At 61.9% G+C, this 112,274-nt stretch carries 114 protein-coding genes and 1 pseudogene (2 of these 115 running past the window's edge); 66 read left to right on the forward strand and 49 right to left on the reverse strand.

The genetic code is table 11. From position 1 onward, the window contains the following. A protein-coding gene (locus ACM6IM_RS16505) for an autotransporter assembly complex protein TamA (protein WP_414865727.1) crosses the window boundary here: on the reverse strand, positions 1-584 show its 5' end (the start). 1,144 nt of this gene lie to the left of the window's left edge; the window shows 584 of its 1,728 coding nt (coding positions 1-584); it begins with the start codon at positions 582-584; the stop codon falls past the left edge of the window. 66 nt (positions 585-650) lie between these two features. After that, positions 651-1,301, reverse strand: a complete 651-nt coding sequence (locus ACM6IM_RS16510; RefSeq protein ID WP_192304259.1) for a GNAT family N-acetyltransferase — start codon at positions 1,299-1,301, stop codon at positions 651-653. A gap of 281 nt (positions 1,302-1,582) precedes the next feature. Here ACM6IM_RS16510 and xthA point away from each other — a divergent pair, with 281 nt between their 5' ends. Both xthA and ACM6IM_RS16520 read left to right on the forward strand, forming a co-directional pair. Next, the gene (xthA, locus tag ACM6IM_RS16515; protein ID WP_201190708.1) at positions 1,583-2,395 is read left to right on the forward strand and encodes an exodeoxyribonuclease III; all 813 of its coding nucleotides are present in this window, start codon (positions 1,583-1,585) and stop codon (positions 2,393-2,395) included. Positions 2,396-2,482: 87 nt separating this feature from the next. Beyond that, a complete protein-coding gene (locus ACM6IM_RS16520; protein WP_414865728.1) occupies positions 2,483-3,823 on the forward strand; it encodes a substrate-binding domain-containing protein in 1,341 nt (446 codons plus the stop codon). A 169-nt stretch (positions 3,824-3,992) separates the two neighbouring features. Here the strand turns inward: ACM6IM_RS16520 and ACM6IM_RS16525 are convergent, their stop codons facing one another. Then, positions 3,993-4,511 (reverse strand): ankyrin repeat domain-containing protein, encoded by a 519-nt coding sequence (locus ACM6IM_RS16525; protein ID WP_192304265.1) that lies wholly within the window; start codon positions 4,509-4,511, stop codon positions 3,993-3,995. 96 nt (positions 4,512-4,607) lie between these two features. Then, entirely contained in the window at positions 4,608-6,446 is a 1,839-nt protein-coding gene (locus ACM6IM_RS16530; protein ID WP_414865729.1) for a long-chain-acyl-CoA synthetase, read from the reverse strand. Between the two features lie 343 nt (positions 6,447-6,789). On the opposite strand from ACM6IM_RS16530, the gene ACM6IM_RS16535 reads away from it, so the two are divergent. Beyond that, complete coding sequence (locus ACM6IM_RS16535; protein ID WP_368559110.1) at positions 6,790-7,068, forward strand: DUF3509 domain-containing protein; 279 nt, start codon at positions 6,790-6,792, stop codon at positions 7,066-7,068. A gap of 79 nt (positions 7,069-7,147) precedes the next feature. Here ACM6IM_RS16535 and mtnC read toward each other — a convergent pair whose 3' ends face one another. Genes mtnC through aroC form a run of 5 tightly spaced genes read right to left on the reverse strand, consistent with a single transcriptional unit; the run spans position 7,148 to position 11,293 of the window. Then, positions 7,148-7,831 carry an acireductone synthase gene (gene mtnC / locus ACM6IM_RS16540; protein ID WP_414865730.1) on the reverse strand — a complete coding sequence of 228 codons (684 nt, stop codon included), beginning with the start codon at positions 7,829-7,831 and terminating at the stop codon, positions 7,148-7,150. A gap of 4 nt (positions 7,832-7,835) precedes the next feature. After that, a complete protein-coding gene (locus tag ACM6IM_RS16545; protein WP_192304273.1) occupies positions 7,836-8,381 on the reverse strand; it encodes a 1,2-dihydroxy-3-keto-5-methylthiopentene dioxygenase in 546 nt (181 codons plus the stop codon). 20 nt (positions 8,382-8,401) lie between these two features. Beyond that, positions 8,402-9,025: a methylthioribulose 1-phosphate dehydratase gene (locus ACM6IM_RS16550; protein ID WP_201190711.1), complete on the reverse strand. Its 624-nt coding sequence runs from the start codon at positions 9,023-9,025 to the stop codon at positions 8,402-8,404. Continuing rightward, entirely contained in the window at positions 9,022-10,173 is a 1,152-nt protein-coding gene (locus ACM6IM_RS16555) for an MFS transporter (RefSeq protein ID WP_414865731.1), read from the reverse strand. Before ACM6IM_RS16555 ends, ACM6IM_RS16550 begins: the two co-directional genes overlap by 4 nt. A gap of 28 nt (positions 10,174-10,201) precedes the next feature. Next, complete coding sequence (gene aroC, locus ACM6IM_RS16560; protein WP_192304280.1) at positions 10,202-11,293, reverse strand: chorismate synthase; 1,092 nt, start codon at positions 11,291-11,293, stop codon at positions 10,202-10,204. Between the two features lie 130 nt (positions 11,294-11,423). Between aroC and ACM6IM_RS16565 the strand changes: the two genes are divergently transcribed. Together ACM6IM_RS16565 and ACM6IM_RS16570 are read left to right on the forward strand one after the other, a co-directional pair. Continuing rightward, positions 11,424-12,377 (forward strand): alpha/beta hydrolase, encoded by a 954-nt coding sequence (locus ACM6IM_RS16565; protein ID WP_414865732.1) that lies wholly within the window; start codon positions 11,424-11,426, stop codon positions 12,375-12,377. A gap of 100 nt (positions 12,378-12,477) precedes the next feature. Further along, complete coding sequence (locus tag ACM6IM_RS16570) at positions 12,478-13,269, forward strand: hypothetical protein (RefSeq protein WP_201190716.1); 792 nt, start codon at positions 12,478-12,480, stop codon at positions 13,267-13,269. 98 nt (positions 13,270-13,367) lie between these two features. Here the strand turns inward: ACM6IM_RS16570 and prmB are convergent, their stop codons facing one another. Then, positions 13,368-14,276: a 50S ribosomal protein L3 N(5)-glutamine methyltransferase gene (prmB, locus tag ACM6IM_RS16575; RefSeq protein ID WP_192304286.1), complete on the reverse strand. Its 909-nt coding sequence runs from the start codon at positions 14,274-14,276 to the stop codon at positions 13,368-13,370. 239 nt (positions 14,277-14,515) lie between these two features. Between prmB and ACM6IM_RS16580 the strand changes: the two genes are divergently transcribed. The 3 genes from ACM6IM_RS16580 (at position 14,516) to ACM6IM_RS16590 (ending at position 16,194) form a co-directional block, all read left to right on the forward strand. Further along, a complete protein-coding gene (locus ACM6IM_RS16580) occupies positions 14,516-15,106 on the forward strand; it encodes a cysteine hydrolase family protein (RefSeq protein WP_201190718.1) in 591 nt (196 codons plus the stop codon). 131 nt (positions 15,107-15,237) lie between these two features. Further along, positions 15,238-15,558, forward strand: a complete 321-nt coding sequence (locus ACM6IM_RS16585) for a hypothetical protein (protein WP_192304290.1) — start codon at positions 15,238-15,240, stop codon at positions 15,556-15,558. 78 nt (positions 15,559-15,636) lie between these two features. Further along, positions 15,637-16,194, forward strand: a complete 558-nt coding sequence (locus tag ACM6IM_RS16590; protein WP_192304292.1) for a Smr/MutS family protein — start codon at positions 15,637-15,639, stop codon at positions 16,192-16,194. A 146-nt stretch (positions 16,195-16,340) separates the two neighbouring features. Here ACM6IM_RS16590 and ACM6IM_RS16595 read toward each other — a convergent pair whose 3' ends face one another. After that, positions 16,341-16,955 carry a hypothetical protein gene (locus tag ACM6IM_RS16595; RefSeq protein ID WP_371049491.1) on the reverse strand — a complete coding sequence of 205 codons (615 nt, stop codon included), beginning with the start codon at positions 16,953-16,955 and terminating at the stop codon, positions 16,341-16,343. A 131-nt stretch (positions 16,956-17,086) separates the two neighbouring features. Then, a complete protein-coding gene (locus tag ACM6IM_RS16600) occupies positions 17,087-18,127 on the reverse strand; it encodes a hypothetical protein (protein ID WP_414865733.1) in 1,041 nt (346 codons plus the stop codon). A gap of 302 nt (positions 18,128-18,429) precedes the next feature. Here ACM6IM_RS16600 and folE point away from each other — a divergent pair, with 302 nt between their 5' ends. Both folE and ACM6IM_RS16610 read left to right on the forward strand, forming a co-directional pair. Beyond that, on the forward strand, positions 18,430-18,975 hold the full coding sequence (gene folE, locus ACM6IM_RS16605; protein WP_371049671.1) for a GTP cyclohydrolase I FolE: 546 nt from the start codon (positions 18,430-18,432) through the stop codon (positions 18,973-18,975). A gap of 103 nt (positions 18,976-19,078) precedes the next feature. Beyond that, positions 19,079-19,450 (forward strand): glutathione S-transferase N-terminal domain-containing protein, encoded by a 372-nt coding sequence (locus ACM6IM_RS16610; RefSeq protein WP_192304296.1) that lies wholly within the window; start codon positions 19,079-19,081, stop codon positions 19,448-19,450. Between the two features lie 157 nt (positions 19,451-19,607). Here the strand turns inward: ACM6IM_RS16610 and ACM6IM_RS16615 are convergent, their stop codons facing one another. After that, positions 19,608-20,774: a PLP-dependent aminotransferase family protein gene (locus tag ACM6IM_RS16615; protein WP_414865734.1), complete on the reverse strand. Its 1,167-nt coding sequence runs from the start codon at positions 20,772-20,774 to the stop codon at positions 19,608-19,610. 82 nt (positions 20,775-20,856) lie between these two features. On the opposite strand from ACM6IM_RS16615, the gene ACM6IM_RS16620 reads away from it, so the two are divergent. The 6 genes from ACM6IM_RS16620 (at position 20,857) to ACM6IM_RS16645 (ending at position 30,280) form a co-directional block, all read left to right on the forward strand. Continuing rightward, complete coding sequence (locus ACM6IM_RS16620) at positions 20,857-21,303, forward strand: MarR family winged helix-turn-helix transcriptional regulator (protein WP_414865735.1); 447 nt, start codon at positions 20,857-20,859, stop codon at positions 21,301-21,303. Positions 21,304-21,529: 226 nt separating this feature from the next. Next, entirely contained in the window at positions 21,530-22,879 is a 1,350-nt protein-coding gene (locus tag ACM6IM_RS16625) for an NCS2 family permease (RefSeq protein ID WP_201190728.1), read from the forward strand. 65 nt (positions 22,880-22,944) lie between these two features. After that, a complete protein-coding gene (locus tag ACM6IM_RS16630; protein WP_414865736.1) occupies positions 22,945-23,574 on the forward strand; it encodes a LysE family translocator in 630 nt (209 codons plus the stop codon). A 163-nt stretch (positions 23,575-23,737) separates the two neighbouring features. After that, positions 23,738-26,983 carry a calcium-binding protein gene (locus ACM6IM_RS16635; protein ID WP_414865737.1) on the forward strand — a complete coding sequence of 1,082 codons (3,246 nt, stop codon included), beginning with the start codon at positions 23,738-23,740 and terminating at the stop codon, positions 26,981-26,983. A 172-nt stretch (positions 26,984-27,155) separates the two neighbouring features. Continuing rightward, positions 27,156-28,697, forward strand: coding sequence for a hypothetical protein (locus tag ACM6IM_RS16640; protein ID WP_414865738.1), 1,542 nt, complete (start codon positions 27,156-27,158; stop codon positions 28,695-28,697). A 116-nt stretch (positions 28,698-28,813) separates the two neighbouring features. After that, a complete protein-coding gene (locus tag ACM6IM_RS16645) occupies positions 28,814-30,280 on the forward strand; it encodes a hypothetical protein (RefSeq protein WP_414865739.1) in 1,467 nt (488 codons plus the stop codon). 210 nt (positions 30,281-30,490) lie between these two features. Here the strand turns inward: ACM6IM_RS16645 and uraH are convergent, their stop codons facing one another. Further along, positions 30,491-30,844, reverse strand: coding sequence for a hydroxyisourate hydrolase (gene uraH / locus ACM6IM_RS16650; protein WP_192304312.1), 354 nt, complete (start codon positions 30,842-30,844; stop codon positions 30,491-30,493). Positions 30,845-30,949: 105 nt separating this feature from the next. Here uraH and ACM6IM_RS16655 point away from each other — a divergent pair, with 105 nt between their 5' ends. From ACM6IM_RS16655 to ACM6IM_RS16690, 8 genes are all read left to right on the forward strand, one after another. Continuing rightward, the gene (locus ACM6IM_RS16655; protein ID WP_414865740.1) at positions 30,950-31,207 is read left to right on the forward strand and encodes a hypothetical protein; all 258 of its coding nucleotides are present in this window, start codon (positions 30,950-30,952) and stop codon (positions 31,205-31,207) included. Between the two features lie 50 nt (positions 31,208-31,257). Beyond that, entirely contained in the window at positions 31,258-32,184 is a 927-nt protein-coding gene (gene puuE / locus ACM6IM_RS16660; RefSeq protein ID WP_192304316.1) for an allantoinase PuuE, read from the forward strand. After that, positions 32,181-32,696 carry a 2-oxo-4-hydroxy-4-carboxy-5-ureidoimidazoline decarboxylase gene (uraD, locus tag ACM6IM_RS16665; protein ID WP_192304318.1) on the forward strand — a complete coding sequence of 172 codons (516 nt, stop codon included), beginning with the start codon at positions 32,181-32,183 and terminating at the stop codon, positions 32,694-32,696. Before puuE ends, uraD begins: the two co-directional genes overlap by 4 nt. A gap of 89 nt (positions 32,697-32,785) precedes the next feature. After that, entirely contained in the window at positions 32,786-33,781 is a 996-nt protein-coding gene (alc, locus tag ACM6IM_RS16670; RefSeq protein ID WP_192304320.1) for an allantoicase, read from the forward strand. Between the two features lie 120 nt (positions 33,782-33,901). Further along, positions 33,902-34,405: an ureidoglycolate lyase gene (locus tag ACM6IM_RS16675; RefSeq protein ID WP_077044671.1), complete on the forward strand. Its 504-nt coding sequence runs from the start codon at positions 33,902-33,904 to the stop codon at positions 34,403-34,405. A gap of 51 nt (positions 34,406-34,456) precedes the next feature. Next, complete coding sequence (locus ACM6IM_RS16680) at positions 34,457-35,758, forward strand: urate hydroxylase PuuD (RefSeq protein ID WP_192304322.1); 1,302 nt, start codon at positions 34,457-34,459, stop codon at positions 35,756-35,758. A 137-nt stretch (positions 35,759-35,895) separates the two neighbouring features. Continuing rightward, on the forward strand, positions 35,896-37,248 hold the full coding sequence (locus ACM6IM_RS16685; RefSeq protein ID WP_414865741.1) for a nucleobase:cation symporter-2 family protein: 1,353 nt from the start codon (positions 35,896-35,898) through the stop codon (positions 37,246-37,248). A gap of 309 nt (positions 37,249-37,557) precedes the next feature. Then, complete coding sequence (locus ACM6IM_RS16690; protein WP_192304326.1) at positions 37,558-38,343, forward strand: outer membrane protein OmpK; 786 nt, start codon at positions 37,558-37,560, stop codon at positions 38,341-38,343. Between the two features lie 57 nt (positions 38,344-38,400). On the opposite strand, the gene ACM6IM_RS16695 is transcribed toward ACM6IM_RS16690, so the two are convergent. Beyond that, positions 38,401-39,573 carry a patatin-like phospholipase family protein gene (locus ACM6IM_RS16695; protein WP_414865742.1) on the reverse strand — a complete coding sequence of 391 codons (1,173 nt, stop codon included), beginning with the start codon at positions 39,571-39,573 and terminating at the stop codon, positions 38,401-38,403. A gap of 101 nt (positions 39,574-39,674) precedes the next feature. After that, a complete protein-coding gene (locus ACM6IM_RS16700) occupies positions 39,675-40,607 on the reverse strand; it encodes a lipid A biosynthesis lauroyl acyltransferase (RefSeq protein WP_192304330.1) in 933 nt (310 codons plus the stop codon). 118 nt (positions 40,608-40,725) lie between these two features. Here ACM6IM_RS16700 and minC point away from each other — a divergent pair, with 118 nt between their 5' ends. From minC to ACM6IM_RS16735, 7 genes are all read left to right on the forward strand, one after another. Next, entirely contained in the window at positions 40,726-41,463 is a 738-nt protein-coding gene (gene minC / locus ACM6IM_RS16705; RefSeq protein WP_201190751.1) for a septum site-determining protein MinC, read from the forward strand. 203 nt (positions 41,464-41,666) lie between these two features. Next, a complete protein-coding gene (gene minD / locus ACM6IM_RS16710; protein ID WP_192304334.1) occupies positions 41,667-42,479 on the forward strand; it encodes a septum site-determining protein MinD in 813 nt (270 codons plus the stop codon). Further along, a complete protein-coding gene (gene minE / locus ACM6IM_RS16715; RefSeq protein ID WP_007944431.1) occupies positions 42,479-42,733 on the forward strand; it encodes a cell division topological specificity factor MinE in 255 nt (84 codons plus the stop codon). The genes minD and minE overlap by 1 nt, the downstream gene beginning before the upstream one ends. A gap of 96 nt (positions 42,734-42,829) precedes the next feature. Further along, a complete protein-coding gene (locus ACM6IM_RS16720; RefSeq protein ID WP_262165059.1) occupies positions 42,830-43,465 on the forward strand; it encodes an RluA family pseudouridine synthase in 636 nt (211 codons plus the stop codon). A 194-nt stretch (positions 43,466-43,659) separates the two neighbouring features. Continuing rightward, a complete protein-coding gene (locus ACM6IM_RS16725; protein WP_414865743.1) occupies positions 43,660-44,949 on the forward strand; it encodes a M18 family aminopeptidase in 1,290 nt (429 codons plus the stop codon). Positions 44,950-45,159: 210 nt separating this feature from the next. Beyond that, positions 45,160-45,327, forward strand: a complete 168-nt coding sequence (locus tag ACM6IM_RS16730) for a hypothetical protein (protein WP_192304894.1) — start codon at positions 45,160-45,162, stop codon at positions 45,325-45,327. Positions 45,328-45,405: 78 nt separating this feature from the next. Beyond that, on the forward strand, positions 45,406-47,562 hold the full coding sequence (locus tag ACM6IM_RS16735) for a mechanosensitive ion channel family protein (RefSeq protein ID WP_414865744.1): 2,157 nt from the start codon (positions 45,406-45,408) through the stop codon (positions 47,560-47,562). 137 nt (positions 47,563-47,699) lie between these two features. Here the strand turns inward: ACM6IM_RS16735 and ACM6IM_RS16740 are convergent. Then, positions 47,700-49,407, reverse strand: a pseudogene (locus ACM6IM_RS16740) (DEAD/DEAH box helicase). Positions 49,408-49,787: 380 nt separating this feature from the next. Here ACM6IM_RS16740 and ACM6IM_RS16745 point away from each other — a divergent pair. Then, positions 49,788-50,579 carry a crotonase/enoyl-CoA hydratase family protein gene (locus ACM6IM_RS16745; protein WP_414865745.1) on the forward strand — a complete coding sequence of 264 codons (792 nt, stop codon included), beginning with the start codon at positions 49,788-49,790 and terminating at the stop codon, positions 50,577-50,579. Between the two features lie 151 nt (positions 50,580-50,730). On the opposite strand, the gene ACM6IM_RS16750 is transcribed toward ACM6IM_RS16745, so the two are convergent. Further along, entirely contained in the window at positions 50,731-51,486 is a 756-nt protein-coding gene (locus ACM6IM_RS16750) for a spermidine synthase (RefSeq protein ID WP_192304346.1), read from the reverse strand. Positions 51,487-51,635: 149 nt separating this feature from the next. On the opposite strand from ACM6IM_RS16750, the gene ACM6IM_RS16755 reads away from it, so the two are divergent. Beyond that, positions 51,636-52,982, forward strand: coding sequence for a class II 3-deoxy-7-phosphoheptulonate synthase (locus tag ACM6IM_RS16755; RefSeq protein ID WP_414865746.1), 1,347 nt, complete (start codon positions 51,636-51,638; stop codon positions 52,980-52,982). 82 nt (positions 52,983-53,064) lie between these two features. Here ACM6IM_RS16755 and ACM6IM_RS16760 read toward each other — a convergent pair whose 3' ends face one another. Together ACM6IM_RS16760 and ACM6IM_RS16765 are read right to left on the reverse strand one after the other, a co-directional pair. Next, positions 53,065-54,294: a winged helix-turn-helix domain-containing protein gene (locus ACM6IM_RS16760; RefSeq protein ID WP_414865747.1), complete on the reverse strand. Its 1,230-nt coding sequence runs from the start codon at positions 54,292-54,294 to the stop codon at positions 53,065-53,067. 64 nt (positions 54,295-54,358) lie between these two features. Then, a complete protein-coding gene (locus ACM6IM_RS16765) occupies positions 54,359-54,574 on the reverse strand; it encodes a DUF1127 domain-containing protein (RefSeq protein ID WP_414865748.1) in 216 nt (71 codons plus the stop codon). Positions 54,575-54,670: 96 nt separating this feature from the next. Between ACM6IM_RS16765 and ACM6IM_RS16770 the strand changes: the two genes are divergently transcribed. Continuing rightward, positions 54,671-55,525, forward strand: a complete 855-nt coding sequence (locus ACM6IM_RS16770) for a LysR substrate-binding domain-containing protein (RefSeq protein WP_192304353.1) — start codon at positions 54,671-54,673, stop codon at positions 55,523-55,525. Here ACM6IM_RS16770 and ACM6IM_RS16775 read toward each other — a convergent pair. Beyond that, a complete protein-coding gene (locus ACM6IM_RS16775) occupies positions 55,515-56,264 on the reverse strand; it encodes a sulfite exporter TauE/SafE family protein (protein ID WP_192304355.1) in 750 nt (249 codons plus the stop codon). The genes ACM6IM_RS16770 and ACM6IM_RS16775 overlap by 11 nt on opposite strands. A gap of 111 nt (positions 56,265-56,375) precedes the next feature. Between ACM6IM_RS16775 and ACM6IM_RS16780 the strand changes: the two genes are divergently transcribed. From ACM6IM_RS16780 to ACM6IM_RS16795, 4 genes are all read left to right on the forward strand, one after another. Then, the gene (locus ACM6IM_RS16780; protein ID WP_414865749.1) at positions 56,376-57,332 is read left to right on the forward strand and encodes a LysR family transcriptional regulator; all 957 of its coding nucleotides are present in this window, start codon (positions 56,376-56,378) and stop codon (positions 57,330-57,332) included. Positions 57,333-57,400: 68 nt separating this feature from the next. Next, positions 57,401-57,856, forward strand: coding sequence for a MarR family winged helix-turn-helix transcriptional regulator (locus ACM6IM_RS16785; protein WP_201190767.1), 456 nt, complete (start codon positions 57,401-57,403; stop codon positions 57,854-57,856). A 324-nt stretch (positions 57,857-58,180) separates the two neighbouring features. After that, a complete protein-coding gene (locus ACM6IM_RS16790) occupies positions 58,181-58,600 on the forward strand; it encodes an organic hydroperoxide resistance protein (protein WP_192304361.1) in 420 nt (139 codons plus the stop codon). A gap of 33 nt (positions 58,601-58,633) precedes the next feature. Next, complete coding sequence (locus ACM6IM_RS16795; RefSeq protein WP_201190769.1) at positions 58,634-59,647, forward strand: alpha/beta hydrolase; 1,014 nt, start codon at positions 58,634-58,636, stop codon at positions 59,645-59,647. A gap of 112 nt (positions 59,648-59,759) precedes the next feature. On the opposite strand, the gene ACM6IM_RS16800 is transcribed toward ACM6IM_RS16795, so the two are convergent. Both ACM6IM_RS16800 and earP read right to left on the reverse strand, forming a co-directional pair. Continuing rightward, positions 59,760-60,329: an elongation factor P gene (locus ACM6IM_RS16800; RefSeq protein ID WP_003226785.1), complete on the reverse strand. Its 570-nt coding sequence runs from the start codon at positions 60,327-60,329 to the stop codon at positions 59,760-59,762. 48 nt (positions 60,330-60,377) lie between these two features. Next, complete coding sequence (gene earP, locus ACM6IM_RS16805; protein ID WP_414865750.1) at positions 60,378-61,520, reverse strand: elongation factor P maturation arginine rhamnosyltransferase EarP; 1,143 nt, start codon at positions 61,518-61,520, stop codon at positions 60,378-60,380. A 124-nt stretch (positions 61,521-61,644) separates the two neighbouring features. Between earP and ACM6IM_RS16810 the strand changes: the two genes are divergently transcribed. Next, positions 61,645-62,052, forward strand: a complete 408-nt coding sequence (locus ACM6IM_RS16810) for a hypothetical protein (protein WP_192304367.1) — start codon at positions 61,645-61,647, stop codon at positions 62,050-62,052. Between the two features lie 2 nt (positions 62,053-62,054). Continuing rightward, complete coding sequence (locus ACM6IM_RS16815; protein ID WP_414865751.1) at positions 62,055-62,537, forward strand: GreA/GreB family elongation factor; 483 nt, start codon at positions 62,055-62,057, stop codon at positions 62,535-62,537. Positions 62,538-62,542: 5 nt separating this feature from the next. Here the strand turns inward: ACM6IM_RS16815 and cysB are convergent, their stop codons facing one another. The 5 genes from cysB to ACM6IM_RS16840 form a co-directional block, all read right to left on the reverse strand. Continuing rightward, entirely contained in the window at positions 62,543-63,517 is a 975-nt protein-coding gene (gene cysB / locus ACM6IM_RS16820) for an HTH-type transcriptional regulator CysB (RefSeq protein WP_192304371.1), read from the reverse strand. A gap of 113 nt (positions 63,518-63,630) precedes the next feature. Further along, complete coding sequence (locus ACM6IM_RS16825) at positions 63,631-64,134, reverse strand: universal stress protein (RefSeq protein ID WP_192304373.1); 504 nt, start codon at positions 64,132-64,134, stop codon at positions 63,631-63,633. A gap of 95 nt (positions 64,135-64,229) precedes the next feature. Continuing rightward, entirely contained in the window at positions 64,230-65,135 is a 906-nt protein-coding gene (locus tag ACM6IM_RS16830) for a 5'-nucleotidase (protein ID WP_192304375.1), read from the reverse strand. Between the two features lie 25 nt (positions 65,136-65,160). Then, positions 65,161-66,117, reverse strand: a complete 957-nt coding sequence (locus tag ACM6IM_RS16835) for a putative 2-dehydropantoate 2-reductase (protein WP_414865752.1) — start codon at positions 66,115-66,117, stop codon at positions 65,161-65,163. After that, positions 66,114-66,500, reverse strand: a complete 387-nt coding sequence (locus ACM6IM_RS16840; protein WP_414865753.1) for a thioredoxin family protein — start codon at positions 66,498-66,500, stop codon at positions 66,114-66,116. Before ACM6IM_RS16840 ends, ACM6IM_RS16835 begins: the two co-directional genes overlap by 4 nt. Between ACM6IM_RS16840 and ACM6IM_RS16845 the strand changes: the two genes are divergently transcribed. Together ACM6IM_RS16845 and ACM6IM_RS16850 are read left to right on the forward strand one after the other, a co-directional pair. Further along, a complete protein-coding gene (locus ACM6IM_RS16845; RefSeq protein ID WP_414865754.1) occupies positions 66,499-66,942 on the forward strand; it encodes a PilZ domain-containing protein in 444 nt (147 codons plus the stop codon). The genes ACM6IM_RS16840 and ACM6IM_RS16845 overlap by 2 nt on opposite strands. 160 nt (positions 66,943-67,102) lie before the next feature. Further along, entirely contained in the window at positions 67,103-68,179 is a 1,077-nt protein-coding gene (locus ACM6IM_RS16850) for a 3-deoxy-7-phosphoheptulonate synthase (RefSeq protein WP_192304383.1), read from the forward strand. A 61-nt stretch (positions 68,180-68,240) separates the two neighbouring features. On the opposite strand, the gene ACM6IM_RS16855 is transcribed toward ACM6IM_RS16850, so the two are convergent. Next, positions 68,241-68,528 (reverse strand): GNAT family N-acetyltransferase, encoded by a 288-nt coding sequence (locus ACM6IM_RS16855; RefSeq protein WP_008057026.1) that lies wholly within the window; start codon positions 68,526-68,528, stop codon positions 68,241-68,243. Between the two features lie 616 nt (positions 68,529-69,144). Between ACM6IM_RS16855 and oprI the strand changes: the two genes are divergently transcribed. Next, a complete protein-coding gene (oprI, locus tag ACM6IM_RS16860; RefSeq protein WP_003448337.1) occupies positions 69,145-69,396 on the forward strand; it encodes an outer membrane lipoprotei OprI in 252 nt (83 codons plus the stop codon). 123 nt (positions 69,397-69,519) lie between these two features. On the opposite strand, the gene ACM6IM_RS16865 is transcribed toward oprI, so the two are convergent. The 3 genes from ACM6IM_RS16865 to ACM6IM_RS16875 all read right to left on the reverse strand — a co-directional run bounded on the left by ACM6IM_RS16865 (position 69,520) and on the right by ACM6IM_RS16875 (position 71,548). Beyond that, complete coding sequence (locus ACM6IM_RS16865; RefSeq protein WP_414865755.1) at positions 69,520-70,491, reverse strand: L,D-transpeptidase family protein; 972 nt, start codon at positions 70,489-70,491, stop codon at positions 69,520-69,522. 101 nt (positions 70,492-70,592) lie between these two features. Then, positions 70,593-70,886 (reverse strand): hypothetical protein, encoded by a 294-nt coding sequence (locus ACM6IM_RS16870; RefSeq protein ID WP_039759936.1) that lies wholly within the window; start codon positions 70,884-70,886, stop codon positions 70,593-70,595. Positions 70,887-70,942: 56 nt separating this feature from the next. After that, the gene (locus ACM6IM_RS16875) at positions 70,943-71,548 is read right to left on the reverse strand and encodes an arylesterase (RefSeq protein ID WP_192304387.1); all 606 of its coding nucleotides are present in this window, start codon (positions 71,546-71,548) and stop codon (positions 70,943-70,945) included. Positions 71,549-71,558: 10 nt separating this feature from the next. Here ACM6IM_RS16875 and ACM6IM_RS16880 point away from each other — a divergent pair, with 10 nt between their 5' ends. The 3 genes from ACM6IM_RS16880 to greB are packed head-to-tail and all read left to right on the forward strand — an operon-like array spanning position 71,559 to position 75,285. Next, complete coding sequence (locus ACM6IM_RS16880) at positions 71,559-72,242, forward strand: ABC transporter ATP-binding protein (RefSeq protein WP_192304389.1); 684 nt, start codon at positions 71,559-71,561, stop codon at positions 72,240-72,242. After that, positions 72,242-74,746: an ABC transporter permease gene (locus ACM6IM_RS16885; protein WP_414865756.1), complete on the forward strand. Its 2,505-nt coding sequence runs from the start codon at positions 72,242-72,244 to the stop codon at positions 74,744-74,746. Before ACM6IM_RS16880 ends, ACM6IM_RS16885 begins: the two co-directional genes overlap by 1 nt. Positions 74,747-74,787: 41 nt before the next feature. Beyond that, positions 74,788-75,285: a transcription elongation factor GreB gene (gene greB / locus ACM6IM_RS16890; protein WP_008031876.1), complete on the forward strand. Its 498-nt coding sequence runs from the start codon at positions 74,788-74,790 to the stop codon at positions 75,283-75,285. Between the two features lie 3 nt (positions 75,286-75,288). Here greB and ACM6IM_RS16895 read toward each other — a convergent pair whose 3' ends face one another. The 3 genes from ACM6IM_RS16895 to ACM6IM_RS16905 form a co-directional block, all read right to left on the reverse strand. After that, positions 75,289-75,597 (reverse strand): class I SAM-dependent methyltransferase, encoded by a 309-nt coding sequence (locus ACM6IM_RS16895; protein WP_192304392.1) that lies wholly within the window; start codon positions 75,595-75,597, stop codon positions 75,289-75,291. Positions 75,598-75,845: 248 nt separating this feature from the next. Next, positions 75,846-76,280, reverse strand: coding sequence for a DoxX family protein (locus ACM6IM_RS16900; protein ID WP_192304394.1), 435 nt, complete (start codon positions 76,278-76,280; stop codon positions 75,846-75,848). Between the two features lie 101 nt (positions 76,281-76,381). Further along, the gene (locus ACM6IM_RS16905) at positions 76,382-77,803 is read right to left on the reverse strand and encodes a transglycosylase SLT domain-containing protein (protein WP_414865757.1); all 1,422 of its coding nucleotides are present in this window, start codon (positions 77,801-77,803) and stop codon (positions 76,382-76,384) included. A gap of 234 nt (positions 77,804-78,037) precedes the next feature. Between ACM6IM_RS16905 and ACM6IM_RS16910 the strand changes: the two genes are divergently transcribed. Continuing rightward, on the forward strand, positions 78,038-78,844 hold the full coding sequence (locus tag ACM6IM_RS16910) for a TatD family hydrolase (protein ID WP_414865758.1): 807 nt from the start codon (positions 78,038-78,040) through the stop codon (positions 78,842-78,844). Between the two features lie 41 nt (positions 78,845-78,885). Here ACM6IM_RS16910 and ACM6IM_RS16915 read toward each other — a convergent pair whose 3' ends face one another. Beyond that, complete coding sequence (locus ACM6IM_RS16915; RefSeq protein ID WP_414865759.1) at positions 78,886-80,115, reverse strand: acyl-CoA dehydrogenase; 1,230 nt, start codon at positions 80,113-80,115, stop codon at positions 78,886-78,888. A gap of 178 nt (positions 80,116-80,293) precedes the next feature. Here ACM6IM_RS16915 and ACM6IM_RS16920 point away from each other — a divergent pair, with 178 nt between their 5' ends. The 3 genes from ACM6IM_RS16920 to ACM6IM_RS16930 all read left to right on the forward strand — a co-directional run bounded on the left by ACM6IM_RS16920 (position 80,294) and on the right by ACM6IM_RS16930 (position 82,768). After that, the gene (locus ACM6IM_RS16920; protein ID WP_201190794.1) at positions 80,294-81,223 is read left to right on the forward strand and encodes a LysR family transcriptional regulator; all 930 of its coding nucleotides are present in this window, start codon (positions 80,294-80,296) and stop codon (positions 81,221-81,223) included. A 104-nt stretch (positions 81,224-81,327) separates the two neighbouring features. Then, positions 81,328-81,729: a MerR family transcriptional regulator gene (locus ACM6IM_RS16925; protein WP_102700654.1), complete on the forward strand. Its 402-nt coding sequence runs from the start codon at positions 81,328-81,330 to the stop codon at positions 81,727-81,729. 139 nt (positions 81,730-81,868) lie between these two features. Beyond that, complete coding sequence (locus ACM6IM_RS16930) at positions 81,869-82,768, forward strand: hydroxymethylglutaryl-CoA lyase (protein WP_414865760.1); 900 nt, start codon at positions 81,869-81,871, stop codon at positions 82,766-82,768. 657 nt (positions 82,769-83,425) lie between these two features. Here ACM6IM_RS16930 and ACM6IM_RS16935 read toward each other — a convergent pair. Then, positions 83,426-85,123, reverse strand: coding sequence for an AMP-binding protein (locus tag ACM6IM_RS16935; RefSeq protein WP_414865761.1), 1,698 nt, complete (start codon positions 85,121-85,123; stop codon positions 83,426-83,428). Between the two features lie 180 nt (positions 85,124-85,303). On the opposite strand from ACM6IM_RS16935, the gene ACM6IM_RS16940 reads away from it, so the two are divergent. From ACM6IM_RS16940 to ACM6IM_RS16955, 4 genes are all read left to right on the forward strand, one after another. Next, the gene (locus tag ACM6IM_RS16940; RefSeq protein ID WP_192304409.1) at positions 85,304-86,467 is read left to right on the forward strand and encodes an isovaleryl-CoA dehydrogenase; all 1,164 of its coding nucleotides are present in this window, start codon (positions 85,304-85,306) and stop codon (positions 86,465-86,467) included. A gap of 13 nt (positions 86,468-86,480) precedes the next feature. Beyond that, complete coding sequence (locus ACM6IM_RS16945; protein ID WP_192304411.1) at positions 86,481-88,088, forward strand: carboxyl transferase domain-containing protein; 1,608 nt, start codon at positions 86,481-86,483, stop codon at positions 88,086-88,088. 118 nt (positions 88,089-88,206) lie between these two features. Then, entirely contained in the window at positions 88,207-89,022 is an 816-nt protein-coding gene (locus ACM6IM_RS16950) for a gamma-carboxygeranoyl-CoA hydratase (protein ID WP_192304413.1), read from the forward strand. After that, positions 89,022-90,971, forward strand: coding sequence for an acetyl/propionyl/methylcrotonyl-CoA carboxylase subunit alpha (locus ACM6IM_RS16955; protein WP_414865762.1), 1,950 nt, complete (start codon positions 89,022-89,024; stop codon positions 90,969-90,971). Before ACM6IM_RS16950 ends, ACM6IM_RS16955 begins: the two co-directional genes overlap by 1 nt. 33 nt (positions 90,972-91,004) lie before the next feature. On the opposite strand, the gene ACM6IM_RS16960 is transcribed toward ACM6IM_RS16955, so the two are convergent. Beyond that, positions 91,005-91,652 (reverse strand): LexA family protein, encoded by a 648-nt coding sequence (locus ACM6IM_RS16960; RefSeq protein WP_414865763.1) that lies wholly within the window; start codon positions 91,650-91,652, stop codon positions 91,005-91,007. Between the two features lie 129 nt (positions 91,653-91,781). Between ACM6IM_RS16960 and ACM6IM_RS16965 the strand changes: the two genes are divergently transcribed. Next, the gene (locus ACM6IM_RS16965; protein ID WP_414865764.1) at positions 91,782-92,123 is read left to right on the forward strand and encodes a DUF6124 family protein; all 342 of its coding nucleotides are present in this window, start codon (positions 91,782-91,784) and stop codon (positions 92,121-92,123) included. Between the two features lie 214 nt (positions 92,124-92,337). Here ACM6IM_RS16965 and ACM6IM_RS16970 read toward each other — a convergent pair whose 3' ends face one another. Next, positions 92,338-92,547 carry a hypothetical protein gene (locus tag ACM6IM_RS16970; protein ID WP_414865765.1) on the reverse strand — a complete coding sequence of 70 codons (210 nt, stop codon included), beginning with the start codon at positions 92,545-92,547 and terminating at the stop codon, positions 92,338-92,340. A 60-nt stretch (positions 92,548-92,607) separates the two neighbouring features. On the opposite strand from ACM6IM_RS16970, the gene ACM6IM_RS16975 reads away from it, so the two are divergent. Further along, positions 92,608-93,759, forward strand: coding sequence for a M14-type cytosolic carboxypeptidase (locus ACM6IM_RS16975; protein ID WP_414865766.1), 1,152 nt, complete (start codon positions 92,608-92,610; stop codon positions 93,757-93,759). A 63-nt stretch (positions 93,760-93,822) separates the two neighbouring features. On the opposite strand, the gene ACM6IM_RS16980 is transcribed toward ACM6IM_RS16975, so the two are convergent. Next, positions 93,823-94,368 carry a cytochrome b gene (locus tag ACM6IM_RS16980; protein WP_414865767.1) on the reverse strand — a complete coding sequence of 182 codons (546 nt, stop codon included), beginning with the start codon at positions 94,366-94,368 and terminating at the stop codon, positions 93,823-93,825. Further along, entirely contained in the window at positions 94,365-95,450 is a 1,086-nt protein-coding gene (locus tag ACM6IM_RS16985) for a catalase family peroxidase (RefSeq protein WP_414865768.1), read from the reverse strand. Before ACM6IM_RS16985 ends, ACM6IM_RS16980 begins: the two co-directional genes overlap by 4 nt. Positions 95,451-95,608: 158 nt before the next feature. Between ACM6IM_RS16985 and ACM6IM_RS16990 the strand changes: the two genes are divergently transcribed. Both ACM6IM_RS16990 and ACM6IM_RS16995 read left to right on the forward strand, forming a co-directional pair. After that, on the forward strand, positions 95,609-96,115 hold the full coding sequence (locus ACM6IM_RS16990) for an RNA polymerase sigma factor (protein ID WP_201190813.1): 507 nt from the start codon (positions 95,609-95,611) through the stop codon (positions 96,113-96,115). Next, the gene (locus tag ACM6IM_RS16995) at positions 96,112-96,864 is read left to right on the forward strand and encodes an anti-sigma factor family protein (RefSeq protein ID WP_192304429.1); all 753 of its coding nucleotides are present in this window, start codon (positions 96,112-96,114) and stop codon (positions 96,862-96,864) included. The genes ACM6IM_RS16990 and ACM6IM_RS16995 overlap by 4 nt, the downstream gene beginning before the upstream one ends. 52 nt (positions 96,865-96,916) lie before the next feature. On the opposite strand, the gene ACM6IM_RS17000 is transcribed toward ACM6IM_RS16995, so the two are convergent. Beyond that, positions 96,917-97,753 (reverse strand): IclR family transcriptional regulator, encoded by an 837-nt coding sequence (locus tag ACM6IM_RS17000; RefSeq protein WP_414865769.1) that lies wholly within the window; start codon positions 97,751-97,753, stop codon positions 96,917-96,919. Positions 97,754-97,996: 243 nt separating this feature from the next. Between ACM6IM_RS17000 and ACM6IM_RS17005 the strand changes: the two genes are divergently transcribed. From ACM6IM_RS17005 to ACM6IM_RS17035, 7 genes are all read left to right on the forward strand, one after another. Further along, positions 97,997-99,016: an ABC transporter ATP-binding protein gene (locus ACM6IM_RS17005; RefSeq protein ID WP_192304434.1), complete on the forward strand. Its 1,020-nt coding sequence runs from the start codon at positions 97,997-97,999 to the stop codon at positions 99,014-99,016. Further along, entirely contained in the window at positions 99,013-99,882 is an 870-nt protein-coding gene (locus tag ACM6IM_RS17010) for an ABC transporter permease (RefSeq protein ID WP_192304435.1), read from the forward strand. Before ACM6IM_RS17005 ends, ACM6IM_RS17010 begins: the two co-directional genes overlap by 4 nt. A 6-nt stretch (positions 99,883-99,888) precedes the next feature. Continuing rightward, complete coding sequence (locus ACM6IM_RS17015; protein ID WP_414865770.1) at positions 99,889-100,683, forward strand: ABC transporter permease; 795 nt, start codon at positions 99,889-99,891, stop codon at positions 100,681-100,683. 7 nt (positions 100,684-100,690) lie between these two features. Then, complete coding sequence (locus tag ACM6IM_RS17020; RefSeq protein ID WP_414865771.1) at positions 100,691-100,981, forward strand: (2Fe-2S)-binding protein; 291 nt, start codon at positions 100,691-100,693, stop codon at positions 100,979-100,981. Positions 100,982-101,042: 61 nt separating this feature from the next. Continuing rightward, the gene (locus ACM6IM_RS17025; protein ID WP_414865772.1) at positions 101,043-102,398 is read left to right on the forward strand and encodes an FAD-dependent oxidoreductase; all 1,356 of its coding nucleotides are present in this window, start codon (positions 101,043-101,045) and stop codon (positions 102,396-102,398) included. Further along, positions 102,395-103,510, forward strand: coding sequence for an NAD(P)/FAD-dependent oxidoreductase (locus ACM6IM_RS17030; protein WP_414865773.1), 1,116 nt, complete (start codon positions 102,395-102,397; stop codon positions 103,508-103,510). Before ACM6IM_RS17025 ends, ACM6IM_RS17030 begins: the two co-directional genes overlap by 4 nt. A gap of 18 nt (positions 103,511-103,528) precedes the next feature. After that, entirely contained in the window at positions 103,529-104,575 is a 1,047-nt protein-coding gene (locus tag ACM6IM_RS17035; RefSeq protein WP_192304445.1) for an ABC transporter substrate-binding protein, read from the forward strand. Between the two features lie 139 nt (positions 104,576-104,714). Here ACM6IM_RS17035 and ACM6IM_RS17040 read toward each other — a convergent pair whose 3' ends face one another. The 7 genes from ACM6IM_RS17040 to ACM6IM_RS17070 all read right to left on the reverse strand — a co-directional run bounded on the left by ACM6IM_RS17040 (position 104,715) and on the right by ACM6IM_RS17070 (position 111,136). Next, positions 104,715-105,686, reverse strand: coding sequence for a spore coat U domain-containing protein (locus ACM6IM_RS17040; RefSeq protein ID WP_414865774.1), 972 nt, complete (start codon positions 105,684-105,686; stop codon positions 104,715-104,717). Continuing rightward, the gene (locus ACM6IM_RS17045; RefSeq protein WP_414865775.1) at positions 105,683-108,040 is read right to left on the reverse strand and encodes a fimbria/pilus outer membrane usher protein; all 2,358 of its coding nucleotides are present in this window, start codon (positions 108,038-108,040) and stop codon (positions 105,683-105,685) included. The genes ACM6IM_RS17040 and ACM6IM_RS17045 overlap by 4 nt, the downstream gene beginning before the upstream one ends. A 54-nt stretch (positions 108,041-108,094) precedes the next feature. After that, the gene (locus tag ACM6IM_RS17050; protein WP_414865776.1) at positions 108,095-108,883 is read right to left on the reverse strand and encodes a molecular chaperone; all 789 of its coding nucleotides are present in this window, start codon (positions 108,881-108,883) and stop codon (positions 108,095-108,097) included. A gap of 41 nt (positions 108,884-108,924) precedes the next feature. Next, on the reverse strand, positions 108,925-109,425 hold the full coding sequence (locus ACM6IM_RS17055; RefSeq protein ID WP_192304454.1) for a spore coat U domain-containing protein: 501 nt from the start codon (positions 109,423-109,425) through the stop codon (positions 108,925-108,927). A gap of 4 nt (positions 109,426-109,429) precedes the next feature. Continuing rightward, positions 109,430-109,966, reverse strand: coding sequence for a spore coat U domain-containing protein (locus ACM6IM_RS17060; protein WP_414865777.1), 537 nt, complete (start codon positions 109,964-109,966; stop codon positions 109,430-109,432). Positions 109,967-109,986: 20 nt separating this feature from the next. Next, on the reverse strand, positions 109,987-110,517 hold the full coding sequence (locus ACM6IM_RS17065) for a spore coat U domain-containing protein (RefSeq protein ID WP_201190836.1): 531 nt from the start codon (positions 110,515-110,517) through the stop codon (positions 109,987-109,989). A 94-nt stretch (positions 110,518-110,611) separates the two neighbouring features. Next, the gene (locus ACM6IM_RS17070) at positions 110,612-111,136 is read right to left on the reverse strand and encodes a spore coat U domain-containing protein (protein WP_414865778.1); all 525 of its coding nucleotides are present in this window, start codon (positions 111,134-111,136) and stop codon (positions 110,612-110,614) included. A gap of 258 nt (positions 111,137-111,394) precedes the next feature. Between ACM6IM_RS17070 and zapE the strand changes: the two genes are divergently transcribed. Continuing rightward, positions 111,395-112,274, forward strand: the 5' portion of a protein-coding gene (gene zapE / locus ACM6IM_RS17075) for a cell division protein ZapE (protein WP_414865779.1). Its footprint extends 251 nt past the window's final position; the window shows 880 of its 1,131 coding nt (coding positions 1-880); the start codon lies at positions 111,395-111,397; its stop codon lies off the right edge, out of view.

A 112,274-nucleotide genomic window follows, 5' to 3' on the forward strand; every position in this document is an offset into this window, starting at 1 on the left:
AAACTGACGTTGCCCAGGGCATAACGCGGGCCGCTGTCGTACACCAGTTCAATATCGGCAACGCCCGCTCGCGGGTCGATGGCAAGTTTTTGTCGAGTGAAACGGCCGCTGAAGAAGCCGTAGCGCGACGCCTGGTTCTGGATCAACCGCTTGGCGTCTTCATAATGGCCATGATTGAGCACCGCACCGGTTTTCAGCGCCGTGCTTTTCGGCACCCGGAAGGATTTGAGCGAGGCCGCCGGGCCGTCAATGCGGATCGTGACGGTGCGCAGATGAATCGGCTCGCCAGGTTCGATGGTGAGCACCAGGCGCGGCGTCTTGCCGCCTTTCACATCGCTTTCGATCTGCGGCTGGTAATACCCCAGGGCCTGAGCGGCCTTGCGCGCCTGTTCCTCGGCTCCACGACTGAAGCGCAACAGGGCTTCCTCGTCACGATCACCGAGGCTGCCGATATAGCCCTCTATATTGGCTTTCAGTTCGTCGTTGGACGGTTTGATCCGCACATCCAATTCACTTTGCGCCAGCGCCGCGCAGCTGGTGAACAGCATCAGCACGCCGCTGGTAAATCTTCCTGGAAACTTCATAGGCGCGGATGCTAACACGAGCTTGGGAGCGTGATAGAACCTCGCGTGGCGCGAAAGTTCTACCGTTTATGCCGAGGCGGTTTGCAGTACCTGCGGATTGGCGTGGAAAAACACATGCTCGCGGATCGGTCCGACCGCCACTTCACCGACTTCCTCGTAACCCTGGCGCTTATAGAACTCCAGGTACCGCGGATTGCCGGTATCGAGCACCACCCCCTGGGAGTGCTCATCCTCCGCGCACCAGTTGTGTACCGCTTGCAGCAACTGCTCGCCGAAGTGCTTGCCCTGGAACTGCGGGTGAATGCCCAGCAACGGCAGCAGGTGCACCGAATCCGACGGCACGCAGGCCATCACCGCATCGTGGTACTCGAGGTAGCGGCGCGTGCAGCGAAAGCCGGTGCTGAGCACCATGCGCAAACGCCAGGCCCAGCTTTCGGTGATGCCCAAACGCCGTTGCGGCGGCGCAATCAGGGCAATGCCGATCAACCGGTCGTTGACCAGCAGGCCGATGGCCGGCAGGTCTTGCAGGAAATGCTGCTTGACCAGCTCACGCACTGTGGCGCGTACCCGCTGCTCATAACCGGGACGCTCGGCTTCGAACAGGTAACCGAAGGTCGGTTCGTGGCGGTAGGCCTGGTACAGCAGAGAACGGGCTTCGCGGGAGTAGCCGCTGTCGAGCATGTGGATCGCGGCAATCGCGGTTGAGGTTTCGGGCATAGCGGTAGATCTCCCCGGGGACAGCTCAAAGGGCTGCTCTTGTTGTTACGAGCCTCCAGGCACAGGCACAGTTCCTTACTGAATGAAATCAGTGTCGGCTGTACCGCCTTATCGCGAGCAGGCTCGCTCCCACAAAGGTATAGACCACACGGGTGATTTTGTGGGGGCGAGCCTGCTCGCGATAAAACCAGGCCTACGCAGATCAGGCAGAACGCTCACCCCGCACTGGCCCCAATCCCACAGGTCAGCTAGCATCGCCCTTTTGCCAGGACCTGCCGACCATGAAGATCGTCTCCTTCAACATCAACGGGCTGCGCGCTCGCCCCCATCAGTTGGCGGCGCTGATTGAAAAGCATCAACCCGACGTGATCGGCCTGCAGGAAACCAAGGTCCATGACGACCAGTTCCCGCTGGACGAGGTCCAGGCGCTGGGTTATCACGTGCATTTCCACGGGCAAAAGGGTCACTACGGCGTCGCGCTGCTTTCACGCCAGGCACCGCTGGCGCTGCACAAGGGTTTCGTCACCGATGAAGAAGACGCTCAGCGCCGCTTTATCTGGGGCACCTTCGCCGACGCCAATGGCGTGCCGGTCACCATCATGAATGGCTATTTCCCCCAGGGCGAAAGCCGCGACCATCCCACCAAGTTTCCCGCCAAACAACGTTTCTACAGCGACCTGCAGCACCTGCTGGAAAGCCAGTTCAGCAACGAGCAGCCGCTGGTGGTGATGGGCGATGTGAACATTTCCCCGGAAGACTGCGACATCGGTATCGGCCCGGATAACATGAAGCGCTGGCTGAAAACCGGCAAGTGCAGCTTCCTGCCGGAAGAACGCGAGTGGATGGCGCGCCTGAAGAACTGGGGGTTGGTCGACAGCTTCCGTCACCTGAACCCGGACGTGGCCGACCGCTTCAGCTGGTTCGACTACCGCAGCCGCGGGTTCGAGGACGAGCCCAAGCGTGGTCTGCGCATCGACCTGATCATGGCCTCCCACGGGCTGTTGCCGCGGGTGAAGGATGCCGGCGTGGACTACGAACTGCGGGGGATGGAAAAGCCCTCGGACCATGCGCCGATCTGGCTTGAACTCAGCTGAACCGAGTTGAACCGTAAAAATATCTGTCATCCGATGGAAACAATACTGACTTAATCTCCCGGCACTTTCCTTTATCAAGGTGCCGGCATGTCGCTGCGCGTTTTTTTCCTGTCCATGTTGTGCGTCGCCCTGCCGGTCACCACCTTGGCCGCTGACCTGCCGATGCCCGGGCAAGGCCCGGTGCTGCGCATCCAGGGTTCCAATACCATCGGCGCGGCGTTGGGCCCGGCGCTGGTCGAGGGCCTGATGCGCGAACAGGGCCTGCTCAAGGTGCACAGCGAAGCACCCGATACCGCCAACGAGTTGCGCGTGGTCGGCGAAACCGCACAAGGGCAGCGGGTCGAAGTGCAACTCGCCGCCCATGGCTCGAGCACCGGATTCACGGCACTGAAAAATGCCGCCGCCGACCTGGCCGCGTCCTCGCGCCCGATCAGGGACAGCGAGGTACTGGCCCTTTCGTCCCGTGGCGACCTGAAGAGCCCCGGTGCCGAGCAGGTCATCGCCATCGACGGTCTGGCCATCATCCTCCACCCGCACAACCCGCTGACACAACTCAACACCGAGCAACTGGCGCGCATCTTCAGCGGCGAAGCGAAAACCTGGGAAGAACTCGGCGGCCACGGCGGGACGATCCACCTGTACGCACGCGATGACCAATCGGGCACCTACGACACCTTCAAGGAACTGGTCCTCGGCCGTCGCGGCAAAACCCTGAGCAACGCGGCGAAACGCTTCGAGTCCAGCGAGCAATTGTCCGACGCGGTCAGCCTCGATCCGCAAGGCATCGGCTTCATCGGCCTGCCCTATGTACGCCAGGCCAAGGCCGTGGCCATCGTCGACGGCCAGTCCCAGGCCATGTTGCCGCTCAACAGCCTGATTGCCACCGAAGACTATCCGTTGTCACGCCGGCTGTTCCTTTACCTGCCGCCCAACGGCAAAAACCCTTGGGCCGAAGCTCTGGTCGCCTTCGCCCAAAGCGCCAAGGGCCAGGCCATCGTCGCCGCCAACGGCTTCATTGCCCAGACCGTGCAAGCCATGACCGTCGCGCCCAACGCCCTGATGCCCGAGGGCTACCAGGCGCTGAGCCGTCACGCCCAGCGCCTGAGCGTGAATTTCCGTTTCGAGGAAGGCAGCGCGAGCCTGGACAACAAGGCCCGGCAGGACCTGACCCGGGTACTCGACTACCTGCGCCAGACCGGCAAGACCGACCGGCAGGTGACGCTGGTGGGGTTCGGCGATGCCAAGAGCGACCCGGCACGCGCCGACCTGTTGTCGAAATTGCGAGCCATGGCGGTACGCCGGGAACTGGTGAAAAGCGGCGTGGTGTTTCGCGAGATCCGCGGCTTTGGCGCCGAAATGCCGGTGGCGGCCAACAGCGCGGATGAGGGGCGGATCAAGAACCGGCGGGTTGAGGTGTGGGTTTACTAGGGCTTGCACTGAGACATCAGTGAACCCGGAATTTGTTTTCGGCGCCGATCCATTGTGGGAGCGAGCCTGCTCGCGATTGAAGCCGCAACACCACGGGGTGTCAGGCAGACAGGGTCATCGTTGACGACCCTCGCGAGCGGGCTCGCTCCCACAGGTTTATGCGTTGATATCAGCCGAGCAGCTTCTGCAACTGCGCCGTGGTATCGGTCGCGCCCATGGTTTTCGCTGCATCCAGTGCCGAGACGCCGTTGGCGTCCTTGGCCTGGGGGTCGGCGCCTTTGCTGATCAGGTAGTCGACGATTTCAACGCGGTTGAACATCGCCGCCATCATCAGCGCCGTGCGGCCGTCGAACGACGAGCCTTCCACTTGCGCACCACCGTCCACCAGGGCCTGGACCACCGCCAGGTCGCCCTTGAACGCTGCGCCGGCAATCGGGCTCTGGCCGTTGTCGTTGCGGATTTCCGGGTCAGCCTTGTGTTCGAGCAACACCTTCACGGTATCGACATGGCCGTGGTAGGCGGCCAGCATCAGCAGGGTATCGCCCTTGTGATTGCGCAGGTTGGGCGGCAGGCCCTTGCTCAGCAGCGCAGCCATCATCGCCGCATCGCCCTCACGCGCCTTGTTGAAGACCTGTTCGGCAAATTCGGCGGCTTCCTCGGGGGTCATCTGGCGGCCTTGGTCGGACATTGGAAACTCCACTCACAGTTATTCGCAAAGCCGACAGTTTCCCGAGCGGCTCCGAACCTGTCACTTGTTTTTTCTCATGCAGCCCCATAGCCACACTCAATAGCGGAACTGCCCGCCATGAATCTGCGCCAGCAGCTGTTCGGTGACCTGCACATAGGTGTCGGTTCCCGGCAGCCAGGCATAGATCGGATCGTCGCCGGTCCGGCCAGGGTCGAAGGCTTCATCCTTGAGTCGGGTCTTCTGGTATTTGAAGGTGCCGGTGGTTTCCATTTTCACCTTCACCCGCAGGAACAGCGGCACCGCATACGCCGGCATGCGCTCGCGGACAAAGGTCAGCAGCTCACTGAAATCCAGGGTCGCCAGCGACTCGGCAGGCGTGATCGCCGCCATGCCCGCGCGCCCGTTGGTGTTGCGCACCTCCACCCCGTACGCCACGGCTTCGGAAATATTCGGGTGCTGCAAAAGGATGTTTTCGACCTCGGTGGTCGACACGTTTTCGCCTTTCCAGCGGTAAGTGTCGCCCAGGCGATCGACGAACTGCGCGTGACCAAAACCGATGTTGCGCAACAGATCGCCGGTATTGAAGTACCGGTCGCCCTTCTCGAACACGTCGTGCAACACGACGTTCTCGGTCTTCTGCGGATCGGTGTAACCGTCCAGTGGCGCCTTGTCGTCGATCTTCGCCAGCAACAGCCCCTGTTCGCCCCTGGCCACCTTGCGCATGAAACCCGTGGCGTCGCGTACCGGCGCGCCGCTGTCGTGGTCATAGGCCGCCAGTTCCCAGGACATCAGCGAAAATCCCACGGTGTTATCGAAGTTGAGCGCGTTGGTGAAACCGATGTTGCCGTCGCTGGCCGCGTACAGCTCACAGATGTGCTGAACCGCGAAGCGCGTTTTGAACGCGTGCCACGCACCGGGGCGCAGGCCGTTGCCGATCATCTTGGTCACGCCATGCCGGTTGTCGTCGGGACTCGGCGACTGATCGACCAGGTAGCGACACAACTCGCCGACGTAACCAATGGTGGTCGCACGGTAGGCACGCACATCGCTCCAGAACTGACTGGCACTGAACTTGCGGCGGATGGCGAACCCGGACGACCCACTGACGGCCGAGCCCCAGCACACACACAGCCCGGTGGCGTGATACAGCGGCAAGGTGCAATAGACGACGTCTTCAGGTCGCATATCCAGAGCAATCAGGCCGAAACTCGCGGAACTGCGCATCCAGCGGCCGTGCTTGAACACGCCGGCCTTGGGCAGACCGGTGGTGCCTGAGGTGTAGATGTAAAAGCAGGGGTCGTCGAAGAAAACCTGCTGGCTGCTGGCAGGGTTGTCGTCCGGCCCGTCGACGGCCGCGGTCATCAGGTTGATGAAGCCGTCGGGGGCGATGCCTGGCTGGTTGTACGTGTCCTGATCGGCGACAAACCAGCTGCGCCGGGCGTCTATCGAGACCCGCTCGCGCACCGCTGAAAACGCCGGCACCAGCTCTTCGCCGAGAATGATCGCCACGGGGGCCACCAGGTTCAGGCTGTGGACCAGGGTGTCGCGGGTTTGCGCGGTATTGAGCAAGGCGCTGACCGCGCCAACCTTGGCCACCGCCAGGATGCTCACCAGCAGTTCCGGGCGGTTGTCGATGAACACGGCCACCACGTCGCCCTTGCGGATGCCTTGGGCAATCAGGTAGTGGGCGATGCGATTGGCCCACTGATTGACCTGCCTGTAACTGAACACCGCGTCGCCCTGCAGCAAGGCCGGCCCATCAGGGTTGCGCACGGTCGCCTGCTCGAAACTCCAGCCCAGGCCACACGCCTGGGTCGGGTCCGTGACATTCGCAACCTTCATGCCCTTCACCACCCGCGGGATGGCCCTGGCAATCGACGGCAGCTTGCGCAGCATCATGCTCCAGGTGATCGTGTCGTTCGTGATGCGGCGCATGCAGGCTCCCGTTCGATCTTTTTATTGTCGGGCAACGGTGATTGAACCCGAAAATACGTCAACGGTTCTTGAGCTGTACACGCGGTTTTTGAAATGTTTTGTATCCGCCAAAGCGAGGGCCAACGGCGCGAACACCCGGGAAGCGATTGGTTCCGTGCCAGTGACGTCCATCTCGCAAAATGCAGGATGCACGATGGCCGTTCATGCAGATTGCACGACGATGAAAATTCGACTTTATTTTATGTTGTTGTTTTTTAAGTGATTTTCAAGATTCTGAATACTGGCACAAACGCTGCAACTCTCTGGACATGCTTGCCATTCAAAGCCAACGGAGCTGATAGACATGAGCCTGATCCAGGAAAAATTTTCGTCCCTGTTCTCCAACTTCGAAGTCACCACCCTGCCACGCCCGGACGGCGGCATCCTGCTGACGCTGCGCAGCAGCGAGGGCCGGGTATTCAAACGCTCGATCTCCTACCAGCAGTTGCATGCCGGTGATCAACTGTCCTGGGTGATCAGCGCGATCCGCCGTGACCTGGCCGAGCAGGCCAGCGAACTGCCACAGATTTCCATGCTGCAGAGTCAGCAACGGTTTGCGTTGCCGACGTACCATTCCGCCTGATAGATCCTGGGTGGACGCGAGTCTCTCGCGATGAACGACCAGAAGACGCGGGCCTGCCAGCCCGCGTTTTCGTTGGCATTCAGAACGTGGAAGGATCGATCCGCGCAAAGCTGTCGAGCGTCACATGCCCCGCCAGCGCCCCGCCTTGCCGCGCCAGCCCGCACGTCGCCATACCCGCTTCGCGCGCCGCGTCCAGCTCTTCGACGATGTCCGACAAAAACAGGATCTGTGACGCCTCCAGGCCGATGGCCTGGGTGATGCGCCGATAGGACTGCGCCTCACGCTTGGGTCCGGACGTGGTGTCGAAATACCCCTTGAACAACGGCGACAGGTCCCCCGCCTCCGAGCAGCCGAAGATCAACTTCTGCGCCTGGATCGAGCCCGAAGAATAGACGAACAGCTGGAAACCCTGCCGATGCCAGCGCTGCAGCGCTTCTACGGCATCCGGGTACACGTGGCCCTTCAACTGCCCGGCCTGGTAGCCCTGCTCCCAGACCATGCCTTGCAACGCCTTGAGCGGCGTGGCCTTGCGGTCTTCGGCAATCCACCCCAGGAGGATCTCGATCACCCGCTCGACCTCCGCGCCCGGCTCATCGCTGTCCCGGCGCACGGCGTCCAGTTGTTCGGCGACATCGGCGCGGGTGGCGTGCTGGCGCACGAAGTCCGGCAAATGCCGGGCAGCGTAGGGAAACAGCACATCGAAGACGAAACTCACCGCGCTGGTGGTGCCTTCGATGTCGGTGAGAATCGCTTTGATCGGCATCGACTCAGTCCTCCAGACGCGGGAAGCGGCTGGCGATGTCATCGCCGGTGAAATTGGCCACCCAGCCTTCTGGGTTGTTGAACAGGCGGATTGCCACGAAATGCGGATGCTCGCCCATGTCAAACCAGTGCGGGGTGCCGGCCGGCACGGAGATCAGATCGTTCTTTTCGCACAACACGGCGTACACATAATCGCCCAGGTGCAGAGTGAATAGACCGCGCCCGGCCACGAAAAAGCGCACTTCATCTTCGCCATGGCGGTGTTCGTCGAGGAACTTGGCGCGCAGTTCGGCTTTTTGCGGGTGATCGCTGTTGAGGCTGATCACATCGACCGTGATGTAGCCGCGCTCGGTCATCAGTTGGTCAATCTGCGCCTGATAGGCCGCGATCACCTCTTCCTGGCTGGCGCCCGGCTGGATCTTCGCCGCCGCTTGCCAGCGATCGAAGCGCACACCCTGCTCCGCCAGGGTGGCGGCGATGTCTTCGAAATGGGTCAGCACCTTGTTCGGAATGTCAGGGCTTGAGACGTGGTAGACGGACAGGCTGCTCATCAGGGCAACTCCTTAACGGTTCATGCTTGGCGATTCAAAGAGCGGGTTTTCAACTCGCACTCGAACAAAAATTCAAAGGCCTCGATCTGCCGCAACGCATCGCTCATGCGTGCGCCCCAGGTGTAGAGGCCATGGCCGCGGATCAGGTAACCCACGCAATCGGGATGGGCCTGGAGCCAAGGCTGCACCTTGGCCGCCAGGCGCGCAATATCCTGATCGTTGTCGAAAATCGGCACGCACACCCGGGATTCGTGGGTCGTGACGCCACTGAAGGCCTTTTGCAGCTCATAGTCCTCGAACTCGATGAAATCCCCCGGCGTCAGGCGCGACAGCACCGTGGCGTTGACCGAATGGGTGTGCAGCACCGCGCCGATCTCCGGGCGCCAACGGTAGAGCTGGGTGTGCAGCAAGGTTTCGGCGGACGGTTTCTTGCCCGGTTCCAGGCTGTTGCCCGAGAGATCCGTGGCCAGCACATCGTCAGGCCCCAACTGGCCCTTGTGCTTGCCGGAAACGGTCAATAAGGCTTCGGTGGGCGACAGACGCGTCGAATAATTGCTGCTGGTGGCCGGCGACCAGCCGCGTCCATAGAGAAAACGCCCGGCGTCGATGATTTCCTGGGCGAGGTGTTCACGGGTAAGGCTCATGGCCTGTCCTCTTGCATACGTGTGGCAATGATAATGGCAGCGGCGAAGGCTGCGAGACTGGCGATACTAAAGGTCCATGCGGGGCCGAGGGTATTCCAGCTGTAGCCGGAATACAGCGCGCCCAAGGCGCCGCCCGTGCCGGCCAGCGCGGCATACAACGCCTGGCCCTGCCCTTGCTGGCGCGCTCCGAAACTACGTTGCACGAACTGGATGGCAGCGGCGTGAAAGCTGCCGAACGTCGCCGCGTGCAGCACCTGGGCAAACAACAGCACCCCGACGAATTCGGCGAACGACCCCAGCAACAACCAGCGCAGCGCCGCCAGCAGGAAACTCGCCAGCAACACCCGGCGGACCGAGAACCGGGTCAGGATCTTGCTCATGGCCAGGAACATCAGGACCTCGGCCACCACGCCCAGTGCCCAGAGCATGCCGATCAGGCCACGGCTGTAACCCAGGCGCTCCAGGTGCAAGGTCAGAAAGGTGTAATAGGGACCGTGGCTCATCTGCATCAGCGCCACGCACCCGTAGAACGCCAGTACGCCGGGGCTGCGCAACTGCTTGAGAAAGCCATCCCCGGCCAGGCGTTCGCCCTGGACCGGCTGGGCGTTGGGCACCCACAGGCTGCTGACCACGATGCCGGCCATGATCAGCACCAGCGCCGCCGGGTAAATGTCCAGGCTCAGCCATTCGAACAACCGTCCCAGCGCCACCACGGTGATGATGAACCCGATGGAGCCCCACAAGCGGATCTGGCTGTAACGCTGGGTCTGGCCATTCAAGTGCGCCAGGGTGATGACTTCGAACTGCGGCAGCACCGCGTGCCAGAAAAACGCATGCAACGCCATGACCATCGCCAGCCAGGCGTAGGTCTTGCTGACGAAGATCAGCGAGAAGGTCAGCAGCGTGCACACCGCGCCAAAACGCACAATGGCCAGGCGCCGCCCGGTGTAGTCACCGAGCCAGCCCCAGATGTTCGGGGCCACGCAACGCATCAGCATCGGGATCGCCACCAGTTCGCCAATGCGCGCGGCGCTGAACCCCAGGTGATCGAAGTACAACGCCAGAAACGGCGCTGTCGAACCGAGCAAGGCGAAATAGAACAGATAGAAACTGGAAAGCCGCCAGTACGGGAGCGCCGCCACGGTCATCAGACCGCAGCGACCGACAGGTCAGCCATTAAAGCTGCCCCAGCACCGGCGTGCTCACGCGCACATCGGCGTTCTGCCCGCGGTGTCGCAGCAGGTGATCCATCAACACGATGGCCATCATCGCTTCGGCGATGGGCGTGGCGCGAATACCGACACAAGGGTCGTGACGGCCCTTGGTGATCACATCCACCGGGTTGCCATGGATGTCGATCGAACGCCCCGGTGTGGTGATGCTCGACGTCGGCTTCAACGCCAGGTGCGCAACGATGGGCTGGCCGGACGAGATGCCGCCCAGGATGCCGCCGGCGTTATTGCTGAGGAAGCCCTGCGGCGTCAGTTCGTCGCGGTGCTCGGTGCCACGCTGGGCGACGCTGGCGAAACCGGCGCCGATTTCCACGCCCTTGACCGCGTTGATGCTCATCAGCGCGTGAGCCAGTTCGGCATCGAGACGGTCGAAAATCGGCTCGCCGAGGCCTGGCATCACGCCTTCGGCGACGACGGTGATTTTCGCGCCGACCGAGTCCTGATCGCGACGCAGCTGGTCCATGTAGGCTTCCAGCTCCGGCACCTTGTCCGGATCGGGGCTGAAGAACGCGTTCTGCTCCACCGAGTCCCAGGTCTTGAACGGGATTTCGATCGGGCCGAGCTGGCTCATGTAGCCACGAATGACGATGCCCTGGGAGGCCAGGTACTTCTTGGCAATCGCGCCCGCCGCCACGCGCATCGCGGTTTCCCGCGCCGAACTGCGACCGCCGCCGCGGTAATCGCGCTCGCCGTACTTGTGGTGGTAGGTGTAGTCGGCGTGGGCCGGGCGGAACAGATCCTTGATCGCCGAGTAGTCCTTGGACTTCTGGTCGGTATTGCGGATCAACAGGCCGATGGCGCAACCGGTGGTGCGACCCTCGAACACGCCCGACAGGATCTCGACTTCGTCGGCTTCCTGGCGCTGGGTGGTGTGACGGCTGGTGCCGGGTTTGCGGCGGTCCAGGTCGCGCTGCAGATCCTCGAGGGAAATCTCCAGCCCCGGCGGGCAGCCGTCGACAATGGCGACCAACGCCGGACCATGGCTCTCGCCTGCGGTGGTGACAGTGAACAGCTTGCCGTAGGTATTGCCGGACATGCAGGACGCTCCGTGAAATCGAACCCAAATACGTAATGCGCGCCAGTATACGCAGGCTCCCCAAGTAGTTCATCCTCGAACCTTATGGAGGCCTGTGAGTCCAACCGGCACCCTTGTGAATGATGGCGTGATGATGCTGCGAGTTTTAGCCTTGAGTCTGACCCTGTTTACCGGCTTTGTGCAGGCCACCGTGCTGCAACGGCCGATCTCGCTGGATACCGGCACCGGAGAGCTGTTCGGCTCCCTGCTGCTGCCCAAATCCGACCAGCCGGTGCCGGTGGTCCTGATCATTTCCGGCTCAGGGCCCACGGATCGCGACGGCAACAACCCCGACGGCGGGCGCAACGACAGCCTCAAGCGCCTGGCCTGGGTGCTGGCCAAGCACAACGTCGCCAGCGTGCGCTATGACAAGCGCGGCGTGGCGGCGAGCCTGGCGGCCACCCCGGATGAACGCAACCTGTCGGTGGAGGCCTATGTGGCCGACGCCCAGGCCTGGAGTCGCAAACTCAAGAGCGATCCGCGCTTCGGCCCGTTGATCCTGCTGGGGCACAGCGAAGGCGCGCTGATCGCCAGCCTCGCCGCGCCGAGCGTCGATGCCGCAGCGGTGATTTCCATGTCCGGCAGCGCCCGTCCCATCGACCAGGTGTTGCGCGAGCAACTGGCCCGCAGCCTGCCACCGCCGCTGATGCTGCGCAGCAATGAACTGATCGACAGCCTCAAGGCCGGGAAAACCGACGACAACGTGCCGTCACCACTCCAGGTGATTTTCCGCCCGAGCGTGCAGCCCTACCTGATCTCGTTGTTCCGCCAGGACCCGGCGGCGGCGTTTGCCCGGCTGAAAATGCCGGCGCTGATCATTCAGGGCAGCCACGACATTCAAGTCGGGGTCGATGATGCGCGGCAACTGAAGGCAGCCAAGCCGGACGCCGAGCTGGCGCTGATCGACGGCATGAACCACGTCTTGCGCATCGTGCCCAACGACGTCAAACGGCAACTGGCGTCCTACAAGGACCCGCAATTGCCCCTGGCTGCCGAACTGGGCACGCGCATTCTCGGGTTTATTGACGGACTTCGCACCCGTTAAACGCCTATTGACCCTCCAGTCCTGGAAAAAACGGCCGATAAGCCTTTGTCGTCAGCGCACGTGCTGACGACAAGCTGAGCTTGGACAGGATCTCGCCGTTATGACCGATACCCAGACTTCACCCGACACCACCGCTGAAAAAGACGCACCGCCAGCGGTCGAGCTGCCATGGGCGGACGTCCACGTCGAGCACCACAAGATGCTCCGCCTGGCGCCGCTGACCACCGATCGCAACACCGGCGGGCGCCCCCTGCGCTTTGTCGAGTTCGGCTACGCCGAGCGCAATGACAAGAAACACAGCCTGTTGCGCATGACCATCTCCCTGCCCGGCCAACGCGTGCGCAAGGAACAGAATCACCTCGACGTGTGGGTCGACCACACCGAAAAACGGGTGCGTTTCGCACCGGACAGCGGATTGCAGATCGAGCCGATGAATCGCGGCATCGGGCGCTACCTGGCGGCCCAGGGCATCAGTTGGGCGAAAAAGCGCTGGCCCGCCTACACCGTCGACGGCACCGACCTGAACAACAAGGACGCGCTGAACGAAGACACGCGCCTGCGCCGCGATCATTTCCTGCGCGTCCACGGTTTCGATGTGGTCTACGCCGACGCCCAGCACCTCAAAGGCAGCGTCAAGGAAGTGCGGGTCGGCGACCTGCTGTCCGACTGGAACACGGAAAAGCTGCAACAGGTGGAAATTCTCGAGGCGGCGCAAATGCTCCAGCAGGCCGAACAGAACCTGGCCGAGCAGGAAGTGAAGCTCAAGAAGCATGAGGAAAAGGTCAGCAAGTACAAGCGTGAAGACGCGGGGCTGCGTTTCACCATTACCTGCCTGGTGGCCTTTGCGGTATTCCAGGCCGGCTTGCTGATCTGGATCGCCACGCACCGTTGAGGGCTTGAGAGCGTGTCGCGACCTTCGCTGGCAAGCCGGCTCCCACAAGGCTCAGTCCAGCCTGTGGGAGCGAGCCTGCTCGCGAAGGCGTCCTGAAGTCAGACGCGAGACGCGAACAACGCCTGATGCTCCCGGCACTGCTGCGCCGTCAACATGAACACGCCGTGTCCGCCGCGCTCGAAATCGAGCCAGGCGAAGTCGACTTCAGGGTACAACGCCTCGACGTGCACCTGGCTGTTGCCCACCTCGACGATCAACAACCCCTTCTCGGTCAGGTGCTCGCCCGCTTCGGCGAGCATGCGCCGCACCAGGTTCAAGCCATCGTCACCACAGGCCAGGCCCAACTCGGGCTCGTGGTGATACTCCTGGGGCATGTCGGCGAAATCTTCCGCATCGACGTAGGGCGGGTTCGACACGATCAGGTCGAAACGCTGCCCCGGCAAACCGTCGAACCCATCGCCCTGAACCGTGTACACGCGCTCATCGACGCCGTGACGCTCGATGTTCCGGTTAGCCACTTCCAGCGCTTCGAACGACAGGTCGGCCAGCACTACCTCGGCATTGCGAAACTCGTAGGCACAGGCGATACCGATACAACCGGAGCCGGTGCACAGGTCGAGAATCCGTGCCGGTTCGGCACCAAGCCAAGGGCTGAACTGCTTTTCGATCAACTCGCCAATCGGTGAACGCGGAATCAGCACGCGCTCGTCGACAATGAACGGCAGGCCGCAGAACCAGGCCTCACCCAGCAGGTAGGCGGTGGGGATGCGCTCTTCGATGCGACGCTTGAGCAGGCGTTGCAGGCGCACCAGCTCATCGTCTTCCAGGTTGCAGTCGAGGTAGCTGTCGGCGATTTCCCACGGCAGGTGCAAGGCACCCAACACCAATTGACGGGCTTCGTCCCAGGCATTGTCGGTCCCATGGCCGAAAAACAGATCCTCCCCATGGAAGCGGCTGACGGCCCAACGGATATGGTCACGCAGGGTACGAAGGCGGGAAGTGATCACAGCGGCAAACTCCAGAAAAAACGACAGGCGATTCTAACAGCCAAAACGCGGGACGACGATGCAGGAAAAACTTGGGTGCCGACGTAGGACTCCTCCATTTTTTGCGTTGGCTATTGAACAAAATGAGGATCTTGACAACGCTGTAAGCCAGCAACGACGGCCCCTGCGTTGGTAGCGATTCACAGAAGCGCTCAGCCAGAGGACAATGTCGCAAAAGCCCCACCCGAAGGAGCCCCAGAATGTCCGTTCCAAAAACGATGTTTCAACTCAGCGGCCGCGGTTATGCAGCAGCCAATCTGAGTCATGCAACGCTTGTGATCATCGATGCCCAGAAAGAATACCTCAGCGGTCCCCTGGCCCTGAGCGGCATGGATGCTGCCGTTGCGAACATCAAGCAACTGGTGGCCGCTGCCCGTGCCGCCGGCCGCCCCGTCGTGCATGTACGCCACCTTGGCACCGTCGGCGGGTTGTTCGACCCGCAAGGCGAGCGCGGGGAGTTCATCCCGGGCCTGGAGCCGCTGAGCGACGAAACCATCATCGGCAAGTTGCTGCCGAGTGCGTTCCACGGCACCGAACTGCTCGAGCGCCTGCAGAATCTCGGTTCACTGGACCTGATCGTGTGTGGGTTCATGAGCCACTCCAGCGTCAGCACCACGGTACGCGCCGCGAAAAACCTGGGCTTTCGCTGCACCCTCGTGGAAGACGCCTGCGCCACCCGCGATTTGCCCTACAAGGACGGGGTGTTGAGCGCCGAGCACGTTCAACAGACCGAAATGGCGATCATGGCGGATAACTTCGCCACCCTCGCCCTGACCCGCGATCTGATCTGATCGACGCAAGATGAGCGGTTTTTGCCGCCGCTCATCCGCAAAAGCCGCTCGTTTGCCGTATTTGTCATAGCCTCAGGAACAACCCGGTCAACTTCCGGTCGAAGGGCCGATACCCATTGAGGAAGGTCGGAATGAAGTTATCCGATGGTTTTGACGCACGCCGCTTGCGGCCCAAGGGCCAACGCAACTGGCGATTCAGATTTGGCGCAGCATTCGCCGCCCTGCTGGCCACCTGCGGCGTTTTGCTGGCGATGGCCGGCGCCGCCAGCCTGTTCGGCCGCCCGCCGGCACTCGGCGAACTGAACGCCAGCCCGTTGGGCTCGGCGATTATCCTGGCGGTTGGTTTGTTCCTGCTCTACCTGGGCGTGTGGTTCTGGCGCCGTTGCCGTCGCCGTGCGCGCCAGTCGCGTGAGCTGAACATGTCCCCGCACCTGATGAAAAAACACGACTGAATTGAAGGTCGGAGCGCCGCAATTGTTATCGAACATGTCTCGACTTGGGTAAACTGGCCGACCTTCGCGGAGGCTGACATGCAAGACGACGATTTTTCCCTGTTCAAAAGCGCCATCCAAGGCGTCAAGCCGATCAAGCACGACCGCGCCGAAACCGGTAAACCCAAGGCTGATCGAGCCCAGATCGCCAAGCTGCGCCAGGCCGCCACCGTGCGCACCAATGCCACCACCGTCGATGGCCTGTCCGATCAGTTCGTGATCGATGTCGGCCCGGAAGACGAATTGATGTGGGCGCGCGATGGCGTGCAGGAAAGCCAGATGCGCAAGCTCAAGGTCGGGCAGATTCCGTTCGAGGGCAGCCTCGACCTGCACGGCATGAGCGTGGAGAAAGCCCGGGAAACCCTCTGGGCGTTCCTGGCCGAAGCGACCCAGCTGGAAGTGCGCTGCGTGCGCGTCACCCATGGCAAGGCCGTGCGCCTGGACGGCAAGCGGCCGATGATCAAAAGTCACGTCAACACCTGGCTGCGCCAGCACCCCAAGGTGCTGGGCTTCACTTCCTGCCAGGCCAGACATGGCGGCGCCGGAGCGGTTTACGTGATGCTCAAACGCACCATGATGGAAGGTCGGGACGAGTAACGCCTGTTCACCAGGCCTTACCGCAGAACAGATTGAAGGCGCGAGGATCAGCGTTCGCTGATCGGCGCTCCTTACGCGTTATCAAAACGCTCGTTCACTGCCAGACATCTACCCACACGCCAACGGTGCTGGCGTGCGGGTTGCAATCAAAGGGGACGCTGCGGTGCAGTGAACTGGCCTGCGCACCATTTGCCCGCAGGATCGTCACCCGAATTCATGTACTCGTACTTTTTCTCGGCCTTCTTCCTACGGTCCAGCAACACTTGGGAGTGGCTGTCCCAGACACCGCAGATCGGGTCCCACTCGCCTTTCGCCTCGATGCAGGCGGCCTTGTGCTCCTCAAAGGCTTCTTTGGCTTCCAGCCTCGCATTTCTGAGGGCATCGTCGAAACGCGGCCGGCACTCATCGATGCTCCTGTTGTATTCGGCGACTTCAGCCTCATAGCGCAATTGGGCAACCGCACGTGGATCAGGCTGAGCACTGGCGGAGGAACTGCCCGAAGATGAACCGGAACTGCCAAAACTCATTTCGATACGCTTGGTCACACCATCACCAATGCGCACATCCAGGGTCTTGGATTTTGTTTTGCCGTCGATCTCCTTGACGGCTTTCACTTTGAGAACGCCCGCATTGGCCTTGATATCGATTGGGCATTCGCCTTTGAACTTTCCATTCACGGAAATGGACGCGCCGTCAGCATCTTCGTCGCAGGCAACCCGCAATGTCGAAGTCTCTGCAAATAACGCAGTGGATAACACCATGGACGTAACGCCACCCAGCCACAGGGTGATCGAACGGACGCTCAGGACTGCCCGAGACTGTGTGTCGGTAACGCGCATTGAAAGGTATGACAAAAGAACGCTCCTTGAACCCGTAGTGTGATGACGATCAATCAGAAATTGATCCCGCTCCAGAACCGACGAATGTCTCTGTTCCAGGTCGCAGGACCTGTATCACCTGCCTGCAGTTTGTCGCCGCAACGATAGAGCCAGCCAGTCTGCGGCTCGCGCTTGGACACGCGTACACTGACCAGGGTGATTGGCGAACTGGTCAGGCGAGAGGGTGATTTACAGCCAACGCTGGACAGTTGAGCCTCGAGGTTCTTTTCTCCAATCGTCGTTTCGTCGACCCTGCCATCGCAAAACCAGTTGCTCTTTTTGTTCTGCCAGCAGAAAGCGAGCGCATCCAGACCCTGCGCCTGCGGCTTTTTGGTTTCGGCAACTTTTCGCGTAGCGGTTGTCGATGCGACGACGGTTTCATTCGAGGAAGACCTGGCAACAGGTGGCGCGGACACTTCATCAGGCGTTCGTTCCGACCTGGCAGGTCGTTCCGAGCGGGGCGCTTCTTTGCTCGCTACCGGCTGTCGAGCCGCTGCATTGGCGCGCTGTTGTTCATGAAGCTGTTGCATCGAATTATTGTGGATCTGATTGATTCGGGCCTGATCGCGCTGCGACTGCGCCATGCCCAGTTGAACACTTTCAGTGATTGAAAGCGCTCGGGGTTCTTCACGTTTTTGCTGAGCGATGCGACGGGAATTATCGGCCGCCTGAAGCCGGTTGGAACGTGCCAACTCGGCATTTTCTTCCTGAAGACGCTGACTGTTCGCTTCAAGAGAGCGTTTCTGGCTTTCATACTTGGACTTCGCGTCGTCGCTGAAGACATTCTGCTTATCCAGCTCCAGTTGAGCCCAGGCCCGCTTCAGCTTCTCCCGATCGCTGGCGTCGACGACATAACCCTTCGCGCGTTTCAGGTTTTTACTGACGCACTCGAAATCTCGTTCGCTGCTGCACTTTTCAGCTTTACCAAGGCTGTTGTTGAATTCCTCGCGATCAAGATCATCGAGTTGATCGGAAGCACTGTCCGCCATGACGACCGGCGATTGTAAAGCCCCCATTAACACCAAAACCGCCGTGATAGACCACTCTCGCGACATTAGCTGTGCCCCAGCGAAAATTGTTGGTCGCAGTGTCTTTTCTGCCCCTGTTCTGCGGTGTATCCCGCAGTTCGCTCCCTTATATATTGAAGTGTGGCGCTTCGCCAGTGGCCCGCTTGGGCGAGGCACAGCGCTGACTGATTTTGGGGATTCGCTTCGGTCGGCCATACAACTGCCCTCGGACATACGCTACCATGTGCCCCATGTCGGGGATGAACCCTGCGTTTACCATCACTTGATTGGTCCAAAATGGGTACGGACAGAAACGGTACCCCTCTGAAACCCTTATGGAATCAGCCCCTGTGACACTGGAACAGAATTACACCGAGATCCTCGGCCAATTGGGCGAAGACGTCTCCCGCGAAGGCCTGCTCGACACGCCCAAACGTGCCGCCAAAGCCATGAAGTACCTCTGCCGCGGTTACGAGCAGACCCTCGAAGAAGTCACCAACGGTGCCTTGTTCAGCTCCGACAACAGCGAAATGGTGCTGGTCAAGGACATCGAGCTCTACTCGTTGTGCGAACACCACCTGCTGCCCTTCATCGGCAAGGCCCATGTCGCCTATATCCCGAGCGGCAAGGTGTTGGGCCTGTCGAAAGTCGCGCGGATCGTCGATATGTACGCCCGTCGCCTGCAGATCCAGGAAAACCTCAGCCGCCAGATCGCCGACGCGGTCCAGCAGGTCACCGGCGCTCTGGGCGTCGCCGTGGTGATCGAGGCCAAGCACATGTGCATGATGATGCGCGGTGTCGAGAAGCAGAATTCGTCGATGATTACCTCGGTGATGCTCGGTGAGTTCCGCGAAAACGCGGCCACCCGCAGCGAATTCCTCAGCCTGATCAAGTAATTCGCGCTCGAAGAAAACCGGCGTTTATCGCCGGTTTTTTTTCGCCCGTGAAAAATCAGGTAAGCTGCGCGCCTTTCTTCCTTCGCCCCGTGAGGCTTGTAGCGTGTTCGTCAAAGCACTTCGTGTCGGCCTCGGCCAACTGATCATCTTCATCGACTTCATCACCCGACCTGGCAAAAAGCAGCGCCCCGCCGCCGCCCAGGCCCAGGTTGAAGCCGCCGCCAGGGACCTGACCCTGTACCAGTTCCACGCCTGCCCGTTCTGCGTGAAAACCCGCCGCACCTTGCGCCGCCTGAATGTGCCGGTGGCGTTGCGTGACGCGAAGAACAACGAACAGGATCGCCAGACGCTGCTGGAGCAGGGTGGAAAGATCAAGGTGCCGTGCCTGCGCATCGAAGAGAATGGGCAGACGACGTGGATGTATGAGTCCAAGGTGATCATTGATTATCTGGACAAGCGGTTTGCGGCTGTTTGAGGTTTTCGTGGTGGGCTGACTGACGCCTTCGCGAGCAGGCTCGCTCCCACCTTGGAGTGCGATCAATGGTGGGAGCGCCTGCTCATAAAGGGGCCGGCCCGAACAACGCCAACACCAGAAAAAACCGGCCCAGTGGCCGGTTTTTTTATTTCAGCCTTCAGGCCGCCTCCACCACCTGCGCCTGACGCACCACCGCCGCCAGGCGCTTGAGCCCCTCCCCCAATCGCGCCGGGTCGATGTGGCTGAAGTTCAGCCGCAGATGCCCGTGGTGCTGGTCCGGTTCGGGGAAAAACGGCTCGCCCGGCATGAACGCGACGTCTGCCGCCAGTGCGTCCTTGAGCAAGGTTCGCGTGTCCAGCGGTTGCTTGAGCGTCAGCCAGAAAAACAGCCCGCCCTGGGGCACGTTCCAGTCAGCCAGGTCGGAGAAATGCGTTTGCAGCGCTGCCTGGAACGCATCCCGACGCGCCCGGTAAAAGTCGCGCAAGTCTCCCAGGTGCTGCTGATACTTCTCTGAGCCGATCCACTGCAAGGCCTGCCACTGGCCGATGCGGTTGGTGTGCAGGTCGGCCGACTGCTTGAGCTTGAGCAAGTGCGGGAACAGATCCGGGCTGGCGATCAGGTAGCCCACGCGCAGCCCCGGCAGCAGGGTTTTCGAGACCGTGCCGGTGTAGATCCAACTGGCCTTGTTCAAGCGGCTGACAATCGGCGTGGCGCTGCCGCCATCGAATGTCAACTCGCGATAGGGTTCGTCCTCGATCAGGGTGACAGCGAACTCGTCCAGCAACGCGGCGACCGCATCACGCTTGGCCTCGCTGTAGCGCACCGCCGAAGGGTTCTGGAACGTCGGGATCAGGTAGATGAACGCTGGCTTGTGCTGTTCCAGGCGGCTGCGAAGCGCCACCAGGTCCGGACCATCCGCCTCCTGCGGCACGGTGATGCAGTCGGCACCGAACAACTGGAAGATCTGCAACGCAGCCAGGTAAGTCGGCGCCTCGAGCAGAATCTCGGTGCCTTTGTCGATGTACAGCTTGGCCGCCAGGTCCAGCGTCTGTTGCGAACCGCTGACCACCAGCACCTGACTTGCCTCGCACGCTACGCCCAGAGATCGCGCCTGCGCCGCCAGGGCTTCGCGCAAGGCAGGCTCGCCCTCGCTCATGCCGTACTGGCCGAGACTCAAGGGCATGTCATCCCATTCGACGTTCGGCAGCATTACCTCGGCCGGCAGGCCGCCAGCAAACGACATGACTTCCGGGCGCTGGGCCGCCGCGAGGATTTCACGGATGAGAGAACTTTTGAGGCGTGAGACACGTTCGGAAAATGCCATGGGAGTCACCGGTAGCGAGGCCTGAGGTAAATGAGTCAAACTGGTTGACCGAAATTACGACAACCCGAATGGATACGTCAACATGCTTGACCTTAAAAATCCTGCCTCCCAGCAACAGGCCATGGAAGCGTTTTTCTTCGGCTACCAGGCGTTCACCGCCAAGGCCGACGAAATGCTCGAGCGCCGCGGCTTGAGCCGGGTGCATCAGCGCATCGTGTTCTTCATCGCCCGCTACCCGAACCTGAGCGTCAAGGAGCTGCTGACCCTGCTGGGTGTGAGCAAGCAAGCGCTGAACATTCCGTTGCGCCAGTTGCAGGAGATGCACCTGGTGAACAGCGTTGCGTCCGAGACCGACAAGCGTAAACGCCTGCTGGAGCTGACCGTGGACGGGGCGCGCTTCGAGCAATCGCTGCGGCGTGAGCAAGTGAAGTTGCTGGAGCGAGTGTTTGCCGAGGCCGGGGAGTCGGCGGTGAATGGGTGGTTGGCGGTGAACCTGGCACTCGGCAAGAGTCAGGTGCCAGTCGATTAGGCATTTCGACGAGAAGTCCCCTTCCAGGCGATATATCCCGATTGCCAGACATTTCGTCTACAAAATCAAAAACATTATTTGCTTTATTTGTATACAAAAGCATAATCCACTGCGTGCGAGTTCCTGACCAAGCAGTCAACAAATTCGCGAATGCCTCAAAGGGCCGCTGCCACCCTCATCGGTCCGGCCCTGGAAATAACAATAAAACCCTTGAGGAGTACTCGCTGTGGAAAGCCGCAAATCCGAAGCCCCGACACTGGAACTCTCGCCGCCGTTACGCAATGGCTGGCTGGAACGCATCTTCAAACTCACCTTGCACGGCACCACGGTGAAGACCGAGCTGATCGCCGGCCTGACCACCTTCATCACCATGGCCTACATCATCTTCGTCAACCCCAACATCATGGCTGACGCCGGGATCGATCATGGCGCGGCGTTCGTCGCCACCTGCATCGCCGCCGCACTCGGCTGCCTGTTGATGGGCCTGTACGCCAACTGGCCGGTGGGCCTGGCCCCGGGCATGGGCCTGAACGCCTTCTTCACCTACACCGTGGTCGGCACCATGGGCTACAACTGGGAAACCGCCCTCGGCGCGGTGTTCGTTTCCGGTGTGTTGTTCATGATCCTGACGTTTTCGAAGATTCGCGAGTGGCTGCTCAACAGCATCCCTGTGAGCCTGCGTTTCGCCATGGGCGCCGGCGTGGGCCTGTTTCTGGGGTTGATCGGCCTGAAAACCGCCGGCATCGTCGTCGATAGCCCGGCGACCCTGATCAAGCTGGGCTCCCTGCGCGAACCCGGCCCGCTGCTGGCCGCCATCTGCTTCCTGATGATTGCCGTGCTCAGCTATCACAAAGTGTTCGGCGCCATCCTCATCAGCATCATCACCGTGACGCTGGCCGGCTGGGGCCTGGGCGTGGTGCATTACGAAGGGATCATGTCGGCCCCGCCCAGCCTGGCCCCGACCTGGATGGCGATGAACGTCGCCGGCGTGTTCAACGTCAGCATGATCAGCGTGGTGCTGGCCTTCCTCTTCGTGCACATGTTCGACACGGCGGGTACCCTGATGGGGGTCGCCCAGCGCGCCAACCTGGTCAACCCGGACGGACGCATCGAAAACCTGTCCCGGGCGATGAAGGCCGACAGCGCATCCAGCGTGTTCGGCGCCGTGGTCGGTGTTCCGCCCGTCACCAGCTACGTGGAAAGCGCCGCGGGTGTGGCGGCCGGTGGCCGCACCGGGCTGACGGCGGTGACCGTGGGCGTGCTGTTCATTGCCGCCATGTTTTTCGCGCCGCTGGCCGGCATGATCCCCGCCTATGCCACTGCCGGTGCATTGATTTATGTGGCGATGTTGATGATGGGTGGCATGGCGCACATCGAATGGGATGAAGCGACCGATAGCATTCCGGCGATCGTCACGGCGATCATGATGCCGCTGACCTTTTCGGTCGCCGACGGCATCGCGCTGGGCTTCATCACCTACGTGGCGCTGAAGGCCGGCACTGGCAAATACAAGGAGATTTCCGTCAGCCTGTGGGTGCTCTGCGCGATCTTCATCGCCAAGTTCATCTTCCTGTAAGCCGTACACGATTCAAAACAGCCTCACCCCGTCGGGTGAGGCTTTTGTGCATGAGGAGCAACGTAATGAGTCTGGAAACCTGGCTGCTGTTCAGCGGTGCTGCGCTGATCGTGATCCTGATCCCGGGGCCGCTGTCCCTGCTGATGATCAGCAACAGCCTGAACTACGGCTTGCGCCGTTCCTGGCCGGCCTTTCTCGGTGGCGTCAGTGCTTCGATCTGCCTGCTCAGTGCTTCGGCCCTGGGTCTGGGGGCGTTGCTGTTGGCGTCGGAACAGCTGTTCAGTGCCTTGAAAATCATCGGCGCGCTCTACCTGTTCTACCTGGCCTGGCAGAGCTGGCAGCAATCGCGCCAGCCCTCCCACGGCGCCGAAGTGCCCCTGGCGGTTGCGGTACCGCGCTTTCGCGCGCTGTTCGGGCGAGCCTTCATGCTCGGCGCCAGCAATCCCAAGGACATCCTGTTTTTCGCCGCCTTCCTGCCGCAATTCCTCAGCGCCGAACAGCCGTTCCTGCCGCAACTGCTGGTGATGATCGCCACGTGGACGGTCCTGGACCTGCTGTGCAAGCTGGCCTATGGACTCGGCGCCCACGGCGCGGCGCGGTACTTGCGCTCGGGCAAGGGTCAGAGCTGGTTCAATCGCATCAGCGCCGGTCTGTTCGGCGGCGCCGGCGCCGCCTCCCTGCTGAGCGGACACTGAGACATACCGGCCCCGCCCCGGCCGCTGCGGCGCGCCGTGGTGGGTGCCTGCCCATACCGTCATCCGCCGAAACAGAAGCACTACATAGTTATCGCTTGACTCTCTCCACGCTTCCCTACAGTTCGGGCCGCATGTTGCACCCAAACCCAACAAGGAAGCCCCTATGGCCCAAGCTTTTCCCTCTCCCGATGCGCCCGACGACACCGTGAAAATCTCGGACGTCGAGCCGCCGAACCTGACGACGCTCGACAAGGAAATCGCCGACTTCATCCGCAGCAATGGCGCCAGCGCGGCGCAAGATCCGCCCCCTCGATCGGCGAAAAAACGCGAGCGGGTACTGCGGGCCCTGGATCGCTACTACGGTCCCCTCGCCCTTGGCCACTTCACGGTCAACCGCCTGGAGCTGCACCTGTTGAATGCCACGGTCCACGGCGCGCCGCTGGACATCGGCAACAGCAATTTCCGCCACACCGCCCAGGACTTCATCGATGGCCTGCAGCTCAATCCGCTCGATGTCGAACAGCGGATGTGGGCCACCGGCCAGGCAGGCGACTCCACTATCCCCACGCTGCTGTTCGAGATTGCCACACACCGTTCGGTCAGCGCCCCGCCACTGCTCAGCGAAGCAATGAGCCCCCATGGGGTCAAGATCGACCGCTTCGTACGAGCGGCGCAGAAGCTGGAAATCCATGACACCCGTCTGCCCGAAAATGTCCCTGGCTGGGTCGACAGGCAAAAGAGCAAAGTGGTGAACAGCATGGGCGTCGGACTCCAGGCGTTCGGCATCTACAGCGGCTTGATGGGGATCAACGATGCCATCAAGCGCGGCGACAGCACCGAGGCGGCGATCAATGCCGGCGCGATCGTGACGGAGGTCGGTTCGCTGATCATCGAGCGCGGCCTGGTTAAAACCGCGCAGTCGCTGATTGAACAGAGCGCGCATATCTATCAGGGCTTCGCCAGGACCCAGTATGGCCTGTACCTGTCGCGCTCAGCCGGCTTGATCGCAGGCGCGCTGACCCTGCCCTTCGATGTCTACTTCGCGGTCAAGGCGCTGAACGACGCTTCCCGCACCACCGGCAAACAGGCGCTGGATCATTACGTCGCCGCCGGCATGAATCTGACCAGCGCCGCGTTGACCCTGATTCTCGGCACTGCCGCCCTGGCCGGTTTCGCCCACGCCGGGCCGGTGGGCATTGCCGCAGCGGCGATTCTGATCGTCGGCTCGCAGATCTACAGCGCCGTTCGCCAGGTGGACGACATCGACGACTACATCGAGCTGAGCCTGGATGAACGCCTGGTCACCGGCTTTCTCGCGTTCATCAACCAAAAACCCCCACAGCGCATCAATGACCGCTACACCCTCGCCGTCACCACCGACCAGCACTCGAAGGCGCTGACCAGCCGGGCCCGCAAGTGGCTCAAGGGTGACTTGAAAGACAGCATCGAGGCCATCGTCAACGGCAAATTCGAGGTGGGCCTGAAAGCCACGCAGGTGTTCTGGTTCGAGCACGATGCCCAGGGACGCGAGTCGACACCGTCCAAGGACATCCCGTTACCGGCGGTGGTGGACGCGAACGATACGATTGATGCCCGTGCAGGTGTGCCGCCGGATCTTGCCGGAGTGGTGAAAGGCACCGGGGGCGATTCGAAGGCCACGTTGTGGCTGCTGGGGGGCGGCAAGGACACCATCATCGGCGTCGAAAAGAAACCCAACCATTTCAATTTCGGCAGCGGCTCCAAACACCTGACCGGCGGGGAAAAGGACGACCGTTTCCTGTTTGAAGGCGCTGCGCAGGCCCTCAAGGACGCTGCGCCCACGCAAATACGGAACTTTCTGGTGGGCGAACAGGGTAACGACACCCTGGTGCTCCAAGGCCTTCTGGGCAGCCGTGATCCCACGACCCACACAGGCTTCGAGATCGATCTGGAGAACGGCCGGATCGACCTGCTGGACCAGAGTGGCGCGCCCTCCTCCACCCCCCACACCACCCTGGAAAGCATCGAAAACGTCGAAACGCTGGCCGGGGCGAAGAGCGTGGTCAAAGGCTCGGCCAGCGCCAACCGCATCGTCGCCAGGGGCCATGACCGCATCGAGGCCGAAGCCGGCGATGACACGATCTACCTGATGGGCGGTTACGGCCAGGCCAACGGCGGTGCCGGCAAGGATCAGTATTACATTGCCCACAAAAGCGGCACCGTCATCATCAAGGAAGACCCGCAGGAAGACAGCGTGATCATCATGGACTGGGCGTTCGAGAACATTCAGCAGTGGTCGATCAACGACACCTCGCTGGTGGTCTCGTCACTCTGCGGCAAGGATGGCGAGTGGCCCGAGCAGACGCTGATCATCAAGGACGTCTACAAGACCGTGGCGGACAAGCGCCTGTTCCAGGAACAGAAACTGCGCTTCGTGACCGTGGACGGTTTTCAACTGACGCCGGACTTTCCCGCTGAGCTCAGCGGCAGCGACAACCCGAGCGTAAACGTATTGATTCTGGCAAAAGGCACGCGACCGTCGCCGACCATCGTTACCGCCGCTGAACAGACCATCGGGTCAGGGAACGCGTCGCACTACTTCATTGATCGCGACATCAGCCGGACCGTCTTCAACCTGACGAAAACCGATAACAAGGCACTCAGTACCTTGCATATCGATTGTGATCACGCAGAGATGACCAGCGCCCAGGCTACTTACACCGTTACCGTCGAGACCCGTAACGGTTACCACTATTTAAACTACAGCGACTTCCAACTGACCCTGCACTTCCCTGATAAAACCGTCGAACTCATCAACCTGGTGAGCACGGTATCCCGCGCTTATACGAACGTGCGCGACACGGCGTACCAGATCAGGGGCCTGGCCTTGAATCAAGCCATCAACCTGACGTTGCGCGACGGGGTGTCCTGTCGGATCAAACTGCCGCCGCCCAGCTATGGCAATGATGTCCAGAACCCTGGCGTCAAACACTTCGACGGTCAACTGATGCTGGAAAAGCGCACCGGCCACTACCTGCCGCTCAAGCCCGAAGACAGTCGGGCCATCGTGCTGCAAGCACGTCGCCAGCGGGTGGAGCTTCCTGTCCAGGCGCAAAACACCGTGACCTCGCTCGAAGGAAAGGGATCGTTCTACGAGGTCCATCTGCACGCCGACGCCATTCTGCGGATTTCCACGCCGGACGCACTGACAAAGACTTCCGACGCGTCCACCTGGCGCTTCCATGGCAACACCCTGGACCCGGCCGAGATCAGGTTGAAAGGGAACAAACTGCTGATTGGCCGCACGATTGTCCATCTTCCGGACTATGAGAGCGACGATATACCGGTTGAACAGATATACGTCATCACACCCTCGGGTACGACCTATGCCGTGGACCTTATTTTCGAACAGGTCTATCGATACGGCTAGTTGCAAGGCCAGGCTTCGTAACATTTACCGGCAACTAAAAAAACCGCGCGATACATAGTTACCGCGCGGCGCATTTGAACCCAAGGGATATTGAAAAACGTTCTGGCCGAGTGTTATGCACGGGCCAGGCACACCCGTTTGCGTGTTCGCTACTTATGAATGGAATCACTACATGAAGTTGCCCAAGAAAATCATCAAGACCCCAACCCCGGATGACGGCACAACGCCCCGTCGCGACCTGCCGGATACCAGCCTGCCCGGGCGTTTTCCCGACAGCCCCGCCACGGACGGCACGCCAGGGATCCGGCGTCCCGAAGGCGAGTCCGACCACACACCACGACAACCGCACGTCGAGGTGGCGGATGTTTCTGCGGCCGACAACGCCGTCAGCAGCTCGACGGGCCCATCGTCCGACATCAGTTTCCTGCCGCCCTTCCTGGTCAACGGCTTATCCGCCCCCCTGGCCGATGGATTACGCCACGGCAACCGGCGCACGGTCTACGCAGAGATCAAGGATGAAGGCATTACCCTGGTCCGGCTGGGTGCGGACGGTGAATACCGGGCGGCCTCGATCAACGAATTGAACGCTTCCGGCCCACAGCTCGAACGGTTAGCTGGAACCGCCTTCTGGCGCAGGAAAGCCGCCCCTGAACAAGCGGGCCCGAGCCGCCGCAAGCGACCACGCCTGGACAGCGACTCGTCCGACGCCGACGCGCTGGCCGCCGATCTGCGGGTGGGCAATCCTTTCCCCCTGGACCTATCGCCAGCGGTGTGGCGCAACTGGGGAAGTTCGACGAAACCCTTGACCGGGGAATCCGTGGAAATCGATGGGCTTCACTATCCGATCGTGCCCCATGGCGCGCCGGAGCGCACCCACATCGCGTATCTGAAGCACCCCCGGTTTTCGCCGGCACGCTATGACGAATTCGAACAGATGCTGCGTGAAAACCCTGCGCAGCAACCGCTTTGGGCAATCAAGCGGGACGGTCGCTGGGAAGTCCTGGAAAGCCACCTGCCCTTCGAAAAAAGCCTGAAGGCGTATGTCGCCGATTCGTTCAGGGACTTGTCGGATGCCTCGTTGACCGCTGTCGCCAGGGCGGTCTTCGACCGCGCCAATCATTCCGAGGTGATCGACGCCAGGGGTCTGTCCACGATGAAACAGACCTATCGCCACTGGGCCAACGCCACCCATGCGCTGCTACCTCGAATGGAGCTCGCCGACCCGCTGCTGATGCTGCCCACCATCCCCCGGGGATTCAACAACGGCTGGACAACCCTGCTGCCCGCCGAATCCGGCGGAGCGTTGCGACGGCTGGATTTCGATCCCGTCCACTTCCCGGAACTCTGGAGCACGTTCGTCAACGACCCTTCCAACTTGAACCTCAAGCAATTGGTCAGGGCAGTGTTGATACGCAATGGCTATGAGGTGTTCCCACTGACCGACGAACACCAGGGGCCGACGCTGGTGTTTACCCGCCCCAACCACGACTCGGTATTTTTCCTCAAGCTGGGGCGCGTCAATGGCGAGGCCATCCGTCAGATCACCCCGTCCGGCGCCGAGCTTTCCGACCCGCATCTGGCCCGTCGCGTCGGCGACGCTGTCCAGGCCAGGCTGCACTCCGCCTACGACCAGAACAAATTGGTCTGGCTGCTGGGTGGTACCCAGATCACGGCGGCCGGTTTCGAATCGGTCTTCCTGATCAGGGAAAGCTGATTTTCGCTTCGCCCTCTCGCCGGCTTTGTCGGCGAGAACCGCCTGGGCGCCGCAACGCCCAGGCACTGCAGTCGATCCGTTCGACATTCACAGGATTTCAAAGAGCACGGATGTCCATGAGACCCAAAAACCCCATTCGCCCCAAAATCCCCGGTCCTTCGATCGAAGGCGCCCCCACCACCCGGGACCTGGTCCCGGATTACCTGCCCACGCGCCCCGGCCACCTGCCCGGCCAGGGGGCCGAGCCGATACCGGGGGCTCGATTGCCCGACCCTGTTCAATTTCCGGGGCCGCAGGACGCAGCGATTGCAATCAGCAATCTTCCCGCCGAAACCCAGGTCACCCGAATCACCCTCGAGCCCCCCATCAGCAACTACTACCTGCCACCCAGGCTGGTCGAGCGGCTGCCTGCGCCGAACCCGCAGACCGGGCTCAGGTCGATCCTGTCCGGCCGCCAGTACGTCGATCTCGCCGACGGCGGGACGGTGCTGCTGGGCACGGATGCGCAAGGTCATCCGCGCGCCGGGCACCCCTCGGAACGGGTGCCATCGGGGCCACGACTCGAGCGCGTGCCAGGTACGCACGTATGGCGGCAGCTGTCGGCCACCTCCGTTCCCTGGAAACACTGGGGGATCTCCCTGCAACAGGCGTCTCCCCAGGACATCGTCATCGACGGCACGTGCTACAGAACGCTGCCGCGCGGCAACGTGCCTGACCACCCCATTGCCTACATCAGAAACCCTGATCATCGGGTCTACGATTTCGACCGGTTGCACAACGTCCTTCGGCACTTCCCGGACCAGCAACCCCGCGGCGCCATCCAGATTCCGCCGACGCGACAATGGGAGATCGACCCGACACGGCCTTTCGACCGCACGCTGACCGACTATGTTGAACACTACTTTCCGGGGCTCGCAGACGCGTCCATCGAGAACATCGCCAGAACCCAGTTCATCCTTGCCAACGGTTCGGACACCGCGACCGAGGCCGGGATGACTGCGTTGCGGCAGGTGTTCAACGAATGGAAGACCCAGGCCCGAACGCCCCGTCCGGAGCTGGCCGATCCGCTGCTGATGCTGCCGATCACGCCAACGAGCCCGGGCAATGGTTCATCGCGCATCGTGGAGCTGTCACACCCCGGCGAGCTGGGCCCCCTGCGCCGGTTGGCGTTTGATCCGGACAAATTCCGCGAGGATTGGCGCTACTTCACCACCACCCAGTACGCCGGTGATCTCAAGCGTTTCATGAGGAACCTGTTGATTCGCCATGGCTACACGGTATTCGAACTGACCCCCGCGCAAACCTTTGCCACCCTGGTGTTCAAGCGGACCGGGCATGATTTTCTGTACCACATGACCGTACACCGCGTGCATGGTCGCAGGCTGCACATTCACGACAACGCCAGCGACGGGTTGAACCCTGCGCGCCTGCCGGACCTGATCGGCGAGCCGGCCACGCAAGCCCTGCGGGCTGCGGAGGCGGCCGAAAAGGTGATCTGGCTCAAGGGAGGCAGTCACGTTTCAGCGGACTACGGTAACTCGGTCTTTATCGTGCGCACCGATGACCCAAGACGCTTGAACTGACCCTCTTCGACTCCCTGCAGGCGCGAGCACACTCGCGATGGTCATGAGCGATAACACGGCAGACCCGACAGCCTGCTGCGTACTCGAGGTCATCGCGAGCGTGCTCGGGCCTGCGAAGCAAGGTAAAAAAAAGCCCGCAGTGTGAGCGGGCCAAAAACCAAAGAAGCTCTATGCGCAGTCGCTTCAAGGTGGAGGAAGCAGCTTGGGGGATCAGCTTCCTCGATAGGTGGAATAGCTGTAGGGCGAAATCAGCAACGGCACATGGTAATGATCCTGTTGCGCGCTGATACCGAAACGCAGCACCACCACGTCCAGGAACGCTGGCTCCGGCAGTTGCACGCCACGGGCGCGGTAGTAGTCGCCCGCATGGAACTGCACCTGGTAAACCCCGGTGCGGTAGTCGTCGCCTTGCAGCAGCGGCGCATCGACACGGCCATCGCTGTTGGTGATCGCGCTGGCGACCAGCTCCAGCTGCGATCCTTCAACGCGGTACAGCTCGACCTTGATCGAGCTGCCGGGGCAACCGTGTGCAGCGTCCAAAACATGTGTGGTCAAACGTCCCATTGATTCTGCGCACCTGCCTGCCCGGAGCAGTCAGGCCTCGCGCCTCCCGAAGTCAGTTGAAAGAAGCCCGCACCGTTTCGGAGCACGAAAAGCTGCGGCGAGTGATTGATTAAGACACTTCTCAAAAAAATTGTACACAATAAAAACGACATTTTTCCAACCAGCGCCGCCATCCGGGTATTGGCGCCGAATACGCCACCGAACCTTATGAACGGCGGCCCTTTTATCCCTAAACTGACCTATCGGGCAGATTTCTTGCAGGAGCCCTGGAGACGACCACCGGATGAAAAAGGCGAAAATGTGGGCTTACAAATTGAATATAAAGTTGTATACAATCAGCCCATCGCAGTGACGCCAGCCTGACCTCTCTCACAGGCGCGCCACGCCAACCCCGAACAAGAAGGAAGACTGCAGTGAGCGCTGACTACCCTCGCGACCTGATCGGTTACGGCAGTAACCCTCCGCACCCACACTGGCCCGGCAATGCCCGCATCGCCCTGTCGTTCGTGCTCAACTACGAGGAAGGCGGCGAGCGCAACATCCTGCACGGTGACAAGGAATCCGAAGCCTTCCTCTCGGAAATGGTCGCGGCGCAACCCTTACAGGGCGCACGCAACATGAGCATGGAATCGCTTTATGAGTATGGCAGCCGCACGGGAGTCTGGCGGATTCTGAAACTGTTCAGGCAATTCGACATTCCGCTGACCGTCTTTGCCGTGGCCATGGCCGCCCAGCGCCACCCGGACGTGATCCGCGCGATGGTCGAGGCCGGCCACGAGATCTGCAGCCACGGTTATCGCTGGATCGACTACCAGTACATGGACGAGGCGCAGGAACGCGAGCACATGCTCGAGGCCATCCGCATCCTCACCGAGATCACCGGCGAGCGTCCGCTGGGCTGGTACACCGGTCGCACCGGGCCGAACACCCGCCGGCTGGTGATGGAAGAAGGCGGTTTTCTCTACGACAGCGACACCTACGACGACGACCTGCCCTACTGGGAACCGAACACCCCGACCGGCAAGCCGCACCTGGTGATCCCGTACACCCTGGACACCAACGACATGCGCTTCACCCAGGTCCAGGGTTTCAACAAGGGCGACGATTTCTTCGAATACCTCAAGGATGCCTTCGACGTGCTGTACGCCGAAGGTGCCGAAGCACCGAAGATGCTGTCGATCGGCCTGCACTGCCGCCTGATCGGCCGTCCGGCGCGCCTGGCGTCGCTCAAGCGCTTTATCGAATACGCTAAAAGTCATGAACAGGTGTGGTTCAGCCGTCGTGTCGATATCGCACGCCACTGGCAACAAACCCACCCGTACCAAGGGCCTGCCCAATGAGCACCTTTCAAACCCTGAAACCCTCGACCCTGAGCCGCGACGCCTTTGTCGCCGCTTTCGCCGACATCTACGAACATTCGCCATGGGTGGCCGAAAAGGCCTTCGACCTGGGCCAGGACAGCTCGATCGACCAGATCGAAACCTTGCACCAGCGCATGAGCGATATCCTGTTGAGCGCCGATCACGCCCGCCAGCTGGCGCTGATCAACGCTCACCCGGACCTGGCCGGCAAAGCCGCCGTCCAGGGCCAGCTGACCGCGGCAAGTACTGAAGAACAGTCTGGCGCGGGGATTCACCAATGCACGGCCGAAGAGTTCCAGCGCTTCACCGAGCTGAACGACGCCTACAAGGCCAAGTTCAAGTTTCCCTTCATCATGGCGGTAAAAGGCAGCAACCGGCATCAGATACTCGCGGCGTTCGAAACGCGCATCCACAACCCGGTCGACACCGAGTTCACGTGCGCGCTGGCGGAGATCAACAAGATTGCCCTGTTCCGATTACTGACTCTTTAGCAATCCTGGCCCGAGCGTCAATGAACGCGCAAAAGCGCCCAGGGCCTTGAGAGCATCCCAAGCCAACTTATTAAAGGCAGACTAGAAGAATGAAAGCTTACGCCGTACCTTTCGAGAAGTTCGTCAACCTGGCCGACGCCCGCCTGGGCACCCGGATCATCTCGGTCACCGATGACTGGTTCGCCGACGCCAACCGGCTGTTCCAGCCGACCCCGGCCGTGTGGAAGGAGGGCGTGTTCGATGACAACGGCAAGTGGATGGACGGCTGGGAGTCGCGCCGCAAGCGCTTCGAAGGCTACGACAGTGCGGTGATCCGCCTGGGTGTACCGGGCTCGATCAAAGGCGTGGACATCGACACTTCATTCTTCACCGGCAACTACCCGCCCTCGGCGTCCCTGGAAGCCTGCTTCCTGGCCGAGGGCGAGCCGGACGAGAACACCCAGTGGACCGAAGTGCTGTCGGCCGTCGAGCTGCAAGGCAACAGCCATCACTACCACGAGATCAACAACGAGCAGGCCTTCAGCCACTTGCGCTTCAACATCTACCCGGATGGCGGCGTCGCTCGCCTGCGCGTGTACGGGGTGCCGTTCCGCGACTGGTCGGCGGTGGGTGACAACGAACAGGTCGACCTGGCGGCGGCCCTGAACGGTGGCCGCGCCCTCGCCTGCTCCGACGAACACTTTGGCCGCATGAGCAACATCCTCAACCCGGGCCGTGGCATCAATATGGGTGACGGCTGGGAAACCGCGCGTCGTCGCACGCCGGGCAATGACTGGGTGATCGTCGCCCTGGGCCATGCCGGTGAAGTCGAGAAAGTCATCGTCGACACGCTGCACTTCAAGGGTAACTACCCGGACAGCTGCTCGATCCAGGGCGCCTTCGTCAAGGGCGGCACCGACAGCCAAATCGAAACCCAATCGCTGTTCTGGCGCGAACTGCTGCCGAGCCAGAAGCTGGAAATGCACGCCGAACATACCTTCGCCGAACAGATCAAGGCGCTGGGCCCGATCACCCATATCCGCCTGAACGTGTTCCCGGATGGTGGCGTGAGCCGCCTGCGCGTTCTCGGCAAGGTTGCCAAGTAAGAGGTGAGGCCATTCGCGAGCAAGCCCGCTCCCACAATTGAAATGCATTCCCCTGTGGGAGCGGGCTTGCTCGCGAAGGCGTCAGAACCAACAACACAGAATTCGGAAAAGAAGAACAGCATGCGCACACTGACGATTGAACCGCTGACCAAAGAAGCCTTCGCCCCTTTCGGTGACGTGATCGAAACCGACGGCAGCGATCACTTCATGATCAACAACGGTTCGACCATGCGCTTCCACAAACTGGCGACGGTGCAAACCGCCACGCCGGAGGACAACGCGATCATCAGCATCTTCCGCGCCGACGCGCAGGACATGCCGCTGACCGTCAGCATGCTGGAGCGTCATCCGCTGGGCAGCCAGGCGTTCATTCCGCTGCTCGGCAACCCCTTTCTGATCGTGGTCGCGCCACTTGGCGATGTACCTGTATCAGGCTTGGTCCGCGCCTTCGTCACCAACGGCAGGCAGGGCATCAATTACCATCGCGGCGTCTGGCACCACCCGGTGCTGACGATCGAAAAGCGGGATGACTTCCTGGTGGTTGATCGCAGTGGCACAGGCAATAACTGCGATGAGCATTTCTTCAAAGAGGATGAGCGTTTGATCCTCGCCCCCCACCAATAAGAGAAGGTCTGATCACCCGACAACAAGGGTGACAGGCGAGAGGTAAAGACTGTGGAAGCACATCTGTTGGAATGGCTGAACCTGAGCATTCGCTGGGTTCATATGATTACCGGTGTGGCCTGGATCGGCGCGTCGTTCTATTTCGTCTGGCTGGAAAACAACCTCAACCGGGTCAACCCCAAGAGCGGGCTGGCCGGCGATTTGTGGGCGATCCACGGCGGCGGCATCTACCACCTGGAAAAATACAAACTGGCCCCGCCCACCATGCCGGACAACCTGCACTGGTTCAAATGGGAAGCCTACTTCACCTGGATGTCGGGGATCGCGCTGCTGTGCGTGGTGTTCTACTCCAACCCGACGCTCTACCTGCTGGCACCGGGCAGCACCCTGAGCGGCCCCGAAGGCGTGGCCATCGGTATCGGCTCGCTGTTCGTCGGCTGGTTCATCTACTCCTTCCTCTGCGATTCGGCCCTGGGCAAACGTCCCGCCCTGCTCGGCTTCATCCTGTTCGTGCTGATCATCGGCGCCGCCTACGGCTTCAGCAAAGTGTTCAGCGGGCGCGGCGCCTACCTGCACGTCGGCGCGATCATCGGCACCATCATGGTCGGCAACGTGTTCCGCATCATCATGCCGGCGCAACGCGCACTGGTGGCGGCCATTGCCGAGAACCGCACGCCGGACCCGGCGCTGCCGGCCAAGGGCCTGCTGCGCTCGCGTCACAACAATTACTTCACCCTGCCCGTGCTGTTCATCATGATCAGCAACCACTTTCCGAGCACCTACGGCAGCCAGTACAACTGGCTGATCCTGGCCGGGATCGCGGTACTGGCGGTGTTGGTGCGTCACTACTTCAACACCCGTCACGACAGTCACAAATTCGCCTGGACCCTGCCCGTGGCAGCGGTGGGCATGATCTGCCTGGCCTACGTTTCCGGTCCGAAGCCGATGTCCAGCGCGCCGGAAGTGGCCAAGGCGCCGGCGGCCATCGAGTACCAGCCGCTGCCGGAAACGGCGTTGGGCGGCGGCTTGAAGCCGGCCGAAGCCAAGCCCGCAGAAGCGCCCGCCGCCCCGGCGCAAGCGTCCAACGCGGGTCCCGGTTTCGACAAGGTGCACAGTGTGATCCAGGAACGTTGCACCGTCTGTCACTCTGCCAAGCCGACCAGCCCGCTGTTCAGTGCGGCCCCGGCCGGCGTGATGTTCGACACCCCCGAACAGATCCGCCAGAACGCGGCACGGATCCAGGCCCAGGCCGTCGCCAGCCAGATCATGCCGCTGGGCAACATCACCCAGATGACCCAGCAGGAGCGTGAGCTCATTGGTGCCTGGATCGTTCAGGGTGCACAGACCAACTAGATAGAAACCATCGCGAGCAGGCTCGCTCCTACACAGACGACGCATCACCTGTGGGAGCGAGCCTGGCTCGCGATTGGCCGCGCGCGGCCGCCCTTGCTGCACACAATCACAAGAATAAAAAAGATCCGAGGTGTTGCATGTCCGAGCTCTCCAAAGCACGCATCCCCGACGCACCCGCCATTCAGCGTTTGCCCCTTTTGCAACTCATCCTCGTGGGTCTGCAACATGTCTTGCTGATGTACGGCGGCGCCATTGCGGTGCCGCTGATCATCGGACAGGCCGCTGGCCTGAGCCGTGAGGAAATCGCCTTCCTGATCAATGCCGACCTGCTGGTGGCCGGCATCGCCACGGTCGTGCAATCCCTCGGTATCGGCCCCATGGGCATTCGCATGCCGGTGATGATGGGCGCCAGTTTTGCCGCGGTCGGCAGCATGGTCGCCATGGCGGGCATGCCCGGTATCGGCCTGCAAGGGATCTTCGGCGCCACCATCGCCGCCGGTTTCTTCGGCCTCCTCATCGCGCCGTTCATGTCGAAAGTCGTACGTTTCTTCCCGCCGCTGGTGACCGGCACGGTGATCACTTCGATCGGCTTGTCGCTGTTCCCTGTCGCGGTCAACTGGGCCGGTGGCGGTGCAGGCGCGGTGCAATTCGGTTCCCCGATCTACCTCGCCATCGCCGGGCTGGTGCTGGCGACCATCCTGCTGGTTCATCGCTTCATGCGCGGTTTCTGGGTCAATATTTCCGTGCTGATCGGCATGTGCCTGGGCTACGTCGTTTGTGGGCTTATCGGCCTGGTCGACCTCGGCGGCATGGACCAGGCACCCTGGTTGCAGGTCGTCACTCCACTGCATTTCGGCCTGCCCACGTTCGAACTCGCGCCCATTCTCTCGATGTGCCTGGTGGTGGTGATCATCTTCGTCGAGTCCACCGGGATGTTCCTGGCGCTGGGCAAGATCACCGGCCAGGAAGTCTGCCCACGCATGTTGCGGCGCGGTTTGCTGTGCGATGCCGGCGCCTCGTTCTTCGCCGGTTTCTTCAACACCTTCACCCACTCCTCGTTCGCCCAGAACATCGGCCTGGTGCAGATGACCGGCGTGCGTTGCCGGTCGGTGACCATCGTCGCCGGTGGCCTGCTGATCATCCTCAGCCTGCTGCCCAAGGCCGCCTTCCTGGTGGCCTCGATTCCGCCGGCAGTGCTGGGCGGCGCGGCGATCGCGATGTTCGGCATGGTCGCCGCCACTGGGATCAGGATTCTCCAGGAGGCCGATATCGCCGACCGCCGCAATCAGTTGCTGGTCGCCGTCAGCATCGGCATGGGCCTGATCCCGGTGGTGCGTCCGGAGTTTTTCGCCCATCTGCCGCTGTGGATGAACCCGATCACCCACAGCGGCATCGCGATGGCCACGATCAGCGCCCTGGTGCTGAACCTGCTGTTCAACATCCTTGGCGGTCGCGAACGGGCCAGTGTCAACGACTGCCACGCCCACTGACTGAACGGTCCTGGCGACCTCACCTGTGGCAGCGGTTCGCCCCTGCCGGAGGAGGATGCCTGCGCCCTGCAAAAACACAACGACAGGAAGCAACCGATGATCCAGGCACGAAAAACCCCGTTGTCAGTCTGCGACCGCAAGGCACTTGAGGCCTGGTCGAGGAGCCAGTATTCTCCGCGCCCTCCCGAATACCAGCCGCACAGAAGCTGACCGGATCGATGAGTTTTTACCTCGACGAAAAAAAGGCGCCGCACCAGAGCGCCAACGTGAACAACAACGTGAAACACCTACTTTTTTGGGAGCAACCGAATGAAACGTACGTGCACTAGCCTGATGCTGGCGGGATCCATGCTGGCCGGGGGCCAGGCGGTGGCTGGCGACTTGTTTCAATGGCAGAACAACAGCCTGACCTACCTGTATGGCAAGGACTTCCAGGTCAACCCGCGCATCCAGCAGACCGTGACGTTCGAACACGCCGACGCCTGGAAATACGGCGACAACTTCTTCTTCATCGACAAGATCTTCTACAACGGCAAGGAGGATGATTTCGCGGGCAAGAACACCCACTACGGCGAGTTCAGCCCGCGCCTGTCGTTCGGCAAGATCTTCGATCAGAAGCTGGCGTTCGGCCCGGTCAAGGATGTGCTGCTGGCCATGACCTACGAGTTCGGCGAAAACGACACCGAGGCCTACCTGATCGGTCCGGGCTTCGACCTGGACATCCCGGGCTTCGATTACTTCCAGCTCAACTTCTACAACCGCAACACCGAAGGCAGCCGCCCGGGTGACGATATCTGGCAGATCACCCCGGCCTGGGCCTACACCATCCCGGTCGGCGACTCGAACATCCTGATCGACGGCTTCATCGACTGGGTGGTCGACAACGACGTCAACCGCCGAGGCGAATACCACGCCAACCTGCACATCGTGCCGCAGATCAAATACGACCTGGGCAAGGCGCTGAACCTGGGCGAGAAGCAGTTGTACGTGGGTGTCGAGTACGACTACTGGAAGAACAAGTACGGGATCGAAGACAGCTCGGGCTTCAAGACCGATCAGAGCACCACCAGCTTCCTGGTCAAGGTTCACTTCTGATTTGAACGGCTTCGCGGGCAAGCCCCTCGCTTGCCCGCGAAGGCCACTCCACCGCTATCAGGCCGTGACCACCGGCTCAGGCAACCCCAGAAACCGACTCAACTCCTCGCGTTTGGCCAGCGCATCGCGTCGCCCCAGGTCAATCAACTCGCTGCAATACCCCGCCTCGAACAGCAGGTAACTCAACACCCCCGCCCCACTCGTTTTGGTCGCCCCCGGGCCGCGCAGGAACAGGCGCAGCGCCGCCGGCATTTCCTGGCGATGCCGCGCGGCAATCTCGTCGATCGGCTGGCTTGGCGAAATCACCAGCACCTCCACCGGCGCCACGCCCAGCGTACGCACCGGCGTGCCATCGGGCATGAGGTGGCTGAACTGATTCAAACGCTGCAACAGCTCGATATCGCTTTCGAGGCTGTCAATGAAGGTGCTGTTGAGCATGTGCCCGCCGATTTGCGCCAGGGTCGGCTGCTGCCCGGTGTAGGCGCGTTGCAGCGGCTGTTCGGGGTCGACGCCACGCGGGTTGCCGCTCACCCCCACCACCAGCACGCGGCTGGCCCCCAGGTGCAGGGCCGGGCTGATCGGTGCCGACTGACGCACCGCCCCGTCGCCGAAATACTCTTCGCCGATTTTCACCGGCGCAAACAACAAGGGGATTGCCGAACTGGCCAGCAGGTGCTCTACCGACAGTTGCGCAGGCACGCCAATCCGCCGATGGCGCAACCAGGCCTCGATGGTGCCGCCGCCCTGGTAAAAGGTCACGGCCTGGCCGGACTCGTAGCCGAACGCTGTGACCGCCACGGCCTTCAACTGCTGTTGTGCGATGGCGTCGGCGATGCCGCCCATGTGCAGCTTGTCGTTGAGCAGATCCCGCAGCGGTGAGCTGTCGAGCAATGCCACCGGGACCTGGCTGCCCAGGCCGAGCAGGCTGTGGCCGACGAAGCGACTGGCCTGGCGGATCACCCCGGGCCAATCGCTGCGCAGCACCAGATGGCTGCGAAAGCCCTGCCAGAAAGCGGTCAGGCGCTCGATGGCGCTGCGAAAATCAGTCGCGCCGCTGGCCAGGCTGACCGCATTGATCGCCCCGGCCGACGTGCCGACGATCACCGGAAACGGATTGTCCGCGCCCAACGGCAGGAGCTCGGCTATCGCTGCCAACACCCCGACCTGATAGGCCGCCCGAGACCCACCGCCGGAAAGAATCAATCCTGTAACCGGTTCAGCAGGATTCATCGCAACGCTCCATGGTGCCGGGTCGGATATCATCGCTCCCACCCTGTCTGATACTGCACCTGTGGGAGCGGGCCTGCTCGCCCCTGCAGGCTATCGGTGATTCAACCGCGTTTGGCATACAACCGGGGCTCGCCCGGCGGGCGGCTCTTGAAGCGACGATGGGCCCAGAGGTATTGCTCCGGGCACTCGCGCAACACACCCTCGATCCACTGGTTGATTCGCAGGCAGTCTTCTTCCTCGGTTTCACCGGGAAACCCTTCGAGCGGCGCATGGATCACCAGCCGATAGCCGCTGCCGTCTGCCAGGCGCTCCTGGGTGAACGGCACCACCAGCGCCTTGCCCAGCCGCGCGAACTTGCTGGTGGCGGTAACGGTTGCCGCCTGAATGCCGAACAGCGGCACGAAGATGCTTTGCTTGGCGCCGTAATCCTGATCCGGTGCGTACCAGATCGCCCGACCGGCACGCAGCAGCTTGAGCATGCCGCGCACGTCCTCGCGCTCCACGGCCAGCGAGTCGAGGTTGTGGCGTTCGCGACCGTTGCGCTGGATGTAGTCGAACAGCGGGTTCTTGTGCTCGCGGTACATGCCGTCGATGGTGTGCTGTTGCCCCAACAGCGCCGCGCCGATTTCCAGCGTGGTGAAATGCACGGCCATGAGGATCACGCCCTTGCCTTCGCGCTGGGCTTTCTGCAGGTGCTCCAGGCCTTCGACATGGGCCAGTTTCGCCAGGCGTTCACGCGACCACCACCAGCTCATGGCCATTTCAAAGAACGCGATGCCCGTGGACGCGAAGTTTTCCTTGAGCAGGCGCTTGCGCTCGGCGGCGGACTTTTCCGGGAAACACAGCTCGAGATTGCGCCGGGCGATGCTGCGCCGGTCACCCGCCAGACGGTACATCAGGGCCCCGAGGGCGCGACCGATGAACAGCAACGCCGGGTACGGCAATTGAACGATCAGCCACAACAGCCCCAGCCCACACCACAACGGCCAGAAACGCGGCATCAGAAATGTTTTATTGAAACTCGGGCGATCCATTAAATGTTCCGCAAAGACAGTGGCCGCGCATTCTACATCGTTCGACCCGGCTTGCGGCTGGCGAGCGTTCTCGTTATAAGTCTGGGCACTTTTAGTGACAAGCCGTTGTATGCCGACCATGAGCCAAACCGAATCGCAAGACCAGGATCCCGTGTTCCAGTTGAAGGGCAGCATGCTCGCCATCACCGTGCTGGAGCTGGCCCGCAACGACCTCGACAGCCTCGATCGGCAACTGGCCGCCAAAGTCGCCCAGGCGCCTGGTTTCTTCAGCAACGCGCCGCTGGTCCTGGCGCTGGACAAGCTCCCGGCCAGCGAAGGGACCGTCGACCTGCCAGGCCTGATGCGCATCTGCCGCCAGCACGGCCTGCGCACCCTGGCCATCCGTGCCAGCCGCATCGAGGACATTGCCGCGGCGATCGCGGTCGACTTGCCGGTGCTGCCACCCTCCGGTGCCCGTGAGCGTGCGCTGGAGCCGCTGGAAGCCGCCGTCGCGAAGAAACCGGAAAAACCGCCGGAACCGACGATCAAGCCGACCCGGATCATCACTTCGCCCGTACGCGGCGGCCAACAGGTGTACGCCCAGGGCAGCGACCTGGTGGTGATCTCCTCGGTCAGCCCGGGGGCGGAACTTCTCGCCGATGGCAACATCCATGTATACGGCGCGATGCGTGGACGCGTACTGGCCGGCGTCAAGGGCGATACGAAAGCCAGGATTTTCTGTCAGCAGATGACCGCTGAACTGGTGTCTATCGCCGGCCACTACAAGGTGTCGGAAGACTTGCGCCGCGACCCGTTATGGGGTGCCGGCGTTCAGGTCAGCCTGTCGGGCGACGTGTTGAACATCATTCGGCTTTAACGGATACTGCCGCATTTTCCAAGCATCTCTAAAACGTAGCGAAAACGGCTCAAACGAAGTAGGAAAATGGTCAAAAGCGGTGTTTACCAGAGGTAGGCGCGGTTCAGGACCGGATTCCAGCCAAGGCTGTCCGACTGTAGTCGTTTTTTTCAAGAGATGTTTTTCAGGGACCAGAAGTCCTTTTTCCTTAGGGGTGAAACACCTTGGCCAAGATTCTAGTGGTTACATCCGGCAAGGGTGGTGTGGGTAAGACCACCACCAGTGCTGCTATCGGTACCGGCCTCGCTCTGCGCGGGCACAAGACAGTGATCGTCGACTTCGACGTGGGTTTGCGTAACCTCGACCTGATCATGGGTTGCGAGCGTCGCGTGGTGTATGACTTCGTCAACGTGGTCAACGGCGAAGCCAACCTGCAACAAGCCCTGATCAAAGACAAGCGCCTGGAAAACCTCTACGTACTGGCCGCCAGTCAGACCCGCGACAAAGACGCGCTGACCCTCGAAGGCGTGGAAAAAGTCCTGATGGAGCTCAAGGAACAATTTGACTTCGTGGTCTGCGACTCCCCGGCCGGCATCGAGAAAGGTGCGCACCTGGCCATGTACTTCGCCGATGAAGCGATTGTCGTGACCAACCCGGAAGTCTCCTCCGTACGTGACTCGGACCGCATGCTCGGCCTGCTGGCCAGCAAATCGCGTCGCGCTGAAAAAGGCGAAGACCCGATCAAGGAGCACCTGCTGCTGACCCGCTACAACCCGCAACGCGTCCATGACGGCGAGATGCTGGGTGTCGAAGACGTCAAGGAAATCCTTGCCGTGACCCTGCTGGGCGTGATTCCCGAGTCCCAGGCGGTGCTCAAGGCATCCAACTCCGGCGTTCCGGTGATCCTCGACGACCAGAGCGACGCCGGCCAGGCGTACAGCGATGCGGTCGAACGCCTGCTGGGCAAAACCGTGGAGCATCGGTTTCTCGATGTGACGAAGAAAGGATTCTTTGAGCGTCTGTTTGGAGGCCGGTAATGAATATTTTTGACTTCTTTCGTGCTAACAAGAAGCCCAGTACCGCCTCGGTAGCGAAAGAGCGTCTACAGATCATCGTGGCGCACGAACGCGGCCAACGCAGTACCCCGGACTACCTGCCCGCCTTGCAGAAGGAATTGGTCGAGGTGATCCGCAAGTACGTCAATATCGGGTCCGATGACGTGCACGTCGCCCTGGAAAACCAGGGTAGCTGCTCGATTCTGGAACTCAATATCACCCTGCCAGATCGCTGAGTCGATCCGGCTGGAGCCACGGCGGCTCAGGTTTTTCGCCCCTGCACGGGGTGAAAGGCCTGAGCCGCCGTTGGCGTTTGTTACGAGACTGTTTCAATGCCGCTGTCCAACATCCGCATCATCCATCAGGACGCCGCCGTATTGGTGGTGGACAAACCGACCCTGTTGCTTTCCGTACCCGGCCGGGCTGATGACAACAAGGACTGCCTGATCACCCGCCTGCAGGAAAACGGCTACCCCGAAGCCCGTATCGTCCATCGCCTGGATTGGGAAACCTCCGGCATCATTCTGCTCGCCCGTGACCCGGACACCCATCGCGAACTGTCACGCCAGTTTCACGATCGCGAAACCGAGAAAGCCTACACTGCGCTCTGCTGGGGCCAGCCGGCACTGGACAGCGGCAGCATCGACTTGCCCTTGCGCTACGACCCACCGACCAAGCCGCGCCACGTGGTGGACCACGAGTTCGGCAAAAACGCCCTGACGTTCTGGCGCGTACTCGAACGCTGCGGTGACTGGTGCCGGGTGGAGCTGACGCCCATCACCGGCCGCTCCCATCAATTGCGCGTGCACATGCTCTCCATCGGCCACCCGCTGCTGGGCGACGGTCTGTACGCTCATGAGCAGGCGCTGGCAGCCTGGCCACGGCTGTGCCTGCATGCGAGCATGCTCAGCTTCACCCATCCACAGACCGGCGAGCGCCTGCGTTTCGAGTGTCCGGCACCGTTTTAGGCACAACCTCGATGGGCCATTGTTCGCTTGAGTGGATGGCAGCGGCGACGAACACAGCCTCGAACGAACACTCGTACATTGCGGCTTGCCTGAAAAATCGGATCTCAACCGGAGCCTGAGGCTTTGGGCGAACGTCGCGCCCAAAGCCTCAGGCCAATACGTTAAACTGGCGCCATTGCTGTCTGGAGCTATTTATGCGCGAAGAGTTGAACCAAGGCCTGATCGATTTCCTCAAGGCCTCCCCCACCCCGTTCCATGCCACTGCCAGCCTTGTTCAACGTTTGGAAACGGCGGGCTATCAACGCCTCGATGAACGCGAGCCCTGGAACACCGAAGCCAACGGCCGCTACTACGTCACCCGCAATGACTCTTCGATCGTCGCCATCAAAATGGGCCGTCATTCGGCGCTGCACGGCGGCATTCGCATGGTCGGTGCCCATACCGACAGCCCCTGCCTGCGGGTCAAGCCCCAACCGGAACTGCAACGCCAGGGGTTCTGGCAACTGGGCGTCGAAGTCTACGGCGGCGCGCTGCTCGCGCCCTGGTTCGACCGCGACCTGTCCCTGGCCGGCCGCGTGACCTTCCGCCGCGATGGCAAGGTCGAAAGCCAACTGATCGACTTCAAGGCGCCGATCGCGATCATTCCGAACCTGGCCATTCACCTCAACCGTGAAGCCAACATGGGCTGGGCCATCAACGCCCAGACCGAGCTGCCGCCGGTCCTTGCGCAATTTGCCGGTGACGAGCGCGTGGACTTCCGTGCCGTCCTCACCAACCAGCTGGCACTGGAACACGGCCTGAACGCCGACGTGGTACTCGACTACGAGCTGAGCTTCTACGACACCCAAAGCGCTGCGGTCATCGGCCTGCATGGCGACTTCATCGCCGGCGCGCGCCTGGACAACCTGCTGTCGTGCTACGCCGGCCTGCAGGCCCTGCTGACGGCCGACACCGATGAAACCTGTGTGCTGGTGTGCAACGACCACGAGGAGGTCGGGTCGTGCTCCGCCTGCGGCGCTGACGGCCCGATGCTCGAGCAGACCCTGCGTCGGCTGCTGCCCGACGGTGACGAGTTCGTGCGCACCATTCAGAAGTCGCTGCTGGTTTCGGCCGACAACGCCCACGGCGTCCACCCCAACTACGCCGACAAGCATGACGCCAACCACGGCCCGAAACTCAACGCCGGCCCGGTGATCAAGGTCAACAGCAACCAGCGCTACGCCACCAACAGCGAAACCGCCGGTTTCTTCCGCCACCTGTGCATGGCCGAAGAAGTGCCGGTGCAAAGCTTCGTGGTCCGCAGCGACATGGGCTGCGGCTCGACCATCGGCCCGATCACCGCCAGCCACCTGGGTGTGCGCACCGTGGACATCGGCCTGCCGACGTTCGCCATGCACTCGATCCGCGAACTGTGCGGCAGCCACGACCTGGCGCACCTGGTCAAGGTACTGAGCGCGTTCTACGCCAGCCGGGAATTGCCGTAAGCCTGAACAGCATGCCCACTCCCACAGTGAACACCCCAAAAGCCTGTGGGAGCGGGCTCGCCCGCCAAGGCGGCACGCCAAGGCGGTGGCCCTGACAACGCAAATTTCATCCGCTCAGCGATTCATTTCTGATACACATCACTTCCTGCCACGCAAAAGCCACCTAAACTTCAGATACCCCTTTCGACAAGGCCGTCGCACATGATCTCGATGTCTTCATTCCACGCCATGCTGATCCCGATTCTCGCCGGGATGATCCTGCTGGCGATTGGCTTCAACTTCCGCGACAAGAATGCCGGCGTACTGGCGATGTGGATCGGCATGCTGACCATCCTCGCCACCGTGGTCTTCAAGATCCTCGCCAAACTCAACGAATAAATCCTCGCCCCCGACTCGCATTGACTTTGGCGGGCTCGTACACTCGGTCAATCTGCTTCTTTCAAGGTTGACCGCCTAGTGTTCGCTCGTTTATCTGCCCTGCCCTGCCTATTCTTCATCTGCCTGCTGGCGGTGCTGCCGATCCAGCCTGCCCAGGCCGTCGGCCTGCCGAGCCTGCTCGGCAGCTCGTCCACCCCCCAGCCCGAGGCGCAGGAACCGCTTGGCCAATCCCTGGACGAAGTCATCAAATCGCTGGAAAACGATCAGCAGCGCAGCAAGCTGCTGGCCGACCTGAAGAAACTGCGCGACGCCACCAAAAAAGCCCAGCCGGCCGCCGAAGAAGGCGTACTCGGCCTGATCGGCGGCACGCTGAATCGTTTCGAACAACAGTTCTCCGGTGCCGACAGTCCGGTCACTCGCTGGACCCGGGAGTTCTCCCTGGCCCAGGACGAACTGGAGGCCCTGATCCTGCCGGCCAATGAATGGCTGCCGATCATCTTCGGCTTCGCTGTCGTCCTGGCGCTCTGGAGCCTGCTGGCCGCAGCGCTGATCTGGCTCAGCCATCGGGTGCGGATGCGCTTCGGCCTGACCGAGGAACTGCCGCAACATCCCAGGGCCCTCGACATGCTGCGCTTTGCCTTGCGCAAACTCGGACCCTGGCTGATTGCCCTGGTGATCACCGTGTACATGAGTTACGCCCTGCCCTCTTCACTGGGTAAAAGCCTGGCCATGGTGCTGGCCTACGCACTGGTGGTCGGCACCTGCTTCTCGGCGATCTGCGTCATTGCCTTCTCCCTGCTGGACGGCCCCCATCGCCACCGCGCCCTGTACATCCTGCGGCACCAGGCTTTTCGACCGCTGTGGCTGATCGGCAGCTTCGCCGCGTTCGGCGAAGCCCTGAACGATCCGCGACTGGTCAGCAGTCTCGGCAGCCATCTGGCGCACACCGCCGCCACGTTCGCCAACGTAATGGCCGCGCTGTCCACCGGATTGTTCATCCTGCGTTTTCGCCGCCCCATCGCCCACCTGATCCGCAACCAGCCTCTGTCCCGGCGCCTGACCCGGCGCGCACTCAGTGACACCATCGATATCCTCGGGACTTTCTGGTACGTACCGGCCCTGGTGCTGGTGGCGATCTCGCTGTTCGCCACGTTCCTCTCGGCCGGCGATACCAGCACGGCGCTGCGCCAGTCACTGATCTGCACCGTGCTGCTGGTGTTGTGCATGGTCATCAACGGGCTGGTGCGCCGCCACGCACAGAAACCGCAACGCGGACTCAAGCGCCATGCGCTGTATTCCGAACGCCTGAAAAGCTTCTTCTACACCCTTGCCCATCTGCTGGTGTGGCTGGCGTTCATCGAACTCGGCCTGCGAGTCTGGGGCCTGTCGCTGATTGCGTTTACCGAAGGCGACGGCCATGAAGTCAGCGTCAAACTGTTCGGCCTCGGTGGCACGCTGCTGTTTGCCTGGCTGATCTGGATTCTCAGCGACACGGCGGTGCACCACGCGCTCACCCGTTCGCGCAAAGGCCTGGCCAATGCGCGCGCGCAGACGATGATGCCGCTGATCCGCAACGTGCTGTTCGTGGCGATTTTCATCGTGGCGCTGATTGTCGCCCTGGCGAACATGGGCATGAACGTCACGCCGCTGCTGGCAGGCGCCGGCGTGATCGGCCTGGCCATCGGCTTCGGTGCGCAGTCGCTGGTCGCCGACCTGATCACCGGACTGTTCATCATCATCGAAGACTCCCTGGCCATCGACGACTACGTGGATGTCGGTGGTCATCTCGGCACCGTCGAAGGCCTGACCATCCGCACCGTACGCCTGCGGGACATCGACGGCATCGTCCACACGATTCCGTTCAGCGAAATCAAGAGCATCAAGAACTACTCGCGGGAGTTCGGCTACGCGATCTTCCGCGTGGCGATCCCCGCCAACATGGACATCGACAACGCAATCAAACTGATGCGCGACGTCGGCCAGAAGATGCGCACCGATCCGCTGCAGCGGCGCAACATCTGGTCGCCCCTGGAGATTCAGGGGGTCGAGAGTTTCGAGTCCGGCAACGCGATCCTGCGGGCCCGCTTCAAGACCGCGCCCATCAAGCAGTGGGAGGTTTCCCGGGCCTTCAACCTGTCGCTGAAGCGGCATCTGGACGAAGCCGGGCTCGACCTGGCGATGCCGCGCATGACCGTGCAGGTGGTCACCGCCGGAGGCGGCCAGGCCACGGAGTAAACCTGACATACTGCGGCGCAGTCGGACTCATCGCGAGCAGGCTGCTCCCACAGGATTGGCAGCCACCCCAAAACCCAGGCAAAAAAAATCCCCGAACCAGTCGGGGATTTTTTTCGATCAATCAGCCAACAGGCCGATCAATCTTCGCGATAGCGACGCAGCTTCAACTGCTTGCCAGCCACACGAGTGTCCTTCAGTTTGGTCAGCAACTTCTCCAGACCATCTTCCGGCAGCTCGACGAGGCTGAAGCTGTCACGCACCTGGATGCGACCGATGGCTTCACGGGCCAGACCACCTTCGTTGAGGATGGCGCCCAGCAGGTTCTTGGCAGCGATGCCATCACGCGCACCCAGCGCGGTACGGCAGCGAGCACGGCCTTCACCCAGCGGCATCGGAGCACGACGCTCGCGGTCACTACGCTCCGGACGATCACCGGAACGCTCCGGACGATCGCCACGCGGGGCGCTGTTCGGCACCAGCGGACGTTCTTTCTCGATAGCGGCCAGGTTCAGCGCTTGACCGTTGGTAGCCTTGCGCAGCAGGGCTGCGGCCAGGGCACGTGGGCTGCAACCGATGTCGGCGGTCAGGCGATCGAGCAGATCACCGTGGGTCGATTCGGCTTCAGCCACCAGCGGCGACAGGCTGTTGGTCAGTTTCTTGATGCGCGCATCCAGAACGGCTTGAGCGTCCGGCAGGCGAACTTCCGCAACCTTCTGACCGGTTACACGCTCGATCACCTGCAGCATGCGACGCTCACGCGGAGTGACCAGCAGCAGCGCACGGCCTTCGCGACCGGCACGGCCGGTACGGCCGATACGGTGAACGTAGGATTCCGGGTCGTACGGCATGTCAACGTTGAACACGTGAGTGATGCGCGGAACGTCCAGGCCACGAGCCGCAACGTCGGTCGCCACAACGATGTCCAGACGGCCATCCTTGAGGGAGTCGATCACACGCTCGCGCTGGTTCTGGGCAATGTCACCGTTCAGCGCAGCGGCTTTGTAGCCTTTGGCTTCCAGGGCGCTGGCCAGGTCCAGGGTCGCTTGCTTGGTCCGCACGAACATGATCAGCGCGTCGAAATCTTCCACTTCCAGCAAGCTGAGAACGGCAGACGTCTTCTGGTCAGCGTGAACCAACAGGTGAGCCTGTTCGATCGCGGTAACGGTCTGGGTCTTGCTCTGGATCTTCACGTGCTTTGGATCGCGCAGGTGACGCTCGGCGATGGCACGGATCGACTGCGGCAGGGTGGCCGAGAACAATACGGTCTGACGGGTTTCCGGCATGGCCTTGAAGATGACTTCCAGGTCGTCCATGAAGCCCAGTTTGAGCATTTCGTCTGCTTCGTCGAGAACCAGGTGGTTCACGGTCTGCAGCACTTTTTCGTCGCGACGCAGGTGGTCGCACAGACGGCCCGGTGTGGCGACAACGATCTGTGCGCCATTACGGATTGCTTTCAATTGTGGGCCCATCGGCGCGCCGCCGTAGACAGCCACAACAGTGACGCCCGGCATTTGCTTGGCGTAGGTTTCGAAAGCGGTTGCAACTTGTAGCGCCAACTCACGGGTTGGGGCCAGGATCAGAGCTTGCGGCTCGCGCTTGGACGGATCGATGCGGTGCAGGATAGGCAGGGCAAAGGCGGCGGTTTTACCGGTACCGGTTTGCGCCTGGCCAATCATATCGTGACCGGCGAGGATGATCGGGATCGACTGCTGCTGAATGGCCGAAGGCTCTTCATAGCCGGTAGCGACTACTGCAGCGACAATATTGGGATGAAGTTCAAGAGCGGCGAAGCCGCCGATTTCCTGGGTCATGGGTCTGCCTCTAAGTGCATCCGCAAAGACCCATGCTCCAAAGCTGCGCATGCCGTGTTGAGACTCAAGAGTCGCCCTGGCAGCTTTGTCGGCGGGGATTTGCGAAAACGAATGAATGAAAAGATTCGTCAAGGAAGAGTCCGGTGTGCGGACGTGCAGCTGAAGGTGACTTCGAATTGCGCTACCTAAACGCGGCCCGGTTAAAGGCCGGCGCGCACTATACCGGAATTCGCTCGGAATGGGAGCTTTATTTGTCGGAAAACTGACGGATATACCGTTGCGCCGCCGACCTTTGCGGATAATCGGGCAAGCGTCTACTTTTCAAAGGCCCGGCCCTGCTGGCGCTGATGCTAAAACGTTTCACTTCGACAATGCCGTCCCGTGTCCCGAGATCCCCCCAGCGAGGAAAGCGCCATGAATCAGCCCGCCCGCAGTCGCGTCACCCGGGAGCGACAAGGTCATGTGCTGTTGATCGGCCTCGATCGGGTGGCCAAGCGCAACGCATTCGACCTCGATCTGCTGAACGAACTGAGCCTGGCCTATGGCGAATTCGAGGCCGCCAGCGAGGCGCGTGTCGCGGTGGTGTTTGGCCATGGCGAGCATTTCACCGCCGGGCTCGACCTGCTCAGCGCCAGCGCGGAGTTGGCCAAAGGCTGGCAAGCACCACCCGGAGGCTGCGATCCGTGGGGGGTGTTCGCCGGGCCCAGGGTCAGCAAACCGGTGATCGTCGCCGCGCAAGGTTACTGCCTGACCATCGGCATCGAGCTGATGCTGGCCGCTGACATCAACCTTTGCGCGAGCAACACCCGCTTCGCCCAGAAAGAAGTGCAACGCGGGATCTTCCCGTTCGGTGGCGCGACGCTGCGCCTGCACCAGGTGGCCGGCTGGGGCAATGCCATGCGCTGGCTGCTGACCGGCGACGAGTTCGATGCCCACGACGCGCTGCACCTGGGCCTGGTTCAGGAGGTCATGGCCAGCGAGGACCTGTTGCCACGCGCCATAGAGTTGGCGCAGCGGATCGCCCGCCAGGCGCCCCTGGGGGTGCAGGCGACACTGATGTCGGCGCGCCAGGCGCGTTACGAAGGTGAGACGGTCGCGGCGCAGGGATTGCCCGCGCTGGCGAAGAAGCTGTTGGCCACCGAGGACGCTCGGGAGGGGGTGCGGTCGATGGTGGAGCGGCGGCCCGGTATCTTCAAAGGAGCGTGAGGAATGTGTTGACCGGTAGTCAGCCTTCGCGAGCAAGCCCGCTCCCACAGTGATCTGGGGGTGTTCACAAGATTTGCAGACACATACAGAACTTGTGGGAGCGGGCTTGGTCTGGGCGGCATTCCGACGAAGAGGCCCTCACGGGCACACTTCATGTAGCCGGGCGAATCGCCTTGATCAATGGCTGCAACGAATACCCCAGGCGCGGCGCCAGCGCTTCGGCCCGGGCGACCAGGCCGTCCATGTCCAGTTCCTGGTCCAGCTCCGAAGGCACGATCAGAATCACATTGCCCTCCTTCACCGGCAATTCCCAGTAATGCCGGTGATAAAGCCCGCGCAACAACGCCGCGCCCAACGGCTTGCCGTCATCGGTGGCCCACTGGTTGATCACCAGCCAGCCTCCCGGGGTGAGGCGCTTCTGGCAGTTTTCCAGGAAACGCCAGGCCAGATGCCCGACACCCGGCCCGACGTCGGTATACAGGTCGACGAAAATCAGGTCGGCCGGCTCGGCAGTTTCCAGCAACTCCAGGGCATCGCCGACCCGGATGTAAAGACGCGGGTCATCATCCAGCCCAAGGTACTCGATGGCCAGGCGCGGCACGTCCGGGCGCAGCTCGATGGCTTCGACATCTTCCAGTGGCAGGAACTTCAGGCAGGCCTGGGTCAGGGTGCCAGCCCCCAGACCGAGAAACAGCGCACTCTCCGGCTGTTCATGGCACAGCGCGCCGATCAGCATCGCCCGGGTGTAATCGTATTCGAGCCAGCTCGGGTCGGCCGTGAACACGCAACTCTGCTCGATGGCATCACCAAACTCGAGGAAGCGGTAATCGGCCACTTCCAGCACGCGAATCACGCCAAACTCATCCCGTACCTCGGCGAGCAGATGCTCGACGCGCTCCTCAGTCATTTCGTCTCCTGATCGTCACCCGCTGCGGCAACACGATAAACCGCACGATGACGCGGCAAAGGCGCAATTGTCCGCGAAGCGACAGGAACAGGTCACGCACTAATTTGCTGATAACATGAGCGCCCGAGCGTAAAACAACCGAGACCGTGATGAGCCAACCCTGGAGCCCTGACAGCTGGCGCGCCCTGCCGATCCAGCAACAACCCCATTACCCCGACGCAGCGCATTTGCGCCAGGTCGAGCAAACCCTGGCCAGCTACCCGCCGCTGGTGTTTGCCGGGGAAGCCCGGGAATTGCGCCGTCAGTTCGCCGAAGTCACCCAGGGTCGCGCGTTTCTGTTGCAGGGCGGCGACTGCGCCGAAAGCTTCGCCGAGTTCTCCGCCGCGAAAATCCGCGACACCTTCAAGGTGCTGTTGCAAATGGCGATCGTCATGACCTTCGCCGCCGGCTGCCCGGTGGTCAAGGTCGGGCGCATGGCCGGCCAGTTCGCCAAGCCGCGCTCGGCCAACGACGAAACCATCGACGGCGTGACCCTGCCGGCCTACCGTGGCGACATCGTCAACGGGATCGGCTTCGACGAGAAAAGCCGCGTGCCGGACCCGGAGCGCCTGCTGCAGTCCTATCACCAGTCCACCGCGACCCTGAACCTGCTGCGCGCCTTTGCCCAGGGTGGCTTTGCCGACCTGCACCAGGTGCACAAGTGGAACCTGGACTTCATTGCCAACTCCGCGCTGGCCGAGAAGTACAGCCACCTTGCCGACCGCATCGATGAAACCCTGGCCTTCATGCGTGCCTGCGGCATGGACAGCTCGCCGCAACTGCGCGAGACCAGCTTCTTCACCGCCCACGAGGCGCTGCTGCTGAACTATGAAGAAGCCTTCGTGCGCCGCGACAGCCTGACCAACGATTACTACGATTGCTCGGCGCACATGCTGTGGATCGGTGACCGCACCCGCCAACTCGACGGTGCCCACGTCGAATTCCTGCGCGGGGTGAACAACCCGATCGGGGTCAAGGTCGGCCCGAGCATGGACCCCGATGACCTGATCCGCCTGATCGACGTGCTCAACCCGGACAACGACCCGGGACGCCTGAACCTGATCGCCCGAATGGGCGCGAACAAGGTCGGCGATCATCTGCCGGCGCTGATCCGCGCGGTGCAGCGTGAAGGCAAGCAGGTGCTCTGGAGCAGCGATCCGATGCACGGCAACACCATCAAGGCCAGCAGTGGCTACAAGACCCGCGACTTCGCGCAAATCCTCGGCGAGGTGAAGCAGTTCTTCCAGGTGCACCAGGCGGAAGGCAGCTATGCCGGCGGTATTCACATCGAGATGACCGGGCAGAACGTCACCGAGTGCATCGGCGGCGCGCGGCCGATTACCGAGGACGGGTTGTCGGATCGCTACCACACCCACTGCGACCCGCGGATGAATGCCGACCAGTCGCTGGAACTGGCGTTTTTGATTGCCGAGACGCTGAAACAGGTTCGGCGGTAAATCGCGTGACGCCCTTCGCGAGCAGGCTCGCTCCCACCCGTGCGGTCACGTGGGAGCGGGCCTGCTCGCGATCAACGCCCATTCAGGCGCCACCCATGCCGATAAATGCCACGCGCAACCTGTCCGCACTCGCCCGCCTGCAATTGAGTTGCACCCGCGCCAGCCCCAGCCAATCGGCCATCTGCCGCAAATTGACCGCCAGCGCCAGCATCCCCTGCTCATCCAGCCCCGGCTCTTCTTCATGCACCGCGTGCACCGCCAATTGCCCGTTGGCCCGCTCCGCGCGCAGATCCACCCGTGCGGCGATCCGCTCGTTGTGCAGGAACGGCAGCACGTAATAGCCATAGACCCGCTTATCCTGCGGTGTGTAGATCTCCAGTCGATAACGGAAATCAAACAACCGCTCGGTGCGGCTACGCTCCCAGACCAATGAATCAAACGGTGACAGCAAGGCACTGGCCTCGACCTTGCGTGGCACCTTCGGCTCGGGCAGGCAATAAGCCGCCTGGCGCCACCCCTGAACCTCGCAAGCCTGCAACTCGCCCGCCTCCACCAACTCCGCCAGGCGCGGACGCGCGTCGCCCGGGTTCAGGCGAAAGTAATCGCGCAAATCCTTCTCCGTCGCCACCCCCAAGGCATGGGCGGCATGCAGTAACAGACCGCGTTGCGCCTCGTCTTCGGTCAGCAACGGTTGTTGCAGAATCGCCGTGGGAATCACCCGTTCCGGCAAATCGTAGAGTCGCTCGAAACCGCGTCGCCCGGCCACGGTCACTTCGCCGGCCGCGAACAACCATTCCAGTGCATGCTTTTCCGCACTCCAGTCCCACCACGGTCCCGCCCGCTCCTGGCGCGTCGACAGGCTGCCGGCCCCCAACGCACCGAGTGCTTCGACCGACGCCATGACTCGGCGAATGGTGGCCTGCTGCTCACGCCCGAAACGCGCCAGTTGCTGATAGATGTCTTCGCCGCGTCGCGCGCGCGCCATGCGCCAGCGCATCAGCGGGTACATCGACAGTGGCAGCAGCGACGCTTCGTGCCCCCAATACTCGAACAACGTGCGACGCCGGCCTGAACTCCAGGCTGCCTGATCGAGCATATCGGATGAATACTGGCCAAGACGGGAAAACAACGGGAGGTAGTGCGAACGCACCAGCGCATTGACCGAATCGATCTGCAGGAGACCCAGGCGTTCGATCAGGCGATTGAGCTGAACCGCCTTGACCACCGCCGGCGACTGGCGCCCGTTGAATCCCTGGGCGGCCAACGCCAGGCGGCGAGCCTGTTTGATGGAAAAGGACAGCGTTGCGGGCATGGGCATCTCCTTGTCTGCTCGCAACCTACCTCACCGGGAGAGGGTTTGTGTAGTTGTGGGTGGCTCATTTGTGCATCGGGTCATCCCAGAACGGGCGGATGGCTTCATGCTCGACATCCGCACGACTGATGCCGATATCCTTCAGCGCCTCATCGCTCATGCTCGCCAGCAACTCGCGTTCACGGTGCAATTCGTACCAGCGGCTGATCTTGTGCAGCAGGTCCGACACCACATGGATGGAGTGTTTTCCAACGTCTGCATAACCTCTTTGACCTTTCATCTTGTTGCCCTCCGTTTGGGATGGCTCAAGTGTCGCGCCAGGGCTAAGATCAATCCAACGAATGTTTCTTATGCAACACATCTCGGAGATTGATGAATGTCCGCCTACCCGAGTATCGACACGGAAGTGCTGCGCACCTTTGTCGCCATCGCCGATCAGGGCGGTTTCACCCGCGCCGGGGAACTGGTCAACCGCACACAGTCCGCTGTGAGCATGCAGATGAAGCGGCTGGAAGAGGATGTGCTCCAGCGTCAACTGTTCCAGCGCGATGGCCGCCAGGTGCGGCTGACCGCCGAAGGCCAGGTGCTGCTGGGGTATGCCCGGCGCATCCTCAAGCTGCACAGCGAGGTGTTCAATACGTTGCGCGAGCCGCACATGGTCGGCACGGTGCGCATCGGCACGCCGGACGATTACGTGATGCGTTTTCTGCCGGGGATTCTGCGGCGCTTTGCCCAGTCATACCCGTTGATCCAGATCGAAGTGCATTGCGAATCATCAAAACAACTGCTGCTGCGCCAGGACCTCGACCTGTCCATCGTCACTCGCGAACCGGGCAACGAGATCGGCCAGTTGTTGCGCAAGGAGCGTTTCGTCTGGGCCGAGGCGCAGTGTTTCAGCGTGCACGAGCAGACGCCGTTGCCGCTGGCGATGTTCAACAGCGATTGTTTCTGCCGCCTGTGGGCCTGCAACGCCCTGGACGCCATGGGACGCGATTATCGGGTGGCCTATAACAGCTCCAGCCTGTCGGCGATCATGGCAGTGGTCAGCGCCGGCCTGGCCGTCACCGCGCAACTGGAAAGCCTGATCACGCCCGACCTGCGCATTCTCGGTGAGGCCGAAGACCTGCCCGAATTGCCTGAAGCGAGCATCATGCTCCTGCGCAACCTGCACAATCCATCGCCGATCACCGAGTGCCTGGCCGAACACATCGTCGAAGGCTTCAAGCTTTAAGGGCGAGCAACACTGCGCACAGCACCAGGAAACCACAGAACAAACCGCGCAGCAGCCGCTCCGGCAAGGCGTGGGCGACCTTCACGCCCCAGCTGATGCTCAGCAGGCCACCAATGGCCAATGGCACGCCGATCATCCAGTCCACTTCATGATGCACCGCATACGTCACCAGCGTGACCCCGGTGCTCGGCAGTGCCAGGGCCAGCGACAAGCCTTGGGCCACCACTTGCGTGGTGCCGAACAGGCTGGTCAATACCGGCGTCGCCACCACCGCCCCGCCGACACCGAACAGCCCCCCCATGGTGCCCGAAGCCGCGCCGAGCACACCCAGCCATGGCCAGGCGTGATTCATCTGTGATTGGGCCGGTGCGCTGGCGTGGAACATGCGCATCAGGTTGTAGGCCGACAGCGCGACCAGGAACGCGACAAACCCGAGGCGCATGGTCTGCGCATCCAGCCCCACCGCCCAGATCGAACCGATCCAGGCAAAACAGAAGCCCATGGAGGCCAGGGGCAGCGCGTGACGCAACTCGATGCGATTGCGCTGGTGATAACGCCACAGCGCCAGCAAAACGTTCGGGACGACCATGACCAAGGCGGTGCCCTGGGCCATCTGTTGATCCAGGCCGCACCACACCCCCAGCAACGGAATGGCGATCAACCCGCCGCCTATGCCGAACAAGCCACCCAGGGTGCCCATGGCTGCACCAAACACGACATACAGCAAAAACTCGATCACGATCCGTTTCCCTTTGTTTCAAGCCTGTCATCCTACGCAGTCAGCGCTGGCGCGGAAACGCACAGCAACGCACAATGGCTGTGCCAATTTCGCATAAGCGCAGATCCACTCATGAACCCCAATCAGCTGACCGGGCAACTGGGCCTGTTTCTCGATGTCCTGGAAACCGGCAGTTTTTCCGCCGCGTCCCGCCGCCATCCGTTGACCCCTTCAGCCGTGGCGCGGCGCATCGACAACCTGGAGCTCGCCGTCGGCAGCCAGCTGTTCATTCGCAGCACCCACGCCGTACGGGCGACGCCGGCCGGCCTGGCATTTGCCGAACGGGCGCGGCGCATCGTTGCCGAACTGCAACTGGCCCGCGCCGAGGCCGTGTCCCTGAGCAGCGCGCCTGAAGGCCTGATCCGCATCGATGCCCCCGCTGCGTTCGGCCGTCGCCACCTGGCACCGGTGATTGCGGACTTCCTGATGCTCTACCCCGGCCTCGACGTGCAACTGCACCTGATCGACAGCTTTGTCGACATGCAGGGGCTGAACCTGGGCAAAGTCGATCTGGTGCTGCGGGCCGGACAACTGGCCGACACCCGGCTGGTTGCCACGCCATTGGCGAGCATGGTGCGCATTGCCTGCGCCAGCCCTGACTACCTCAAGCGCCGGGGCGTGCCGAGCGACCCGGCGCAGTTGGTCGAGCATGACGGACTCGACTGGGACGGCCTGGCTCCGCCATTCGCCTGGCGATTCGAGCGGGACGGGCAACTGCATTTGTACCGCCCGGCGCGCATCCGCATGAGCGCCAACAATGCCGAGGCGCTGGTGTGCGGCGCACTGGCCGGGCTGGGCATCGCGCACCTGCCCACCTGGCTGGCCAGTGAATACCTGTTGCGCGGAGAGTTGCGGCCACTGTTTTGCGAAAACGGCTTGCCTGCGGCGGAAACCACCGGGATTTATGCGTTGCGCCTGGAACAGCAATCCAATACACGCAGCCGACTGTTGCTGGAATATCTGAAGAGTCGCTTCAGCCCTGTTCCGCCCTGGGATCTGGCATTGCAGCGCAACCTCGACCGACATTAGGTCGGAATTATCTGGCGCATTAAACATTTGCCCGCTAGATTCATAAGACCACCGACCAAGGCTTCGACATGACCACCGAACGCGACACCTCCTGCGACGACTTGCTGCTGGACAACCAAGCCTGCTTCGCCCTGCATTCCACCTCGCTGCTGATGACCAAGGTCTACAAGCCGCTGCTCAAGGCACTGGACCTGACCTATCCGCAATACCTGGCCATGATGGTGTTGTGGGAACAGGACGGTCTTACCGTCGGCGAAATCAGCACGCGATTGCTGACTGACCCCGGCTCGCTGACGCCGCTGCTCAAGCGCCTGGAAGCCGAAGGCCTGCTCAGCCGCACCCGCAGCCGCGAGGATGAGCGCGTGGTGATTGTCGAACTGACCGAACAGGGACGCGCCCTGCGGGACAAGGCACGCAACATTCCCCAATGCATCCTCGGCGCCAGCGGCATGACCCTGGAGCGCCTCAAGCATCTGCAAGCGGAGCTGCAAGTGTTGCGCGGCAATTTGCAGGACAGCCTCTAACCCTCTCCCCACCCTCTCCACTGTGGGAGCGAGCCTGCTCGCGATAGCGGTGGGTCAGTCACTCAAGGGTGAATGCCAAACCGCTATCGTCGGAACGCCGCCCGGAGCAGGCTCGCTCCCACAGGTACGGTGACCTGCTCTCTTCCGCTACACCTCTCTATCTCAGCCGTTTTAGGCCGCTCACCCAAGCTTCACGCAGTTAACCTCAAAATATTCGAAAATTTATCTTGCGCGCTAACTATTGGCGCGCTACATTCACCTCGCACTTACTTAACGCGCAAACATTTAGCGCGACGAACTCAAAATCAGAACGAGGCTCACATCATGCAAACTCTCTACACCGCAATCGCAACCTCCACTGGCGGCCGTGACGGTCGTGCGGTTTCCAGCGACAACATCCTCGACGTCAAACTCGCCACTCCAAAAGAACTCGGCGGTGCTGGTGGTGCGGCCACCAACCCTGAGCAACTGTTCGCAGCGGGTTACTCGGCCTGCTTCATCGGCGCCCTGAAATTCGTCGCCAGCCAGACCAAACGCAGCATCCCTGCCGACGCCTCGATCACCGCTCATGTCGGTATCGGTCAGATCCCTGGCGGTTTCGGTCTGGACATCGACCTGCACATCAGCCTGCCGGGCCTGGAACAAGCCGATGCGCAATCGCTGGTCGACGCCGCTCACCAGGTCTGCCCGTACTCCAACGCCACCCGTGGCAACGTCGATGTACGTCTGCACGTGACTGTCTAACTCCGACCACCCAGGCCCGAACAGGAAACGAACATGAACACTTTCAGCAAAGTCTTGACCGGTACCCTTCTCGCTCTGTCCGTCCACAGCGCATTCGCCGGCGACGTTGAACACAACACCCAGGCATTTCTCGATGTGTTGAACGCCGGCACCGGCAAACCGATGGAACAGATGACGCCTCAGGAAGCCCGCGCCGTACTCGTGGGTGCGCAGTCGGGGGTGAAGCTGACGCTGCCAAAAGCCGATGTCAGCCAGAAAACCATTCAGGTCGACGGCCAACCGATCAGCCTGACCATCGTCCGGCCGGCCGGTGTCAAAGGCGAGCTGCCGGTGTTCATGTTCTTTCACGGCGGCGGTTGGGTACTGGGGGATTTCCCGACTCACGAACGACTGGTTCGTGACCTGGTCGCGGGCTCGGGTGCGGCGGCGGTGTTCGTCAACTACACCCCGTCACCGGAAGCGCATTACCCGGTCGCCATCAACCAGGCTTACGCTGCAACCCGATGGGTGGCCGAGCACGGCAAGGAAATCAACGTCGACGGCAAGCGTCTGGCCGTGGCCGGCAACAGTGTCGGCGGCAACATGGCGGCCGTGGTTGCCCTGATGGCCAAAGACAAGGGCACGCCAGCGATCAAGTTCCAGGTGCTGCTGTGGCCGGTGACCGACGCCAGTTTCGAAACCGCGTCCTATAACCAGTTTGCCGAGGGACACTTTCTCACCAAAAACATGATGAAGTGGTTCTGGGACAACTACACCACCGACGCCAAGCAACGTAACGAGATCTACGCCTCGCCGCTGCGGGCCACTACCGCGCAGCTCAAGGGCCTGCCACCAGCCCTGGTGCAGACAGCCGGTGCCGATGTGTTGCGCGACGAAGGCGAGGCCTATGCCCGCAAACTCGACGAAGCCGGCGTGCCGGTGACTTCGGTTCGCTACAACGGCCTGATCCATGACTACGGTTTGCTCAACGTGGTCAGCCAGGTACCGGCAGTGCGTTCGGCAATGTTGCAAGCTTCCGAAGAGCTGAAACAACACCTGAAGAAGTGAAGCGGTTTCATTGTGGGAACGAGCCTGCTCGCTCCCACAGGGCTCAAACCGAAACAGCAGACACAAAAAAGCCCGACTCGATGGTCGGGCTTTTTCGTTCCTGAAGCAGTGCTTATTTGGCACGGCCCTTGTAGGAACCACCTTCGCGGGTGTCGATCTCGATCATGTCGCCGATTTCGATGAAGTCAGCAACCGACAGCTCGGTACCGTTCTTCAGTTTGGCAGGCTTCATCACCTTGCCGGAGGTGTCGCCACGGGCGGAACCTTCGGTGTAGTCAACCTGACGCACGATAGTGGTCGGCAGCTCTACGGAAACCAGCCGCTCTTCGAAGAACACGGCTTCGCAAACGTCGGTCATGCCTTCTTCCACGAATGGCAGAACGCTTTCGATGTCTTCAGCGTTCAGCTCGTACATGGTGTAGTCGGTGGTGTCCATGAACGTGTAGGTGTCGCCGCTGATGAAGGACAGGGTCGCTTCTTTGCGGTCGAGGATCACGTCGTCCAGTTTGTCGTCCGCACCGTAAACGGTTTCGGTCTTGTAACCGGTCAGCAGGTTTTTCAGCTTGGTCTTCATGATCGCGCTGTTACGGCCCGACTTGGTGAATTCAGCTTTCTGAACCAGCCAAGGGTCGTTGTCGATACGGATCACGGTACCGGGTTTGAGTTCTTTACCAGTTTTCATTGCGAATATCCGAATTTGGATGGGAGTTACTAAAATCTAGGCCGCGTATCATAGCCAATTTCGGTAAAACTGTACCAGCGCCGTGGCAAGATCCGCCCGCGAGGCCTGTTCCAGACACCACGCTTCGGCATGTTTTTGCAGTTCGGGCCAGTGTTTACGGGTCGCCAGCCATTGATCGGCGACCGGATCCGCGCCATTCCAGGCCCGCCAAAGTCCGCTGATCGCCTCGCGAGCCGGCGCCGAAAGACCTTCGGTGTACAGCGTCAGGAAGGCTTCGAGCTTGTCCAGATGAATGTCTTCGTCCTGCCGATAGATGTGCCACAGCAGCGGTCGCCCGGCCCATTGCGCACGCACGAACGAATCCTCGCCACGCACGGCATTGAACGCGCAACTCCACAGCAGCCGGTCGTATTGATCCTGGTGGACGAACGGCAAGACCTGCACGGTCAGGGCATCGCGCACATGCACGGCACCTGCTGCCAAGCCCTCGACGCCCAGCCAGCGCTCGACATCGCCGAGAATCCGCCCCTCCGGCACCAGCAGATGCGTGGGCCGCGAATCCCTTGCCAATACATCCAGCCAACTGGCGAGGCCGGTATTTTCATAGGCAAACAGTGAGATCAACAGCGCCCCGGGCGCAGGATCAACACCTAGGCTCTGCAGGAATTCTCGCTGAGCCTCGGCGCTTTGCTGAAATTGCCGACGCCGCTCAAGCAGTCCGCCTTCACGCAGCAAACCGCCGGTGCCCTCCTGGAACCCCGGGAAAAAAAAGTATTTCTGCACGCTCTGGTATTTCACCGACGGCAGGCCGTGGCAGCCGATGACCCAGTCTTCGGCACTCAGGTAGTCGAGGTTCATCCACAATGGCCGCGGGTCCCGCGCGGCCATGGCATCCATGTAGGCGCTCGGCAGCTGGCAGGCAAAGGCGGCAATCACGACATCTGCGGCGTCGGTGGGCAGCCAGTCGGCCGGCCAATGGCGCACGTCGACACCTTCCTGCCATTGCTGCGCGGCAGCAACGTCGATATCCGGACACAGGCGTTCGAACGCGCGCAGGTCGTCGACCCACAGTCGCACCGTCAGCGAATGCTCGGCCACCAGCTGACGGGCCAGGCGCCAGGTCACACCGATGTCGCCAAAGTTGTCGACCACAGTGCAAAAAATATCCCAGCGGGTTTTCATTTCAGGCATTCCAGGTTCCCGTTGGCAAAGGCGCCGATTGTCCGCATAAATTACCCCGTGCAGAAGAGCCGACGGCGATTAATCTTCATGCGACAATCGCCACTCGCCCGCGACCACCCGCCAGGAGGCAGTCATGCCCTATCGCCCCACCCCGCGCCGGACCTTGCCGATTCAGCTCAACGCCCTGCAACTGACCGGCAGCATCGCCCTCGGCGTGTGGCTGGGATTCGTTGCAATTGCACTGACCTGCTGGCTCGCCTCGCGCTTGCTGTTCAGCGAGCAACTGGCCCCGGTGGCCCAGGCCGTGCAGCAATTGGCCAACCCGCCGGTGGTGCAGCAAGTGCCCGACTTGCCGCCGCCGAGCCCGCAATTCGAACAATACGAGGAAAACCTGCGCAAGAACGAACAGGCGCAACGACTCGATCAGGCGCGCAGCAGCAACCGCAATCTGTCGAATCCGAAATGCCAGTTCTGGCTGCAACAGGACCGGACGGCGCCCAGCGAAAAAAGCCGCGCCAACGTGCTGCAATTCTGCGACTGATCATGAACAAGAAGACCGTCCACCAACTGATTATCGACAAACTGCGAATCGACCTCGACGTCGCCGAGCGTGCTGCGCAGACCGCCTACGAAACCGCCACCCACGAAGAAAACATCGCCGAAAACAAATACGACACCCTGGGGCTGGAGGCTTCTTACCTGGCGACCGGACAAGCCCGGCGCATGGAGGAAATCAGGCAGTCACTGACCCTGTGCCAGAACCTGGCGCTTCGCCCCTACGACGACCAACGAGGCATCGAGATCAGTGCCCTGCTTGGCCTGGAAGACGAAAACGGTCGAGAACAATGGCTGTTCCTGGCCCCCGACGCGGCGGGCCTGAAGGTCGACCTGGTGGGGCAGTCGATCACCGTCATCACCCCCCGCTCGCCGCTGGGCAAAAGCCTGCTGGGCAAGTTCGAAGGGGACGACGTGGAGATTGTGGTAGCGGGCACTCGGCAACAGTTCTCTGTCACCGAGGTCTTGTAGAGGGATCAGTGAACCGGCAGTTCGACGCCGTCGAACAGCTCTTCCAGTTCCTGTTTGTTGTGGCACTGAATGGCCTTGGCCATCACTTCCCGGGTCAGGTGCGGGGCGAACTTCTCGATGAAGTCGCACATGAAACCACGCAGGAAAGTGCCGCGACGGAAACCGATCTTGGTAATGCTGGACTCGAACAACTCGCTGGCGTCGAGCACGACCAGATCGTTATCGAGCTTGGTATCGACGGCCATTTTCGCCACGATGCCGACCCCCAGGCCCAGGCGCACGTAAGTCTTGATCACGTCGGCGTCGGCGGCGGTAAACACCACTTTCGGCGTCAGGCCACGATGGCTGAACGCTTCGTCGAGTTTTGAACGGCCAGTGAAACCGAACACGTAGGTCACGATCGGGTATTCGGCGAGGGCTTCCAGGGTCAGCTTCGGCAACTTGGTCAACGGGTGGCCCTGGGGCACGACCACGCAACGGTTCCAGCGGTAGCACGGCATCATCACCAGGTCACCGAACAGCTCAAGAGCCTCGGTGGCGATGGCGAAATCGACAGTGCCGTCAGCGGCCATTTCGGCAATTTGCATCGGCGACCCCTGGTGCATGTGCAGGGCAACTTCCGGGTATTGCTTGATGAAATTGCTGATCACCGGCGGCAACGCATAACGAGCCTGGGTATGCGTGGTGGCGATCGACAGGGTGCCCTTCTTCTCGTTGGAGAATTCCTGGGCGATCTGCTTGATGCTTTCGACCTTGCGCAGGATTTCGCCGGCCGTGGTGATGATGCGTTCGCCAGCGGGTGTGACGCGCGTCAGGTGCTTGCCGCTGCGAGCGAAAACCTCGACGCCCAATTCGTCTTCCAGCAGGCGGATCTGTTTGCTGATACCCGGTTGCGAGGTGTAGAGGCTTTGGGCTGTAGCAGAAACGTTGAGGTCGTGGTGCGCCACTTCCCAGATGTAGCGCAGTTGTTGAAGCTTCATATGAATCCCTCAAAGCAGGTAGACGCCACGGGCATCAGCGACGGTATATAACTATATTAATGGTTTGAAGAATAAATCTAGAACTTTTTTATCGAATCGACGTTATTCGTGTTCTAGCGATCCCCTTGGCGCCGACGCTCCACCAGCGGCACCAGATAGACCGGGACCCGAGCCAACTGCAATACCCGCGCTGCGGTCCTGCCCAAGGGCGTTTCCGCGCCAGCACCATGGCTATGACTGCCTACGATCAACAAATCCACGGAGAGTTTCTGTGCCTGATCGAGAATGACCTGCGACGGATCGCCCTGGAGCACCCGTACCGCCTGAATTCTCTCCAGATCCTGCTCCCCTTCACCTCCCAGCTCCTCGCGAAAACTGTCGAGCACGCGCTGCTCGATATTGGCGATCACCGTGTTCAATCCCTGACTGTGAAACTCGTTCAATGCCCGCTCGTCGAGATAACTCTGCAGCACCGACTCGGCGAACAGCCCCATGGGCTCAACGGCGTGTACCACATACAAGTCCGCATTGAAGGTTCGAGCCAGTGCCAGGGCGTGCTGCATCACCAAAGGTGCATACAGGCCGAGGTCAGTGGCATACAGCATCGAACGAATCATAGGATCTCCTCGCAATGCCAATATGGCGGAGATTGATTCAGCTTAGCAGCGCCTTGGCGAGTACGACGCCCTGCGTAACGTGTTGAACCACAGGCTTAAACTTTTTGCTCGTTGCTTATGCCATGCGGCACATGACCGGTGGCGACGACCTCGCGGGCCAATTCGCAATGGCCGGCCTGGTCGTCGAAAAAAACATCGGCGGCGAAGGCTTCGAGGAACGCCGACTTGGTCAGGCCACCCAGGAACAGCGACTCGTCGAGGCGAATGTCCCATTCGCGCAAGGTGCGGATCACCCGTTCATGGGCCGGCGCGGATCGCGCCGTCACCAGCGCGGTGCGAATCGGACAGGCATCGTCGGCGAACTCGCGCTGCAACAGGTTGAGCGCGGCGAGAAAGCCCTTGAACGGCCCACCGCGCAACGGTTCGCGGGCGCTTTCGCGCTCACTGGCCTGAAACGCTTCCAGGCCGCCCGCCTGATAGATGCGCTCCGATTCGTCGGAAAACAGCACGGCATCACCATCGAACGCGATTCGCAGTTCATCGCTGGCGGCACGACTGGCACCACCCGACAGAATGGTCGCCGCCGCGAACCCCGCATCCAGCGCGCTGCGCACATCTTCGGCATGGGTCGACAGGAACAGGTCGCAACCGAAGGCCTTGAGATAAGGGTAGGGACTACGCCCACCGACGAACGCCGCCCGGGAGATCGCCAGCCCGTAATGATGGATCGAGTTGAACACCCGCAGCCCGGTGTCGGCACTGTTGCGCGACACCAGGACCACCTCGACCCGGGCGCGGCCGAGGCTGGTATTGAGATTGAGCAGTTTCTGCACCAGCGGGAAGGCATCCCCGGGTTCGAGCATTTCATCTTCGTGTTCGATCTGATATTGCCGGTAGGCTTCGACGCCACTCGACAGATAAACCTTGTGGCTCTCGCTCAGGTCGAACAGCGCACGCGAGGAAATCGCCAGCACCAGCTTGTCGTCAATAGTCTTGGCCATGCCCTTCCCCCCTCAGGTAATCGACTCAAGCGTTGCGTCGATCGATAAAACTCAAGCTGCGGTACAGCGCTTCGATCCTCGGCATTTGGCACCCTGCCGCCTTCGCCGCCGCCAGGGGCCGGGCGTAGATCGCCGCCAGTTCCAGCGGTCGCTTGCCCAGAAAATCGTGGTACATGCTCGGCCAGTAGTCCGGCATTTTCTCGGTCATCGCGAACAGCGATTCGGCATAACCGGGTGGAACCTGGTGACCGCAGGCAATTGCGCCCTCAACCACTTCGGCCATCAATGCCTTGATCAGTTCACGGCTGTCGGTATCGGCCATCAACGGCGCGGTGCTCGCCCCGAGCAGCACCGACAGGCCGTTGTAGGGAATGTTCCAGACCAGTTTTTGCCAGCGGGCTTCCTGCACGTCGGGCATGCTGTTGGCATCGATCCCGGCAGCCTGGAACAGGCGCGTGCCCTCATCGGCAATCGAGACACGGGCTTGCTCCCCAACTGCCGGGCCACTGTGATAGCCCACCTGCACCTTGCCCAGCGCCTGGTGGGTGATCACCCCAGGCCCCGCGCGGTGGACACAGATGTAGCAGAGCCCGCCCAGGATATGCAGTGAATCGGGCAACAGCTCGCGCAGACTGTCCTCGACGTCCAGGCCATTCTGCAACAGCAGCACCCTGGCGCCTGGTGCGGCGGCTTGAACAATGGCCGGCGCCAGGTCGGCGTTGCTGGTGGTTTTTGCGCCGACCAGCAACCAGTCGCAGGGCGGCATGTCTTTGGCAGCCGAATAAGCCTGCACCGGATTCAATGTCAATGCACCGTGCACGGCGCTGTCCAGCTGCAATCCGCGTTCGGCCACCGCGCAAAACTCGCTGCGCAACAGGAAATGCACATCGAAGCCGGCCCGGGCCAGCATCATTCCGTAGAAACCACCGATTGCGCCGGTGCCGATAATACCGATGATCGGTTTTGCGACTGTTCCTGTCATGGCAATTCCTCTGCTGTTTTGCGCAACGCCTGAGCCACGGCCCGGTTCAGCTCGCCAGCGGTCAGGCGCGACTTCAATGCCCCGAAAAATTCGCCGTCACGCACCACGAACAGTGCCGGCAAATGAAAGACCTGATAACGCTCGACGAGCCCGCCATTGTCCCCCGCATCGATCCAGCACAGGCGATCGACCTGCAGGTCGAGCCTGGGCAATTGTTCTCGGGCAAACCGGCAGCTGGCGCAGCCAACGCTGGTAAAGACCACCAGCGACACCCCGCTCATTGCCAGCAACCGCTGGTCGGCGTCGAAATCGGTCAAGTCTAATTCGGCCACTATACTGGGGAAAATAATGTCAGATGGCCGACACATGGAGTCCGTGCTCATGGGACGCTTCATTCCTCATCCTGACGATGTACCCGTGGAATTGACGCTGCTCAAACCCGAATGTATTTCGCGGCAGCAGTTGCACACTATCAGCCTCGGCGGCATGGCTTGCAATTATCACCGCGCCTGGCGCCACGGCACGGCGCTGGAAGTGCGCATGCCAACCTTGAACCCGGACCTGCGCTACCTGGGCTATGTCGCCTGGTGTCTGCGCCGCAAGCGCGGTTACCTGGTGGGTATCGCCTTTGTCGACGAGCAGATGATGTTCACCGCCCGAATGGGTGAGCAGGTGTGCCAGATCGAACGCTACTGTCGCCTGCACGATGCCCATGACGACTTGCAGGAAACCCAGGCGCTGGCGCTGGAGTGGGTGCAGCAGCACGCCGACGAGTTCTCCCACGACTCGGTTCGCAAGGCATTTGCGCAGGCAGTGTTGGATTGAAGGGTCATCAATTGGTTGAGAATGCCCGTTAAACCGGCGTCTGCCCATTGTCTAGCCACGGTGTAACGCGCTAAGGTTCCGCTCCCCGACGCGCTTAATTTGCTGTGCTCCGCCGCGCGGGTTCGCTGGCGGCCGGCACCCGTGACCTGACGAGTAAACGATGGCTGATTTACCGATCAACGACCTGAACGTCTCCTCCAACGAGACGCTGATCACACCTGATCAGCTCAAGCGTGACATTCCTCTGAGCGACGCTGCCCTGCGCACCGTCACCAAGGGCCGCGAAGTCATTCGCAACATTCTGGATGGCACCGACCACCGCCTGTTCGTGGTCATCGGGCCTTGCTCGATCCATGACATCAAGGCTGCCCACGAATACGCCGAGCGCCTGAAGGTACTGGCGGCGGAAGTCTCCGATACCCTGTATCTGGTCATGCGCGTGTATTTCGAGAAGCCACGCACCACCGTCGGCTGGAAAGGCTTGATCAACGACCCGTACCTGGACGACTCCTTCAAGATTCAGGACGGCCTGCACATCGGTCGCCAGTTGCTGCTGGACCTGGCCGAAATGGGCCTGCCGACCGCCACCGAAGCCCTCGACCCGATCTCCCCGCAGTATCTGCAGGACCTGATCAGCTGGTCGGCCATCGGTGCGCGCACCACCGAATCCCAGACTCACCGTGAAATGGCGTCCGGCCTGTCCTCGGCCGTCGGTTTCAAGAACGGCACCGACGGCGGCCTGACCGTGGCGATCAACGCCCTGCAGTCAGTGTCCAGCCCCCACCGGTTCCTGGGTATCAACCAGGAAGGCGGCGTGTCGATCGTCACGACCAAGGGCAACGCCTATGGTCACGTGGTACTGCGCGGCGGCAACGGCAAGCCCAACTACGACTCGGTCAGCGTCGCCCTGTGCGAACAGGCGCTGAACAAGGCGAAGATCAAACCGAACATCATGGTCGACTGCAGCCACGCCAACTCCAACAAGGACCCGGCACTGCAACCGCTGGTGATGGAAAACGTCGCCAACCAGATCCTCGAAGGCAACCAGTCGATCATCGGCCTGATGGTCGAAAGTCACCTGAACTGGGGCTGCCAGGCCATTCCGAAAGACCTCGCCGACCTGCAGTACGGCGTGTCGATCACCGATGCCTGCATTGACTGGTCGGCGACCGAAAACACCTTGCGCAGCATGCACGCCAAGCTCAAGGATGTACTGCCGAAACGCGAGCGCACCTGATTACGTTTGCTGCGCACACAAAAACGCCGGGCTGAACCCGGCGTTTTTATTTGCATTCGTTTTACTGACTCAGCTTGGCCGCATGGCGCTGATGGCGCTCCATGTAGCGCTCCACGTAGGAGCACGAAGGAATGACGGTGTAGCCCATTTCCTCGGCGTACTCCAGGGCCTTTTCGGTCAAGGCCGCCGCAATCCCTCGACCGCGCAACGCGTTGGGCACGAAAGTGCGATAGATATCCAGAGTCTGTTTCCCCAGGTCCATATAGGTCAGGTAGGCACGATGACCGTCCACATTGGTCTCGAACTGATGACCAGCCTGGTCATGGTGGATGGACAACGCCTCACTCATCACTACTCCTCGTGGGTCTTTGATTCTGACCCCTACCTTACCGATGTTTTTCCGGCGAAGGAACATCTACGCCACCCTGTGCCTGGTTGGACACCGAGAAAAGCCGCACCGAGCACGTATCAAATAGTAGGCACCAATGGCAGAAATGCTCAAGGTACGCTCGTCTTCATGCCGGGTTTGACCACAGGTTACGCAGGGGCGGCGACTGAAAATCTCTCGAGGTCGATCGCCTGAACATTGCCGGATGTTGAGACTTAAGACGAACGTCTCTCTATTAAGTCACCTCAACTAGGAGAAAGATATGAGAGGTGTCGCGCAAACCCCCAACGAAAGTGTAGACGAATCTATGTAGCAAGACTTTACCCAACGCGCAGTAAAGAGTCGGGCAAGCCGGGAACTTTTTCGTGCCAACTCGCTCTGCGCGGGCCTTGCGGCTGGGTATTTTTTAAGCAATTGCAAGTAAAAGTTGCTCGAAAAAGAATCAACGCCTACAATTTTTTTGGCTTCTTGCTTTACGTCAGTTTACTTACGACAAGTAATGGGTAGTATGTACGCCGGCTCTTTCCTCACCGTGAGGAGACAGCTACTTAATGGAAAGTCCTTGAAGGGGAACACGATGAACAACGTTCTGAAATTCTCTGCTCTGGCTCTGGCCGCAGTTCTGGCTACCGGTTGCAGCAGCGTATCGAAAGAAACCGAAGCACGTCTGACTGCAACTGAAGACGCAGCAGCTCGCGCCCAAGCTCGTGCAGACGAAGCGTACCGTAAAGCTGATGAAGCTCTGGCTGCTGCTCAAAAAGCACAACAGACTGCTGACGAAGCTAACGAGCGTGCTCTGCGCATGCTGGAAAAAGCTAGCCGCAAGTAATAGTCCTTCGGGATTGTTATCAAGCCGACCCATTTTTGGGTCGGCTTTTTTATCGCCCGCAGTTTTGTGCAGGCCATAAAAAACCCGCCGACGCAGCCTGCCTCGGCGGGTTCTATTCAAGCCTTACTGCAGTGGGTCGAGCGGTGCACTCGAGACCATCGGCGCCGACGTATTGGGCACGGCAATTTCCACCGGCAGGCCATCTTCGGCCGCCACGACATCACGCACCACATCCCAGTTCATGCGCAGGTTGTTGGTGATGTCTTCACGCTTGAGCATCGCGTTGATCACGGCCGTGTGCTTGTCGACCACCGACGGGTTGCCCTTGTCGTCCAGCGGCGTGTGCGCCTCTAGGTAGACCTTGCCACCACTGACGCCGAACTTGTACGAATCATTGATGATGCGCACCGAGGTACCCACCGGCACCATGCTGGCCATTTCCAGCACGTTGTTGTTGAACATGCGGAAGCAGCCGTGGCTGGTGCGCATGCCGATGCCGAACTTCTTGTTGGAGCCATGGATCAGGTAGCCCGGCGTGCCCAGGGTGAACTTGAAGGGGCCCAGCGGGTTGTCCGGCCCCGCCGGCACCACGTTCGGCAACGGATCTCCATCAGCGGCGTGTTCGGCCTTGATCGACGCCGGAGGGGTCCAGGTCGGGTTCGGGGTCTTGGCGATGATGCTGGTGTGGGCAATCGGTGAGCCCCAGCCTTCACGACCGATACCCAGTGGGAAGGTGTACACCACGTTCCGTCCCTTCGGATAATAGTAGAGGCGGTATTCAGCCAGGTTGATGACGATGCCTTCACGCGGGCCCGGTGGCAGGATGAAACGCGTCGGCAGCACGATCTCGGTGCCAGCGCCTGGCAACCACGGGTCGACGCCAGGGTTGGCCGCGACCATTTCCAGGTAACCCAGGTCGTAGGTCGTGCCGAGGTCGGCGAAGGTGTCTTCGTACTTGGCCTTGATCACCTGAACCTGGCCGATGATGTCTTCGCCAGGCGGTGGCAGGGGCAACTCCAATGCCGCTACGGGACCTGCGGCACACATGGCGGCAAGTGTCAGGCAGCGGGTGACGGCAGGAAAGCGCGGCAACATCCGGAAAATCCTTCGCATGATCGACAAGGGTAAAAAACGCGATTGTACACCGACGCCCGTAAATTCGGGGAGTTGGCCGATAGCACGCCATCCTGGGTGCGTCAGAGCTCGAAGCGCAGCTCAGGCCAGATCGGCGAGGTACCGCGTTTCTGCGATTCCAGGATCGCCCGGCACAGCGAACACAGGCGCTGGTCCTGGAACACCCGACGGTCGACGTTCGACCAGCGCGGCTGCGCCGGCAGCAGGCTGCCGCACAAGGTTCGATCGGCCGAGCCGCCCAGCTCCAGTTGACGGGTCACCAGATGCACCCGCACTTCCTGGCAGGCGAACAGATCCAGCTGTTCGTCAGGCTCGATCAGTTGATAGGCAAAAAGTGACCAGGCGGGACGCGGCATCGGGGGCTCCAGATCGGGGGCGCCACATTAGCCGAAACGTCGCCGCTAGAAAAGCGTCAAAGCAGCGGTTTCAGTGTCGGCCAGACATTTTCCAGCAACTTGTCCTGAGCCCCCGCCGCCGGGTGCAGGCCATCGGCTTGCATCATGTCCGGATGCCCGCCGACACCGTCGAGAAAAAACGGCACCAGGGGGATTTTCTTCTCGTCGGCGACGTTGCTGTACACCTCGGCGAATGCCTTGGTGTAGCGCGCACCGTAGTTGGGTGGCAATTGCATGCCGAGCAACAACACCTTGGCCCCACTGGCACGTGAGCTGTCGATCATCGCTGCAAGGTTTTGTTGCAATTGCGTTGGCAGCATTCCGCGCAGGCCGTCATTGCCGCCCAACTCGAGGATCACCAGCTCCGGCTTATGCTCTGCAAGCAGCGCCGGCAGGCGCGCCTGGCCCCCGGCACTGGTGTCACCGCTGATGGACGCGTTGACCACCTTATCGTCGAAACCTTCGCGCTTGAGCCGTTGCTCAAGCAGCGACACCCACCCAACGCGGGTATCCAGCCCGAAACCGGCGCTGATACTATCGCCAACGATCAGGACTGTACCCGCCGCTGCGTTCTGGGCCATGCACATCAAGGCCAGGCCAGCACTCAAAAACCAAACACGCATCGGATTCTCCATGGGCGCAAGCATTCTCACCGCGAAGAACCTCAGCAAAGTGGTTCCCAGCGCGGAAGGTGAACTGACTATCCTGCACGAACTCAGCCTGGAACTGAACAAGGGCGACAGCCTGGCCATCGTCGGCGCCTCCGGTTCAGGCAAATCCACCCTTCTGGGCCTGCTCGCCGGCCTCGACCTGCCGAGCAGCGGTGAAGTCACCCTCGCCGGCCAGGGCCTGAGCACTCTGGACGAAGACCAACGGGCACGCATCCGGGCCGAACACGTCGGTTTCGTGTTCCAGTCCTTCCAGTTGCTCGACAGCCTCAACGCCCTGGAAAACGTCATGCTGCCGCTGGAACTCGATGGCCGCAAAGACGCCCGCGAACGCGCCACCGAGCTACTGCAGCGCGTTGGACTGGGCCAGCGCCTGACTCATTCGCCACGCCAGCTCTCCGGTGGCGAACAACAGCGCGTGGCGATTGCCCGCGCGTTTGCCGCCGAGCCGGATGTGCTGTTTGCCGACGAGCCCACCGGCAACCTCGACAGCCACACCGGCGAGCGCATCAGCGACCTGTTGTTCGAATTGAACAAGGAAAGCGGCACGACGCTGGTGTTGGTGACGCACGACGAACGCCTGGCACATCGCTGCCGGCGCCTGATCCGTCTTGAAGCGGGCCTGTTGGTCGCCCCTCTGGAGCCTTGATGGCACGCCTGCCGCTGTTGCGCCTGTTCAGTCTCGCCATCCGCCAACTGCTGCGCGACGCCCGCGCCGGCGAACTGCGGGTGTTGTTCTTCGCTTTATTGGTGGCGGTGGCCGCCAGTACCGCCATCGGTTATTTCGGCGCTCGCCTGAACGGCGCCATGATGCTGCGCGCGACCGAGTTTCTCGGCGCCGACCTGCTGCTCGAAGGCAGTTCGCCGGCGCGCGCGGAGCAGATCCGCAGCGGCACGGAGCTGGGGCTTGAACACGCGCAAGTGGTGGAGTTCTCCAGTGTCATCGCCACTGACAACGGCATTCAACTGTCCAGTATCAAGGCCGCCGACGACGTCTATCCGCTGCGCGGCGAACTGAAAAGCGCGGCGGCCCCCTTTGCACCGGAGGAGCCCGGCGGCGGGCCCAAACCTGGAGAGGCGTGGGTAGAAGCGCGGCTGCTGACGGCGCTGGACCTGAAAATCGGTGACAGCATCGATGTCGGCATGCGTACCCTGAAACTCGCAAGGGTGCTGACCTACGAACCGGACCGCGCCGGCAATTTCTACAGCCTGACACCCCGAGTGTTGATCAACCTCAGCGACCTCGCGGCCACCGGTGTGGTGCAACCCGGCAGCCGCGTCAGCTATCGCGAACTCTGGCGGGGCAAGGCCGAGGCGCTGGAAACCTATCGTCAATTGATCAAACCCGGCCTCGCTGCCAACCAGCGCATCCAGGATGCCCGCGACGGCAACAAGCAGATCGGTGGCGCCCTGGGCAAGGCCGAACGCTACCTGAACATGGCCAGCCTGGTCGCCGTATTGCTGGCCGGTGTCGCGGTGGCGCTTTCGGCGACACGCTTCGCCACCCGTCGCTTCGACGCCAGCGCATTGTTGCGCTGCCTGGGGCTGTCGCGCCGTGAAACGCTGGTGCTGTTCAGCCTGCAACTGACGGTGCTTGGATTGTTGGCCAGCATCGCTGGCGCCTTGATCGGCTGGCTAGCGCAACTGGGGCTGTTCGCGCTGCTGCATGACCTGCTGCCCAGCGACGTGCCCCCCGGCGGCCTGTTTCCGGCCATCGCCGGGATCGGCACCGGGCTGGTGGCGCTGGCCGGCTTTGCCCTGCCACCCTTGGCGGCGCTGGGTCGCGTGCCGCCACTGCGCGTACTGCGCCGCGACATGTTGCCGATTCCGTCCAGCACCTGGATGGTCTATGGCGCGGCCTTGGGCGCGCTCGGCTTGATCATGTGGCGCCTGAGCCTGGACCTGCTGCTGACATTCGCCCTGCTCGGCGGTGGCGTGATTGCCGCACTGGTACTGGGCGGCCTGCTGTTGCTGCTGCTCAAAAGCCTGCGCCGGATGCTCGCGCGCGCCTCGTTGCCGTGGCGCCTCGGCCTCGGTCAACTGCTGCGCCATCCACTGGCTGCAGCGGGGCAGTCGCTGGCGTTCGGCTTGATCCTGTTGTCCATGGCCCTGATCGCCCTGTTGCGTGGCGAGTTGCTGGACACCTGGCAAAATCAGCTGCCGAAAAATGCACCGAATTATTTTGCGCTGAACATCCTGCCGGCTGAAAAACAGGCCTTCACCGATCGCCTGATCGAACTGTCGGCACAGGCGGCACCGCTGTACCCGGTGGTCCCGGGTCGGCTGATCAGCATCAATGGCGAACCGGTACAGCAAATTGTCAGCAAGGATTCCGCCGGGGATCGGGCGATCCAGCGCGACCTGAGTCTGACCTGGGCGGCGGACCTGCCGGCCGGCAATCGACTCACCGCCGGCAACTGGTGGAGCGAACAGGCGCCGGAGGACATTCCCGGCGTATCGGTGGAAGGCAAGGTCGCCGAGAGCCTGAAGCTGAAACTGGGCGATCACATGGTGTTCAGTGTCGGCGGCGTCAATCGCGAAGCGAAGGTCACCAGCCTGCGGGAGATCAACTGGGACAACTTCCAGCCGAACTTCTTCATGATCTTCCAGCCGGGGACACTCAAGGATCTGCCGGCGACCTACCTGACCAGCTTCTACCTGGCCGCCGGTCACGACCAGCAGATCGTCGATCTGTCGCGGGCCTTTCCGGCGGTGACCATCCTGCAAGTCGAAGCGCTGCTGGAACAACTGCGCAGCATCCTCGCCCAGGTGACCCTGGCGGTGGAGTACGTGCTGTTGTTTGTGTTGGCGGCGGGAATGGCGGTGCTGTTTTCCGGGCTGCAGGCGACACTGGATGAACGTATCCGCCAGGGCGCGCTGCTGCGAGCACTCGGGGCCGAACGGCGGTTGCTGGTCAAGGCCCGGCGTATCGAGTTCGGTTTGCTCGGCGCGGTCAGCGGTTTGCTCGCCGCCCTCGGCTCGGAAGTGGTGAGCCTGGTGCTGTACCGTTACGCGTTCGACCTGCCGTGGCACCCGCACCCCTGGCTGCTGGTGCTGCCCCTGATCGGCGCTGCACTGATCGGCGGGGCCGGCGTGTTCGGCACCCGTCGGGCCCTGAACGCCAGCCCACTGACAGTCCTGCGCGAGGGTTGATAGACTCACGCACTCGACTGAATTCACCACAAGAAGTTGCCATGAGCCGTTACCGCCCTCCCCGCACCGCTGGCACCGCGCTGATCACCCCTGAAGGTGAAGCGCGGATGCGCGCCGAGTTCCATGAACTCTGGCATGTGCGTCGCCCGCAAGTGACGCAATCGGTCAGCGAAGCGGCGGCCCAGGGCGATCGCTCCGAAAACGCGGAGTACACGTACGGGAAAAAGATGTTGCGCGAAATCGACAGTCGCGTGCGCTTTCTGACCAAGCGGCTGGAAGCACTCAAAGTCGTCAGTGAAAAGCCCAGCGACCCGAATAAAGTCTACTTCGGCGCCTGGGTCACGATCGAAGACGAGGATGGCAAGGAATCACGCTATCGCATCGTCGGCCCGGACGAACTGGACTTGAAACTCGGCCTGATCAGTATCGACTCCCCGCTGGCTCGCGCCCTGATCGGCAAGGCGCTGGACGCCGAAGTGCGGGTACAGACGCCGACCGGCGAGCAGTGCGTGTACATCGTGGCGATCGACTACCCCTGACACTCAACGACGGGTGATCAACCCTTGTCGGGCGACGCGGGTCAATTGCCTGATCACTTCGGGTGCGTCTTGCGCGCTGGGCGATTGGATCACCGCCAGGTCGAAACTGTCGCTGGCAAAGCGAACCAGCGACTCGCCGTCTTCGACAAACTGGATCAGGAAGGCGGCAGGCCCACCGGTACGACGAGGCCAGCCATCGAGGTAACGCAGGAGCGTCGGCTGATGCTTGCCGCCAAGCAGGATTTTTGGATTGCGCTGGGTGAGATGTGCCGTGATCGGCGCGGGGCGTACAACGGGGTTTAGTGCATTCATCGTGTCGTGTCTCTGCCTCAAAAGTCTGCATGGCAGGTGAGAGGCAACACCGAACCAGCGCTTTAGCGGTATTTCGAAGCCTGTCTCAAGCTTCTATCGGCAACTGGATCAGTCACCTGGCGCCCCGCAAGTAGCTGTTTAAATCGGCGCATGGGCAGCATCGTAGAGAAGCCGGCACAACAGTGTCAAGAATATCGAGCAACAAAAAAGGCCCGCGCGATGCGGGCCTTTTCCTTGAGCCAGAGCGGTTAGCCGGCGATGGCGCGGTCCACCGAGAGCTTGCCGGCGCCTTCGATCAGTACCGCGATGCTGCCACCGAGCAGGGCCAGTGCGAACTCATAACCGTTGTTGGCCATGAACAGACCGTTGCTGATGTGCACACTGAAGATCGCGACCAGCGACAGGAACGTCAGGCCCAGCGCTGCCGGACGCACCAGCAGGCCGATGATCAGGGCCAGGCCGGCGAAAAACTCGGTACCGCCTGCCAGGGTCGCCATCACATAGCCGGGTGTCAGGCCAATGCTCTCCATGTACTGGGCGGTGCCTGCCAGGCCATAGCCACCGAAGGCGCCGAAGAGCTTTTGCGAACCGTGTGCCGCGAAGATGATGCCGACGAAGATTCGCAGGACAGTCAGGCCGTAGCCAGCGCGGGTAAACAGTACCTTGTTGATCAGTGTGCTCATGTTGTCTCATCCATTTTGGAGTAGTGGGTTGGTCGCCATATTAATCGGTAAATTAAATGTTAAAAGCGCAAATTTTTCGCAATAACAATCAGTTTCTTCGATCACTTACGTGAGACAACTTTTTGCTCCCGGGGCTCCAGTGACACCCGCTCCCGATCGAACGCCAGGTAATACTTGTTCACGCTATTAACATAGCTGACAGGGCCCATTCCCACCTGCTCCATGGCAATGCGTTCGACCTGGAAGAACCACTGATTAGGGTTCAAGCCACGGCGCCGCGCTTCGGCGCGCATGCCCTGCACCCTTTCCGGCCCGATGTTATAGGCCGCCAGCGTGAACGCCATGCGCTCGCGCTCGTTGAGTTTGGGGCTGGCGAAAAACTTGCGACGGATCATGGCCAGGTACTTGGCGCCGGCCTGAACATTACCGTCGACCTCTTGGATATTGCTGACGCCCACCCGCTGGGCCGCCGACGGGGTGATCTGCATCAGGCCGGTTGGCGCACCACCACTGCGCGCCCGGGGTTGCAGGCCGGACTCCTTGAACGCCAGCGCCGCCAGGTTCAGCCAGTCCATGCCTTGCGCGTCGGCGTGTTTTTGCAGCACGGGGCGAAGCTTCTCCAGACGCTGGCGATCTGCCTTGGCCAACGGATAATGCACCTGGTACAGGCGACGATAGATGCGCAGGAATGCGGCATCCTGATCCGATGGTTTTTTGTAACCGCTGAGGAAGCGGTCGATGCTCGCTCGCAGCATCGTGGCATCGCGACGCACGAACCAGAATTCCTCTCCCGGCTCACTGATGAGCACCTGCCGATCAAAACGCAACTTGGGCAGGATCTTGCCCCAGCGTTCGGCAATCGGTTGCTCGACGATCGTCAGGTGAAAGATTCCACCCTGCACCATCTCCAGCACATCCTCGACCGCCAGGCTCGGGTCGACCCACTCGACCTTCACCGGTGGCAGTTTGTGCAGGGCCAGTTTCTGGTTGATCTGGCTGATCGCGTCTCCGGCAGCACTGCCGGTCGGCAATGCCAGGGTCTTGCCCGACAGCTGTTCAAGGTGGGTGTAGCGTTTTTCGCCTTTGATGCCGACCAGCAACAGCGGGATATCGCTGGCAATCGGCTCGCTGGTGCTGACGGCATAACCGGGTTGCAGGTCCAGCAATTCACCCGGCGCAACCAGATCGCCCTCCCCGCGCTGCAAGGCGCCGAGCAACTGATCCTTGGCTTTGGGAATGATCTTGAGCGTCACTTCCTGACCATCACGGGCATGGCCATTGAGGTATTGCTCGAAGGCACGCAATCGATGGTATTCGACACCAATCGGCTGGCCCTGGACTTCGCCGGAGCTGTTGCGGCTCTGATTGACCAGCACCCTGAGTACCCGGCTGCTGCGAATTTCCTGCAAGTCGCGCACCTTCGCAGCGGGCACCGCCTGCAACGGACCGGCCAAGCGCGCAACCGCCGGCATCGGCAGCAGCAACGAAGCACACAGCAGTAGCAAAATCGAGGGACGGGTCATCCACTCTCCGGGAGAATAAGGGGCCGACGTCGATGAATTCATGAAATCGGACGACAGAAACAGAGCGCGCCGAGCGCTGGCAAAGTGCGAAAGACTGGCACAGTGATGGCACGGTGACCACCCCCAGCGCTTCCAACGGCATCAAATGACAGCTTTAACTCGTTGTAGTTCTTGGCTTTTCTTATAAATCTACAGCTCTGATATGCTTTCGAGCCTTTGGTCCGAGGTAGCACCATGCAACTCATCGATATCGGCGTCAACCTGACCAACCCCAGTTTCGCCGACAAACACCAGGCAGTACTCGAGCGCGCCCATGCCGCGGGCGTCTGTCAACTGGTGTTGACCGGCACCAGTGTCGAGGGCAGCGAACAGGCGCTGGCATTGTGTCGACAGCTGGATGACAGCGCTCAACGGCTGTTCGCCACAGCCGGTATTCACCCGCATTCGGCCAGTGATTGGAACGCCGACAGCGCTCAGCGCCTGCGCAGTTTGCTCAGGGAGCCGAACGTGGTGGCGGTGGGCGAATGCGGTCTGGACTTCAATCGCGACTTCTCGCCGCGCGCCCAGCAGGAAAAAGTCCTCGAAGAGCACCTGGCGCTGGCGGTCGAACTGCAACGGCCGGTGTTTCTCCATGAGCGTGACGCCAGTCAGCGTTTGCTGGAAATACTGCGCGACTACCGCGATCAGTTGCCGGCCGCCGTAGTCCATTGCTTCACCGGCGAAAAGCCAGCGTTGTTCAGCTACCTCGACCTTGACCTGCACATCGGCATCACGGGCTGGATCTGCGATGAGCGTCGTGGCACGCATTTGCATCCGCTGGTGAAAGAGATCCCCTGCGGGCGGCTAATGCTGGAGAGCGACGCGCCCTATCTGCTGCCGCGCAGCCTGCGGCCCAAACCGAAAAATGGTCGCAACGAACCGGCCTACCTGACGGAAGTCTTGCGCGAAGTGGCCTTGCATAGAGGGGAAAGCGAGCAGGCCCTGGCAGCCCACAGCACCGCGTGTGCGCGGGCGTTTTTCGGGTTGCCAGTGATCGACTGAGTGTGGGAGCGAGTCTGCTCGCTCCCACAGGCGGGACACGGTTAGTGACTATTGCGCAGCATGTCTTTCGGTACGTACTTGCCGATCTCGAACTTGCCGATCGCCGCGCGGTGCACCTCGTCCGGGCCATCGGCCAGGCGCAGGGTGCGTTGCATCGCGTACATGTAGGCCAGCGGGAAATCGTTGGACACCCCCGCCCCGCCATGCATCTGGATGGCCCGGTCGATGACCCGCAGCGCCACGTTCGGCGCGACCACCTTGATCTGCGCGATTTCGCTCTTCGCCACTTTGTTGCCGACGGTATCCATCATGTAGGCCGCTTTAAGGGTCAGCAGACGGGCCATGTCGATGTCCATCCGCGAGTCGGCAATCTTGTCGATGTTGCCACCCAGGCGCGCCAGCGGCTTGCCGAACGCTGTGCGGTTTACCGAGCGCTTGCACATCAGTTCCAGTGCGCGCTCGGCCATGCCGATCGAACGCATGCAGTGGTGAATACGACCCGGGCCGAGGCGCCCTTGAGCGATTTCGAAGCCGCGGCCTTCACCCAACAGTACGTTTTCATACGGCACCCGGACGTCTTCGAACAACACCTCGGCGTGGCCGTGTGGCGCGTCGTCATAACCGAACACCGGCAGCGGGCGGACGATCTTCACCCCGGGCGTATCCACCGGCACCAGAATCATTGAATGCTGCGCGTGACGCGGCGCATCCGGGTTACTCAAGCCCATGAAGATAAGGATTTTGCAGCGCGGATCGCAGGCACCCGAGGTCCACCACTTCTTGCCGTTGATCACCCACTCATCCCCGTCCCGCACGGCACGGGCTGCCATGTTGGTGGCGTCGGAGGACGCCACGTCGGGTTCGGTCATGGCGAACGCCGAACGGATATCGCCACGCAGCAACGGTTCAAGCCAGCGCTGCTTCTGTTCTTCGTTGGCGTAGCGCACCAGCACTTCCATGTTGCCCGTGTCGGGCGCCGAGCAGTTGAACGGCTCGGGACCCAGCAGCGAACGCCCCATGATTTCCGCCAATGGCGCGTATTCGAGGTTGGTCAGGCCCGCACCGAGTTCGGACTCAGGTAGAAACAAATTCCACAGGCCTTCAGCCTTGGCCTTGAGTTTGAGTTCTTCCATGATCGCTGTCGGCTGCCAGCGGTCGCCCTCGGCAACCTGGCGCTCGAACACGGCTTCGGCGGGATAAACGTAGTCATCCATGAACGCGGTCACGCGCTCACGCAGTTCCTGAACCTTGGGCGAATAAGCGAAATCCATGGGGCGGCTACCTTCTTGGGGGAGGTTGTTTAGGTCATGCAATCGATGCTAGAACAGCTACGAAAATTTACCTAGCCTATTCTCGGCGTGTATTAACATTCATCACCGATATATGATCGGCTGATTGCCAAGGCCCCTGGCCTGATGAAAACCGCCCCTACAATAAGAGTGCAGCGCAATGAATCTGAGCAAGGTCGACCTCAACCTTTTCATCGTCTTCGACGCGATCTACACCGAAGCCAACCTGACCCGCGCCGGGCAGATTGTCGGCATTACCCAACCGGCGGTGTCCAATGCGCTGGCGCGGCTGCGCGAGACCTTCAACGATCCCCTGTTCGTGCGCACGGCCCAGGGCATGGTGCCGACACCGATGGCCCAGAACATCATCGGCCCGGTGCGCAACGCCCTCTCCCTGCTGCGCGTGTCGGTGCAGGAAAGCCGTATCTTCAACCCGCTGCAGGCGGTCAAGACGTATCGCATCAGCATGACCGACCTCACCGAAACAGTGATCCTGCCGCCGCTGTTCCAGCGCCTGCGTCGCCTGGCGCCGACGGTGATCATCGAAAGTTTCCTGGCCAAACGCCGCGAGACCACCAAGGAACTGGCTGCGGGGCGCCTGGACTTTGCCGTGGATGCGCCACTCAACACCGACCCGCAGGTGCGCCACGTCAAGTTGATGGAGGACCGCTACGTCTGTGCGATGCGCAAGGGCCATCCACTGGCGGGCAAGGACAAACTCACCCTCGACGATTACCTGGGCATGACCCATGTCCATATTTCCAGCCGCCGCAGCGGCCTGGGTCATGTCGACCTGGCCCTGGGCAAGATGGGGATCCAGCGCAAGATTGCCCTGCGGTCCCAGCATTACCAGATGGCCTCACAGGTGTTGCAACAGACCGACATGGTCATGACCGTGCCGGAACGCTTCGCCCGTCGCAACGACCTGCTCGCCTTCAGCGTACCGGTCAACGACGTGCCGCCCGTGGAAACCCATCTCTACTGGCACGAAAGCACCGACCAGGACCCGGCCAACCGCTGGATGCGCGAGCAGATGATCGAGTTGTGCCAGCAGGTTACCGCGCAAGAGAAGAAGCTGGACAAGGTGTAAGGCCTGGACGGGGTGCTGCGATCGTCAGCCCCCACGACTACGCCCCTTGACGTAAACGTCAACCTGCCTTTAGTTTAGCGCCATGACCTTTTTCGAGCGCTTCCATGAGCAGCCAGACCTATAGCATCTCCGACCTCGCTCGCGAGCTCGACATCACCACGCGGGCCATTCGATTTTACGAAGAGCAAGGCCTGCTCAGCCCGGAGCGACGTGGCCAGGAACGCATCTACTCGCCCCGTGACAAGGTCAGCCTGAAGTTGATCCTGCGGGGCAAGCGCATCGGTTTTTCGCTGGCCGAATGCCGCGAGTTGATCGAACTCTATGACCCGTCGAGCGGCAATACCAAGCAACTGCACAGCATGCTGGCAAAAATCAGCGAGCGTCGCGAACAGCTGGAACAACAGCTACTGGACATCGAACAGATGAAGCTGGAGCTTGATACCGCCGAAGAACGCTGTGTGCAGGCGCTCGAGCAAACCCTCAAGAGCCAGCAGGCTGTTCAATAATCAACGCCCCCGCGTGTGGGAGCGAGCCTGCTCGCGAAACGTCCGGACGGCGCGGGCCTTCAGACAGCCCGTGCCATCGTTCACGATCATCGCGAGCAAGCGGGCTCCCACAGGCGGCCTCAACTACAGGTCCAATCCCATGTCCCTACCCTCCCATGTGCGCCTGGTCGAAGTCGGCCCCCGCGACGGTCTGCAAAACGAAGCCCAACCGATCAGCGTCGCCGACAAGGTGCAACTGGTCGATGCACTGACGGCCGCCGGCCTGGGCTATATAGAAGTCGGCAGTTTCGTTTCGCCCAAATGGGTACCGCAGATGGCGGGCTCGGCCGACGTCTTCGCGCAGATCCAGCGCAAGCCTGGCGTGACCTACGGCGCGCTCGCCCCCAACCTGCGCGGTTTTGAAGACGCCCTCGCCAGCGGGGTCAAGGAAGTCGCGGTATTTGCCGCCGCGTCCGAAGCGTTTTCCCAGCGCAACATCAATTGCTCGATCAGCGAAAGCCTGGAGCGTTTCGTGCCGATCATGGACGCCGCCAGGCAGCACGGCGTTACCGTTCGCGGTTACGTGTCCTGTGTGCTGGGCTGCCCTTATGAAGGCCATGTCGCCCCGGAGCAAGTGGCCCACGTCGCCCGCGAACTCTACGCCATGGGCTGCTATGAGGTTTCCCTGGGCGACACCATCGGCACCGGCACCGCAGGGGCTACGCGCAGGATGTTCGACGTGGTCTCGGCCAATGTACCGCGCGACAAACTGGCCGGGCATTTCCACGACACCTACGGCCAGGCCATGGCCAACATCTACGCCAGCCTGCTGGAAGGCATCTCGGTGTTCGACAGCTCGATTGCCGGCCTCGGCGGCTGCCCGTATGCCAAGGGCGCCAGCGGTAACGTTGCGACCGAGGACGTGGTCTACCTGCTCAACGGCCTTGGTATCGAAACCGGTATCGATCTGGACGCCCTGATCCGCGCGGGCCAGCAAATCAGCACAGTCCTGGGGCGTGCGAGCGGTTCGCGCGTGGCCAAGGCCCGAAGCGCGCAGTGAGTGCGCGAAGGTGTTACCGCCCTGTGGGGAAAAGCGAGTAACACGGAAACAAATTGTCAGGGTTTGCCTGAGAGAAAAATCCCACAAAATATTAAGTTATTGATTTTAAAGGATTTTGAAAAGTTGGCATGGCTTCTGCTATCTCTATGGCATAACAAGAATAAAAAGCAGCAAACCAATAAAAATAAGACGAAACGACTCTGACATAACAAGAACAACACGGCAGAGACGCAGCTAACAGATTTTTTTGGAGAAAGTGTGCTTTTCAGGGTGCTTCTCGGAGTCACCCGCAACCGGGCAGAGAACAATAAAACTACCTTCAGGTAGCTCCCGAACTGGTTGGATCGCTCAGCGAAAAAGCAGATCAGCGCTCAAAAAAATACGTTTGCTCTTGATCCCGGATGGGGATCGCCAAAACAGCGGTAAAGGGTCACGGTTACCAAAAACAAGAACAGACCGCCCCTCAATAATAAAAAAAGAGCACGCGCAACGAAAATTAAAGGGGAGCCTCGGCTCCCCTTTGTGCTGTCTGCGATCCAGCTTTTTCTCGATCAGTCAGTGGGAGCGAGCCTGCTCGCGAAAGCGATAGACCGGTCAACTTTCATTGCCAACCGATACACCGTCTTCGCGGGCAGGCTCGCTCCCACCGGAGGATTGTCAGGCCTGGTTGATGCGCAGCTCCTCGATACTGATCTCGCGCATCCGGAACTTCTGGATCTTGCCGGTCACGGTCATCGGGAACTCCTCGACGAACTTGAAGTAGCGCGGCGTCTTGAAGTGCGCAATGCGCTCCTTGCACCAGACCTGCAGTTCCTGCTCGGTGGCGCTGTGCCCGGGGTGGAACTTGATCCAGGCGACGATCTCCTCGCCGTAGCGCGAGCACGGGATGCCGATCACTTGCACGTCGGCCACCGCCGGGTGGGTGAAGAAAAACTCCTCCAGCTCCCGTGGGTAAATGTTTTCACCGCCACGGATGATCATGTCCTTGTTGCGTCCGGCAATGCACACATACCCTTCGTCGTTCATGCTCGCCAGGTCACCGGTGTGCATCCAGCCCGCCTGGTCGATCGCCTGTGCGGTGCCTTCGGGATTGTTCCAGTAGCCAAGCATCACGCTGTAGCCCCGCGTGCAGAGCTCGCCAATGGTGCCACGGGGCACCAGGTTGCCCGCTTCGTCGATGATCTTGCTCTCCAGTTGCGGCTGAGTGCGGCCGACCGTGGTCACCCGCAGCTCCAGATCGTCGGATGGACCGGTCTGCATCGACACCGGACTGGTTTCGGTCATGCCATAGGCGATCTGCACTTCGCTCATGTGCATTTCACCGATGACCCGGCGCATGACTTCGATCGGGCAGGTGGCGCCGGCCATGATCCCGGTGCGCAAGGTCGAGAGGTCGAACTCGGCGCGCCGGGGCTGATCGAGCATCGCGATGAACATGGTCGGCACGCCGTACAGCGCCGTGGCTTTCTCTTCGGCAACGGTCGTCAGGGTCAATAACGGGTCGAAGGCATCGTTGGGGTAAATCATGGTGCTGCCATGGGTGATGCAGCCGAGGTTACCCATGACCATGCCGAAACAGTGATACAGCGGCACCGGGATCACCAGCCGATCTTGAGCGGTCAGGCCGAGGCTCTCACCGACCATATAGCCGTTGTTGAGAATGTTGTAATGACTGAGGGTCGCGCCCTTGGGAAAGCCGGTGGTGCCGGAGGTGTACTGGATGTTCACAGGCTGATCGAAATGCAGGCTGTCCTGACGCTCGCGCAGGTGTTCGGCGGAGACACCGGCGGCCAGGTCAGTCAGCTGCGACCAGGGCAGGAAACCCGATGGCGCCTGCGAATCGAGGCTGATCACGCCGCGCAGATCCGGCAGGCGTTCGCTCTGCAACTGGCCGATGGATTGCTCCGCCAGCTCCGGCGCCAGGCCCTGGAGCATGCCGTGATAGTTGGACGTCTTGAAGGCGCCTGCGCAGACCAGCCATTGGCAGCCTGACTGCTTCAACACGTATTCGAGTTCCGAGCTGCGATAAGCCGGGTTGATGTTGACAAGAATCACGCCGATCTTCGCACTGGCGAACTGAATGATGCACCACTGTGAACAGTTGGGCGCCCAGATACCCAGGCGGTCACCGGGCTGCAGGCCTAACGCCAGGAGTGCCCGGGCATGCAGGTCCACGGTATCGGACAGTTGCCGCCAGGAATATCGCAGCTGCTGATGGCGCACCACCAGCGCCTCCCCGTCCGGGTACCGCGCCACGGTGTTGTCGAACGCCTGCCCGATGGTCATCGCCAGCAAGGCTTTGTCCTGGGAACCACGGGTGTAACTGCGCTGCGGACCTGCACTGGGTTGATCCATGACGACCCCTATTGTCTTTATTGGTGGGTTGTTATCTATCTTGAACTGGCCCTACTGTCGCTCAAGTTGACGTTAACGTAAAGGGTGATTGACAGCCATTCGTCACAGGCTTACGTTAACGTAAAGGTGAGAGCCCTATCACTGCCCTCCCCATCCTACAAAAAAGCCCAAAGGTGACCCATGCGCTATCCATCCCTGAACTTTGCCCTCGGCGAAACCATCGACATGCTGCGCGACCAGGTTCAAGCCTTTGTCGGGGATGAGATCGCCCCACGCGCTGCTCAGATCGACATCGATAACCTGTTCCCCGCCGATCTGTGGCGCAAATTCGGCGACATGGGCCTGCTGGGCATCACCGTTGCGGAAGAGTACGGCGGTGCTGGCCTGGGTTACCTGGCGCACGTGGTGGCCATGGAAGAAATCAGCCGCGGCTCTGCCTCGGTCGCCCTGTCCTACGGCGCCCACTCCAACCTCTGCGTCAACCAGATCAACCGCAACGGCAATCACGAACAGAAGAGCAAATACCTGCCGAAGCTGATCAGCGGCGAGCACATCGGCGCCCTGGCCATGAGCGAACCCAACGCCGGTTCCGACGTGGTGTCGATGAAATTGCGCGCCGATAAGCGCGGCGATCACTATGTCCTGAACGGCAGCAAGACCTGGATCACCAACGGCCCCGACGCCAACACCTACGTGATCTACGCCAAGACCGACCTGGAAAAGGGCCCTCACGGCATCACCGCCTTCATCGTCGAGCGCGACTGGAAAGGCTTCAGCCGCAGCAACAAATTCGACAAGCTCGGCATGCGCGGTTCGAACACTTGCGAACTGTTTTTCGATGACGTCGAAGTCCCGGAAGAAAACATCCTCGGCGTGCTCAATGGCGGCGTGAAAGTGCTGATGAGCGGCCTCGACTATGAGCGTGTGGTGCTCTCCGGCGGCCCGACCGGGATCATGCAGGCTTGCATGGACCTGATCGTGCCGTACATCCACGACCGCAAGCAGTTCGGCCAGAGCATCGGCGAATTCCAGCTGATCCAGGGCAAGGTCGCCGACATGTACACCCAGCTCAACGCCAGCCGTGCCTATCTGTACGCCGTCGCGCAAGCCTGCGAGCGCGGCGAAACCACGCGCAAGGACGCTGCGGGGGTGATCCTCTACAGCGCCGAACGCGCCACGCAAATGGCCCTCGACGCGATCCAGATTCTCGGTGGTAACGGCTACATCAACGAATTCCCGGCCGGACGTCTGTTGCGTGACGCCAAGCTGTATGAAATCGGTGCGGGCACCAGCGAGATCCGCCGCATGCTGATCGGTCGCGAACTGTTCAACGAAACCCGCTGAGACGGAGCTGCCCATGGCTATCCTGCACACCCAGCTCAACCCTCGCTCGGCGGAGTTCGCCACCAACAGCGCGGCCATGCTCAAACAGGTCGACGCCCTGCATACCCTGCTCGCACAGGTGCAGCAAGGTGGCGGCCCGAAGGCGCAAGAACGCCACACCTCCCGGGGCAAACTGCTGCCCCGCGAGCGCATCAATCGGCTCCTGGACCCGGGCTCTCCATTTCTCGAGATCAGCCAGCTGGCAGCCTACGAAGTGTATGGCGAAGACGTACCGGCCGCCGGCGTGATTGCCGGGATCGGCCGCGTGGAAGGCGTCGAATGCATGATCGTCGCCAACGATGCCACCGTGAAAGGCGGCTCGTATTACCCGCTGACCGTGAAAAAGCACCTGCGCGCCCAGACCATTGCCCAACAGAATCGTCTGCCGTGCATCTACCTGGTGGATTCTGGCGGCGCCAACCTGCCGCGTCAGGATGAAGTGTTTCCGGACCGTGAGCATTTCGGGCGAATCTTCTTCAACCAGGCCAACATGAGCGCCCTGGGCATTCCGCAAATCGCGGTGGTGATGGGCTCGTGCACCGCCGGCGGCGCCTATGTTCCCGCGATGGCCGACGAAGCGATCATGGTCCGCGAGCAGGCGACCATTTTCCTCGCCGGCCCGCCGCTGGTGAAAGCCGCGACCGGTGAAGTGGTCAGCGCCGAGGACCTGGGTGGCGCCGATGTGCATTGCAAGATTTCCGGGGTCGCCGACCATTACGCCGAGAGCGACGAACACGCATTGGCCATCGCCCGACGCAGCATCGCCAATCTCAACTGGCGCAAGCTCGGTGAAGTGCAGCAACGCACGCCGATCGCCCCGCTCTACAGCAGCGACGAACTGTACGGCGTGGTATCGGCCGACGCCAAGCAACCGTTCGACGTGCGCGAAGTGATCGCGCGGCTGGTGGACGGCTCGGTATTCGACGAGTTCAAGGCCCTGTTCGGGACCACCCTGGTCTGTGGCTTTGCCCACCTGCACGGTTATCCGATCGCGATCCTCGCCAACAACGGCATCCTCTTCGCCGAGGCCGCGCAGAAAGGTGCGCACTTCATCGAACTGGCCTGTCAGCGCGGCATCCCGCTGCTGTTCCTGCAAAACATCACCGGTTTCATGGTCGGCCAGAAGTACGAGGCCGGCGGCATCGCCAAACACGGCGCCAAACTGGTGACAGCCGTGGCGTGCGCCAAGGTGCCGAAATTCACCGTGATCATCGGTGGCAGTTTCGGTGCGGGCAACTACGGCATGTGCGGGCGGGCTTACGACCCGCGTTTCCTGTGGATGTGGCCGAATGCCCGTATCGGCGTGATGGGTGCCGAACAGGCCGCCGGCGTGCTGGTGCAGGTCAAGCGCGAGCAGGCCGAACGCAGTGGCCAGGGCTTCAGCGCCGAGCAGGAAGCCGAGATCAAACAACCGATCCTCGACCAGTACGAAGAGCAGGGTCACCCCTACTACTCCAGCGCTCGCTTGTGGGACGACGGTGTCATAGACCCGGCGCAGACCCGCGATGTGCTGGCCCTGGCCCTGTCCGCATCACTGAACGCGCCAATCGAACCGAGCCGCTTCGGCGTGTTCCGGATGTGATCCTTTTTGTGGAAGCGGGCTTGCTCGCGAAGAACGGTAACGCGGTGTATCGGAAAAACCGCAGTGAAGCCTTCGCGAGCGAGCCCGCTCCCACGAAGACCGTGGAGAACGGAAGAATATGAGCGACTTCAACACCCTCGAGCTGCAGACCGATCCGCGTGGTTTTGCCACGCTGTGGCTCAGCCGCGAAGACAAGAACAATGCGTTCAACGCCGAGATGATCCGTGAACTGATCCTGGCGCTGGACAAGGTGTCGGCCGATCCCAACCTGCGCTTTCTGCTGGTGCGCGGGCGCGGCAGGCATTTCAGCGCCGGTGCGGACCTGGCCTGGATGCAGCAGTCTGCCGAACTCGATTACCACACCAATCTCGACGACGCCCGGGAACTGGCGGAGTTGATGTACAACCTGGCCAAACTGAAAATCCCGACCCTGGCCGTGGTGCAAGGCGCGGCGTTCGGCGGTGCGCTGGGCCTGATCAGTTGCTGCGACATGGCCATCGGCGCCGACGACGCGCAGTTCTGCCTGTCGGAAGTGCGCATCGGCCTGGCACCGGCGGTGATCAGCCCGTTCGTGGTGCAAGCCATCGGCGAGCGCGCTGCACGGCGTTACGCCTTGACCGCCGAGCGCTTCGGCGGGCAGCGGGCGCGGGAAATCGGCCTGTTGTCCGAGAGCTATCCCATCGTGGAGCTGGAACAGAATGTCGAACAGTGGATCGACAACCTGCTGCTCAACAGCCCGGCCGCCATGCGCGCCAGCAAGGACTTGCTGCGTGAAGTCGGCAACGGTGCACTGACCCCGGCGCTGCGCCGCTATACCGAAAATGCCATCGCCCGCATCCGCGTCAGCCCAGAAGGCCAGGAAGGCTTGCGCGCCTTTCTGCAAAAACGCCCGCCGAACTGGCAGGCCGAAACCACTCCCAAGGAGCCGCGTTGATGAGCGCACCTGTCATTACCTCTCTGCTGGTGGCCAACCGTGGCGAAATCGCCTGCCGGGTGATGCGCACCGCCAAGGCCCTGGGCCTGACGACCGTAGCCGTGCACAGCGCCACCGACCGTGACGCCCGGCACAGCCGCGAAGCGGATATCCGGGTCGATCTGGGCGGCAGCAAGGCCGCCGACAGCTACCTGCAAATCGATAAACTGATCGCCGCCGCCAAGGCCAGCGGCGCCCAGGCCATCCACCCCGGCTATGGCTTTCTGTCCGAGAACGCCGGCTTCGCCCGTGCGATCGAGGCCGCCGGCCTGACCTTCCTCGGCCCGCCCGCCTCGGCCATCGATGCGATGGGCAGCAAGTCGGCGGCCAAAGCCCTGATGGAAACCGCCGGCGTGCCACTGGTGCCCGGGTATCACGGTGAAGCCCAGGACCTCGACACCTTCCGCGAGGCGTGCGAACGCATCGGCTACCCGGTGCTGCTCAAGGCCACGGCGGGCGGCGGTGGCAAAGGCATGAAAGTGGTCGAGGACGTCAGCCAACTGGCCGAAGCCCTGGCCTCGGCCCAGCGTGAGGCGCAATCCTCGTTTGGCGATTCGCGGATGCTGGTCGAGAAATACCTGCTCAAACCGCGCCACGTGGAAATCCAGATCTTCGCCGACCAGCACGGCCACTGCCTGTACCTGAATGAACGCGACTGTTCGATTCAGCGCCGGCACCAGAAAGTCGTCGAAGAGGCCCCCGCCCCGGGTCTCAACCCGCAGCTGCGGCGAGCCATGGGCGAAGCGGCCGTGCGTTCGGCGCAGGCCATCGGCTATGTCGGTGCCGGCACCGTGGAGTTTCTGCTGGATGCGCGCGGCGAGTTTTTCTTCATGGAGATGAACACGCGCCTGCAAGTCGAACACCCAGTCACCGAAGCCATCACCGGCCTCGACCTGGTGGCCTGGCAGATCCGGGTCGCCCGTGGCGAAGCGCTGCCGATCACCCAGGATCAGGTGCCGTTGAACGGACACGCCATCGAGGTGCGCCTGTACGCTGAAGATCCGGGCAATGATTTCCTGCCGGCCACCGGGCGCTTGGCGCTGTATCGCGAATCCGCCGAGGGTCCTGGGCGACGTGTCGACAGTGGCGTCGAAGAAGGTGACGAGGTTTCGCCCTTCTACGACCCCATGCTCGGCAAGCTGATTGCCTGGGGCGAAGATCGTGAACAAGCGCGGTTGCGCCTGCTGAGCATGCTCGATGAGTTCGCGATTGGCGGGCTCAAGACCAACATCAGCTTCCTGCGCCGCATCATCGGCCATCCCGCGTTTGCGGCGGCCGAGCTGGATACCGGGTTTATCCCGCGTTACCAGGAACAACTGTTGCCTGCCCCATCGAGTCTCAGCGACGCATTCTGGCGAACGGCGGCGCAGGCGTTTGCACAAAGTCAGCCTGGCACCACCCGCGCAGATGACCTGAACTCCCCGTGGAGCATCGGTAACGGTTTGCGCTCCGGCCTGCCGGCCGAGATCACCCTGCACCTGAGTTGCGAAGGCCAGGACCGGGCCCTGACATTGGCCGATTGCGGCTCGATGCAACTCCAGGGCGAACAACTGGCGATCGAACATAACGGCGTACGCCGCCAGCACCGGGCGATCCGCCAGGACGATGTGGTGTATTTGCAGTGGGAAGGCGAGCTGCGCCGCATCGAGGCCTACGACCCGATCAGCGCGGTCGAAGCCAGTCACAGCCATCAAGGCGGCCTGACGGCACCGATGAACGGCAGCATCGTGCGGGTGCTGGTGGAGGCCGGGCAAACGGTCGAAGCCGGCGCACAACTGGTGGTGCTGGAAGCGATGAAGATGGAGCACAGCATTCGTGCGCCACACGCCGGGGTCATCAAGGCGCTGTATTGCCAGGAAGGCGAGATGGTCGGCGAAGGCAGCGCACTGGTGGAGCTCGAACAAGCCTGAGATGAAGCACGGTCCTGCGCCCTGCGCGGACCGTCAGAATTTGGCCGTGGCCTGAACCACCACGCCGATGATTTGGCACGCGTCGGTGTACAGGGCCTTGGGATACGTCGGATTGAGCGGGACCAGGTAACGCTGCCCGCCCTCTTCGATCAACTTGCGAAAGGTCGCCTCGGCGCTGTCCGACCATTGCGCGATCACCAGTTTACCGGGTTCCGGGACAATGGCCGGGTCCACCAGGATCATCATGCCCTCGGCGACACTGACGCCGGAGGGTGCGGTCATCGCATCACCTACCACCGGCAACCAGAACGCCGCGCCCTGCGCGTGATAGTCGGTGAGCTCGAATCGCCCCTTGTCATAAGCCGTCGGCGCGCTTTCGCGCACCTCGCAGGTTTTGCGCCAGTCGCTGACCGGGTAACGGAAATACGGGTTGTATTTTCGCACCAGGTCGTGGCTTTCCAGCGTCGACGCGTCGGGCTCGCGAATGACCAGCGCCACTTCGAGAAAATCCATGCCGAGTGCCTTCAACACGCGGTTCATGTCATCAATCCCGGGCTGGCGACGTTTGTTCAGCCAATGACCGATGCCGCCCTGGGACATCCCGAGGCGCTCGGCGAGTATTTCTTGAGTGACGTTGAGTTCACTCATCTTGGCCTTGACCAACTCAATCCATTTATCCATGTGCGGCAAGATACGTCGGGGCCTGAATCCGTCAAAACACAAGTTGTAGTATTTAAATTCTAGTGACAAATACAGATTGTACTAATATCGGATGACGGATTTGAGTCAACCACGGAGCTCGCCATCACCATGAACATCCCCAATAAAGAACTGCCCGATCTGCCCATCGACACTTCCCTCACTTCTCCCCAAGGCTCGGCCGCCGCACAGCGGGCGCTGGACTACTACTTGAAACCAACTGTGTCCGAAGAAGTGCTTGAAGAACGTTTCTTTGATGTGAACCGCAATGTCAGCAGCGAGGAAGCCCTGGTACGGGCGTCGGACCTGCTGCGCTGCGCCGCCGCCACCGCGAACGAGTCGGCAAGCCATCTGCTGGGGTCTCACCGGGATCTGGCGTTTTCCACGGTGCACATGATCGACATGGCCAAGGCGTTGCTGGACCGATCACTGGACGGGATTGAGCAGGGATAAGGCAGGAGGGCGTTCTGGAAGGCGCGGAAAAGAAATTTTCAATCGCGCAGATAAAATCGTTTGACTTGCAAACGAGAATGATTATTATTGCACTCAGCTGGTCGCGAGATCAGTCGATTGTCCAAGTGACCTTAGGTCGGTCTCCTGGACTATCTCCTCATCAGGCTAATCACGGTTTTTGACCCGGCTTTTTGCCGGGTCTTTTTTTTGCCAGTTATTCTGGCTTGACCTTCAGGCTAATGAAGTCTTTGGGTGCTGCAAATTCGATGGCGCGGATAATATCAAAAGAATATCTGTTGGCAAGAGAAGCCCGGCAGCATTGGGCAAAACTAACGGCAAATAGCACTTGAGAATCAATCTCATAATCTCTAAGCTGCTTGCGCGTCAAGGAAGACGCCCCCCGCTCCTCCCCTGCAATTTCCACCGGTGTTTCCCTCCCCAGCGTGTAAAGTATCAGCCATAAAAATCATATTCAGGAACCGATATGACCGTGGCCAAATCCTCTTTCACTATCACCTCGAACTTCGACAGCGGCAACATTGAAGTACTGGACATCAGCTATCCGCTCCAGGCGCTGCTGGCCATCAAGCCTGACACCCGTAGCCCGCACTTCCAATGGTTTCACTTCAAGGCCAGCGGCCTGCACGTCGGCCAGGAGCACTGGTTTCGCTTGAGCAACGCCAGCAAATCTTCCTACAACAAGGCCTGGACCGGTTATCAGGCGGTGGCCTCCTACGATCACGTCAACTGGTTCCGGGTACCGACCATTTTCGAAGGCGACGCCCTGCGCTTCAGCCTCGAGGCCACGGCCACGCATGCCTGGTTTGCCTACTTCGAACCCTACAGCCGTGGCCGCCATGACTGGCTGATCGAGCAGGCGCTGACCAAGGCCGGCACCGAACTGCTGGCCACCGGCAAGAGTGTCGAAGGGCGCGACATTCAGCTTCTGCGCAAAGGCACGGGTGCCGAAGGTCGGCGCAAGGTGTGGATCATTGCCCAGCAACACCCCGGCGAACACATGGCCGAGTGGTTCATGGAAGGTGTGATCGAACGCCTGGAACAGCATGATGATCCAGTGTTGAACACACTGCTGGCCAGCGCCGACCTTTACCTGGTGCCGAACATGAACCCGGACGGCGCCTTCCACGGTCACCTGCGCACCAACGCCATGGGCCAGGACCTCAACCGTGCCTGGCAGAATGCGAGCCAGGAGATCAGCCCGGAAGTGTTTTTCGTCCAGCAGCAGATGGAAAAGTACGGCGTCGACCTGTTTATCGACGTTCACGGTGACGAGGAAATCCCCCACGTGTTCACCGCCGCTTGCGAAGGCAATCCGGGTTACACACCGCGCATCGAAAAACTCGAGGAGCATTTCCGCAACCACCTCAAGCACACCACCAAGGACTTTCAGACCAAGTACGGCTACGTGCGCGACGAACCGGGCAAAGCCAACATGACCCTGGCCTGTAACGCCGTTGGCCAGAAATACGACTGCCTGTCCCTGACCCTGGAAATGCCCTTCAAGGATCACGACGACCACCCCAACCCCGTGACAGGTTGGTCGGGCAAGCGCTCGAAGCAGTTGGGCAAGGATGTGTTGACCACGGTGGCGGATATGGTCGATAGCCTGCGTTGATCGTTTCCTGATACAGCAGATCGCCGCCTCCGTCCGAAGGCGGCGATCTTTTTTCAAGCACCACTACCCGCGATCTTTCCCCCGCAACATGCTGTCCAGCACGTCATCACGTCGCACCCAGCCATGGAACAACGCTGCCGCCAGGTGCAGCAGCACCGTCAGGAACATCAGATACGCCAGGTACCCGTGGGCCTTGCGCAGGAACGCGAACACCCGGGCATCGGCCGGTACGATCGAGGGTAGCTGTAACGCGCTGCCAAGCATCACCGGCTCGCCCGATGCCGAAATCATTGCCCAGCCCAGCAACGGCAACACCAGCATCAAGGCGTACAGCAAGACATGTGAAGCCTTGGCCGCCAACGCCTGCCAAACGGGCAAGTCCGCCGGCAGTGGCGGTTGCCGGGTGGAAAAACGCACCCCCAGACGCACGATCGCCAGCAGCAGGATGGCGACGCCCAGCGGCTTGTGCAGGTGGATCAGCCACTCGTGGCGCTGCGATACCGAGGCAACCATGCCGGCGCCGATGAACAGCATGGCGATGATCATCAGCGCCATCAGCCAGTGCAGCAACCGCGCCAGCGGGGCGAAGTGGTTCGGTTGGGTGCTCATTGTTGAGCCTCCTGTTTAGCGGCAGGTAATTGGCTGACTTCACTGGTGCGGCGCAGGTAGGAATTGGCGTAACCGGCTGATCGAGCGGCCAACAACGGGTCGTCGGAACCTTCGATGCCGGCAGGCAGCACCAGTGGGTCATAGTTGATGTCCCGGCATTCGCCATCGAGTTGCGGTTGGGTACTTTCCAGTACCAGGGTGCCGGCATTCACCACCTTGCGCCCTTCGGGCCAGGGTTTGCTGGCATCGTTGACCGGATCGCCGGGGTCGGCCAGGGTGATCATCAACTGCCAGCGCAAGGGGCCTGCGGTGATGCGCTGAACCAGGTCCTTCTCGAGGAAATCGCTGCCCTCGGGCGCGGTCGCTCCCGGCGCGTCCTTGGCCTGCGGCACCATGTTCCAGCGCACGGCCTGCTTTTGCCCGGTCGCATTGACTAGGTAAAACGCGTTGACGCTGTTGTAGGTTTCCGTCACGTAACTGGCCGAAGGCTTCGCGGTCTTGACCCAGGCCAGAAACGGAGCGGCCTCGGGGTGCGATCCGAAGAACGCGGGCACGGCGCCAGGGTCGGGCTTGCCCGTGGCGGGCAGTGGCGACAGGGCCTGCTGAAATTGATAGAACGCCTCGGGCGTGCCCACCGGGAACACCGGCATGCTGTTCATCCCCGTTCGCCATTGCTGGCCGTTGGCCTGGGTAAAACGCAACGCCAGGCTGCGGATCGGCACCGCGCCGTCCGGCGCATAAGGGCTGCCGGCCGGCAAGGCGAAACGCCCGACCACCGGGGTACGCGCCTCGTTGAAGACCTGCGCGGTGGAATAACTGCGCGCTTCGCCGCTGCTCTCGAAATGCCCGATCACACACACGCCCTTGGCGTGATTGCGGCGAAACCCGGGGTGCACGCCGTTGTTGGTTTCCAGCACGTTGATCAGTTTCTTCGGCGTCAGGCGCTGTGGATCGAAGGTGCCGTTGACGTAGGCAAACGCCCCGGCCACAGCGCCGACGACCACGGCGATAGCCGCCAGGCGCAGCGTCAGGCTGGCGGCACTCAAGGGCGGCCGGGTGGGCGGTGATGAGCGATCTACCATGAAAGACTCCAGGGCCAGCGGCCATGAGTGGAAAGAAACAGCCAGACGCACCGCACAGCGATTTATTCCATCGCCCGGTGTTTATTTCTTCGGGCGTGGAATAACCTCGACTGCCGGGCGTCTCCCTAGTCCACAGCGTAGTGACTAGCCAGAACTTGATGAACGATATCGACGAACAACTGCGAGAAATCATTCCCAGATTGCGAAGGTTTGCCCTGTCGTTGACGCGCAATGCCAGCAGCGCCGACGACCTGGTGCAGTCGTGCCTGGAGCGCGCCTTGTCGAGTTGGGGCGACAAACGTGCCGAAGGCGATTTGCGCGCCTGGCTGTTTGCGATCCTGTATCGGCAGTTTCTCGACGCGCACCGGCGCTCGCGGCGTTATGCGCGGATGCTCGAATTCTTTACCGGGCGCGACGACAGCCAACCGTCGGCGGAGCGCACGGTGCTCGCCCAATCGACCCTGCAGGCGTTCGACCAGCTCAGTACCGAACAGCGTGCCCTGCTGCTCTGGGTGTCGGTGGAGGGCATGAGCTACAAGGAGGTCGCCGCGATCCTCGACGTTCCCACCGGCACCGTCATGTCGCGCCTGTCCCGTGCCCGCCAGGCGCTGCGCCAGCTCAGCGACGGCGAAATCACCCGCCCTTCCCTGCGGAGACTCAAATGATCAGCATGCCCCCAAGCGAGCGCGACCTCCACGCGTATGTCGACCACCAACTCGATGCAGACGACCGTCGCCGGGTGGAGACTTTTCTGGCCGGCAACCCGTCGCTGTCGGCCCAGGTGCGCGCCTGGCAACAGGACGCCCAACAACTGCGTGCCGGCCTGGGCGGCGCCTTGCAGCAAGCGGCCAACCCGGCACTCGACCCGGCGCTGATTCGCCAGCGCCTCAAGCGCCAATCGCGCCGTCACCTGGCCAGCGCGGCCGTGCTGCTGATCGCCGTGGGCATGGGCGGTTTCAGCGGCTGGAAAGCCCGGGAAATGACCCTGCTCAGCGCTGCGCAGCCGATGGCCGATGCGATGCAGGCCTATCGACTGTTTGCCCAGCAAGGCATGTTGCCGGCCGACTACAAGGTCAGCGACAACGGCGATATGCAGGGCTGGCTCGACCGCTACTTCACCCAGGCCAATCGCCTGCCCGACCTGTCCCGAGCAGGCTTCACGCCAGTCAGCGGACGCCTGCTCAGCACCGAACAGGGGCCGGCGGCGATGGTGGTTTACGAAGATGGCAGCGCGAATAAAATCAGTTTCTACGTGCGCCCGCCGGGGCCGAGGAACTTCCTGTTGCCTCGAGGCAGCCGCAGTGATGGCGAGTTGCAGGCCGAGTACTGGTCCGGGGGTGGCTACAACTATGCAATGGTCAGCCCGAACGATACCCCGGCGGCGCAGATGCTCAGGCAGACGGTGAAGTTCTGAATCCACCCCTGGCCCGCTCCCACAGGGTTCGTTGATCATTTGGAAGAGGTCATCATCCCTGCCCGAACACTTGGGAGGGCCGGCGCAGCAGCGGATCGAACGGGTTGATCCGTGGCCCGATCAGCGCCGCCTCGCGCTTGAGCATGTCGACCACTGTCGGCAAACGATCCGGGCCCAGCCGGTCACTGATCGTGGCGACACTCAGCGCCGCCACCGCCCGACCTTCGCGATCCAGGATCGGCACGGCCAACCCGGCCATGCCCTGCAGCACACCGGTGTTGCGTCCGGCATAGCCCAGGGCACGTACGTTCTCGACTTCCGAGCGCAGGAACACTTCGTCGTACAGGTGAAAGTCCTTGAGCCGCGGCAGGTTGTAGCGGATCACCGTGTCCCGCTCCTCCTCCGGCAGGAACGCCAGGATCGCCAGGCTGCCCTGGCCCACCCCCAACGCCACTCGCCCGCCGATGTCGCCGGTAAACGTTCGAATCGGAAACGGCCCCTCGCTGCGGTCCAGGCAGATCGCATCGAAACCACTGCGCGCCAGCAGGAACAACGAATCCCCCAGCGAAGCGGAAAGCCGCAGCAGCGATGGACGCACCAGTTCGCGCAGGTTGCCGGTATTGCCCGCCCGGGCTGCCAACGCAAAGAACTCCAGGCTCAGGCGATAACGCTTGCTGCGCGCGTCCTGCTCGACCATGCCCTCGTCCAGCAGGCTGCGCAGCAAGCGATGCGTGGTCGGTTGCGACAAACCGATGCGCTGGGCCAGTTGCGTTACCCGCTCCCCACCCTCGACGGCGTCGCCGAGCGTGCGCAACACCGCGAACAGCCTTGAGACAGCACCGACACCGACTTCATTTTTGTTTTCATTCCGATCAGTGGAATCCGTCATGTCATTTCTCGATTATTAATTTATTCATTGAATGAAACTAAAAATAGTCATCACTTCAGTGAAATTGGCCATTGAGCCCATCCTATTCTTCGTCCTACTCTGCGTCCATACAGGGGCGATTCGAACAACAGCGGCAGCCGACTCAAGTCGAGCGCCAACGCACCCCGCAAGACCTTTCGTATCTGCCCATACAAAAAAGCGCGTCCCCCGGCCGCGCATAACAATCTCAGGTGGAGCGCAGTTATGGCTTTCGTGCAACTTGAAGGACTTGGCAAACGCTATGGCGAGATCGACGCCGTGGTCGCCACCGATCTCTCGGTCGAAAAAGGCGAATTCGTCTCCCTGCTCGGCCCCTCCGGCTGCGGCAAGACCACCACCCTGCAAATGATCGCCGGCTTCGTCGAAGTCACCAGCGGGCGCATTCTGCTCGACGGACGCGACATCACCCACGCCAAACCCGCCAGCCGTGGCCTGGGCGTGGTGTTCCAGAGTTACGCGCTGTTCCCGCACATGACCGTCAAGGACAACGTCGCCTTCGGCCTGCGCATGCGCAAGGTGGCCAATGGCGAATTGCAGCAGCGCGTGGAACGGGTGCTCAAGCTGGTGCGCCTGGATCGGCATGCCGAGCGCTACCCACGGGAATTGTCCGGCGGGCAACGCCAGCGCGTGGCACTGGCTCGGGCGCTGGTCATCGAACCGCCGGTGCTGCTGCTCGACGAACCGCTGTCCAACCTCGATGCCAACCTGCGCGAAGAGATGCAATTCGAAATCCGCCGCATCCAGCGCGAAGTCGGGATCACCACCCTGATGGTCACTCACGACCAGTCCGAGGCGCTGTCCATCAGCGACCGCGTGGTGGTGATGCAGGCGGGGCGCATCACCCAGATCGATGCGCCCTACACCCTCTACGAACACCCGCGCACCGAGTTCATTTCCGGCTTCGTCGGCAAGGCCAACCTGCTGCCCGGCGAGCGTGACAGCGCGGGCGTGGTGCAGGTGCGCGCGGGCGGCGAACTGACCCTCAGCCTGCGCCCGGAAAAAATCGACCTGCGCGAAGCAGGGCTTGGCCGTGTCCAGGGTCGCCTCGTCAGCCGCTTCTTCCTTGGCAGCCAATGGCTATACGGTGTCTCCACCGACCTGGGCGAACTCTGCGTGGTGCGCCGCAACGACGGCTCGGCGCCGATGAGCGAAGGCACGGCGGTCGGCCTGGACTGGGACAGCGCGCTGTTGCGGGTGCTGAGCGTCGACGAGGTGTCGGCATGAGCACCCTCGCCGCGCTACGCCAGGGACGCCAAGGCTACCTGTTGTCGGCTCCGGCGCTGACGTTGTACGTCTGCCTGCTGGTCATCCCGCTGCTGCTGACCCTGGTGCTGTCGTTCAATGTGTTCGACTACGGCACGGGGATCAACAGCGACGCCTACACCCTCGACCATTACAGCAGCCTGCTGGGCGATCCGTATTTCTACGAGATCTTCCTGCGCACATTCTGGATCAGTGCCCTGACCACCCTGCTGTGCGTGCTGATCGGCGTGCCCGAGGCGTACATCCTCAGCCGCATGGGCGCGCCCTGGCGCTCCATTTTTCTGGTGTTGATCCTCACCCCGTTGCTGATTTCGGTGGTGGTGCGCGCCTTCGGCTGGAGCCTGCTGCTCGGCGCCGACGGCCTGGTCAACCAGACCCTGCAAGCCCTGGGCGGCTCGCCGGTGAAACTGCTCTACACCCCATTCGCGGTGGTGATCGCGCTGGTTCACGTGATGCTGCCGTTCATGATCATTCCGGTCTGGACGTCCCTGCAAAAGCTCGACCCCGCCGCCGAACAGGCCGCGCTGTCGCTGGGGGCCAGCCACTTCACGGTGATTCGCAAAGTGGTGCTGCCGCAGATCATGCCCGGCGTGCTCTCCGGCACCCTGATCGTCTTCGGCCTGGCCGCCAGCTCGTTCGCGATTCCCGGTTTGCTCGGCGGGCGCCGGATCAAGATGGTCGCCACGCTGATCTACGACCAGTACCTGTCGGAGCTCAACTGGCCGATGGGCGCTGCGATCGCCGTCGCGCTGCTGCTGCTCAACCTGCTGATCATGCTGTCGTGGAACCGGATGATCGAAGGCCGCTACAAGAAGTCATTGGGATAACTCGTCATGTCCAAGAACGGTCCTTTCGCCCTGCTGTTCCATGCCCTGGTGGTGCTGTTCATGCTCGCGCCACTGGTGGTGGTGTGCCTGGTGGCCTTCACCCCGGAAAACACCCTGAGCCTGCCGACCACGGAATTTTCCCTGCGCTGGTTCCGCGCCGTGTTCGAGCGCGCCGACTTCATCGACGCGTTCTACAACAGCCTGATCCTGGCATTCAGCGCCGCCAGCCTGGCGACGTTGGTCGCGGTGCCGGCAGCCCTGGCGATCACCCGTTTCGAGTTCCCCGGCCGGGACTTTTTCAACGGGCTGTTCCTCTCGCCGATCATCATTCCGCACCTGGTGCTGGGGGTTGCCCTGCTCCGTCTGTTCGCACTGATGGGCGTCAACGGCAGCTTCGCCTGGCTGATCTTTGCCCACGTGCTGGTGATCACCCCCTATGTGTTGCGCCTGGTATTGGCCTCGGCCATCGGCCTGGACCGCAGCGCCGAGCACGCCGCGCAATCGCTGGGGGCCGGACGCTTCACGCTGTTCCGCCAGATCACCCTGCCGATGATTTTGCCGGGGGTTGCCGGCGGTTGGCTGTTGGCGTTCATCAACAGCTTCGACGAGGTCACGCTGTCGATCTTCGTCACCTCCCCCGCCACTCAAACCCTGCCGGTGCGGATGTACGTGTACGCCACCGAATCCATCGATCCGATGATGGCGGCGGTGTCGGCCCTGGTGATCGCGCTGACCGCGCTGACCATGATTCTGCTTGATCGGGTCTATGGCCTGGATCGGGTTCTGGTGGGTAAACAATGAGGGCGCCATGGCTCTGCTGAAACGACTGGCCGAGGGCGACCGCCCGGCCGTGAACTTTACCCTCGACGGCCAACCGGCCAGCGGCCTGCTCGGCGACACCGTGCTGACCGCGGTGCTGACCTGCAGCGAACACCTGCGCGGCAGCGACTTCAGCGCCGAACCCCGCGCCGGGTTCTGCCTGATGGGCGCGTGCCAGGACTGCTGGGTCCGCCTGGGCGACGGCCGCCGCGTGCGCGCCTGCTCGACCTTGCTGGAAGCGGGCGAACACATCAGCCGCGAACCGGGGCGCTCCCTATGAACACCTCAATCGACCGCCCCGACGTCATCGCGAGCAAGCTCGCCCCCACAGGGAGATGGGTATGAGTCCTGTCGTGATCGTTGGTGCCGGCCCTGCCGGCATTCGTGCCGCGCAGACGCTGGTGGCCCATGGTGTGCGCCCGGTGTTGCTCGATGAAGCAGCGCGCGGCGGCGGGCAGATCTATCGGCGTCAGCCGGTTAACTTCAAGCGTTCGGCCGTCAAGCTCTACGGCTTTGAAGCACGCAAGGCCACTGCGCTGCACCAGACCCTCGATGCCTTGCGCGAACAGCTCGACTATCGCCCCGACACCCTGGTGTGGAACGCCGAGGACAGCGCCCTCGATACCCTGCACGAGGGCCGTGCCGCACGCCTGGCGTTCTCCCGGGTGATCGTCGCCACCGGTGCCACCGACCGGGTATTGCCGGTGCCGGGCTGGACCCTGCCGGGCGTGTACAGCCTCGGCGCTGCGCAAATCGCCCTGAAATTCCAGGGTTGCGCCATTGGTGAACGCGTGGCGTTCGCCGGCAGCGGCCCCCTGCTGTACCTGGTGGCCTATCAATACGCCAAGGCCGGGGCGAAGGTCGTCGCGGTACTCGACAGCGCCCCGTTCAGCGCTCAGGCCCGTGCCCTGCCCGGCCTGCTGGCGCAACCGGCCACCCTGGCCAAAGGCATTTATTACCGCAGTTGGTTGACGGCACATGGCATCCCGGTCCACCAGGGTGCGACCCTGAAACAGATCGAAGGCGAACACCGGGTGCAGTCGCTGAACTGGTCCGATGCCCGCAGCGAACATCACCTGGAGTGCGACGCCGTGGCGTTTGCCCACGGCCTGCGCAGCGAAACTCAACTCGCCGATCTGCTCGGTTGCGCCTTCGCCTGGAACCCGCTCAACCGTGCCTGGCTGCCGCAACGCGACAGTGCCGGACGCAGCAGTGTCAACGAGGTTTACCTGGCCGGTGACGGCGCCGGCATCATGGGCGCCGATGCGGCGGAAATGGCGGGGGAACGGGCAGCTCTGGCCCTGCTCGAAGACAGCGGTTTTCTCATCCAGCCGCAGCGCGGCGTGCAACTGGAACAGGCCCTGGGTCGCATCGACCGCTTCCGCCACGGTCTGGAACGCGCCTTCGTGTTCCCCGAGGACTGGGCAGCCGAGACCGCCGACAACGTGATGATCTGCCGTTGCGAAGAAGTGCGCGCCGGTGACATCCGCGAGGTCGTGCGCGAAGGGCACTGGGAAATCAATCGGGTCAAAGCCCATTGCCGAGTCGGCATGGGACGCTGCCAAGGGCGGATGTGCGGTGCCGCTGCGGCGGAAATCATCGCCTGCGAAAGCCAGCGCACGGTGTCCGGGATCGGCCGGCTGCGGGCGCAGGCGCCGATCAAACCGTTGCCGTTCGGCCTGGAGCTCGAGCCATGATCGAAGTCGATGCAGTGATCATTGGCGGCGGCATTGTCGGTTCATCCGCCGCGCTGTTCCTGAGCCAGGCGGGACGGCGCGTGGCCTTGCTGGAGCGGGATTTCTGCGGCTCGCATTCCAGCGGCGTGAACTATGGCGGCGTGCGCCGTCAGGGCCGGCCACTGTCGCAGTTGCCCCTGTCGCAGCGGGCGCACGAGATCTGGGGCCGCTTGCCGCAGCTGCTCGGCATCGACGGCGAGTACCAGCGCAGCGGGCATCTGAAACTGGCGCGCAGCCTCGAGGATCTGCGCGCCTTGCACGACTACGCCGCCAGCAGCCAGGGCTTTGGCCTCGATTTGCAATTGCTCGATCGGGCGCAGTTGCGAGCGCGTTTTCCATGGGTCGGCGAGGTCGCGGTCGGTGCCTCGTTTTGCCCGGATGACGGGCACGCCAACCCGCGCCTGGTCTCCCCCGCCTTCGCCCGGGCAGCACGCCAGCACGGCGCGCAGGTCCATGAACAATGCGCGGTGAGCGCGGTGGAGCACGACGGCCAGCGCTTTCGCGTGAGCACGCAAAGCGGCCTCGAACTGCGCGCGCCCTGGCTGCTGAACTGCGCCGGCGCCTGGGCGGGAGCCCTGGCCGAACAATTTGGTGAAGCAGTGCCCATGCACGCCGGGCACCCGGCGATGCTGGTCACCGAACCCTTGCCGCTGGTAATGGACGCCAGCACCGGCGTCGAAGGCGGCGGGATCTATGCGCGCCAGGTGGCGCGTGGCAATTGCGTGTTGGGCGGCGGCCAGGGCTTTGCCCTCGACCCTGCCCGCGCCCGCCCCGGTCAACACGCGGTGATCGAGATCCTGCGCCAGGCCGTCGAGCTGTATCCGTTTCTGCAAGGCGCCCAGGCCATTCGCACCTGGAGCGGCACCGAAGGTTACCTGCCCGATCGCCAGCCCGTGATCGGCCACAGTGGCACCCAATCCGGCCTGTTGCATGCGTTCGGCTTTGCCGGCGCCGGCTTCCAGATCGGTCCTGCGGTGGGCCAGGCGCTCACCGAAATCATCTGCAGCGGCGCTTCAACCACGTCGCTGGATGCGTTTTCCATCACCCGGTTTCACTCCATCTCCGCAGCTTGATAGAGGAAGGTCGCGCTTATGAATAACGTCAAACGCACTGCACTGCTCGGACTTTCATGCCTGAGCGCCCTGCTCACCGTCGCCCAGGCCCAGGCCGAACCGACGCTGTACCTGGGCATGAACGGCGGCACCATGGAACGGCTCTACGCCGACAAGGTGCTGCCGGCGTTCGAAAAAGCCAACAACGTCAAGGTAGTGATCGTGCCGGGCACCTCCGCCGATATCCTGGCCAAGGTCCAGGCGAGCAAAGGCAACCCGCAGATGCACGTGATGTTCCTCGACGACGGCATCATGTACCGGGCCATCGCCATGGGCCTGTGCGACAAGCTGGAGGACAACCCGACCCTGGCGCAGATTCCGGCCAAGGGTCGCATCAAGGACCAGGCGGTGGCGGTCAGCCTCGGGGTCACCGGGTTGGCGTACAACACGCGGTTGTTCAAGGAGAAAGGCTGGGCGCCACCCACCTCGTGGATGGACATGGCCGACCCGCGCTTCAAGGACAAACTGGTGTTCCAGTCGATGGCCTCGTCGACCTTCGGCCTGCATGGATTCCTCATGTTCAACCGGATCCAGGGCGGCAGCGAAACCAACGTCGACCCGGGGTTCAAGGCCTGGCCGAACACCGTCGGGCGTAACGTGCTGGAATACATCCCCAGCTCGGCGAAGATTTCCGAGATGCTCCAGACCGACGAAGCGGCCCTGTTCCCGCTGACGCCCACCCAAGTGACGGCACTGAAACTCAAGGGCATGCAGGTCGAATACGCCCAACCGAAAGAAGGCTCGGTGGTGCTCAACGTCGCCGAGTGCGCCATTGCCAACAACACCCAGCCGGAACTGGCGCAGAAACTCGCCGCGTTCCTGCTGACCCCCGAGGCGCAAGCCGTCGCCCTGGAAGACGGCGATCAGATCCCGTCCAACCCCAATACCCCGACCACCGACAAGACCCGTGGTCAGGTGGAGGCGATGAAGCAGTACCTGGAAACGGCGATTGCGATCGACTGGGACCAGGTCAACGAACAGCGTCCGGCGTGGAACGCACGGTGGAACCGCAGTATCGAGCGGTAGTTCTCTTAGCTAAAACAAGGCCTCTTGTGGGAGCGGGCTTGCTCGCGAAGGCGGTGTATCAGTCGGATATGTGTAACTGACCCACCGCCTTCGCGAGCAAGCCCGCTCCCACAGGGTTCTCTGTCAGTTGGACAATGCCTCAAAACCCCACATCCAGCACCACATTGTCCAGATAGGTCCCCGCGGGCGGTGTGGTCTGGTCGGTATAGATTTTCGCGTTGTAGTTGAAGATCTGGGCGCCGATGCCCAGCCCGTTGCCGGGGTTGACCTCTGCATCGGTACCGGCTCGACGTGCCGCGCCCACACTGCCCCATCGGGTGGTGCCCGCCCCTTTGAAGATGTCATACGCCAGATAATTGCTGCCGGAGATCATCCGCCGCCGCCCGCCCACACTGATTGCGTTCTGTCCGTCACTCAAGCCCACGGTATAAGCGCTGCCCTTGGTGCAGGCCAGGTTGATGGTCTGGCCGGTCACCGGCGCAAACGCGCTGACCACCGGCGCACTGCCGAAGGTTATGTTCGGCGCGGTGATCGTGCAGTCGTTGGAGACCGTCAGGTTGACGGTCAAGGTCGTGGTGCCGTTGTTGACGTCACGCCCCAGGCAAACGGCACCGATACCGATCCCGGAGCAGTAGTTCCAGTTCCAGAAAATGCTCAGCGTCTCGGTGTAGACCCCGGCCGCGACGTTACTGCCGATGGTGGTGCCCAGGTACAAGGGCACGGTTCTGGGTACCGTGCCGCCCAGCAGCCCCAAGGCATCGATGATGCCGTTGCGTGCGAAATCGTAGGGGGTGCCGCGGGTCAGCGGGTAACTGGTGCTGTTGTTGGCGTAGAGGGTGTAGCCGATGACGTCACCCTTGGGGGCGACCAGACCGCCCTGCGTCGAAGTGACGGTGGCCCAGAAGTTATCACTGCTGGTCAACAGGCTCAGCAACGAACCCGTGCAGCTCAAGCCGCCATTGAGCGTGGAACTGGGCTGCGAGGTGGTGCGCACGGCAATCGAACTCACCGTACCGAAGGAAGCTGGCGTCGTGCTGACCACCGAGCACAGGGCGTGGGCCGCCCCCGGCAACCACAAGCCCAGGCAGAAGGCCCAACGCACGCCGATCATCGGCACACCAATGGCCCGATCAGCGGAATCTGATCCTGTTGCACATCGACAGCGAACTGCACCTGGCAGGTGCTCCCGTCCGCCAGGCTCACCCTCAGGCTGTTCTGCGCCTGGAGGTCTTCCAGGTACACCAGCCCGTCCCACCCGACCACCGTCTGCGTGCCACTCTGCTCGTGCACCACGCCACTGCCCAGGGGCAGTTCCTGCTGCTGCCCATCCACCAGCACGATGCTCGCGGCGACCACCCGGTTCAATGGAAACTCCAGCAGGTAGCCGCTGCCACGGCGCACGGCGATCCGCTGCTCGACATTCGGGCTGCGCACGTTGGCCGGCAGGTTCAGCGGGTCGATTTCATACTTGCCCCGGTAATAGGCGCTGCTCCACGGCACCAGCAGGTGACCGTTGCGATCGGTCTGGCCGACCTGCTGGTTTTCGTAGCGCACCGGAATGTCGGCGTAGCCATCGGTGCTGACCACCACAAAGGCATCGTCGATGCGGTTGGCGGCGAACACCTGGCTGTCCATCCACACCAGCGAACCGCTGGCATCGGCCCAACGGGTTTCGGCCTCGCTGGTGCCGTAGACACCGGCTTGCAACTGTACCGACTGCAGGCGCCAGGTCAGGTCGGCCTGACGATAGGTCGGCCCGTCGCCCTGGGCATAACCGAGGCTGAAACCGACCCCGCCTGCGGTCGGCACGGCGCGGCTGTAATTGACCCGTTGCTGGGTCTGGCCGGTGTTGCTGCGCTCGCTGCTGATCGAAAGGCTGCCGCGCAAGTCGAACGGGATCACCAGTTGCGCCTGCACCGCCCAGTTGCTGTCGCCGACCTCGCGGTTGGCCGACAGGTAGAAACTGCTGTTGCGCCACAGGGGCTTGCTCCACGTCAGGTTGAGCAGGCGGGTGCGCGAATCATCGGTGGCGCGCACGTCGAAATAACCGGCACCGAGGCTGCCCCAGCGGTCGAGATTCACGCTCAGGGTCGCCTGCTCGCTGCGCTGGCTGAGGGTGGTGAACGGACTGTCGACCACTGTCAGGTCGGCATACCGGTCGCGGCGTTGCAGGCGCTGGTAGGAAAAACTGTAGCGCTGGTTGCTGTATTGATAACCGACGCTGATTTGCTGGCCACTGTCGCCGTCGAAACGGCTCTGGCTGAGCGCGGTGTTCAACACGCCGAAGTTGCCCAGGCGCAGGTTGCCGCCCATCCCGCCGAGGGTGAGAGTGTCCGACGCTTCGGCGTGGCTTTCCAGGGTGAAATTGTCACTCAGGCCGTATCGCAAACTGCCCGAGGTCGCGCCCGGCCCATAGGAAAAATCTCGCAGACCGTAGTCGCGACGCAAGGTGCCGGCGGCCACGGAGAAGTCACTCAGGCCCTTCTGCAGCAGGCTGCTGGTGACGTAGAACGGCACGGTGGTCGAGACCTGCCGGCCCAGCGCATCGGTGGTGACCACCACCGCTTCGCCGGCACCGTTGATGAAAGGCACATTGGTCAGCGTATAGGGGCCGGGCTGCAGCTCGGCACTGCTGGACTTGTAACCGTTGATGAACAGATCGACCGACGAGGGCACCGCTGCTTCCCCGGCAAACTGCGGCAAGGGATACGTCACCAGGTCAGGGCGCACACCGAAGTCCCGGGACACCTGGACCCCGCCCAGGCGCACCGAGCTGCTCCAGGGCAAGGCGCCACTGACCAGGTCACCGCCCTCGAAGGTCAGCAGGCGCTCATCGTCGGAGTAGCGCCAGGTGGTGTCATAGCGCAGGTAGCCATTGCTCAGCGTGCTGGCCGACTGCCCCAAGAGCGTGCGCCGGTATTGCCCGGTGCTGGACAACGTGCCCCAGCTGTCGAACAGCCGCACTTCGTTCCAGGCCGCGAGATAGGTACCGGCATCATCGGTGTCATTGAGGTACAGGTCGTAGTTGAACAAGGCGCCGAAACTGCTCAGGGCCTGGGTGCGCGGATAGGCGTCACGGTGGCCGATGAACTGCTCCGGCAGCCAGTTGGGCGGCACGTCGAGCAGCAGCCGCTGACCCGCGCTGTCGTATTGGCTATGCAGGCCCGGCAAACGGTCGAGATCGACTTCGGCGCCGAGTGTGTCCGGCAGTTTCATGCCGGTTTCACGCAAGGCGCTGGCCGGCAGGAAGAACCGACCGTTACGTTGCTCCACCGCGACGACACGCCCGGTATTCATCTGATTGACCACCAACTCCAGGAACAACTGTGCATCGGCCACGGCCTCCATGCCGCTGGGTGGAGGCGGCAAATCACCGGCTGCGGATGAATGAGCGAACATCAGGCAACCCCAACAACCGATAGCCCGCAACGGACGCTGTAAACTGCGAGCCAGGCGCTGGCTCATTACCGTGGTACGTCCGTCAATGGACCTTGTCCTCCCTGCCCGTCACCCAACGACTCAGCGTGCCGGCGGAATGCTCTGAACCTGTGGCGCGCCGTTGACCCGGACCTGCAAGGCGGGATCGCCGGCCATCGGAGCGGGCGCCGGCCAGCGCATGATCGCGCCCGGCAGCACGTAGCCGAGCAGGCCTTCCACCAGCGGTCTGGCCTGGCCGCCCTGCTTGAGCGCGACATCCGTCAACCGCGCATGCACCGCCCCCCGATTGCGCACTTCCACATAGGGCCGGCCATCCACGGCCACCGTGCGCCAGCTCAAATCCGGCAGGCCCGCGCCTTTCGGGTCACGTTGGCGACTGGCGTCCTCCTTGCTCCACAGGCCCGCGCCATAGGCAAACAGCGGCACCGAGTAACGCATCTGGAAACGAATCGCCGCCGCAGTCTTGCCGTCTTCGGCAGCGGACGGTTTCGCCGAGGGGATTTCGTCAATGATGATGCGATAGGCCAGCTCCTGCCCCGGCGGTATCTCGCGGGTGCGGGTCAGACGGACCAGTTGTTTCTGGCCCGGCTCGATCTTCGCCACGGGCGGGCTGCCGATCACGTCGCGCTGGTTCTGGTACTGGTCGCTGAAACCGCTCTGGCTCCAGGCAAACACGCGGATCTGCAGGTTGGCCGTCTCGTCGCCACGGTTTTCCAGCCATAGCGCGCTGGCCTGCTGATCGGCTTCCAGCACCGGATCGATGGGCCAGATCAGCACCGAACTGGCCGCCTGGGCCCTGACAGTCGCCAACAGCAACAGCGCCAACAGGGCATGACGCGCGACCCGATGCCGCCGTGAAGGTAAACCCATGTGTCCACTCCTTGTGCCCAGGTTCATTCAAAAACGCCGCCTTACCACGAGAGCTGCACTTGCAGCACATCGTTGTAGGTCCCCCCAGGCTGATTGCCCGGCAATTGCACCTGGCCGTAGATCGGCAGGCGGATGTTGTTGGCGTCGGCATAGGCCACCGCCACGGTTTGGCCGATGCCCAGGCTCTGGCTGTACCCCGCATCGCGAAACAGCTGATACGCCACGCGGTTGCTGCCCGTGCTGAGCTGCATGTGCCGTCCACTGTTGTTGTACTGGCCGCCATCGACGGTCATGTTCAGGGTCACACCGGGGGTGCATTGCAACTGCACGCCCGCCGTCAGCGCCACCCGCACGGTATTGCTGGCCAGCGCCGACTGGCTGCCGAAGTTCAGGCTGCCATAGCTGGAGACCCCGCCGACCACCAGGCAACCTGGCACCACCGTGGCGCTGACCTGGAAGCTCTGGCTGGTCGCCGCAGGCAACGGCACCGGCAGGCTGCCCGTCCATATCAATAACAGTGCGGCCCATCCCTGGCGGTTCATCGTTCTAGAACGTCAGTTCGACGGAAATCGTGTCGGTGTATGTGCCCGCCGGCAGCCCGGGCTTACCCACGGCCTGACCATAGATGTTCACGGTCTGCGCCACGCCCGTGCTGGCGGCCAGGTTGATCACACCGTTGATGCCGATGATCTGTGAGTGCCCGGCGTCGGTGTACAAATCGTAGGGCACGTAGTTGGCGACACCGTCATACAACGCCCGTGTGCCACCCGACGACTGGCCATCGTGGGCGCCGCCACGCACCGTGAGCGTGGGCGTGGTGCCGCTGGAGCACAGGATCGACAGCGCCCCGCCGCCGCCCCCCAGGACTTGCCCGGTGGCGGTGGTGAACAGGCTGTCGGCGGTGCCGAAGTTCAAGGCACCGAAATTCAGCCCGCTGGAACCACCCGCCCCGTTGACCTGACAGCTGCTGATCAGGGTCAGGCTGGACGTGATCTGGCCGGTGACAGTGGTGGCCGCCTGGGCACTGGACACCAGCGTCAGGCCCAGCAGCGATAAACCAATCCTTGTAGCGAATGTGCGCATGGAGTCCGTCCTCTACGGGGTTACCAATCGAGCGTTACGGTCAAGGTGTCGGTATAGACACCGGCCGGTATCGCGCGGGCGTTCGCCACCACCGAGCCAAACACCGGAATCGGTATCTGGGTGCCGCTGGTGACGGCGAAATTGTGTTGTTGGCCGATGCTGTAGCTCTGCTGTCCAGAGGCATCGAGGAACAGTTGATAAGGAAGGGTCTGGCGCCCGTTGCTCAGGCGTCGGGTGGTGCCGTCGCCGTGGGCACCGCCATCGATGGTGACGGTGAAACCGTTGACCGAGGGATCGCAGGCGACATTCAATCTGCCGCTGCCGTCTTCCCCCAGGCTGGCGCTGATCGGGCTGTCCCAAGTCGGGCCCTGCTGACCGAAATCCAGAGTGCCGAAACCGTTGGCAGGGCCGCCGGCGCCGCCATTGGAGACTTCGCAACCGGCGATGATGGTCAGCCGCGCGTGAATCTGCCCGCTGACGGCTGCCTGCGTGCCTGCACCCGGCCATGTCACTGCCACGATGCCGATCAAGAACCACTGCCTGACTGTCATCACGCCTGTCCCGACTCCTTCCGATTCCGAGCGTTCACGCAACGCTCGCTTCCTTGCGCCACCTGCCCCGGCGGTGGCCCTGACCCGATTGGCGCTACCAGGTGACGGTGACCTTCACCAGGTCCGTGTAGCGACCGACAGGTACAACCTCCGCCAGCCGTTCTATGCGCGCATACAGCGGCAGGTCCACACTGCCGGTGTCCGGCACACGCCCACTGACCGGCACATCCACCGCCAGCGGGATCAACCGCGCGGGGTCCTGATAGAGTCGATAAGGGATGGGTTTGCTGCCGGCGGCACCCGCCATGTAGCGCACGTCACCGACGCCGCCGTGCTGGCCGCCATCGATGCGCAGTTGATAGGGGGTATCGGGGTTGCACTCCAGGCGCGGCAGGCGCTGGTTCGTCAGCGCCGCCGCTAAAGGCCCGGCGGGATCGTCCAGGCGCGCGGTCTGACCGAAGTCGAGCACACCCAGTTGTTCGATGCCGGCGCTGCGTTGTTGGCCGACCAGCTGACAGCCGCGCTGCACGTCCACCCGCACTTGCACCTGAAGTTCGGCGGCCAGCACCTGTGCACTGAGCATCACGCTGGCGACTGCCACGACGACGATTCCATTCACGACCCGATCCTTGAGGGGTGGCTCCTGAACATCAGGTTAGCAACGGGACGGGAAATTTCCAGCCACACGGGAAAATTGGATCCAGCGAAAGCGCGGCCATTTTGTACCGGGCTGCTAAAAAACATCGGTGCATCACCCGATAGAAAACTGTACAGCCCACATTTTTCCGTCTAACTGCGGGTTCATCCGTCGACACGACTGGAAGCACTTTTCCCCGATTGGTTACACTGCCTGCCTGACGATTTCGGGGTGACTTCAGTGGCCGTTCGACCACACAACCGCTCGCGCTTTACAGCACGCTGGCCCGCGTTGCGCCGTCTCTTCGGCAAGGTATCGAGCACGTCCGCCGGCGAGGGTGCAACCGCACGCGTGGTGCATGACTATTTCCGCCACAAGGCCCACACCCAGGGTTACACCCTCAGCCACAGCCAGCAGCGAGTGATCGACTGCATGGCGCAGTACGCCACGACACTGCTCGGCACGCCGGGGAAAACCCTGCCCGGCCTGTACCTGTACGGCGCCGTGGGGCGCGGCAAAAGCTGGTTGCTCGACGGGTTCTTCCAGGCGTTGCCGATCGAGGAAAAACAGCGCCTGCATTTCCATGAGTTTTTCGCCCGGTTGCATCAGGGCATGTTCAGCCATCGCGATCATCACGACCCGCTGGCGACCACGCTCGATGAACTGCTGAACGATTGCCGGGTGCTGTGTTTCGACGAGTTCCACGTGCATGACATCGGCGACGCGATGCTCATCGCGCGCCTGTTCAAGGCCCTGTTCCGCCGGGGCATCCTGCTGCTGGTGACGTCGAACTACCCGCCCGAAGGTCTGCTGCCCAACCCGCTGTACCATGCGCGATTCAAACCGGTGATCGACCTGATCAACGCACGCATGCAGGTCATGGAAGTCGGTGGCCCGCACGACTATCGCAGCCAGGCCAGAACCCACGCCCAGCAGGTGTTTACCCAGGGCCGGTATGTCTGGCCGGCCAGCGTGGCACAGCGCCAGGCGCTGAATCTGCCCGAAGCCGACGCCCCGGCCATCGCGCTGGCCGTCGGCAGCCGTCAGCTTCCGGCTCGCCATTGCGCAGGCCGTACCATCGCTTTCACTTTCGCCGATCTGTGCGACCACCCGACCGCCG

It is taken from the genome of Pseudomonas sp. IT-P12 (genome assembly GCF_949767465.1).
Lineage (GTDB): Bacteria > Pseudomonadota > Gammaproteobacteria > Pseudomonadales > Pseudomonadaceae > Aquipseudomonas.

Coding starts and splice junctions, on each gene's coding strand:
- ACM6IM_RS16945 (WP_192304411.1), top strand. CDS start 86,481: ATGGCTATCCTGCACACCCAGCTCAACCCTCGCTCGGCGGAGTTCGCC.
- ACM6IM_RS16995 (WP_192304429.1), top strand. CDS start 96,112: ATGATCAGCATGCCCCCAAGCGAGCGCGACCTCCACGCGTATGTCGAC.
- ACM6IM_RS16975 (WP_414865766.1), top strand. CDS start 92,608: ATGACCGTGGCCAAATCCTCTTTCACTATCACCTCGAACTTCGACAGC.
- ACM6IM_RS16615 (WP_414865734.1), bottom strand. CDS start 20,774: ATGGCATTTTCCGAACGTGTCTCACGCCTCAAAAGTTCTCTCATCCGT.
- ACM6IM_RS16585 (WP_192304290.1), top strand. CDS start 15,238: ATGAAGTTATCCGATGGTTTTGACGCACGCCGCTTGCGGCCCAAGGGC.
- ACM6IM_RS16815 (WP_414865751.1), top strand. CDS start 62,055: ATGAACAAGAAGACCGTCCACCAACTGATTATCGACAAACTGCGAATC.
- ACM6IM_RS16590 (WP_192304292.1), top strand. CDS start 15,637: ATGCAAGACGACGATTTTTCCCTGTTCAAAAGCGCCATCCAAGGCGTC.
- uraD (WP_192304318.1), top strand. CDS start 32,181: ATGAGCACCTTTCAAACCCTGAAACCCTCGACCCTGAGCCGCGACGCC.
- ACM6IM_RS16755 (WP_414865746.1), top strand. CDS start 51,636: ATGAGCCAACCCTGGAGCCCTGACAGCTGGCGCGCCCTGCCGATCCAG.
- ACM6IM_RS16835 (WP_414865752.1), bottom strand. CDS start 66,117: ATGACAGGAACAGTCGCAAAACCGATCATCGGTATTATCGGCACCGGC.
- ACM6IM_RS17055 (WP_192304454.1), bottom strand. CDS start 109,425: ATGAACCGCCAGGGATGGGCCGCACTGTTATTGATATGGACGGGCAGC.
- ACM6IM_RS16700 (WP_192304330.1), bottom strand. CDS start 40,607: ATGGATCGCCCGAGTTTCAATAAAACATTTCTGATGCCGCGTTTCTGG.
- ACM6IM_RS16910 (WP_414865758.1), top strand. CDS start 78,038: ATGCAACTCATCGATATCGGCGTCAACCTGACCAACCCCAGTTTCGCC.
- ACM6IM_RS16845 (WP_414865754.1), top strand. CDS start 66,499: ATGGGACGCTTCATTCCTCATCCTGACGATGTACCCGTGGAATTGACG.
- ACM6IM_RS16825 (WP_192304373.1), bottom strand. CDS start 64,134: ATGATTCGTTCGATGCTGTATGCCACTGACCTCGGCCTGTATGCACCT.
- ACM6IM_RS16965 (WP_414865764.1), top strand. CDS start 91,782: ATGAACATCCCCAATAAAGAACTGCCCGATCTGCCCATCGACACTTCC.
- ACM6IM_RS16915 (WP_414865759.1), bottom strand. CDS start 80,115: ATGGATTTCGCTTATTCGCCCAAGGTTCAGGAACTGCGTGAGCGCGTG.
- ACM6IM_RS16810 (WP_192304367.1), top strand. CDS start 61,645: ATGCCCTATCGCCCCACCCCGCGCCGGACCTTGCCGATTCAGCTCAAC.
- ACM6IM_RS16530 (WP_414865729.1), bottom strand. CDS start 6,446: ATGCGCCGCATCACGAACGACACGATCACCTGGAGCATGATGCTGCGC.
- ACM6IM_RS16535 (WP_368559110.1), top strand. CDS start 6,790: ATGAGCCTGATCCAGGAAAAATTTTCGTCCCTGTTCTCCAACTTCGAA.
- ACM6IM_RS16635 (WP_414865737.1), top strand. CDS start 23,738: ATGGCCCAAGCTTTTCCCTCTCCCGATGCGCCCGACGACACCGTGAAA.
- greB (WP_008031876.1), top strand. CDS start 74,788: ATGAGCCGTTACCGCCCTCCCCGCACCGCTGGCACCGCGCTGATCACC.
- ACM6IM_RS16695 (WP_414865742.1), bottom strand. CDS start 39,573: ATGAATCCTGCTGAACCGGTTACAGGATTGATTCTTTCCGGCGGTGGG.
- ACM6IM_RS17000 (WP_414865769.1), bottom strand. CDS start 97,753: ATGACGGATTCCACTGATCGGAATGAAAACAAAAATGAAGTCGGTGTC.
- ACM6IM_RS16545 (WP_192304273.1), bottom strand. CDS start 8,381: ATGAGCAGCCTGTCCGTCTACCACGTCTCAAGCCCTGACATTCCGAAC.
- ACM6IM_RS16990 (WP_201190813.1), top strand. CDS start 95,609: ATGAACGATATCGACGAACAACTGCGAGAAATCATTCCCAGATTGCGA.
- ACM6IM_RS16920 (WP_201190794.1), top strand. CDS start 80,294: ATGAATCTGAGCAAGGTCGACCTCAACCTTTTCATCGTCTTCGACGCG.
- ACM6IM_RS16900 (WP_192304394.1), bottom strand. CDS start 76,280: ATGAGCACACTGATCAACAAGGTACTGTTTACCCGCGCTGGCTACGGC.
- ACM6IM_RS17005 (WP_192304434.1), top strand. CDS start 97,997: ATGGCTTTCGTGCAACTTGAAGGACTTGGCAAACGCTATGGCGAGATC.
- ACM6IM_RS16850 (WP_192304383.1), top strand. CDS start 67,103: ATGGCTGATTTACCGATCAACGACCTGAACGTCTCCTCCAACGAGACG.
- ACM6IM_RS16930 (WP_414865760.1), top strand. CDS start 81,869: ATGTCCCTACCCTCCCATGTGCGCCTGGTCGAAGTCGGCCCCCGCGAC.
- oprI (WP_003448337.1), top strand. CDS start 69,145: ATGAACAACGTTCTGAAATTCTCTGCTCTGGCTCTGGCCGCAGTTCTG.
- ACM6IM_RS16880 (WP_192304389.1), top strand. CDS start 71,559: ATGGGCGCAAGCATTCTCACCGCGAAGAACCTCAGCAAAGTGGTTCCC.
- ACM6IM_RS16795 (WP_201190769.1), top strand. CDS start 58,634: ATGAACACTTTCAGCAAAGTCTTGACCGGTACCCTTCTCGCTCTGTCC.
- ACM6IM_RS16685 (WP_414865741.1), top strand. CDS start 35,896: ATGTCCGAGCTCTCCAAAGCACGCATCCCCGACGCACCCGCCATTCAG.
- ACM6IM_RS16745 (WP_414865745.1), top strand. CDS start 49,788: ATGAATCAGCCCGCCCGCAGTCGCGTCACCCGGGAGCGACAAGGTCAT.
- ACM6IM_RS16720 (WP_262165059.1), top strand. CDS start 42,830: ATGCCGCTGTCCAACATCCGCATCATCCATCAGGACGCCGCCGTATTG.
- ACM6IM_RS16800 (WP_003226785.1), bottom strand. CDS start 60,329: ATGAAAACTGGTAAAGAACTCAAACCCGGTACCGTGATCCGTATCGAC.
- ACM6IM_RS16690 (WP_192304326.1), top strand. CDS start 37,558: ATGAAACGTACGTGCACTAGCCTGATGCTGGCGGGATCCATGCTGGCC.
- ACM6IM_RS16525 (WP_192304265.1), bottom strand. CDS start 4,511: ATGTCCGACCAAGGCCGCCAGATGACCCCCGAGGAAGCCGCCGAATTT.
- ACM6IM_RS16840 (WP_414865753.1), bottom strand. CDS start 66,500: ATGAGCACGGACTCCATGTGTCGGCCATCTGACATTATTTTCCCCAGT.
- ACM6IM_RS17025 (WP_414865772.1), top strand. CDS start 101,043: ATGAGTCCTGTCGTGATCGTTGGTGCCGGCCCTGCCGGCATTCGTGCC.
- aroC (WP_192304280.1), bottom strand. CDS start 11,293: ATGTCCGGCAATACCTACGGCAAGCTGTTCACTGTCACCACCGCAGGC.
- ACM6IM_RS17040 (WP_414865774.1), bottom strand. CDS start 105,686: ATGATCGGCGTGCGTTGGGCCTTCTGCCTGGGCTTGTGGTTGCCGGGG.
- ACM6IM_RS16855 (WP_008057026.1), bottom strand. CDS start 68,528: ATGAGTGAGGCGTTGTCCATCCACCATGACCAGGCTGGTCATCAGTTC.
- xthA (WP_201190708.1), top strand. CDS start 1,583: ATGAAGATCGTCTCCTTCAACATCAACGGGCTGCGCGCTCGCCCCCAT.
- ACM6IM_RS16925 (WP_102700654.1), top strand. CDS start 81,328: ATGAGCAGCCAGACCTATAGCATCTCCGACCTCGCTCGCGAGCTCGAC.
- ACM6IM_RS17065 (WP_201190836.1), bottom strand. CDS start 110,517: ATGACAGTCAGGCAGTGGTTCTTGATCGGCATCGTGGCAGTGACATGG.
- ACM6IM_RS16510 (WP_192304259.1), bottom strand. CDS start 1,301: ATGCCCGAAACCTCAACCGCGATTGCCGCGATCCACATGCTCGACAGC.
- ACM6IM_RS16770 (WP_192304353.1), top strand. CDS start 54,671: ATGTCCGCCTACCCGAGTATCGACACGGAAGTGCTGCGCACCTTTGTC.
- ACM6IM_RS16620 (WP_414865735.1), top strand. CDS start 20,857: ATGCTTGACCTTAAAAATCCTGCCTCCCAGCAACAGGCCATGGAAGCG.
- ACM6IM_RS16630 (WP_414865736.1), top strand. CDS start 22,945: ATGAGTCTGGAAACCTGGCTGCTGTTCAGCGGTGCTGCGCTGATCGTG.
- ACM6IM_RS16785 (WP_201190767.1), top strand. CDS start 57,401: ATGACCACCGAACGCGACACCTCCTGCGACGACTTGCTGCTGGACAAC.
- ACM6IM_RS17020 (WP_414865771.1), top strand. CDS start 100,691: ATGGCTCTGCTGAAACGACTGGCCGAGGGCGACCGCCCGGCCGTGAAC.
- ACM6IM_RS16565 (WP_414865732.1), top strand. CDS start 11,424: ATGATGCTGCGAGTTTTAGCCTTGAGTCTGACCCTGTTTACCGGCTTT.
- mtnC (WP_414865730.1), bottom strand. CDS start 7,831: ATGCCGATCAAAGCGATTCTCACCGACATCGAAGGCACCACCAGCGCG.
- earP (WP_414865750.1), bottom strand. CDS start 61,520: ATGCCTGAAATGAAAACCCGCTGGGATATTTTTTGCACTGTGGTCGAC.
- ACM6IM_RS16765 (WP_414865748.1), bottom strand. CDS start 54,574: ATGAAAGGTCAAAGAGGTTATGCAGACGTTGGAAAACACTCCATCCAT.
- ACM6IM_RS16865 (WP_414865755.1), bottom strand. CDS start 70,491: ATGTTGCCGCGCTTTCCTGCCGTCACCCGCTGCCTGACACTTGCCGCC.
- ACM6IM_RS16555 (WP_414865731.1), bottom strand. CDS start 10,173: ATGACCGTGGCGGCGCTCCCGTACTGGCGGCTTTCCAGTTTCTATCTG.
- ACM6IM_RS16580 (WP_201190718.1), top strand. CDS start 14,516: ATGTCCGTTCCAAAAACGATGTTTCAACTCAGCGGCCGCGGTTATGCA.
- ACM6IM_RS16985 (WP_414865768.1), bottom strand. CDS start 95,450: ATGGTAGATCGCTCATCACCGCCCACCCGGCCGCCCTTGAGTGCCGCC.
- ACM6IM_RS16830 (WP_192304375.1), bottom strand. CDS start 65,135: ATGGCCAAGACTATTGACGACAAGCTGGTGCTGGCGATTTCCTCGCGT.
- ACM6IM_RS16550 (WP_201190711.1), bottom strand. CDS start 9,025: ATGAGCCTTACCCGTGAACACCTCGCCCAGGAAATCATCGACGCCGGG.
- ACM6IM_RS16595 (WP_371049491.1), bottom strand. CDS start 16,955: ATGGTGTTATCCACTGCGTTATTTGCAGAGACTTCGACATTGCGGGTT.
- ACM6IM_RS16570 (WP_201190716.1), top strand. CDS start 12,478: ATGACCGATACCCAGACTTCACCCGACACCACCGCTGAAAAAGACGCA.
- ACM6IM_RS16645 (WP_414865739.1), top strand. CDS start 28,814: ATGAGACCCAAAAACCCCATTCGCCCCAAAATCCCCGGTCCTTCGATC.
- ACM6IM_RS16675 (WP_077044671.1), top strand. CDS start 33,902: ATGCGCACACTGACGATTGAACCGCTGACCAAAGAAGCCTTCGCCCCT.
- ACM6IM_RS16875 (WP_192304387.1), bottom strand. CDS start 71,548: ATGCGTGTTTGGTTTTTGAGTGCTGGCCTGGCCTTGATGTGCATGGCC.
- ACM6IM_RS16980 (WP_414865767.1), bottom strand. CDS start 94,368: ATGAGCACCCAACCGAACCACTTCGCCCCGCTGGCGCGGTTGCTGCAC.
- alc (WP_192304320.1), top strand. CDS start 32,786: ATGAAAGCTTACGCCGTACCTTTCGAGAAGTTCGTCAACCTGGCCGAC.
- ACM6IM_RS16955 (WP_414865762.1), top strand. CDS start 89,022: ATGAGCGCACCTGTCATTACCTCTCTGCTGGTGGCCAACCGTGGCGAA.
- ACM6IM_RS16790 (WP_192304361.1), top strand. CDS start 58,181: ATGCAAACTCTCTACACCGCAATCGCAACCTCCACTGGCGGCCGTGAC.
- ACM6IM_RS17060 (WP_414865777.1), bottom strand. CDS start 109,966: ATGCGCACATTCGCTACAAGGATTGGTTTATCGCTGCTGGGCCTGACG.
- uraH (WP_192304312.1), bottom strand. CDS start 30,844: ATGGGACGTTTGACCACACATGTTTTGGACGCTGCACACGGTTGCCCC.
- ACM6IM_RS16750 (WP_192304346.1), bottom strand. CDS start 51,486: ATGACTGAGGAGCGCGTCGAGCATCTGCTCGCCGAGGTACGGGATGAG.
- ACM6IM_RS17010 (WP_192304435.1), top strand. CDS start 99,013: ATGAGCACCCTCGCCGCGCTACGCCAGGGACGCCAAGGCTACCTGTTG.
- ACM6IM_RS17015 (WP_414865770.1), top strand. CDS start 99,889: ATGTCCAAGAACGGTCCTTTCGCCCTGCTGTTCCATGCCCTGGTGGTG.
- ACM6IM_RS16940 (WP_192304409.1), top strand. CDS start 85,304: ATGCGCTATCCATCCCTGAACTTTGCCCTCGGCGAAACCATCGACATG.
- ACM6IM_RS16730 (WP_192304894.1), top strand. CDS start 45,160: ATGTCTTCATTCCACGCCATGCTGATCCCGATTCTCGCCGGGATGATC.
- ACM6IM_RS16895 (WP_192304392.1), bottom strand. CDS start 75,597: ATGAATGCACTAAACCCCGTTGTACGCCCCGCGCCGATCACGGCACAT.
- ACM6IM_RS16905 (WP_414865757.1), bottom strand. CDS start 77,803: ATGACCCGTCCCTCGATTTTGCTACTGCTGTGTGCTTCGTTGCTGCTG.
- ACM6IM_RS16780 (WP_414865749.1), top strand. CDS start 56,376: ATGAACCCCAATCAGCTGACCGGGCAACTGGGCCTGTTTCTCGATGTC.
- ACM6IM_RS16960 (WP_414865763.1), bottom strand. CDS start 91,652: ATGGATAAATGGATTGAGTTGGTCAAGGCCAAGATGAGTGAACTCAAC.
- ACM6IM_RS16870 (WP_039759936.1), bottom strand. CDS start 70,886: ATGCCGCGTCCCGCCTGGTCACTTTTTGCCTATCAACTGATCGAGCCT.
- ACM6IM_RS16600 (WP_414865733.1), bottom strand. CDS start 18,127: ATGTCGCGAGAGTGGTCTATCACGGCGGTTTTGGTGTTAATGGGGGCT.
- ACM6IM_RS17030 (WP_414865773.1), top strand. CDS start 102,395: ATGATCGAAGTCGATGCAGTGATCATTGGCGGCGGCATTGTCGGTTCA.
- ACM6IM_RS16760 (WP_414865747.1), bottom strand. CDS start 54,294: ATGCCCGCAACGCTGTCCTTTTCCATCAAACAGGCTCGCCGCCTGGCG.
- minC (WP_201190751.1), top strand. CDS start 40,726: ATGAGCCAAACCGAATCGCAAGACCAGGATCCCGTGTTCCAGTTGAAG.
- ACM6IM_RS16640 (WP_414865738.1), top strand. CDS start 27,156: ATGAAGTTGCCCAAGAAAATCATCAAGACCCCAACCCCGGATGACGGC.
- ACM6IM_RS16950 (WP_192304413.1), top strand. CDS start 88,207: ATGAGCGACTTCAACACCCTCGAGCTGCAGACCGATCCGCGTGGTTTT.
- ACM6IM_RS16725 (WP_414865743.1), top strand. CDS start 43,660: ATGCGCGAAGAGTTGAACCAAGGCCTGATCGATTTCCTCAAGGCCTCC.
- ACM6IM_RS16885 (WP_414865756.1), top strand. CDS start 72,242: ATGGCACGCCTGCCGCTGTTGCGCCTGTTCAGTCTCGCCATCCGCCAA.
- ACM6IM_RS16520 (WP_414865728.1), top strand. CDS start 2,483: ATGTCGCTGCGCGTTTTTTTCCTGTCCATGTTGTGCGTCGCCCTGCCG.
- cysB (WP_192304371.1), bottom strand. CDS start 63,517: ATGAAGCTTCAACAACTGCGCTACATCTGGGAAGTGGCGCACCACGAC.
- minE (WP_007944431.1), top strand. CDS start 42,479: ATGAATATTTTTGACTTCTTTCGTGCTAACAAGAAGCCCAGTACCGCC.
- ACM6IM_RS17035 (WP_192304445.1), top strand. CDS start 103,529: ATGAATAACGTCAAACGCACTGCACTGCTCGGACTTTCATGCCTGAGC.
- ACM6IM_RS17045 (WP_414865775.1), bottom strand. CDS start 108,040: ATGAGCCAGCGCCTGGCTCGCAGTTTACAGCGTCCGTTGCGGGCTATC.
- ACM6IM_RS17050 (WP_414865776.1), bottom strand. CDS start 108,883: ATGGGTTTACCTTCACGGCGGCATCGGGTCGCGCGTCATGCCCTGTTG.
- ACM6IM_RS16935 (WP_414865761.1), bottom strand. CDS start 85,123: ATGGATCAACCCAGTGCAGGTCCGCAGCGCAGTTACACCCGTGGTTCC.